Source organism: Sandaracinobacteroides sayramensis (assembly GCF_022014495.1).
GTDB classification, from domain to species: Bacteria; Pseudomonadota; Alphaproteobacteria; order Sphingomonadales; family Sphingomonadaceae; genus Sandaracinobacteroides; species Sandaracinobacteroides sayramense.
This window is the reverse complement of sequence record NZ_JAKLSQ010000014.1, coordinates 1-111,006: the sequence shown is the minus strand read 5'-3', so window position 1 is coordinate 111,006 and position 111,006 is coordinate 1. Positions and strand designations below refer to the sequence as shown.

Genomic DNA, 111,006 nt, shown 5'->3' with positions numbered 1-111,006 from the left:
AAGATAGCGGTTCAGGCTGGCATCCGGCCCGAGGGCGGGAATGTTGGCGGGCAGGTTGCTCGACATGGCTTCTCCTTTGCCTCTCGGCGCTCACGCTGGGCTGAGCGCGATTAGCAGTTCCTGAATATCATCCGGCGTCGGGCTTTCGAACGCGAGAATCTCGGAGGTGATGGGATGCTCGAACTCCAGCGAGGCCGCGTGCAGCGCCTGCCGCTGGAACCCCAGCCGCTTGCACAGATCCGCCAGCCGCCCCTGCCCATAGAAGGGGTCGCCGATCAGCGGATGGCCGATATGCGCCATATGCACCCGCACCTGGTGCGTGCGGCCGGTCTCCAGCCGGCACTCCACCAGCGCCGCCTTCTGCAGGCTTTCCAGCAGCCGGTAATGGGTGACGGCGTGGCGGCCGCGCGGCGGCTCCACCACGGCGATCTTCTGCCGGTTCGCCTCCGATCGGGCGAGGTTCGTCTCGATCCGCCCGGCCGGCGGCGTCGGCAGCCCGGAGACCACCGCCCGATAGCGGCGCCCGATCGTGTGCTTCTGGAACTGCGCCGCCAGCCCGGCGTGCGCCCGGTCGGTCTTCGCCACCACCAGCAGGCCGGAGGTGTCCTTGTCGATCCGGTGGACGATTCCCGGCCGCGCCACGCCGCCGATTCCGGAAAGCCGGCCGGCGCAATGGTGCAGCAGCGCGTTCACCAGCGTGCCGTCGAGATTGCCGGCGGCCGGATGCACCACCAGCCCGGCCGGCTTGTCCACCACCAGCAGATGCGCGTCCTCGAAGACGATGCGGATGGGAATATCCTGCCCTTGCGCCTCGGCCGGGCGCGGCTCGGGAACCGAAACGCCGACCGCCTCGCCGCCCTTCATCTTGCGCGAAGGGTCGCGCTCCGGCCGCCCGTCCACGTCCACCGCGCCGGCGGATACCAGCGCCTTCAGCCGCTCGCGCGAGAGGGTGGGGATGGCCGCCGCCAGCGCCCGGTCGAGCCGCCAGCCCGCCGCTTCCGCCGCCAGCCTCGCTTCCCGCCGGTCCGAACCTTGCCCCGCTTTGTCGTTGCCCCCATGCATTGCCGATGGATGTTGGAACGATCGCCGCAGGTTCAACCCCCGTCCGGCTGGAAAGCGCCGCGGCCTGCGCGATGCTGGCCGCCGCCGCCGCGGCCGCGCCCGACGAAGCCTGCGGCCTGCTGTTCGGCGAAGCGGCGCATATCCGCGAAGCCAGCATCGCCGCCAACCGCTCCCCCACCCCCGCCAGCCGCTTTGAGATCGACCCCGCGCACCTCTTCGACGCCCAGCGCCGCCACCGCGCCGGGCCGGAGCGGCTGGTCGGCTGCTGGCATTCCCACCCCAACGGCAACGGCTGCCCCAGCCGCCAAGACCGGGAAGGCGTGGCCGACATGGGCTGGCTCTGGCTGATCGTCGCCGACGGGCGGATTCACGCCTGGCGGCCCACCCCCGCCGGCTTCGAAGCGGTTGCCATCGCCGGTGGCAGTTTGTAACCAATGTGACATCATGGCTCAGGGCGAAATCCTATGGTTCGACGGCGGCAGGGGCTTCGGCTTCATCCGTCCGGACATGGGGCCGAAGGATGTGTTCGTGCACGTCTCCGCGCTGGCCGAAGCCGGCCTCAGCGGCCTGATGCCCGGCACCAAGGTGGAGTTCGAACTGGTGCAGACGGGGAACGGCCGGCTGACGGCGCAGCGCGTCTATCTGGTGCAGGAACGCCGCCCGCGAAAGGCCCGGCGCTAGGTCGGGAACCTGATACAAGCCCTTGATTCATTTCCCGTCACCCCGGGCTTGACCCGGGGTCCCGCTTTCCTCCTCGAGCGCGGCCCCGGCTGAAAAAGCCGGACCCCGGGTCAAGCCCGGGGTGACGAACCGAAAGGGAACAGGAGTCCCCGGCCCAGGCCGCGGAAACCCCGCTTTCCGGGCATGGCCTTTTGCCCGCAACCCCGGTAAGGCCCGCCCATGGCAATCTGGGCGCTGCTGATGGGGGGAGCCGCCGGGCTGATGCTCGGCGGGCCGCTGGGCGCGCTCGCCGGCGCGGCGGTCGGCGCCGCCGTCGATCGCGCGCTCGCCGCCCGCGCCGCCAACCCGCAACGCCGGCAGGTGGCCTTCACCATCGCCGCCATCGCGCTGGCCGCGAAAATGGCGCAGGCGGACGGTCACGCCTCCGAGCGCGAGGCCGAGGCCTTTGAAAAGCTGTTCCATGTGCCGGCGGCGGAGCAGGAGAATATGCGCCGCTTCTACCGCCTCGCCCGGCAGTCGGTGGACGGCTATGAATCCTATGCGAAGCAGGCCGCCGGCCTGCTGGGCGAAGGCTCGCCCGTGCTGGAGGATCTGCTGGAAGCGCTGCTGATGATCGCCACGGTCGACGGCGTGCACCCCAAGGAACTGGCCTATCTGGCCGATGTCGCCACGCTGATGGGCTTCGACCCGCGCAAATGGGCCGAAATCCGCGCCCGCCACATCCCATTGGAAGCGAACGACCCGCACGCCGTGCTGGGCGTGAAGCCCGGCGCCGCGGACGCGGAAATCCGCGCCGCCTACCGCCGCCTCGCCCGCGACCATCATCCGGACCGGCACATCGCGCAGGGCACGCCGCCCGAATTCATCCGCGTCGCCGAGGCGCGCATGGCCACCATCAACGCGGCCTATGCGGCGCTGATGAAGGGGAAGGGCGGATGAAGCCCGTCCACATCGCCTTCGTCCTGCTGATCGACCTGCTCTGGGCCTTCAACATCGTCGCCATCAAGGAGGCGGTGCTGCTGATGGCGCCGCTCCTCACCGTGGCGCTGCGCTATGGCGTGGTGCTGCTGGTCTGCGCCTCGTCGCTGAAGATCGTCCCCGGCCGCATGGGGCTGGTGCTGGCGACGGGCGTCATCACCGGCGCCATCCAGTTCGGGCTGGGCGCCTACAGCTACCAGGTCGCCACCAACCTTTCGGCGCTGGCCATCGCCGGCCAGCTTGGCGTGCCCCTGTCGCTGATCCTCGCCATCCTGATCGACGGGGAGCGGATCGCCTGGCGCCGCACCGTCGGCATCCTGCTCGCCATCGCCGGCGTCGCGCTGCTGGTGTTCGATCCGCGCATCGTCGACGAGCGGCTGGGCATCTTCCTCACCTTCGGCGCCTCGTTCTGCTGGGCGATCGGCAACCTGATGTTCCGCCGGCTGACGGGGGTTCCAGTCCTCACCCTCTATGGCTGGCAGGCGGTCGTCTCCATCCCGCTGCTGCTGGCGGCAAGCTGGTTCCTGGAGCCGGGCGGCATCGCCGCCCTGCCGCATGTGCCGCTGATGGCCTTCGGCTGGGTCGTCTATTCGGCGATCGCCGCCTCGCTCGTCGGCCACGCCGGCATGAGCTGGCTGCTGCAACGCTACCCTGTCACCCTCATCACCCCCTTCACCCTGCCGACGCCGATGCTGGCAGTCGGCATCGCCACCCTCTATTATGGCACCCCTGTCACCCCGCTGATGTGGGTCGGCGGCGCGCTGACACTGACCGGAGTCGCCATCATCACCTTGCGCAGCGCGCGGAAATCGGTTGAGGCAGACGCATGAGCCTCGCCGAGGAGATCGTCTGGCGCCCTTCGCCCAACTACAACGAGCGGATCGTGCCCCCCGGCCGCCGCCCGATCCGCCATCTGATCCTGCACTACACCGGCATGCAGACGGGGCAGGCCGCCGAGGACTGGCTGGTGAACCCGGACTCCGGCGTCTCCTCCCACTATCTGGTGCACGACGACGGCCGAATCGTGCAGATGGTGGAAGAGCTGGACCGCGCCTGGCACGCCGGCGCCAGCCGCTGGCGCGGCGAGGGCGACCTCAACAGCTCTTCCATCGGCATAGAGATCGTGAACCCCGGCCACGAATGGGGCTACACATCCTTCCCGGACGTGCAGATGCGCCAGCTGCTGCGCCTGTGCGCCACGCTGTGCGTCCGCCACCGCATCGACCGCGCCGACGTCATCGGCCACAGCGACATCGCCCCCACCCGCAAGCAGGACCCGGGCGAGCTCTTCGACTGGCCCCGCCTCGCCATGCACCGGATCGCGCTGTCCCGTCCGCAAAAGCTGCTGGCGGACCCGGGCTGGCCGGACGGCGCCTTCGGCCTCGCGCTCGAGCGCTTCGGCTACGACGTGACCGACCTGAAGGCCGCCACCACCGCCTTCCAGCGCCGCTTCCGCCAGTCGAACGTGGACGGCGTGATAGACGGCGAAACCCGCGCCGTGCTCTTCACCCTGCAGGTGCTGGAGGAACAGCGCCTGCAAGCCGGCGGCGATTTCGGCGGCTAGCTCAGGTTTGCCTCCGGCGGCCAGGGCTTCGCCCTGGACCCAGCAGGGGCGTGACGCCCCTGCACCCCCGGATGCTTGGTCAGCTTGTGGATAGGGTGTGGACTGGCGGCTTTTGGCAGCGGTGCAGATGCGCCGCCCAACTCAAACTGCCCTTCAGCCAATCCCCGGAATATCGTTCCTACAAGGTGCGAGCCTGAAGGCGGCGTATGGCTTGCCACGGCCTGCCGTCGATGGCGGCCAGTCCGACGCCGATCAGCGCCATGCCGGCAATATGCTTCGGAAGCAGGCTTTCGTTGAGGAACAGCACGCCGAGGATGATTGCGCTGACCGGGATCAGGAAGGTTACCAACAGAAGGTTGGTCGCCCCGGCCGTGGATAGAATCCGAAAATAGAGAATATAGGCCAGTGCCGTGGAAAGCGCCGCAACGCCGATCAAGGCGCCGATCGCGGCCATGCTTGGCGTATCGAGCGCCCAAGGCCGGTCGATTATGAGCATGAGGGGCAAGAGCAGGATGCTTGAAGCGATAACCTGCCCGGTGGCGGTCGTCATAGGCGTTACGCCCATAGTCCGGAAGCGACGGCCGAAGATGCCCGCGAAGGCGTAGGAAACCGCAGCGGCGAGGCACATCAATTGCGCCACGACGTTCGTGCCGAGCGACTGTAAGGCGTCGAAACCGATCATGACGGCAACGCCGACAAAACCGATGACGACACCCACCAGCTTGCCGCCTGTCATCTTCTCCTCGCTGGTCAGGAAATGGGCGAACACGACCGTAAAGAGCGGTGTGGAAGCGTTGAGGATCGAGGCAACAGCCGAGGCGATATGCTGCTGGCCCCACACGATCAACGAAAAGGGAATGACGTTGTTCAGCAATCCCATTCCGAAAAAGGCCAGCCAAATTCGCCGATCTCTCGGCATCGGCTTTTCCTGCAATTTCAGGATCAGCAGCAGGATGAGCGCGGCCAGTGCCACACGCGAAACCACCACCGTGAAAACAGGCAACTCCCGAACGGCCACGCCGTTGAAGAAGAAGGAGCCGCCCCATACCGCCGCGAGGGCGATGAGCATGGCCCATTCCAACGCCGTCATGGGTCGGGATGATAGTGAAGATTGCGACATTACATTCCTCCGGACAGAGCAGGCGGCTTCGCCCTTGTCCAAGGAGTGCAGCCTTATCTGCCGGGCCGGCAATCCGATTATTGCTTTCAAACTATCTTTCGAGAAAATGGAGATTCCGGGGACAATATGCCAATTACAGTGCGCAATTGTGGCTTTGCGTGAGAAAGGCGTGCTTCGGTAGGCTGAGCAAGATGTCAACCACAGCGTTGACGCGCGAAACAGACGCCATCAAACAAAATGCCCAAGGCATCTCGCAAGTGCGACGAGGCCCGCAACCCACAGCCAAAACACGAAAAACGGGGTGCAGGGGATATAATCCCCTGCCGGGGTGAAGGGGCAGCGCCCCTTCGAACGTCCCGCCTCAGCGCCCCAGCCGCTGCGCCATGCCCAGGATATCGTCCAGCGGATTGCCGTCGCCGTTCAGGTCCAGCATCCCCACCAGTCCGCCCAGCCCGCCGGCGGCGGCCGGCTGCCCGCCGGTCAGCCCGCCCAGCACCTGGCCGACGAGGCCGCCCAATCCGCCTTCCTGCGCCGGGGCGGCGCTCGCCGATTTCGCCATCATCCCGGCGGCGGCCATGGCGACCACCGGCAGCAGCTTCTTCAGCAGGTCGGCGGAAAGGCCCGAGGCGCCGGCGGCCTGCCCGGCCACTTCGCGGCTGACGTCCTTCGACCCGAAGATCTGCCCCAGCACGGCGTTGCCCTGATCGACGGGGGTCGCCTTCGGCGCCAGCACGGCGTCCAGCAGCCCGCCGCCGCCCATGCCGCCCAGCATGCCCACCAGCCCTTCCAGCCCGTTCGGCTGCGCCTGCGCCTGCTTCTTGAATCCGCCCAGCACGGCGGGCAGCAGGGCGGCGGCGCCGGTCATCGCCGTCTGCTGGTCGATCCCCAGTTCGCTGGCGATCTGCGCCAGTCCGCCGGCGCCGCCCAAGGCTTCAAGGATAGTGTTGCTCATATATGGTCCCCTGCTGTGTCGGCGGGCGTTATCCGCGCGTCATGTTGCAATGGCAAGCGCGGCATGGCGGGATTTACCATGGTCCGTCGACGGCCTAGAAAAGTGGAAGCAGCAGGAGCGCGCGATGAGCAACGACCAATCCGGCGACGGCCCCCTCCGGCCGGAGAGGCGCCGCCCGAAGCCCGACGTTCTCGATATCGGCAGCCACCGGCTGAAGCCCGCCACCTTGATGATGGGCCATGGCTATGATCCGGCGCTTTCGGAAAATGCGCTGAAGCCGCCGATCTTCCTCACCTCCACCTTCGTCTTCGAATCGGCGGCGGCCGGCAAGCGGCATTTCGAGGGAGTCACCGGCAAGCGGCCGGGCGGGGCGGAGGGCCTCGTCTATTCCCGCTTCAACGGCCCCAATCAGGAGATATTGGAAGACCGCCTCGCCATCTGGGAGGAGGCGGAGGACGCGCTCAGCTTCTCGTCGGGCATGTCGGCGATCGCCACCCTGTTGATGACCTTCTGCGCGCCCGGAGACGTCATTGTCCATTCCGGCCCGCTCTACGCCGCCACCGAAACGCTGATCGGCCGCATCCTCGGCAAGTTCGGGGTAGGCTGGCTGGACTTTCCGGCCGGCGCCACGGGCGAGGAGATCGCCGCCGTGCTGGAAGCGGCGAAGGCGAAGGGCCGCCTCTCGCTCATCTATCTCGAAAGCCCGGCCAACCCCACCAACCAGCTCGTCGATCTGGAAGCGGTGCGCGCCGCGCGCGACTCCGCCTTCCCGGAAAACGCCCCGCCCATCGCCATCGACAACACCTTCCTCGGCCCGCTCTGGCAGCAGCCCCTGCGCCATGGCGCCGACCTCAGCGTCTACAGCCTCACCAAATACGCCGGCGGCCATTCCGATCTGGTGGCGGGCGCGGTGGTGGGGGCGGCGCGCCATATCACCCCCATCCGCATGATGCGCAACACGGTCGGCACCATCACCGACCCCCACACCGCCTGGATGCTGCTGCGCAGCCTGGAGACGCTGGAGCTGCGCATGTCCCGCGCGGGCGAGAATGCCGAAAAGGTCTGCGCCTTCCTGCGCGACCATCCGAAGGTGGAAAAGCTCGGCTATCTCGGCTTCCTCTCGGACGAGGACAGTCGGCAGGGCGACATCTACCGCCGCCACTGCACCGGCGCCGGCTCCACCTTCTCCCTCTATCTGAAGGGCGGGGAACGCGAAGCCTTCGCCTTCCTCGACGCGCTCCGGATCGCCAAGCTGGCCGTCAGCCTCGGCGGCACGGAAACGCTGGCCTCGGCGCCCGCCGCGATGACCCACCTCTCCGTTCCGGACGCGCGCAAGCAGCAACTGGGCATCACCGACAATCTGGTCCGCATCTCGATCGGCGTCGAGGACGCGGACGATCTCATCGCCGATTTCACCCAGGCTCTGGAGGCCATCTGATGCGTTTCGCCGCGATTGCCGCCGTCGCTCTTGCCGTTTCCCAGCCCGCCTTCGCCTGGGGGCTTACCGGCCACCGCATCACTGGAGCCGTGGCCGACGAATATCTGTCGCCAAAGGCCAGGGCGGGGGTGAAGGACATCCTCGGCACGGAAAGCCTCGCCGAAGCCTCCAACTGGCCGGACTTCATGCGGTCCGACCCCGATCCCTTCTGGCAGAAGGAATCGGTGCCCTGGCATTATGTGACCATCCCGGCGGACAAGGCCTATGCCGATGTCGGCCACCCGCCCGAGGGGGATTCGATCACCGCGCTGACGAAATATGCGGCGATCGCCAGAGACGCGAAAGCCCCGCTCGCCGAGCGGCAGAAGGCGCTGCGCTTCGTGATCCACATCGTCGGAGACCTGTCGCAGCCGCTCCACGTCGGCCGCCCCGGCGATCGCGGCGGCAACGATGTGAAGGTGAGCTTCTTCGGCGAGCAGACCAACCTCCACACCCTGTGGGACAGCACGCTGATCGCCCACAACCAATTGTCCTACACGGAATGGGCCGGCTGGCTCACCAGCCGCTTCACGACGGACGAGCTGCGCGACTGGTCCAGCCCGGACCCGCAGCAATGGCTGGCCGACAGCGTCCTCGAGCGCGAAGCGATGTATCCGGCCAACCCGGACCTGCGCTATTCCTATGTCTTCGAGCAGCAGGCGCGCCTGAACCGCCAGCTCGGCAAGGGCGGGCTGCGCCTTGCCTCTTACCTGAACGCGCTCTTCGACACGCCGGTGGCAGCCGCGCCGCAGAAGAAGGGGCGCAAGTGAAGCTGGGCATCCTCGGCGGCAGCGCGGTTTCGGCGCTTCCGGGTCTGGAAGGCGGGCACCGGCACGCGCAGGAAACGCCCTGGGGCTGGCCCTCGGACGCCTTGCTGGAAGGCGAGATCGCCGGGCTTCCGGTCGTCTTCCTCGCCCGCCACGGCGCCGGCCACCATATCGCCCCGGCCGAAATCAACTATCGCGCCAATATCGCCGCGCTGAAGGCGCGCGGCTGCACGGCGGTGGTCTCGGTCGCGGCCTGCGGCAGCTTCGTGGAAAGCCTGCCACCCGGCAGCCTCGCCATTCCCGATCAGATCGTCGACCGCACATGGGGCCGTCCCTCCAGCTTCTTCGGCGGGGGGCTGGTCGCCCATATCAGCGTCGCCGACCCCGTCGTCACCGAACTGGCCGGGCATGTCGCGGCGGCGGCGCAAGTTTGGGGGATCCCACACGAACAGGGCGGAACCTATCTCGCCATCCAGGGCCCGCGCTTCCAGACTCGCGCCGAAAGCCGGCTGGCGAAGGCGGAAGGGCACAGCGTCGTCGGCATGACGGCGATGCCTGAAGCGGCGCTCTGCCGGGAGGCGGAAATGGCCTACGCCATCGCCGCCTTCGTGACCGACTATGACAGTTGGCGCGAAGAAGTAGTGACCACCGCCGCCGTCATGGAAGTGGCGCGCGCCAACCGGGAACAGGCGGGGTTTCTGGTGCAGGCGCTGTGCGCGCGCCTCGCAGCCATGCCGCTGTCCGCCGCCGGCGGCTGGGCGCACGCGCTGGACGAAGCGATCCTCACCCCGCGCGCCCATTGGCCAACCGAAGCCGCCGCCCGCCTGCGCGCGATCGCCCCCCGCTTCTTCGCCTGAGACAAGCCTGGATGACCCTGGAAAAGCTCGCCGCCCATGTCCGCACCGTCGCCGACTTCCCGAAAGCCGGAATCCAGTTCCGCGACCTGACTCCGCTTCTGGCCGACGGTGCCGCCTTCCAGGCGACGACCGCCGCGCTCGCCGAACGCGCGGGCGCATTCGACCTGATCGCCGGCGTCGAGGCGCGCGGCTTCCTCTTCGGCGCGGCGCTGGCGCAACGGACGGGCCATGGCCTCGTCCTCGTCCGCAAGCCGGGCAAGCTGCCGGGGCAGACCATCGGCCACGATTACGCGCTGGAATATGGCACCGACCGGCTGGAGCTGCACGACGGCCAGGTGCCGAAATCCGCCCGGGTGCTGCTGGTGGACGATGTGCTGGCGACCGGCGGCACGGCGGCCGCCGCCGTCGAGCTGCTGCGCAAGTCCGGCGCCACCGTCACCCGCGCCCTCTTCGTGCTGGAACTGGACGGGCTTTCCGGCGCGCAAAAGTTGCGCGCGGCCGGAGTCGAACCCGTCTCCCTCCTGCATTTCCCGGCCTGAGCGCATGCGCCCGAAGCTGATGGGGATATTGAACGTCACGCCCGACAGCTTCTCGGACGGCGGCCGCCACGCTTCCTTGCAGCAGGCGATCGCCGCCGGCCTGCGGCTGGCCGAGGCAGGCGCGGACATCATAGACGTAGGCGGCGAATCCACCCGCCCCGGCGCGGCGGAAGTGCCGCTGGAGGAGGAAATCCGCCGCACCGCCCCGGTGGTGGAGGCGCTGGCCCGCCAAGGCTTGCGGGTTTCCATCGACACGATGAAGGCCGGCGTCATGCGGGCCGCGCTCGACGCCGGCGCCACCATGCTGAACGACGTGTCGGCGTTGCAGGCCGATCCGCAAAGCCTGCCGCTCGCCGCCGCCAGCGGGGCGCAGGTGGTGCTGATGCACATGCCCGGCAACCCGCGCACCATGCAGGGCCTCGCCGAATATCGGGATGTGGTGGCCGAAGTGCAGGCGGCGCTCGCCGCCCGCATCGCCGCGGCCGAGGCCGCCGGAATCCCCCGCGCCCGCCTCATCGCCGATCCCGGCATCGGCTTCGGCAAGGACATGGCGCAGAATCTGGCGCTGATGCGGGCGCTGGAGGCTTTCCACGCGCTGGGCGTCCCGCTGCTGCTGGGCGCCAGCCGCAAGTCGCTGATCCCGGCGGTCGCCGGCCCCGCTGCCCCTTCTGAACGCCTGCCCGGAAGCCTTGCGCTGGCGCTGCGCGGGGCCGAGGCGAAGGTCGCCTGGCTCCGGGTGCATGATGTCGCCGAAACGCGGCAGGCGCTGGCCTTGTGGGAGGCAATCCGCCCCTGACCCTTGCGCCCGCCCGCTTCCCGTCGCACATGAAGCCTGTTGTCCGAAGGGAGCAAGAAGAATGGCGATTTCGAAGAAGACGGAAAAGTCCCTGCTGGATCATGAGGAATGGACCCTCGTCGAATCCACCCACAAGCCGGCGCTCGGCCTGCTCGACGAGGCGGGGCTGCAAGCCGCCCGCAAGCGCCTGCGCGACCTGCGGGCCAAGGAACGCGACCTCGGCCATGAAAAGCGCCGCATCGCCCGCGGCAAGGCCGAGCCGCGCGGCGGCAGCTTCCCGGGCACCTATGCCCGCCCGAAGCAGCGCAAGCAGGTCTTCGCCCATGCGCTGCGCCGCGTGAACGACGAGCTCGGCCGCCGCGACGCCGTCGCCTCGCGCGCCCGCATCGTCGACGGCCAGAAGCGGGCGCTGGCCGCGAAGCGCGCCACCACGAAAAGCCGCCCCGCCAACCGCCCGACGGCGCGTGGCGGCGTGAACCCGGTGGAGAACCCGAAGCGCGCGACGAAGGTGCCCGGCGCCAAGATCGGCTCTGTCACCAAGCGAACGGCGCGTTCGCAGGCGAAGAAAGACGCCTGATCCGGAAAGGCCCATAGCCCTTTAAGAGGCCCTGACCCCATCCCATGGCGAAGCCGCAGCTGAAGTTCGTCTGCCAGTCCTGCGGCAGCGCCCACTCGAAGTGGATGGGGCAGTGCCCCGATTGCGGGGCGTGGAACAGCCTGCAGCAGGAGGCGTCCGCCACGGCGACGCCTTTCGCCCAGAAGCACAGCCTGAAGGCCGGCGGCCGCGTTCTGGACATGCTGCCGCTCGACGCCGTGGTGGAACTGCCCACCCGCCTCGCCACCGGCTTCGCCGAACTCGACCGCGCGCTCGGCGGCGGCCTCGTCCCCGGCTCGGCGGTGCTGATCGGCGGAGACCCCGGAATCGGCAAATCCACGCTGCTGCTGCAGGCCGCCGGCCGCATGGCCCGCGCCGGCCTGCCGGTCGCCTATTTCTCCGGCGAGGAAGCGGCCGATCAGGTCCGCCTGCGCGCCCGGCGCCTCGGCCTAGCCGACGCGCCCGTCCGGCTGGCGGCCGCCACTTCGGTGCGCGACATCCTCACGACGCTTTCGGCTGGCGCGCCGCCGGCGATGGTCATCATCGATTCCATCCAGACGATGCACTCCGACCAGCTGGAAGGCGCGCCCGGCACCGTCAGCCAGGTGCGCGCCGCCAGCCTCGAACTCATAAGCTGGGCGAAGGCCAGCGGCTCCGCCGTCATCCTCGTCGGCCATGTCACGAAGGACGGGCAGATCGCCGGCCCGCGCGTGCTCGAGCATATGGTGGACGCCGTCCTCTATTTCGAAGGCGAGGGGCGCCACCAGTATCGCGTGCTGCGCGCGGTGAAGAACCGCTTCGGCGGCACCGACGAGATCGGCGTATTCGCCATGGAGTCGGACGGGCTGGCCGAAGTGCGGAACCCCTCCAGCCTGTTCCTCACCCACCGCGAGCAGGCGGTGCCCGGCGCCGTCGTCTTCCCGGCGCTCGAAGGCACGCGGCCGGTGCTCGTCGAACTGCAGGCGCTGACGGTGCGCCTGCCCACCGGCGCGACCCCGCGCCGCGCGGTGGTCGGCTGGGACGGTTCGCGCCTCGCCATGCTGCTCGCCGTGCTGGAAGCCCGCGCCGGCCTCGGCTTCGGCGGCAGCGAAGTCTATCTGAACGTGGCGGGGGGCCTGCGCGTCGTCGATCCGGCGGTCGATCTGGCGGTCGCCGCCGCCCTCGTCTCGGCCGTCCTCGACGTGCCGGTGCCCAGCGACTGCCTCGCCTTCGGCGAGATCGCGCTTTCGGGCGAAGTCCGCCCGACGGCACATGCCGCGCTCCGCCTGAAAGAGGCGGAAAAGCTCGGCTTCACCTCCGCGCTCGCCCCGCCCGGCACCAAGGGGGTGGGCAAGCTTTCGGTTTCGCCCGTCGCCAGCGTCCGCGCCCTCGTTGACCGCTTGAAGGCCAGGGCCTAGCTACCGCACATGGACATTCTCTCCACCTTCACCGCCTTCGACTGGGTGGTGGTCTCCCTCATCGGCTTCCTCGCCATCGGCGGGCTGATGCGCGGCTTCACGCACGAGGCGCTGAGCCTCGCCGGCTGGATTCTCGCCATCGTCGCCGTGCGCCTGTTCCACCAGCAGGCGACCATGTGGCTGCTGCCGAAGACCGGGGGGGAAAGCACGGCCGCCATCGTCGCCTTCATCGGCCTCTTCTTCGGCACCGCGCTCCTGGCCCGTATCGCCGCCGGCGCCGCCGGCGGCTTCGCCAGGCGCAGCCTGCTCGGCCCGATGGACCGGGTGCTCGGGCTGGGCTTCGGCGCCCTGAAGGGGCTGATCCTCGCCTCGGCCCTCTTCCTCCTCACCCAGTTCGCGACCGGCCTGTTCGACGCGGAGCAGGAGCCGCCCGAATGGCTGCGCGAAAGCCGCTCGGCGCCGATCCTGTCCTTGAGCGCCAACGCCATGGTCGGCTGGGTGAAGGAGTGGGACGCGAAGACGGGCGACAAGGGCGGCGAAGCGACGAGGGGCCTCGGCCTGCCGCCCGGCGTGCAGCTTCCGCCCGGCGCCCTTCCGCCCGGCCACCCGGAAATCCCGCCGCCCTATGCCGGGCCGGTGCCCCCCGGCCGGAATGAGGGCGGCTACACGCCTGAAGACCGCCGCGCGCTGGACGAGCTTCTGAACGAAGGCGCGAAATCCGGAGAGCAGGTCAACATCTGATGTCGTTGCAGCTCTACGACACGCTCTCCCGCGCGAAACAGCCAGTCCGCACGCCCGGGCCGGGCAAGCCTCTCACCCTCTATGTCTGCGGCCCCACCGTCTATGGCCGCGCCCATATCGGCAACGCCCGCCCGGCGGTAGTGTTCGACACGCTCTACCGTCTGCTGCGCCACCTGCACGGGGCGGAGAATGTCCGGTACGCCCGCAACATCACCGACATAGACGACAAGATCATGGCGAAGGCGGTAAAGGAAAACCGCACGCCGCAAGCCGTCGCCGCCGAATTCGAAGCGCATTATTTCGCCGACATGGCGGCGCTCAACTGCCTGAAGCCCGATTTCAACCCGCGCGCCACCGAGCATATCGCCGGCGAGCATGGGATGATCGCGATGATCGCGGCGCTGGTGGACAAAGGCTACGCCTATGAAGCGCAAGGCCATGTGCTCTTCGAAGTGGCGAAGTTCGACCGCTACGGCGAGCTTTCCAAGCGGCCGATGGACGAGATGATCGCCGGCGCTCGGGTCGAAGTCGCCCCCTACAAGCGCGCGCCCGGCGACTTCGTGCTGTGGAAACCAAGCAGCCCCGAGCAGCCCGGCTGGGAAAGCCCTTTCGGTCCGAACGGGGGCCGCGGCCGCCCCGGCTGGCACATCGAATGCTCGGCGATGATCCGCTCGGTGCTGGAAACCGACACCATCGACATCCACGGCGGCGGGCTCGACCTGCAATTCCCCCACCACGAAAACGAACGCGCGCAAAGCTGCTGCGCCCATGGCGGCGCCGAACTCGCCCGCATCTGGATGCACAACGGCTTCCTCACCATGGGCGAGACGAAGATGTCGAAATCGCTCGGCAATATCGTCACGCCCGGCGAACTGATCGAGGCCGGCTGGCCGGGCGAAGTGCTGCGCCTCGCCCTCCTCAGCGCCCATTACCGCCAGCCGCTGCAATGGACGGACGCGCTGCTGGAGCAATCGAAGGCCAAGCTCGACCGTCATTACCGCCGCAAGGCGGATGGGGAAGCGGCCGGCGAAGAGCTGCCGCCAGCGCTGCTCGACGATTTGAACACCCCCGAAGCGCTGGCCGCCTTCCCGGACGGCGCAGCCGTCCTCGGCCTCGGCCAGTCGGACCCGGCGCAATGGTTCCGGGGCGGCGCCGACGAAGCGGCGCTGCAACCGAAGCTCGACGCCTATGCCGCCGCCCGCGCCGCGAAGGACTGGGCCGCCGCCGACTCCATCCGCGACGAACTGGCAGGGCAGGGAATCGCAATCGCCGTCGGCAAGGACGGCGCCATCAGCTGGCGAAAGGCCTGAAATGTCCGACGACGAATATGTGTATGACGAAGCCAGCGGCGAATGGATTTCCGCCGCCGACGCAGCCGCCAAAGCGGCGCAGGCAATGGAAGTCCGCGACTCGGTCGGCAACCTGCTCTCCGACGGGGACAGCGTGACGCTGGTGAAAGACCTGAAGGTGAAGGGCGCCGGGCAGACGCTGAAGGTCGGCACGGTCATCCGCTCGATCCGCCTCACCGGCGACCCGCAGGAGATCGACTGCAAGTTCGACGGAATCAAGGGCCTCGTGCTGCGCGCCGAGTTCGTGAAGAAGCGTTGAGAGGAAATCCGATGAACCGCCGTTCCGCCTTCCTCGTCCCTCTGGCGCTGCTGCTGGCGGCTCCGGCGCTTGCCCAGAATCCCGGCGGCGCCAGGGCCGGCGCCCCGCCGGCGACGGAACCGGAATTGCCCGCCTCCGATCTTCTCGTCCGCTACGAAAGCCCGGCGCTCGGCTTCCGCTGGTCGCTGGCGCCGGAAGCGGCGCTGGAACCCAGACTGGTGCAGGACATGCGCGGCGAAGCGCTGGCCGAGCGCGGCCGCCAGATCCGCTCGGCCGACGAAGCCGCCGCCGCCGCCCAGCCCGGAGACCGGAAGTATCAGACCGAATGGTCCGAACGCTGGGAGCCCGAGGCCGAGACCGACCTCCTCCTCGCCTTCTCCACCCGCCAGTACAGCTACACCGGCGGCGCCCATGGCAATGTCATGTTCCGCACCGTCATCTGGGACCGCGACGCCGGCCGCCGCATCCAGTTCGCCGAGCTCTTCCAGGATGCGAACGGCGCGCTAGCCGCGCTGAAGCCCGCCTTCTGCAAGGCGCTGGACGCGGAACGCAAGGACCGGCGCGGCGGCGTGCAACTGGGCGGCGACTACGACAAATGCCCGGACTTCACCGCCTATCCGATCGTGCCGCAGGGCGAGGGCGAAATCGGCGCCATCCGCGTGCTGGTGCCGCCCTACGAAGCCGGGCCATGGGCCGAGGGCGTCTACGAAATCGCGCTGGACGCCGCCCTCGTCCGGCCATTTCTTGCCCCGCGCTACGCCGGAGCCTTTGCCAAGCCCTGAGGCAGTTCCTATAAAAGGCGGGCATGGACGCCCCCCTCTACAACGCCGACATCCTCCGCCTCGCGGCCAGCATCCCCCACGGCGAAAGACTGCGACAGGCCGAAGGCACGGCGGACCGCACCTCTCCCGTCTGCGGCAGCCGCGTGACGGTCGACGTGGTGCTGGACCGGCAGGGGCGAATCGCCGATCTCGGGCAGGAAGTCCGCGCCTGCGCGCTGGGCCAGGCTTCCGCTTCCATCCTCGGCCGCCACGCGCTGGGCGAAACCGCCGAAAGCCTCGGCGACGCCCATGCGCAACTGAAGCAATGGCTGAAGGGGGAAGGGGCCTTGCCCACGCCGCTCGCCGCCCGCTTCCCCGAGCTTGCCCTCTTCGAAGCGGCGCGGGCGCATCCGGGCCGCCACCCCTCCATCCTCCTCGCCTTCGAGGCGACCGCCGCCGCCGCCCTCATGGCCGGCCAGCTGGCGCGTCAGGCCTAGGCGGGTGGCGGGCGAGGTCGACACCACCGTCCTGCGCGAGGCGGTCATCTATCTGGCGGCAGCCGTCGTCTGCGTGCCGCTCTTCAACCGGCTGAAGCTGGGGGCCGTGCTCGGCTATCTGGTCGGCGGCCTCATCATTGGCCCGTCGCTGCTGGGCCTCATCCCCGATCCCGAACGCGCCATGCAGTTCGCCGAATATGGCGTGGTGATGCTGCTGTTCGTCGTCGGGCTGGAACTGAACCCGGCCCGCCTCTGGGCGCTCCGGCGGGACATATTCGGGCTGGGCACCCTGCAAGTGGTGATGTGCGGGCTGGCGCTGGCGGCCGCCCTGTTCCTCGGCACCGCCTTCACCTGGCACGCGGCGCTGGTGGTGGGCCTCGCGCTCGCCCTCTCCTCCACCGCACTGGACGTGCAGATCCTGCAGGACCAGCAGAAGATCAACACGCCGCTCGGCGAACGCATCATCTCCATCCACCTGCTGCAGGATCTCGCCATCGTCCCGCTGCTGCTGGTGACCAGCGCGCTCGCCCGCGCCCCGTCGCCCGAAGTCCGCAGCGGCTGGGAGCTGCTGCTGGTGGCGCTGGCGGCGATCGGCGGGCTGGTGCTGGCCGGGCGCTACCTGCTGAACCCGCTGTTCCGGCTGATCGCCATGGCCGGCGCCCGCGAGGTGTTCGTGGTCGGCGCGCTGCTGACGGTGCTCGGCGCCTCCTTCCTGATGGCCTCGCTCGGCCTTTCGATGGCGATGGGCGCCTTCATCGCCGGGGTGATGCTGGCCGACAGCCCCTGGCGGCACGAAGTCGAAGCCGATGTGGAGCCCTTCCGCGGCCTGCTGCTCGGCCTCTTCTTCATGGCGGTCGGCATGACGCTGGACCTGAACGTGGTGCTGGCCAACCCGCTGAAGATCGTCGTCCTCGCGCTCCTGCTGATGGCGATCAAGCTCTCGGTGGTAGCCGCGCTCGCCCGGCTGTTCGGCTCCTCGTGGAAGGACGCCTCGCTGATCGGCGTCCACCTGTCGCAGGGCGGGGAATTCGCCTTCATCGTGCTGGGGGCGGCCACCGCCGGCGTGCTGATCCTGCCGGAAGCCGCCTCGCTCTTCACCGCCGTCGTCACCCTCTCCATGGCGCTGACGGTGCCGGCCCTCATGCTCTGGCACCGTCTGTTCGAACATGAAGCCCCGCCCGCCTCCACCGAGGGGCTGGAAGGCCCGGACTCCGCCCCGCCCGGCTCGGTCATCGTCGTCGGCTACGGCCGCTTCGGCCAGATCGTCACCCAGCTCTTCCACGCGCGCGGCGTGGAAGTGGTGCTGATCGACAGCCGGCCAGACCTGATCGAGCAGTCCAAGGCCTTCGGCTGGAAGGTCTATTACGGAGACGGCTTCCGCCCCGACGTGCTGCGCGCCGCCGGCGCCGAAGACGCGCAACTGCTGATCGTCACCACCGGCGGCGCCTGGGAGCCGCACCGGCTGGACGCCGTCCGCCACGCCTTCCCGCACATGAAGATCATCGTCCGCGCCCACGACCGGCTGCACTATATGCGCCTGAAGGCCGGCGACGTGGACATCGCCGTGCGCGAGCTTTTCTACAGCGCGCTGGAACTCGGCCGAATCGCGCTCGCCGAACTCGGAACCCCGCCCGAGACGATCGACGAAATCACCGAGGAATATGTCCGCCGCGATTCCGAGCGGCTGGCGCTGCAGGCGGCCTCGGGCGACATCATGGCCGGCCGCGAAACCATCTTCCGCCCCGGCCAGAACTGGCGGCCGGAAAGCGCCGACACCTCGCTGGGCGAAATCCCGCCGGCGGAGGCCGCGAGCAGCTAGGGTTAATCCCGGGCGTCGGACTTGAGGGGGCTCTGCCCCCTCAAACTCCCCCGGCAGGGAGCCGTGCTCCCTGCACCCACATTTTCGGGTTTGAGCGGCAAGGTCGCTTTGACAGGCAAACTATTGCCTGCGGCGCTAGCTTGGCGGACTCTTCAACTGCCAGCCTCCCCCGTCACCCCGGGCTTGACCCGGGGTCCAGCTTCCTCGCGCGCCGAGGTTCGCCGATCATGCCCGAATGGCGGGCCAAACAGCTGGACCCCGGGTCAAGCCCGGGGTGACGGGAGAGACCGATCCAAAGCGCCGCAGGCAATCGAACCGAATCCGCAAGCCCGACCTCACCGATTCAGCCCCAACCCAAAGAAAAGAGGGTGCAGGGAAATCATTTCCCTGCTGGGTCCAGGGCGAAGCCCTGGCCGCCGGAGGCAAAACCCCGCCCGAACCCTAAAGCACCATCTGCGTCTGCGTCACCAGCGCCACGGCCTTGCCGTCGGCCCGGCGGATATGCGTCTGCCAGACGGAGAGCCGCCGTCCGACCGACACTGGCACGGCTTCGCCGGTCACGGTCTGGCCCTGGGGCGCGGCGCCCAGGAAGTTGGTCTTGCTTTCGATGGTGGTGGTGCCGGCGGCGCCTTCGGGTAGGTTCAGGAAGCCGCCGATCGCGCCTAGCGCGTCGGCGAAGGCCATGATGGCGCCGCCGTGCAGGATGCCGCCGGCGGTGCAGAGATCGGCGCGCACCTCCAGTTCGGCCAGCACCCGCTCGCGCCCGGCTTCGGTCACGCGCACGCCCATCAGCTTCGAGAAGGGCATGGAATCGGCAGGATCGGCGGCCATCTTCGTCTCCCAGCGGGCAAAACTGCCCCAAAATTCATCACTCTGCCGCCAAATTGGGCAAAACCGCCCCCGCTGCCAAGCTCTCCCCTTGGTGGGGCCTGGTTGGCACGCCTTTTGCATAGTAAGGGCTGTTTGGAGAATCGAGCGGGCACCGCCCGTCTGCGAGGGAGCTATCCGAAGAGATGAAAAAGGTCGAAGCGATCATCAAGCCGTTCAAGCTGGATGAGGTGAAGGAAGCGCTGCACGAGATCGGCGTTTCCGGCATCACCGTCACCGAGGCGAAGGGTTTCGGGCGCCAGAAGGGCCATACCGAGCTTTACCGGGGCGCCGAATATATCGTCGACTTCCTGCCCAAGGTGCGGCTGGAGGTGGTGGTGGACGACGCGCAGGTCGACCGGGTGGTGGAGGCGATCGCCAACGCCGCCCGCACCGGCCGCATCGGCGACGGCAAGATCTTCGTCTCCACGATCGACAAGGCGATCCGCATCCGCACCGGAGAGACGGATCTCGACGCCATCTGACTTGAATCCGTGTCCGGCCGATCCGGGCGCACGCACATCTTTCACGCAAGCGAGGACCAAATGGGCAGCAAGCCGTCTGACATCCTGAAGCAGATCAAGGAAAAGGAAATCGAGTGGATCGATCTCCGCTTCACCGACCCGAAGGGCAAGTGGCAGCATCTCACCATGGCGAAGCGCGTCATCGATGAGGACAATCTGGCGGAAGGCTTCATGTTCGACGGTTCGTCGATCGCCGGCTGGAAGGTGATCAACGAAAGCGACATGATCCTGAAGCCGGACCTCGATTCCTTCTACATCGATCCCTTCAGCGCCACGCCGATGGCCATCCTCTTCTGCGACGTGGTCGAGCCGTCGACCGGCGAGCTTTACGGCCGCGACCCGCGCTCCACCGCCAAGCGCGCGGAAGCCTATCTGAAGGGCACCGGCATCGGCGACACCGTCTACGTCGGCCCGGAAGCCGAATTCTTCCTGTTCGACGATGTGAAGTTCGGCCAGGCCTACAACACCAGCTTCTACAGCCTGGACGATATCGAGCTGCCCACCAACACCGGCCGCAGCTACGAGGAAGGCAATCTCGGCCACCGCCCGCGCGCCAAGGGCGGCTATTTCCCCGTGGCGCCCGTGGATTCGGCGACCGACATCCGCGCCGAAATGGTGCAGACCATGCTGGACATGGGCCTGCCGTGCGACAAGCACCACCATGAGGTCGCCGCCGCCCAGCATGAGCTGGGGCTGGAGTTCGGCACGCTGGTCGAAACCGCCGACCGCATGCAGATCTACAAATATGTCGTGCACATGGTGGCCCAGGCCTATGGCAAGACCGCCACCTTCATGCCCAAGCCGATCAAGGAAGATAATGGCTCGGGCATGCACACCCATCTTTCCATCTGGGCCAAGGGCAAGCCGCTGTTCGCCGGCGAGGGCTATGCCGGCCTGTCGGAAACCGCGCTCTATTTCATCGGCGGCATCATCAAGCACGCCAAGGCCTGCAACGCCTTCACCAACCCCAGCACCAACAGCTACAAGCGGCTGGTGCCGGGCTATGAGGCGCCGGTGCTGCTGGCCTATTCCAGCCGCAACCGCTCGGCCTCCTGCCGCATCCCCTATGGCACGGGCGCCAAGGCGAAGCGGGTGGAAGTGCGCTTCCCGGACGCGATGGCGAACCCCTATCTCGCCTATTCGGCGCTGCTGATGGCCGGGCTCGACGGGGTGGAGAACAAGCTGCACCCGGGTGCGGCGATGGACAAGAACCTCTACGACCTGCCGCCCAGGGAGCTGAAGAAGGTGCCGACGGTGTGCGGCTCGCTCCGCGAAGCGCTGGCCGCGCTCGACAAGGACCGCGGCTTCCTCACCAGGGGCGGCGTCTTCACCGACGACCAGATCGACAGCTATATCGAGCTGAAGATGGAAGAAGTGGCCCGCTGGGAAATGACCCCGAGCCCGGTCGAATTCGATATGTATTACAGCTCATAAGCTGGCAGGGGCCGTCGCCGGCCCCGATCCATCGGGAAAAGGCGGGCCTTGGCCCGCCTTTTTCATGTGCGGCCGGCATCCGGCGCTTCAGGCGGTCTGCCGGGCTTCCACCGTCACATGCGCCAGTTCATGGATCGGCGACAGCCGCGAACGCACGGTTTCGCCGCTCACCTCTCCGGTGACGCTCACGATGGCGGCATGCGCGCCGGGGCCCAGCCGCCAGATATGCAGGTCGGTGATGCGCGCGTCCCCCGGCCCCTCCACCTCGTGGCGGACCTCGGCTTCCAGATGCGGATCGGAGGTGTCCAGCAGCACGGCCGCCGTATCCCGCAGCAAGGAACAGGCCCAGACGGCGATCACGGCGGCGCCGACAATCCCCATCACCGGGTCAAGCCACACCCAGCCGAGATAGCGGCCGCCCAGCAGCGCCGCGATGGCCAGCACCGAAGTCAGCGCATCGGCCAGAACATGGAGATAGGCCGAGCGCAGATTATTGTCGTGCCGGTGCGCATGCTGCCCGCCGCCGTGCGGGTGATGATGGCCAGGATGCGGCTGCCCGCCGCCCAGCAGCAGGGCGCTCAGGATGTTCACGATCAGGCCCAGAACGGCCACGATGGTCGCCTCTCCGAAGGCGACGGATCGGGGCTCGAACAGCCGCGTGAAGGATTCGAAGCCGATTGCAAGCGCGATCAGCGCCAGCACCAGCGCGGAGGCGAAGCCGGCCAGATCGCCGACCTTGCCGGTGCCGAAGGTGAAGCGGCGGTTGCGGGCATGGCGCCGGGCGAATCGATAGGCGATCGCCGCCACGCCCAGCGCTCCGGCATGGGTCGCCATGTGGAAACCATCCGCCAGCAGCGCCATCGAGTTGAAGATGCTGCCGGCAACGATCTCGCCCACCATCATCGCCGCTGTCAGCGCCACCACCCACAGCGTGCGGCGGGCGTTGTCGTCGTGCCGGTCGCCCAGGAAGACATGCTCGTGCGTCAGCGCGTCGATCTCCGGCTTCAATTCCATGCCGGAAGCCTCATTTCGCATAGCGGCGCACCGCCTCGATCAGTTCCTCCGCCCCGGCCGCGCGCTCGGCGTCGCTCAGCCCGGGGCTGGCGACATGGGCGCGGACATGGTCCTCGATCAGCTCGTCCATCAGCCCGTTGATGGCGCCGCGCGCGCCCGCGACCTGGTGGAGCACGACCGAACAGCCCGCGTCGCCGGCAATGGCCTTTTCGATCGCCGCCATCTGCCCGGCAATGCGCCGCACGCGGGCCAGCAGCCGATCCCGGTTTTTCGACAGATGTGCCATGGCATACCCCCCTATCCTATATACAACAGGAGTGGAAGAGGACGCCGCCTCCGGCCAGCCATTAGGACAAATCCGCCATATCGGCGACTTCTTGCCATTGCCCGCCTTGAACCGGCCCGTCCGCACGGGTAGATTGCATTAGACAGCAAGAATCGCGCCAATTGGTAAATTCTTGCGACAAACTGTTCGGAATCGAAAGGGTCGGGCTCTGGCTACCATGGTCGCCGAAGGAAGCGCTGCCGTCGGTCGCGCGGAAGGTCTAGCGGAAGCGGGCCTCGCCGTCGTCTCGATCGGCAAATCCTACGACAAGCGCGTGGTCCTGCGCGACGTCTCGCTCTCGGTGAATCGGGGGGAGGTCGTCGGCCTGCTCGGCCCGAACGGCGCCGGCAAGACCACCTGCTTCTATTCCATCATGGGCCTCGCCGCGCCCGACCAGGGGCGGATCCTGCTCGACGGCGTCGACATCACCCGCCTGCCGATGTACCGCCGCGCCGCGCTCGGCCTCGGCTATCTGCCGCAGGAGACCTCCATCTTCCGCGGCCTGACGGTCGAGGAGAATATCTCCGCCGTCCTCGAAGTCTCCGAGCCGGACAAGGTCGCCCGCGCCGCGCGGCTGGAACAGCTGCTGGGCGAATTCAACATCGCCCGCCTGCGCTCCAGCCCGGCCATGGCGCTTTCCGGTGGCGAGCGCCGCCGCTGCGAGATCGCCCGGGCGCTGGCCGCCACCCCCTCCATCATGCTGCTGGACGAGCCGTTCGCCGGGATCGACCCGATTTCGATCGCCGACATCCGCACCCTCGTCGGCCATCTGAAGGACCGGGACATCGGCGTCCTCATCACCGACCATAATGTGCGCGAGACGCTGGAGATCGTCGACCGCGCCTGCATCATCTACGATGGCCGGGTGCTGTTCGAAGGCACGCCCGACGCGCTGGTGCGCGACGAAACCGTGCGCCAGGTCTATCTGGGCGAGGATTTCGCGCTGTGAGGGGGTTTTCGTGAACGGGGGGCGCGGCTGACGTGGCGATCGGGCCGCGCCTGGACCTGCGCACCAGCCAGACGCTGGTCATCTCGCCGCAATTGCAGGCGGCGATCAAGCTGCTGACGCTCAGCAACCTCGAGTTGATGAACGAGATTTCCGCCGAGATGGAGCGCAACCCGCTGCTGGAAATGGCGGACGATGGCGACGGCGGCATCCCCGACCAGCCGCCGGAAGGCGAAGCCCCCCCGGAAGCGGCCGAACCCGCCGACATGGCGCAGGAATTCGCCTCGGACGACGGGCTGGAGCGCGGCGCCGACCAGGATGTCGACTATGTCGAGGAGCGCTTCCACCACGACAGCGCCGCCGACAGCGGCCGCGCGTCCGAGAGCGGCGAGGAGCCGGGCTTCGACAGCTTCGCCGCAGACGAGCTTTCGCTGGCGCAAGTGCTGGAGCAGCAGGCCCAGCGCCTCTCCGGCACCGATCTCGCGGTCGCGCTGCACCTCATCTCGCTGATCGACGAGGCCGGCTATCTGACCGAGCCGGTCGCGGAAATCGCCGGGCGCCTGAACCTGACGGAAGCCGAAGTCGAGCGGGTGCTGGCCATCGTCCAGAGCTTCGAGCCGACCGGCGTCGGCGCACGCAACCTCGCCGAATGCATCGCGCTGCAAGCGAAAGAGGCGGACCGCTACGACCCCTGCATGGCGGCGCTCATCGCCAATCTCGATCTCGTCGCCCGCGGCGACCTCGCCCAGCTCCGCCGCCTCTGCAACGTCGACGCGGAGGATCTGGCCGACATGCTGCGCGAACTGCGCGGCTACAACCCCAAGCCCGGCCTGGTGCATGGCGGCGGCCGCACGGTGCCGGTCGTGCCCGACATCTTCGTGCGCCGCACCGCGCGCGGCTGGACGGTGGAGCTGAACAGCAGCACGCTGCCCCGCCTCATCGTCAACCGCCAGTATCAGGCGCGGATCGCCGCCCACGCCGGCCGCGGCCCGGCCAGCCGCTCCAAGCAGGAACGGCAGTTCCTCGATTCCTGCCTCACCCAGGCGCATTGGCTGATGAAGGCGCTGGACCAGCGCGCCACCACCATCATGAAGGTGGCGATGGCGCTGCTGGAGGAGCAGCGCGGCTTCTTCGAGCATGGAGTCTCGCATTTGAAGCCGCTGACGCTGAAGCAGATCGCGGAAACGATCGAGATGCACGAATCCACCGTCAGCCGCGTCACCAGCAACAAATATCTCGCCTGCGACCGGGGCGTGTTCGAGCTGAAATATTTCTTCACCACCGCCATCCAGTCGGCGAGCGGCGGCGACGCTTCGGCCGAAGCGGTGCGGCAGAAGCTGAAGAGCCTGATCGACGCGGAACCGCCGCTGAAGCCGCTGTCGGACGACAAGCTGGTCGATCTCCTGAAAAAGGAGGGCTACGATCTGGCCCGCCGCACGGTCACCAAATACCGCGAGGCGATGGGCATCCCCTCCAGCTTCGACCGCCGCCGCCGCGCCCTGGTAAAAGCCGCCTGAAAAAGCCCCTCCCCTTGCACGGAGGGGTTGGGGTGGGGGCGTGCCGATAGCCCCGACATCGCCGCCACTTCCCAAAAAGAAAAGGCGATCATGCCGTTTACCAACCGACGGCAATCGTGCGGTCGCCAACCTGACACCGGACATTCCCAACATCCGTCACCCCGGGCTTGACCCGGGGTCCAGCTTTTCTGCCGGCGCAGCGCTTGAGGAAGACAGCGGAACCCCGGGTCAAGCCCGGGGTGACGGGGGAGTTTCACAGCCGCTGCCTCCCCGTTCCCCGCCTGGCTTCGCAAACCGCACAATCGCCAAAAGAAAAGGGCGCCAGCCCAAAAGCCAGCCCCCCGATCTTTTCTGTAAGCCGAAGCCTCAGGCTTCGGCTTCGCCTTCCGCTTCGGCCACATCCGCCGCCGCTTCGTCGGCGGTGGCGCCGGGCTCGGCGTTCGGGTCATAGTCTTCGGTGAAGCCGGCTTCCTCGCGCTCGAAGAGGTCGGCCGTCACATCGACGCCCTTGGCCTGCAGTTCGGCTTCTTCCGGCGAACGGGCGACGTTCACCTTGGCGGTAACCGTCACTTCCGGGTGCAGCACCAGCTTCACTTCGGAAACGCCCAGCGTCTTGATCGGCTTGTCGAGAACGACGGCCGACTTCAGCACCTTGTGGCCGCCTTCGGCCAGCGCTTCGGCGATGTCCCGCGCGGAGACGGAACCGTAAAGCGCGCCGGCGTTCGAGGCCTGGCGGATCAGCACCACCGACACGTCGGTCATGGTGCCTGCGGTCGCTTCAGCGGCCTCGCGGCGCTTGGCGTTGTCGGCTTCGATATGCGCGCGCTGCGCTTCGAACTTCGCCTTGTTGGCGTCGGTGGCGCGAAGGGCCTTGCCGCGCGGCAGCAGGAAGTTGCGCGCGAAGCCGGGCTTCACGGAAACCACGTCGCCGATGCGGCCGAGCTTTTCGACGCGTTCGAGAAGGATCACATCCATGGGGCTATGCTCCTTACTTCACGAGGTAGGGCAGCAGGCCGAGATGGCGTGCGCGCTTGATGGCTTGCGAAAGCTCGCGCTGCTTCTTCGCCGAGACGGCGGTGATGCGCGAGGGGACGATCTTGCCCCGTTCGGACACGAAGCCCTGCAGCAGGCGGATGTCCTTATAGTCGATCTTCGGCGCATTGTTGCCCGAGAAGGGGCAGCTCTTGCGGCGGCGGAAAAACGGGCGTGCCATGGCTTACCAGGCTCCTTCTTCGGCGCGCGGGGCGCGTTCGGGGCGGGGGCCGCGATCACCCCGGTCTGCGCGATCGCCCCGGTCTGCGCGATCGCCCCGGTCTCCGCGATCACCCCGGTCTCCGCGATCGCCACGCTCACCGCGCGGGCCACGCTCGGAACGCTCGCCCCGGTCGGACTTGCGCATCATCGCGGACGGGCCGGTTTCCAGCGCGTCGACACGGATGGTCTGGTAGCGGATCACGTCTTCGTTCAGCGCGACCTGCCGCTCCAGTTCCTGGATGGCGGGCGCCGGCGCGTCGACGTTCAGCAGCACATAATGCGCCTTGCGGTTCTTGGCGATGCGATAGGCGATGTTGCGCAGGCCCCAATATTCGGTGCCGGCAACCGTGCCGTCATGGTCGGTGATGATCTTCGTGAACGCCTCGGTGAGGCCCTCCACCTGCGCGGGCGTCAGATCCTGACGCGCGAGGTAGACATGCTCGTAGAACGGCATGCGTTTCTCTCTTCACTTCGGCCGATCGCAGGTCTTCGCGGCGCATTCCGCTACACGACCCCTCCGGCTGTCTTCGGGAAGCGCGGCCCATAGCGAAACCCCGCCGATTCCGCAAGAGCGCCGCCGGCAATAGAAACAAACCCACAAAAAACACCCAACCCGTCACCCCGGGCTCCAGCTTTCCGGAAGCCCGACGACTGAAGCGGAAAGCACCTCCCCGATCAAACCAGAGCGACCAGCCTGGGCAACAACCGCCCGCGCCAACCTCAGCCGTTCAGCAAAGCCATTTCCGCCCGCGACCACAGCCCGGCGAAGGCGCGCGCCGCCGGGCTTCCCGGCTGGTTCACCGCCACCGGCGACTGGTGGACGGCCATCGCCTCCACGGCCGAAGCGTAGGGAATGACCGGCCAGTCGGGATGGCGGTCGATCGTCTCGCGGTGCAGCTTGCGCCGCCGGTCGGCCATGCTCCACAGCGGCAGCAGCGGCGGCCGCCCGCCGTGCGACTTCTGCAATTCCGCGCGCAACTGCTCGGCCGCCCGGTCGCTGAGCGGCGAGGGGATGATGGGCAGCACGATCAGGTCGACGGCGCGGAACAGCCGGTCCGACAGTTCGGAAAGCCCCGGCGGGCAATCGACGATCACCCGGTCATAATCGCTGGAAAGCGATTTCAGATGCTTTTTCAACTGTTTCAGCTTGTCGGTCTGCGCCAGGTCGCCTTCCAGGCGGCGCAGGCTCTTGTCGGCCGGCAGCACGTCCAGGTTCGGGAATTCGCTTTCCAGCACCAGGTCGGAAAGCTCGGTTTCCCCGGCCACCGCCGCCCGCGCCTTCGCGCCCGAACGCGGGGCGAGCTTCAGCAGATAGGTGGCGGCCCCCTGGGAATCCAAATCCCACAGCAAGGTGCGCCGCCCGCCGGAGGTGGCGGCGGCGTGCGCCAGATTGACGGCGGTCGTCGATTTGCCGACCCCGCCCTTGATCGAGAATATGGCTACGGACTTCACGCCCGCATTTGTAGCGCAAGCCGCCAAAGCCGCAAGGGCAACAAGACCATGGTCTGCACGGGAAGCCGGAAAAGCCGCGCCTTGATGAAGGAAGCTGTCGAATATATAGAATATATATGTTTCATATATTCAGGGCATTTTGATGGGCATCGTCAACATAGAGGATGATCTGCACGAGCAGTTGCGCAGGGCCAGCAAAGCCTCCTGCCGCTCCATCAACGCGCAGGCGGCTTTCTGGATCCGGATCGGCATGCTCGGCGAGTTGAACCCGCAGCTCAGCTTTCAGCAGCTCATGGCCCGCGAACTGCGCGAAGCCGGGGTCGATGCGGCCTTCGCCGCAGGGTGATGGTTAAGACTCCCGCCGAAATCGAGCTCATGGCCGAATCCGGCCGCCTTCTGGCGGCGGTCTTCACCCATCTGGACGGCCTGCAACTGGCGGGCTGCACGACGATGGAGATCAACGACCTCGTCGAAGCCCTGATCGTCGGCCGGCTGGGCGCGCGGCCGGCCAGCAAGGGGCAATATGGCTATGGCTTCGTGCTCAACTGCTCGCGCAACGAAGTCGTGTGCCATGGCGTTCCCTCGAACACGGAAGTGCTGCGCGACGGCGACATCGTCAATTTCGACATCACATTGGAAAAGAACGGCTATATCGCCGATTCCAGCAAGACCTATCTCGTCGGCGAGGTCGCGCCGGCCGCAAGGCGGCTGGTCGCGACCACTTCGGAGGCCATGTGGAAGGGGATCATGGCCGTCCGTCCGGGTGCGCGGCTGGGCGATATCGGCCACGCGATCGCGCGCCACGCCAAACGCGCCGGCTATTCGGTGGTGCGCGACTATTGCGGCCATGGCATCGGCCGGGAAATGCACGAGGAGCCGCAGGTGCTGCACTTCGGCAAGCCGGGCACCGGCCTGCATTTGCGCGAAGGCATGGTCTTCACCATCGAGCCGATGCTCAACCAGGGGCGGCGAACGGTCCGGACCGAGGCGGACGGCTGGACGGTGGTGACGACCGACGGAAAACTTTCCGCCCAGTTCGAACACACGGTCGCCGTCACCGGAAACGGAGTCCGAGTCCTGACACTGCGCGAGCAGGAGAAGCGCCCGTTCGGCTTGGCAATTCAAGAAGGTGCGGCAGCGGGAAAACCTCAGGCCGGCTAAACGGCCTCAGGCCGCCAATGCTGCGGCAAGCCCCTCGCGCAGGCGCAGCAATTCCTGCAGCATCGCTTGCGAATCTGCCGCAGCAGCCGGCGCGGCGACAGGCGCAGGCGAAAGTGGAATGGCGGTAACATTGGCCTGCAACGCCGGAGCCGTTTCGGCCGCTGCTGGCGCGGGCGCCGGCTGGGCCGCCGGCCGGCCGCGCTGGACGACAGGCTCGCCATTGGCGATCGCCACCAGATTGTTGGCGCCATTGTCGGTGATCAGCTTGCGGACGCCCTTCACCGTATAGCCGTCCTGATGCAGCAGCTTGTGCAGCGCGGCCGCGAAGGCGACGTCGCCCGGGCGGTAGTAACGGCGGTTGCCGCCGCGTTGCAGCGGCTTCAGTTCCGGAAAGCGCGTTTCCCAGAAGCGCAGCACATGCTGCGGCACGCCCAACTGCTCGGACACTTCGCGAATGGTCCGGAAGGCCGCCGGATCCTTGTCCGGCGTGCCACCGCGATCGGCGGGCGGCATCAGTCGTTGATTTTCTGTCGGAGCAGCTGGCTGGGCCTGAAGGTCAGAACGGTGCGCGGTTGAATCGGCACCTCCACCCCGGTCTTGGGGTTGCGTCCGACTCGCAGCCCCTTCTTGCGGAGCATGAAGCTCCCGAAAGACGACAATTTCACATTGCCACCAGCGATCAGGGCCTCGGTGATGGTGTCGAGCACCTGCTCCACCAGTTCCGCCGACTCCGCCCGGGAAAGGCCGATCGACCGATGCAGCTCATCGGCGAGGTCCGCCCTTGTCAGGGTCGGCACTGTCTTGCCAGCAGAGGTTTGCGAATCGACCATAGCCTGTCCTTCCGAAGGAACAGTAAGCAAAAGCGTGGCTTGGAGGAAGCCCTTGCAGTCGCATCAAATGATTAACCTACAAGGATTAACCAAGGTGGAACAGCAAAACTTGCCGGATTTGCGATGAATCGCCGCAGCCCGGGAAAGCGGGCCGACCCGAACAGGGAGGGGCACTCACCCCAACCTAACCCCTCAACCGTCACCCCGGGCTCCAGCTTTCACGCCGCCGCCACGCTGGAAGAAGAAAGCCCAACCCCCGTTCAAGCCCAAGGATAACCACCCCACCCCCAGTCCCGCAAGGTTCAGAACCGCAGCAGCACGGCCCCCCAGGTGAAACCGCCGCCCATCGCTTCCAGCAGGCACAATTGCCCCGGCCTGATGCGTCCGTCGCGCACCGCCTGGTCCAGCGCCAGCGGCACGGAAGCCGCCGAGGTGTTGGCATGCTGCCCCACGGTCATCACCACCCGCTCCATCGGCAGGCCCAGCTTGCGCGCGGTCGCTTCCAGGATTCGGGCATTGGCCTGATGCGGCACGATCCAGTCGATGGCGGACGCTTCCAGCCCGGCATCCGCCAGCACTTCCTCCACCACCGAGGCGAGATTGGTGACGGCGTGGCGGAACACTTCCCGCCCTTTCATCCGCAGCTTGCCGACGGTGCCGGTGCTGCCGGGGCCGCCGTCCACGAACAGCAGGTCGCCATGGCGGCCGTCGGCGTGCAGCCGGGCGGCCAATATCCCGCGCCCGTCCTCGTCGCGGGCTTCCAGGATCACCGCCCCCGCGCCGTCGCCGAACAGCACGGCGGTGGTGCGGTCCTCCCAGTCGAGGATTCGGCTGAACAGCTCCGCGCCGATCACCAGCGCCCGCTTGTGGGCGCCGGTCTTCAACAAAGCGTCGGCCACCGTCAGCGCATAGACGAAGCCGGAACAGACGGCGGCCACGTCGAAGGCGGCGCCCTGCCGGATGCCCAGCCGCGCCTGCACGCGGGTGGCGGTGGCGGGAAAGGTGTCGTCCGGCGTCGCCGTCGCCACCACCACCAGATCGATGTCCCCGGCGCCGACCCCGGCCGAAGCCATGGCCGCTTCGGCCGCCTCAACCGCCAGATCGGAGGTCTTCACCTCGGGCGCCGCGATCCGCCGCTCGCGAATGCCGGTCCGCTCGACGATCCAGGTGTCGGAGGTGTCCAGCTTCTCTTCCAGATCGGCGTTGCGGACGATCGCGGGCGGCAAGGCGCTGCCGGTGCCGGTGATGATGGAACGAACGGCCATGGCTCAGGCCGCCTTGCCGGAGTCTGAGGGGCCGGAGGCGGACGGCGTGCGGTGGGCGGCGAAATTCTCCATGTCGGAGTGGATCCGGGCGTGAATGTCCTGCGTCACCAGATCATGGGCGACGCCGATGGCGTTGGCGAAACCCTTGATATTGGCGCCGCCATGGCTCTTCACCACCACGCCGTTCAGGCCCAGGAACACCGCGCCATTGTGGTTGTTGGGGTCCAGCTGGTCGCGCAGCGCGCGCAGCGCCGGGCGCGAGAACAGATAGCCGAGCTTGGTGAACCAGGAATTGCGGTAGGCGTTCGCCAGCAGCCCGGTCACCAGCTTGGCGGTGCCTTCCGCCGTCTTCAGCGCGATGTTGCCGGAAAAGCCGTCGGTCACGATCACGTCGGTGTTGCCCTGGGCGATCCCGTTGCCCTCCACATTGCCCAGGAACTCCAGCGGCAGGTCCACCGCCGCCGTGCGCAGCAGATTGGCGGCCTCGCGGATTTCCTCCGTGCCCTTCATATCCTCCTCACCGATGTTGAGAAAGGCGACCTTCGGCCGCTCCAGCCCCAGCACCGTGCGGGCGAACGCCGCCCCCATCACCGCGAACTGCACCAGATTTTCCGCGTCGCAATCGGTGTTGGCGCCCAGGTCCAGCACCACCGAGTCGCTCTTCATCGTCGGCATCAGCGCGACGAGGGCGGGGCGGTCGATCCCTTCCATGGTGCGCAGCGCCAGCTTCGCCATCGCCATCAGCGCGCCGGTGTTGCCGGCGGAAACGGCGGCATGCGCCTCGCCCGCCTTCACCGCCTCGATCGCCAGCCCCATCGAGGTGGAGCGCGCCCGGCGGATCGCCTGCGCCGGCTTGTCGGTGCCCAGCACCACGCCGTCGACATGGACGATCTCGGCCTCGGCCGCGACTCGGGGGCTGCGCGCCAGCACCGGGCGCACGGCGTCTTCCTGCCCATAGATTCGGAAGCGGAGGTTGGGGTAGCGCTCGCGGGCCAGTTCGGCGCCCGCCACCACCACCTCGGGGCCAACGTCCCCGCCCATCGCGTCGAGCGCGATGACGGGGCGTGAAAGATCGGTTTTCGTGGTCACGCCAAACGCCTAATCCGCGGCAAGCGCTCCCACAAGTGCGGGATCAGTCCGCGTTCGCAATAACTTCGCGGCCGTCGTAGAAACCGCAGGCCGGGCAGATGTGGTGCGAAAGCTTCAGTTCGCCGCAGTTGGAGCATTCCTGCGGGTTCGCCGCGGTCAGCGCGTGGTGGCTGCGCCGCATGTTGCGCCGCGAGGGCGAGGTCTTGCGCTTGGGGACGGCCATGAGGCACCTTCTTCTTGAACGGGGCAGCGCCGCGCGGGGGTATCCCGCGCCCGATGCCAGAAACAGTGGGAATCGAGCGCGCGATCATAGCCAAAAATCGCGAAAAGGCAAGAGCCGGCTACAGGAGCCAGGTAGGGGAGTGACGAATGCAGCTTACCATGATCACCGCGGGATTGCTGGCGCTTCTCGTCGTCGCGCTGGGTTTCCGCATCTCGCTGCGCCGCCGCCAGGCGCGCATTCCCATCGGCGACGGCGGCGACGCCATCCTGCAGCAGCGGATCCGCGCCCATGGCAATTGCGTCGAGACCGTGCCGCTGGCCCTCATCCTCCTGTTCCTCGCCGAGCAGGCCTATGGCCAGCCCTGGTATCTGATCGCGCTTGCCGCCCTGCTGGTCGCCTCCCGCCTGCTGCACCCGATCGGCATGGGCCTGCCCGCCCCCAATCTGCCGAGGGTCGCCGGCATATTGGGCACCTGGGGCGTCACCGCCCTATTGGCGATCCTCCTCCTCTGGCGCGGGCTTTCGCTCTGCGGCTCTTGCCTGGTCGGGGCTTGATCGCCAAACAGCGCCGATGATCCCCGCCTTCTTCGGCCTCGCCGGCACCGAACTGTCCCCCGACGAGCGCGCGCTGTTCGCAGCCGCCGCGCCCGCCGGCTACATCCTCTTCAAGCGCAACATCGACACGCCCGAACAGGTCCGCGCCCTGACGGACAGCCTGCGCGACCTGTCCGGCGACCCGCGCCTCCCCATCCTCATCGATCAGGAAGGCGGCCGCGTCGCCCGGCTGCGCCCGCCCCACTGGCCGGAATACCCCTCGCCCATCGTCTTCGGTGAGGCGTGGGAGAAGGCCCCGCTCACCGCCATGGCCGCCGCCCGCGCCAATGCCCGCGCGCTAGGGCTGATGCTGTCTGGCCTCGGCGTCAGCGTCGACTGCCTGCCGCTGCTCGATGTGAAGGCGGAGGGCATGCACGAGGTGATCGGCGACCGCAGCTACGGCACCGACCCGCACATGGTCGCCTCCCTTGGCCGCGCCACCCTCGACGGGCTGAAGGCCGGCGGCTGCGTCGGAGTCGTCAAGCACATCCCCGGCCACGGGCGCGGCACGCTCGATTCGCACCTCGCGCTCCCCACCGTCACCGCCTCGGCCGGCGAGTTGGAGACAGACCTCATCCCCTTCCGCCGCCTCGCCGACGCGCCGATGGCGATGACCGCGCACATCCTCTACACCGCCTGGGACGGCGAGCTGTGCGCCTCCCTCTCCCCCACGATCATCGCCGACATCATCCGCGGCAGCATCGGCTTCGACAATCTGCTGATGTCGGACGATCTCGGCATGCAGGCGCTCGGCACCCAGCCCGGCGGCGAGACGATGGCCGGCCGCGCCAAGGGCGTCATCGCCGCCGGCTGCGACATCGCCCTCCATTGCTCCGGCGATTTCGCCGAAATGCGCGAAGTGGCGGACGCGCTTTCCCCCATCGGCGACAAGGCGCTGGAACGCCTGCGCCGCGCCATGGACTGGGCCTCGCCCCCCGAAGGCGACAGCGCCCTCTTCGCCCAACAGCGCGACGCCCTCCTCGGCGCGGCATGAGCGGGGCCTTCGCCGAAGACCCGCCCCGCCCCGCCGCCGAGCCGGAGGCGTTGATCCTCTCCTTCGAAAGCTGGGAGGGGCCGCTCGACCTGCTGCTGAACCTGGCCCGCACGCAGAAGATCGACCTTGCGAAGATCCCTATCCTGCCGCTGGTCGAGCAATATCTCGCCTATATCCAGAAGGCGCGCGCGCTCAGGCTGGAGATCGCCGCCGACTATCTGGTGATGGCCGCCTGGCTCGCCTATCTGAAGTCCGCCCTCCTCCTCCCGCGCGAGGAAGCGCCCGAGCCCGACCCCAACGACCTCGCCGAGCGGCTGCGCTGGCGCCTGCAACGGCTGGAGGCCATGCGTGCGGCAGCGGAAAAGCTGCTCCGCCGCGATCTCCTCGGCCGCGACGTCTTCGCGCGCGGCGCCCCCGAAGGGCTGCGCACCGTCCGCCACGCCAGCATCGACGTGACGCTCTACGAACTGCTCGCCGCCTATGGCGCCATCCACGGCCGCGGCCGCGCCACCCCCTGGACTCCGCACGACCGGGGCCAGATCCTGACGCTGGAAGACGCCCTGCAACGCCTTTCCGGCCTCGTCGGCCAGGCGCTCGACTGGACGGAACTGAAACGCTTCCTCCCCGGCACCGAGGACGAGGCGCTGGCCCGCTCGACGCTCGCCTCCTCCTTCGTGGCGGCGCTGGAACTGGTCCGCACCGGGGCAGCCGAACTGTCGCAGGCGGAAGCCTTCGGGCCGTTGATGGTGCGCACAAGGGCACGCGGCTGACGTCCGCCAGCAAGTCGAAGGGGCTCCGCCCCTTCACCCCGGCAGGGGCGTGACGCCCCTGCACCCCCGATTCTCAACCAAAAAAACCCCGTCACCCCGGGCTTGACCCGGGGTCCAGCTTTTCCACCTCGAGGGAGGTGAGGAAACGGATTGCCTGCGGCGCTGGGAAAAGCCAGTTTCAAACCCCATTCCCTACACAAATTCCACCCAACCCATTGAAACCAAAGTGTAGGAAAATGTTCCACGTGGAACAACCAAACCGGTAAAAGCCTCAGCCAGGCCGCCGCCCCGCCCAGGGCGCCGCCTGCTCCACCTGCGCCGCAAGCTGCAACAGCAGCAGGTCCGCCCCGAACCGCCCTTGCGCCATGATGCCGATGGGCAGCCCGTCGGCCGACTGGCCCAGCGGCAGGGTGATGGCCGGCGTGCCGGTCATGTTCGCCAGCCCCACGAACGGGCAGAAGCGGCTGTAGGTCTCCACGAACTGCTGGTGATCCGGGTTGGACAGGCTCAGCAGCCCCAGTTCCACCGGCGGCTCGGCCAGCGTCGGCGACAGGATGATGTCGTAGCTTTGCAGGAAGCGGTCCAGCGCCATGCAGCCCTCTTCCAGGCTGCGCAGCGCCTGCTCATGCTCCAACGCCGTGCGCGTCAGCCCCATGCGCCGCCAGTTCTGAACCGCCGGCTCCAGCCCCTCGCCGGGGTCGCGGCCCCAGGCGCGGGCGAATTCGGCGATGTCGGAAGCCGTGCTGACGGCGATGTTGGTGATGTTGGCGCCCATCAGCGCCGCCCAGTCGAGCGCCGGCACCGCCGGCTCGACAGGATGGCCAAGCCCTTGCAGCAGCCGCGCGGCCGCTTCCAGCGCCGCCGCCACATCCGGGTGGATCGCCCCGCCGATGGGCGAGCGATCCACCAGCGCCACCTTCAACCCGACAGGCGCCCGCTCCAGCGCCGCCAGATAGCCGCCTTCGGGAAGCGGCGGCGTGGCGCGGGTGCCGGCCGACGGCCCGGCCATCGCGTCCAGAAAGGCGGCGCAGTCGCGCACGCTGCGGGCGATCGGCCCGGTGACGGACATGCCGTTCCACAGCGTTTCCTTCAGCGGCCCATGCGGGATCAGCCCGCGCGAGGTCTTGAGGCCGACGAGGCCGCAGCAACTCGCCGGCACGCGGATCGATCCGCCCCCGTCCGACGCCTGCGCCAGCGGCACCGCGCCTACTGCGACGGCCACCGCCGCGCCGCCCGACGAGCCGCCGGCGATCCTCGTCGGGTCCCAGGGGTTGCGCGTCAGTCCGGTCGCCTCGCTTTCGGTGGTGATGGTCAGGCCCAGTTCGGGCGTCGTCGTCTTGCCGAAGGTCACCAGCCCGGCGGCGTCGGCGCGGTCGACGATCACCGAATTCCAGCTCGGCGTGTAATGGAAGGAGCGGCTGCCCATGCCGGTCACCTCGCCGGCGACATCCACCGCCAGATCCTTCACCAGAAAGGGCACGCCGGCCAGCGGCCCCTCGCCGGGGGGCAGCGCCTTCGCGCGCTCCGGGAACAGGCGGACGATATAGTTGAACTTCGGCTGGGTTTCCGAAACGCGCGCCAGCGCCGCCTCCAGCAGTTCCTCCGCCTTCACCTCCCTTCGCTTCACCAGCCGGGCGAGGCCCACGGCATCCGTGTCGCGGTAAAGGGAGGTGATGGCGCTCATCCGATGCTCTCCATGCGTTTCAGCGCCTCGGAAAGATCGGCGATCAGATCGTCCGGGTCCTCGAGGCCGATGGACAATCTTAGGCTGAGCCCGGACGGCACGAAACCGCCCAGCTTTCGCAGTTTTTCCGGGCTGGTGGGGATGGCGAGGCTTTCATAGCCGCCCCAGGAAAAGCCGATTCCGAAATGCGAAAGCTGGTCGAAGAAGATGGGCGCGTCGGCGCGCGATCCGGTCTTCAGCACCACGCCGAACAGGCCGGAACTGCCGCTGAAGTCGCGCTTCCAGTTCTCATGGCCGGGGCAGTCGGGCAGCGCCGGGTGCAGAACCCGCTCCACCAGCGGCTGCGCCTTCAGCCAATGGGCGATCTTCAGGGCCGATTCCTGCTGCCGCGCCATGCGCACGGGCAGGGTGCGGAAGCCGCGCAGCGCCAGCGCCGCCTCGTCGCCGGAAACGCAATGGCCGAGCTGCCAGGCGGTGGAGCGCAGCCGGCCGAACCACTCGGGCGTGGCGCTGACCGAGCCCATCATCACGTCGGAATGGCCGGCGACATATTTGGTGAGCGCCTGCATCACCATGTCGCAACCGGCGGCGATGCCCTTGAAGTGCAGGCTGGCGGCCCAGGTGTTGTCCAGCAGGGTGGCGATTCCGGCCTGCCGCGCCGCCGCCGTCATCGCCGGGATGTCCTGCACCTCGAAGGTGAGGGAGCCGGGCGATTCCAGCACCAGCAGCCGGGTGTTCGGGCGGAACTTCCCGGCGATCGCGCCGCCGATCAGCGGATCATAGGCTTCCGCCTGCACCCCCAGTTGCCGCAGCAGGCCATGGGAAAGATGCGTGGTCGGATCATAGGCGCTGTCGGGGATCAGCAGATGCTCGCCGGGCTTCAGCGCCGCCAGCATAGCGCCGGTGATCGCCGCCACGCCGGACGGGTAGAGCATCGTGCCTTCCGCGCCCGGCTCCAGCCCGGTCAGCGCCTCGCGCAGCGCCCAGGTGGTGGGTGTGCCCTTGCGGCCGTAGAACAGGGTCTCGTCCTGCCGCTGGTTGGCGGAGTCCATGTCGGCGATCGTCGGGTAGAGGATGGTGGACGCGCGCCAGACCGGCGGGTTCACGATCCCGCCGGTGCCTTCGCGATTCTGCGTCCATTCCGGCCGGCGGCCCGCGGCCGCCGCCCAGGTCTCCGGCTTGTCGTGGCTGTGGCTCACGCCCCCGTGACGACCGGGGTGTCGGCCTGCGCCCCCCATTCCGCCCAGCTTCCGTCATAGAGCGCGGGCGACTTCGCGCCGAGCAGCGTGGCGGCCAGCACCACCGAGGCGGCGGTGATTCCCGAGCCGCAGCTGGCGATCAGCGGCTTCAGCGGATCGACTCCGGCGTCGGCGAAGGCGGCCTTCAGGCCTTCGGCGTCCTTGATGTGCCCGTCGGCTGTGTAGAGCGTGCTGGCGGGCAGGTTCTTCGCGCCGGGCATATGGCCGGCGCGGACTCCGGGTCGGGTTTCGGCTTCGGCGCCGGTGAAGCGGCCGGCCGGGCGGGCGTCCACCACCTGCGCTTCGCCGGACTTCAGATTCTCGCGCATGGCGGCGAGGTCGCGCACCGACGACATGTCGGCCCAGACGGTGAAGTGGCGGTGGCGGACGATCGGCTTGCCGCTTTCCAGCGCGCCGCCGGCGGCCTTCCAGGCGTCCAGCCCGCCGTCCAGCACGGCGACCTGGTGCGCGCCGAACAGGTGGAACATCCACCAGGCGCGCGCCGCCGAGCGCAGCGGGCTGTTGTCGTAGACGATGATGCGCGAGCCGTCGCCCAGGCCCATCGCCTGCGCCCGGCTGGCGAATTTCTCCGGCGTCGGCAGCATGTGCGGCAGGCCGGAGGAGGGGTCGGTCACTTCTTCCAGATCCAGGAAGACGGCGCCGGGGATATGCTCGGCCTCGAACTCGGCCCGGGCATCGCGTTCATGCACGGGCAGGAAGAGCGTGGCATCGACGATTCGCACGTCGCTCTTTTCGATTTCGCCCTTCAACCATTCTGCGCTGACGATCGCTTCCATCATATCCCCAATATGCTGCGGCGCCCGAGGGCGGGACCGGCGCATCCTTACCGGGGCCGTTCCGCGCCGACAAGCGCCGCCGCCACTGAATCCCGTCGAAGCGCGGCCGTAAAGCCTGTCTGAACTGGTATGGGCCCGGGAGGAAGCCGCTGTGGAACAGCTTTCGCAGGATGCGGTCCGGCAACTGCTGGCAAGGGCGCGCGCCGGCGGCCCGGCGCCGAGGTCCTGGGCCGATCCCGCCGTGAAGCCGGCGGCGGGCGCCGGCGTGCGCCCGGCGCCGGTGGGCGAGGCGCCGAGCGGGGTCGAAAGGCGGCTGGTGCGCCGGGCCGAGCTGCTGTGGGCGAAGCTCGCCGGAGAGCTGCCCATGCCGGCCGCCGACCGGGTGGGCGAGCTGCTGCGCCCGCCGTTCGCGGCGCAGGCGCTGCTGCTGGAAATGCCGGCGGGGGGGCTGGCGACTCTGGGGTTCGTCGGGGATTCGCTGGCGCTCATCGCCGGCCTGTCGCCGGGAATCCTGCCGGAGCCTTCCGGCCTCAGCCGCGTCGGCGCGCGGCTCGTCGCCCTGGGGCGCAAGGCGGCGGCGCTTGGCCAGCCCTGCCTTTACGACAGCGACGATGCCGAGGCCGCCGATGGCGAGCGGGCCGACGGGCAATTGCTGATGCGCGCCATCGCCCTGCCGCTTTCGGGGGTGCTCCAGCCGGGCGGCGGGCTGTTCGGGCGCGCGGACCGCGGCCTTGCGCCGGGCGCCAGCGTGGCGGTCGTCGCCTCCTGGCGCAAGCTGCTGTCCGCCGAGGAGACGAACGCGCTGCACCGGGAACTGGCCGCCGCCATCGAATGGATGCACCGGCAGGGCGGCTGAAGCGCATCCGCCGCCGAAACGGCGGAACCGGGCGCGGCTTTCCGTGGAATCGGCGGATGCCGCCCGAATCTTCCGCAATCGGCCAAGCTTGAAGCGGTCCGGCAAGTGGCGCATAGCTGCGGCAGACTGGCCGGGCGGCGATAGCCGGGCCCTGCCGCTGGACCATGCGGATGGCCTGCCATATCGGCGGGCCGTCCGTTCAACTGGCGGCCTTGCCGCCTGGATATGAGGTGGTGAGATGCCGAACGAGGCCCCCGGCGCGGATTCCCCGGCAGATTTCGATCCTGAGAGCTTCCCGGCCGATCTGCGCAAGGCTTTCCGCCAGCAGCTTTACGCCAGCGCCACCCCGTCCGAAACCGAGGGGCTGAGCGATGTCGACCTCGACCGGCTGGCCGATCTGGCGCTCGCCACCTTCGCCGTCCGGCCGCACGGCACGCACAATGTGCATGTGGGCGCCGGCGAGGGCGATGTCGGCCGGCGGCACATGGCGGTGATCCTGAACACCGACGACATGCCCTTCCTGGTGGACAGCGCCACCGCCGCAATAGGGGCCGAGGGGCTGGAAATCCGCCGGCTGATCCACCCGATCCTCAGCGTCCGCCGCGACGACAAGGGCCGGGTGGTGGCGCTGGGCGAGGCGGATGCGCCGCGCGAGAGCCTGATCCTGATGGACGTGGAGCGCGCGCCGGCGAAGAAGCGCGCGCATCTGGCGCAGCAGCTGGACCTCGTCTACGCCGATGTGCGCCGCGCCGTGAACGACTGGCAGCCGATGCTGCGCGAGCTGCGCACCGCCGCGCGCACGCTGAACGACAATCCGCCGCCGGTGGCGCCGCATGTGCTGGCGGAAATCATCGCCTTCCTGGAATGGCTGGCGGCCGACAATTTCACCCTGCTGGGCTTCGCCGACGGGCAGAAGCGGCTGGGCCTGCTGGCCGAGCGCGCCCGCTGGCCGGCGCCTTCGGCCGACGGCTCGACCGATCCCGTCATCATCCACAAGGCGCCTCAGCGATCGACGGTGCACCGGCCGGTGCCGTTCGACGTGATCACCGTGCAGCGCTTCGACGGGCAGGGCAAGGTGATCGGCGCGGCGCATTTCCTGGGCCTGTTCGCCAGCGCCGCGCTGCGCGAAAGCCCGCGCCGGGTGCCGCTGATCCGCCGCAAGGTCGCCGAAGTGGCGGAGCGGCTGGGCTATGCCCCGCGCAGCCACGCCGGCCGGGCGCTGACGCATGTGATCGAGACCTTCCCGCGCGAGGAGATGTTCCAGATCGACGCGGAAGAGCTGCTGGTGATGGCGAAGGGCCTGCTTTCGCTGCTGGATCGGCCGCGCCCGCAGCTTTTCCTGCGCCGCGACAGCCGTTCGGGCAACACCTCGGTGCTGGTCTATATCCCGAGGGAAACCTACTCCGCCGACCTGCGCCAGCGGGTGGGCGCCATGCTGCAGCAGGAAACCGGCGGCCGGCTGGGCAAGTTCGACGCCGAGCTGCACGCCGAGGGGCTGGCCCGCGTGCACTATATCCTGGAGGGCGTGGAGCAGGCGCCCGACGCCGAGCAGCTGAACCAGCGGCTGCTGCAACTGACGCGCGGCTGGGACGACGAGCTGGAGCTGGCGCTGGTGGAACGCGCCGGCGCCATCCGCGCAGCGCGGCTGGCGCTGACGCATGGCCGCGCCTTCTCGCTGGGCTATCGCTCGGAATTCAACGCGCAGGAAGCCGCCGACGACATCCTGCGCCTGACCGAGCTTTCCTCGCCGGCCGACCGGCATGTGGCGCTCTACCGGCGCGAGGGCGATCCGCAGCAGGTGGTGCGGCTGAAGATCTACCGGCTGGGCGAGATCATCCCGCTTTCGGACTCGGTGCCGATGCTGGAGAATTTCGGCTTCCGCGTGGTGGAGGAAGTGCCCTACGATCTGGCCGACGGCGAACTGGGCTGGATCCACGACTTCAAGCTGGAAACCGCGGTGGCGCCGGCCGACCTGCCGCCCTTCTGCGAGGTGGTGAACCCGGCGCTGGACGCGGTGCTGACCGGAATCCAGGAAAATGACGCCTTCAACGCCCTCATCCCCTCGTGCGGGCTGACGGCGGAGGAAGCGAACTGGCTGCGGGCCTGGTTCCGCTACCTGCGGCAGACCGGCACCTCCTATTCGATGCAGACGGTGGTGGACGCGCTGCGGCGCAACCAGCCGGCGACGCTGGCGCTGATCGCCCTGTTCCGCGCGAGGTTGGGGCCGGATGCCGGCGACAAGGCGGCGGAAGCGGCGCACGCCACTTTCCGCGAGGCGCTGGACGCGGTGCAGGCGATCGACGAGGATCGGATATTGCGCCTGTTCGAGGGGCTGATCCTGGCCATGCTGCGCACAAACGCCTTCCTGCCCGGCGGGCCGGCGGCGCTGGCCTTCAAGCTGGAATCGGCGAAGGTGCCGGGCCTGCCGAAGCCGCACCCCTGGCGGGAAATCTGGGTCTATTCGCCGCGCGTGGAGGGAATCCACCTGCGCGGCGGGCCGATCGCGCGCGGCGGTCTGCGCTGGTCCGACCGGCGGGACGATTTCCGCACCGAGGTGCTTGGGCTGGTGAAGGCGCAGGTCGTCAAGAATTCGGTGATCGTGCCGACGGGGGCGAAGGGCGGCTTCTATCCGAAGCAGCTGCCGGACCCGGCGGTGGACCGCGACGGCTGGGCGGCCGAAGGCAAGGAAGCCTATAAGCTGTTCATCCGCACGCTGCTGTCCATCACCGACAATCTGAGCGCCGACGGCAAGGTGGTGCCGCCGGCGCATGTCTTCCGCCGCGACGCCGACGACCCCTATCTGGTGGTCGCCGCCGACAAGGGGACGGCGAGCTTCTCCGACACCGCGAACGCCATTTCCGAGGACAGCGGCTTCTGGCTGGACGACGCCTTCGCCAGCGGCGGCTCGGTCGGCTACGACCATAAGGCGATGGGGATCACCGCGCGCGGGGCCTGGGTTTCCGTGACTCGGCATTTCGCCGAAATGGGCATCGACGTGCAGGCCGATCCCGTGACGGTGGCCGGCGTCGGCGACATGTCGGGCGACGTGTTCGGCAACGGCATGCTGCTGTCGAAGGCGCTGAAGCTGGTCTGCGCCTTCGACCATCGCCATATCTTCCTCGACCCGTCGCCCGATCCGGCGGCGAGCTGGGCGGAGCGCAAGCGGCTGTTCGAGCTGCCGCGATCCTCCTGGGCGGATTATGATCCGAAGCTGATCTCGAAGGGCGGCGGGGTGTTCCCGCGCTCGCAGAAGTCGATTCCGTTGACAGCGGAAGTGCGGGCGCTGCTGGGGGTGACGGCGGACTCGCTTTCGCCGACCGAGCTGATGACGGCGGTGCTGAAGGCGCCCGTGGACCTGCTGTGGTTCGGCGGCATCGGCACCTATCTGAAGGCCACGTCCGAATCGAACGCGGATGTGGGCGACCGGGCGAACGACGCCATCCGGGTGAACGGGCAGGAAGTGCGCGCGCGGGTGATCGGCGAAGGCGCGAACCTGGGCGTGACGCAGGCCGGGCGAATCGAATACGCCGGGCAGGGCGGGCGGCTGAACACCGACTTCATCGACAATTCGGCCGGTGTCGACACCTCCGACCATGAAGTGAACATCAAGATCGCCCTGGGGGCGGCGATCCGCGCCGGGCGGCTGGACATGGCCGAGCGGGACCGGCTGCTGGCCTCGATGACGGACGAGGTGGCGGAACTGGTGCTGGCCAACAACAGCGCCCAGACGCTGGTGCTGTCGGTGGCGGAATCGCATGCGGCGGCGCGGCTCCAGGGCCATGTGCGGCTGATGGGGATATTGGAATCCTCCGGCCGGCTCGACCGGCAGATCGAGGGGCTTCCGGGCGCCCGCGAGCTGGAGGAGCGCAAGCGGCTGGGCCGGGGGCTGACGCGGCCGGAACTGGCGGTGCTGCTGTCCTACACCAAGATGGAGCTGAAGGACGCGCTGGCGAACTCGGCGGTGGTGGAAGACCCGCTGACCGAGCCGGAGCTGTTCCGCGAATTCCCGCCGGCGATGCACGAGCGCTTCCGGGCGGAGATCGAGGGGCACCAGCTTCGCCGGCAGATCGTCTCCACCATGCTGGCGAACAAGCTGGTGAACCGGGGCGGGCTGACGCTGGGGCATGATCTGGCCGCCGAGCTCGGCTTCCCGCTGGAGACGATCGCGGCGGCCTTCGTGTCGGCGCGGACGCTGTTCGATCTGGACAGCCTGTGGAAGGCGATCGACGAGGCGAATGTGCCGGCGGCGCAGGCGCTGGCGCTGCACGCGGAGGCCGCCGACATCACCCGCATCCTGGTCGGCGATCTGGCGCGGCGCACCGGGGCGGAAAGCCCGGCGCGCCTCTCCGCGCGGCTGGCGCCGGGGCTGAAGCGGCTGATCGGCAGCCTGGACCAGTTGCTGCGCCCCGAACCGCGGGCGCAGGTGGAGGCGATCCGCCAGCGGCTGGCGCTGGCAGGGGCGCCCGCCAATGTGATCGACTGGATCGCGACGCTGAACGCGCTTTCGAGCGCGGCCGGCGTGGTGGCGCTGGCCTCCGACCTTGGCCTGGAGGAGGCGGAGACGGCGGAAGCCTATACCCGCCTCGGCGAGACGCTGGGGATCGACTGGGCGCAGGGCGCGACCCGGGCGCTTGCGCCGAGCGACAGCTGGGAGCGGCTGCTGGCGGCGACCACCACCCGCAGCTTCGAGGTGATGCGCCTCGACCTCATCCGGCGGCTGACGCCGGAGGGCGGCAAGCCGCTGGAGGCGATCGGCGACTGGGTGAAGGCGCATGAGGCCGAGGTGCAGGCGCTGGCGCGGACGATCGATGTCGCCCGGCAGTCCGGCGCGCCGACGCTGCCGATGCTGGCGCATCTGGCGACGATCGCGCGCGGCGTGCTGGCGGTTTGAGGGACGGGGGTCGGGTCAGGGGGGAGTTGCACCTGGGGTTCCGTCGCCCCGGGCTTGACCCGGGGTCCAGCTTTCTTGCCGGAAGCGTTTGGGGCGTGGAAAAGCTGGACCCCGGGTCAAGCCCGGGGCGACGGGGATTGGGGACGGGGTTCTTGTCGGGGGTTGGTGATGGGGGTCGGTAGGGCTGCTGGTTGGTAATTCTGACCTGCCCGTTACCCTCGGCGCCTCAGGCTGCCAGCGGCAGGATCACCCTTGCCCTGAGGCCGCCCTGCCGGCGGTTCATCAGTTCCACGTCGCCGCCATGGGCGCGGGCGATGGAGCGGACCACCGAGAGGCCAAGCCCGGTGCCGCCGGTCTCGCGGCTGCGGGAGCGTTCGAGGCGGTAGAAAGGCTCGAACACCCGCTCCAGTTCGGCTTCCGGGATTCCGGGGCCTTCATCCTCGATGTCGACGACCGCGTGGCCGCCGTCCTTCCAGACGCGGGCCCGGGCGCGGTGGCCATAGGCCTCGCCATTTTCCAGCAGGTTGGAGATGAGGCGGCGGAGTTCGCCGACGTCGCCTTCCACCACCAGCATGTCCTTCACTTCGGCGCTGACCCGGTGGCCGGTTTCCGCAAGATCGTCGGCGACCTTCTCCACCAGCGAGCCGAGCTCCAGCCGCTGGCGCTCGGGCGGCTGGCTGTCGGCGCGGGCGAAGCCCAGCGTCGCCTTAACCATCGCCTCCATCTCGGCGACATCGGCGCGCATCCGCTCCCGCTCGGGGCCGTCCAGCGTTTCCAGCCGGAAGGCGAGGCGGGTGAGCGGGGTGCGCAGGTCGTGGGCGATGGCGCCCAGCATCTGCGTGCGGTCGGTCACATAGGCCTGCAGGCGCTGCTGCATCTGGCGGACGGCTTCCGCCGCGCGCTCCACCTCCTCCGGCCCTTCCACCTTGGGCGGGAGGGCGCGGGGGTCGCGGCCGATTCGCTCGGCGGCGTCGGCGAACTGCTCGAACGGGCGGGCGAGGCGGCGGGCGAACAGCCAGGCGGCGGGCAGCATGATGAAGGCGCTGGAGATGAACAGCAGCAGGAAGCGCTTTTCCCGCATGTTGAAGGGGTTCTGGTCGCGCGGCTCGACCAGCAGCCAGCCGTCCTTCTGGCGGACGCCGACCAGGAAATGGCCGATCAGCGCCGGCTCCGGCTCGCCCTTGCCTCCGTGCGGATAGACTTCGACGAAGCGGCGGCCCTGCACGTCGGTGACGCGCACGGTGACGTCGGCGGGGTCGCGGCCGAGAAGATTGGCGAGGTCGGTCTCCAGCCGGCGCAGCGCCGGGGAATTGTCGCTGTCGCGCGGCGGGGCGACCGGCACGCGGGTGAAGGTGAGCGCCGCCTCGTCCCGGGCGAGGATGGCGTCCGAAAGGGCGCCGATCGGCACGGTGCGCGGCGGGTCCGGCGGCAACACCGCCAGCAGCGCCAGGTTGATGAGCTGCGCCACGGCGACGGTGACGAGCACCAGCGCGAAGATCTGCGTGAAGAGCGAACTCGGGATCTCGTGCGCGGCGGGGCGGCGGGGCGGCGCCTCGTCGGTTTCCGGGAATGGCATGTTCCCGCCCCGGCTCAGCGGCGCACGACCTTGGGCGTGAACATATAGCCTTCGTTGCGCACGGTGCGGATCAACTCGTCGTGCGAATTGGTGGCGCTGTCCAGCTTGCGGCGCAGGCGGCTGATCTGCACATCGATCGAGCGGTCGTAGCTTTCCGAGCCCTTGCCGCGCGCCAGATCGAGGAGATCCTCCCGCGCCAGCGGCTGCTGCGGCCGTTCCACGAAGACGCGCAGCAGGGAGAATTCGCCGTCCGACAGCGAGATGAGGACATTTTCGGGCGAGCTGAGCTCGCGGCGGACCAGATCGAGCTTCCAGCCGTCGAACTCGGCGAGGAGGCCGCCTTGCGGCTCGGCGGCGGCCGGCTCGGTGCGGCGGCGGAGCACGGCGCGGATTCGCGCCAGCAGCTCGCGCGGGTTGCAGGGCTTGGGCAGATAATCGTCTGCACCGACTTCCAGCCCGACGATGCGGTCGCTGTCCTCGCCCATGGCCGAGAGCATGATGATCGCCGGGCCGCCGGGGCCGGCGAGCCGGCGGGCGATTTCCAGGCCATGCTCGCCCGGCATCATCAGGTCGAGGACGATGAGGTCGAACGGCTGGGGCGCGGCGGCGATCGCCCGGTCCATGGCGGCGCCGTCTTCGGCGGTGGTGACGTCATAGCCGTGGCGGCCGAGAAAGTCCGAAACGAGGTCGCGAATGCCGGGGTCGTCGTCGACAAGCAGGATGTTCGGCACGATTTGCCTTTCCTTATTTTCGCTTTTCTAGACCTGTGGAGGGCCGGACGCCAGAGATTAGGGGGGGATGGGCTTGCTGGAGGCCCCCACCCCAACCCCTCCTCAAGGGGAGGGGCTTTTCAGGGTTTGGCCTTGGGGATGGCGGAAGGCTCCGTCTTCACCTTGCAGGTGCGGGCGGTGACTCCGGCGGCCGGGTCGTCCACCTGATCGGCGGGGGCCTGCTGCAGCAGCACCTCTCCATCCTTTTCCCACCAGATGATGCCCTTGCCGGCCGCCGCGCCGTGCGGCGAGGCGTAACGGGTGCCGGAGGCGGCCCCGGTCGGAGTCAGGCGGAAATCGTCGCCCTGGATGATGAGCGCCACGTCCGGCCGGCCCTCGGCGTCTAGGCCGTAGATTGCGGTCACCGCCATGTCGCCTTCGCATGTGTAGGCGACGGTGCGGACGGCCTTCGCCTGCGATTGCCGGGCGGGGGCTTCGGCGGGCTTTTCCGCCGGCTTCTCGCCGCAGGCGGACAGCATCAGCAGCAGCGCGAGGCCGGTGGCGCGGATCACGCCTTCAGCGCCTTTTCGATGGCGGCGGTGAGGGCGGCGCTGTCCGGCGTGACCTTGCTGTTGTAGCCGGCGATCAGCTTGCCATCTTTGCCGATCAGGAATTTGTGGAAGTTCCACTTCGGCTCATTCTCGGTCGGCAGTTGCGTCTTGGCCCAGCGGTAGAGGGGGATGGCGTTCGCGCCCTTCACATGCGCCTTTTCGGCCATGGGGAAGGTGATCCCGAACTTCGTCTCGCAGAATTCCTTGATCTTGCCGTTGTCGTCATATTCCTGGCTCATGAAATCGCCGGACGGCACGCCGATCACGGTGAAGCCCTTCGCCGCATAGCTCTGCTGCAGCTTCTGCAGGCCTTCATATTGCGAGGTGAAGCCGCAGAAGCTGGCGGTGTTCACCAGCAGCACCACCTTGCCCTTGTAGGCGTCGAGCGGGAGCGGCTTGCCGTCTATCCGCGTCAGGGTGAAGTCGTGGGCGCTGCCCGCGGTTGCGGGCGGCTGGGCGGCGGGCGCCTTCGCCGTCTGGGCCTTCGTCGCGGACACGACCATTCCGCCGGCGGCCAGAAGCACGCCCGCGCCAAGGATGGAAAACCAGATGCGCATGAGACCCCCAGTGGTTGGTCGGGTAGGTTGGTTGACACGGGCTTTAACGGAAAGCGAATCGGGCAGCAACCGGGAAGCTTCGCCCGGCGGGCCGGCTTTCTTCTCCTACCGCTTTGCCCGAAGAAAAGCTGGGCCCCGGGTCAAGCCCGGGGAGACGGGGGTGGCGTGCGGAACGCCCCCTCGTCCATGTTCGCCCGAGGGTTTGCGGCGGCCGATCTTGCGCCTATGGAAGCGCGATGAAACGCAAGGCAGGACAGGATCGCACCCTCACCCGCAACTGGCGGCCGGCGACGCAGGCCGTTCGCGGCGGCACCGCGCGCAGCGAATATGGGGAAACGTCGGAAGCGCTCTTCCTGACGTCGGGCTATTGCTACGACAGCGCCGAGGAAGCCGCCGCCCGCTTCCGCGGCGACGAGAAGGGCATGACCTACTCGCGGCTGCAGAACCCCACCGTGGAGATGCTGGAGCAGCGCCTGGCGCTGATGGAAGGGGCGGAAGCCTGCCGCGCCTCGGCCTCCGGCATGGCGGCGATGACGGCGGCGCTGATGAGCACGCTTTCCGCCGGCGACCATCTGCTGGCCGGGCGTTCGCTGTTCGGAAGCTGCCGCGTGCTGGTGGACACGATCCTGCCGCGCTTCGGAATCGAAACGACGACGGTGGACGGACGCGACAGCGACGCCTTCCGAAAGGCGATGCGGCCGAACACCAAGGCGATCTTCGTGGAGACGCCGGCCAATCCGACGCTGGATATCGTCGACATCGGCGCCGTCGCCGACATCGCGCACGACGGCGGCGCCTTGCTGTTCGTGGACAACGCCTTCGCCTCCCCCATCGTGCAGCGGCCGCTGGATCTGGGCGCGGACATCGTCGGCTATTCGGCGACCAAGCTGATGGACGGGCAGGGCCGCGTGCTGGGCGGGGCGGTGATGGGGCCGGAGAAGTGGATGGAGGAGACCTATCTGGCCTTCACCCGCCACACCGGGCCGGTGCTTTCCGCCTTCAACGCCTGGGTGCTGCTGAAGAGCCTGGAGACGCTGGACCTGCGCGTTCGCCGCGCCTGTGACAATGCGCTGAAGGTGGCCGACGCGTTGGAAGCGCGCGTGCCGCGCCTGCTCTATCCGGGGCTGGAAAGCCATCCGCAGCAGGCGCTGGCGATGCGGCAGATGACGGCCGGCGGCACCATCCTCGCCCTGCATCTGGATGGCGGGCGGGCGCAGGCGCACGGCCTGCTGGACGCGCTGCGGCTGGTCGACATTTCCAACAATGTGGGGGACAGTCGCTCGCTGATGACGCATCCCGCCTCCACCACCCATGCCGCCGTCGCCGAGCCGGTTCGCGCGGAAATGGGCGTGGGCGAGGGGATGCTGCGGCTTTCCGTCGGCCTGGAGGATGCGGACGATGTGATCGACGACCTGGACCAGGCGCTGAAGGCGGTCGGCCTTTGAGCCTGCCCGGGCTGTTCAGCGCGGTGGCGACGACCGAGGGGATCATAGTTCGGGTGCAGCCGCGCTATGCCGGCGACCAGTCCGACCCGGAAAATGGCCATTGGGTGTGGCATTACCATATCCGCATCGAGAATGGCTCGGGCGTGACGGTGCGGCTGATCGACCGGGCGTGGGTGATCGTGGACGGCAATGGCGCGCGCCGCGACGTGATGGGCGAAGGCGTGGTGGGCGAGCAGCCCGAAATCCATCCCGGCGAAAGCTACGACTATGTGTCGGGCTGCCCGCTTTCCACCCCGATGGGGCATATGCGCGGGCGCTACGGGATGGAAGACAAGGGCGGCCGGCGCTTCGAGGTGGAGATTCCCGGCTTCGACCTGATTTCCCCGGACACGAAGGGAGCGGCCAACTGAGATGAAACGTTCCCTCATTCCCCTGAACGCGCTGCGCGTGTTCGATGCGGCGGCGCGGTCCTTGAGCTTCACCAAGGCGGCGGACGAGCTGGCGGTGACGCCCGCCGCCGTCGGCCAGCAGATCCGGGCGCTGGAGGAGACGCTGGGGGTGATCCTGTTCCGCCGCACCGCGCGCGGGCTGGAACTGACGCCGGAAGCGGCGCGGGCGCTGCCGCACCTCCGGTCCGGCTTCACCGCCTTCGAGGAAACGGTGTCGGCGCTGCGCGAGGGGCAGGGGGCGACAAGGCTGTCGCTGGGCTGCGCGCGCGGGGCCATCCGGCACTGGCTGATGCCGCGCCTGTCGCGCTGGCTGGAGGCGAACGCCGATGCCTCGGTGCAGGTGCTGGCGCTGGACGGGCCGGTGGACTTCTCGCAGGCGAACCTGGACCTGGCGCTGAGCTACGGCCCGACGCCGGACGCCGAAGGGGTGTTCGGCCGCAAGCTGGCCGACGAATTGCTGGTGACGGTGGCGGTGCCGGGCATCGAAGGGCGGCCCCTAGGCTGGCGGAGCCTCGAAGGCCCGGCGGTGGCGCTGCCCGACGCCGGCGCGGCGCTGGACTGGGCGCTGGCCGGGCTGGGCGAAGCGCAGGTGCCGCTGACGCTGGCCGCCGACGCGCTGGAAGCGGGGCTGCTGGAAGAACGCGGCGAGCGGGTGCCGACCGACGACGCCTACTGGCTGTGCGCGCCGGCGCCGCAGTGGAAAAGCGCCAAGGTGAAGGCGCTGGTGGAGCAGTTGCTGGAGGCTTTGTGAGCGGCAGGCCTGCCTCCGGCGGCTCGGGCTCCGCCCGAGACCCGGCAGGGGCGTGACGCCCCTGCACCCCCGGGTGTTTTGGGTGGGGTGGGAATTGTCTATGTTGTTGTTGCAGAATAGCAGCTTTTAGGCCGGGTGCGGACTGACGGCTTTTGACGCGCCGCCCAGTTCAAATTGCGCTTCAGACAATTGGTATGCTGTGCCCGAAATTCCGAATCAATGCGGAGCAAAATAATGAGCAGATTTGCAATGGTATATTTATATTTAGCAATATTCTGTTCAACATCTGCATTGATAATATTTCTATCAGAATCATATATTAATATTATTGCAATGACATTTGCAATAATTGTATTGATTATATTTACAAAAAAATCATCACATGTTTTTCTTAGTTTCTTACTTCCAATTTTATATATTATCATTGCATTTTTGATTTTCTTTTATTTCATAGTAGAGACAGGTTTTCGTGGAAATATTGTATCTTATATCTATGGAGTTTTTTTGATATTATCTTTAGTAGCAGGGTTAATTTGCAGAAAACTTCCAGAAAAGCATTAATCTTTTAATCAGGGTGGCACTTCACTCGTCATCTGAATGTGACGCGGCGAACGGTTCGGGATAGGAGTTCTGGGGGCGAGGCAGAATTCCGGGGGCAGTATATTTAATTCGGAGAATATTTCGATTGACCGGCCGATTGCGTCAGTCATCATTTGATATATGAGTGTAAATTAAGTATACTGTCACCGGTATTTTAAGCTGGTGGAGATAAGGAAGTGCTGGTTCAGGTCTACAACTGAGGTGGCTAGTGATGTCTGAAATCAATATTATAGCCGCACTCGCCATTTTGATAATTTACCTTCGATATGAATTTTTATCTCCATTCGTAAACCCACGGACAGGGCAGCCTGGAACGAAGTTTCAAATCGCTTTACCCTTCCTCGGATTCTTAACCGCCGCGATTTTGGTGCAGTTAGCTGTAACACTGGACAGTCGCCCCATATCGTTCATCCTCCTGGGACTTGGGGCGCTCGCTCTACTGTCCGGTGCTGCCTACGGGGTTTTTCGTCGGTTGCGGTGATAGTGCGGTGGAACATCAGGATGGATAGCAGGATTAAAGGATTAGCTCCCCCCTGTTGGGGTAAGCGGCAGGTGCAGTGGCATGCAGATAGTCATGAATGTAGAGCTGGTCGCGCTTGTGTCGTTGGCGGCATCCTTCCTCCTGCTGACAAAGCTACATCGGCAATTGAGCCACATGATAGAAGGACGCATTTATCTGGAGCGTTCCCAGAACTGGCCGGTCGGCGTTCATGCAAAATACCGGGCCAGCCCCAAGGAACTGATGTTGCACATTGCATCGTTCGGTCTGCTAGGAATCGCCATAGGGCTGCTGGTCTATCTAGAGCAGCAGCTACTGCCTCCCCTTATTGTTGGTGCGTTGGCGCTCGTCGTTTTCTATCTTCTTACAAAAGAAATCAGGAGAAACTTTCCTATAGAGGAGGCGCGGAATAGAATCTTCTTTGAGAAGCAAAAGCGATGATAGCGCATATATAGTGCTGAGCTGGTGCCGACTGACGGAGACGGCGAAGGGCGGGGTGGGGAGGCGCTTTCTCTGCGACGGCTGTAGAAATTCCGGGGACAGGATACTTAATTCGCATGAGTTTGATAGCGGTCCGGAATCCTGCCTCCTGAACTTGCCTTAGCGTTCCTTCCTTCGGAATTCGGGAAACTCGCTGTAGAGCGCATATGGTCAAAGTTTTTTGCCAGAACCGCCCGGCATTCCAATGGCTGTATAAGAAAAATTCGAGGGTGCAGGGAAATCATTTCCCTGCCGGGGTGAAGGGGCAGAGCCCCTTCTTCTTACTTTGCAGCGCTGACGCCCGCGCCTTCCACCAGCTTGCCGTGGTCCAGCCGCACCACGCGGTCCATTCGGGCGGCGAGCGCCCGGTTGTGGGTGGCGACCAGCGCCGCCGAGCCCTGGGAGCGGACTAGGCGGAGGAATTCTTCGAGGACTTTGGCGGCCGTGTCCTCGTCGAGGTTGCCGGTGGGTTCGTCGGCCAGCACGAGGACGGGCTTGTTGGCCAGCGCGCGGGCGACGGCGACACGCTGTTGCTCTCCGCCCGAGAGTTGCGAGGGGCGGTGGTGGAGGCGGGCGCCGAGGCCGAGCGCGGTCAGCAGGTCTGTGGCGCGGCTGTGGGCGGCTTCCTTCGGGGCGGCGTGGATCAGTTGCGGCAGCACCACATTCTCTTCCGCCGAGAAGTCGGGGAGGAGGTGGTGGAACTGGTAGACGAAGCCGAGGCAGTCGCGGCGCAGCGCGGTGCGGTTGCGGTCGGAGAGGTCGGCGGCTTCGCGGCCGTCTATCACGATTCGGCCGCCGAAACCGCCCTCCAGCAGGCCGGCGGCTTGCAGCAGGGTCGATTTGCCGGAGCCGGAGGGGCCGAGGAGAGCGACAATCTCGCCCTTGCGCAGTTGCAGGTCGACGCCGCGCAGCACGTCTATCCGGGCGCCGCCCTGCTGGAAGCTGCGGGTCAGCGCAATCAGTTCTAGGGCGAAGTCACTCATAGCGGAGCACCGTCACCGGGTCCGTGCTGGCGGCCTTCCAGGCGGGGTAGATGGTGGCGAGGAAGGCCAGCGCGAGCGTCAGCAGCACGGTGCCGACGACTTCGGCCGGATCGGTCTTCGCCGGCAGCTCCGTCAGGTAGCGCACGGAAGGATCCCAGAGGTTGGTGCCGGAAATCGCCGCGAAGCCGCCGACGATCTGCTGGCGGAAGTGGAGCACGAGGAAGCCGAGCGCCAGGCCGAGAAGCACGCCCAGCGCGCCGATAGAGGTGCCGACCATCATGAACACCCGCATCAGCGCGCCGCGGCTGGCGCCCATGGTGCGCAGGATGGCGATGTCCCGCGTTTTCGCCCGCACCAGCATGATGAGCGAGGAGAGGATGTTGAAGACGGCGACGAGGATGATGATGGACAGCACCCAGAACATCACCACCTGCTCGACGATCAGCGCCTCGAACAGGGCGGAGTTCAGTTGCCGCCAGTCGGTGATGAGGGCGGAAAGGCCGATCTTCTCGGCCAGCGGGCGCATATACTGGTCTATCCGGTCGGGGTTTATACTGGTCATCATCACCATGCCGACGTCTTCGCCCAGGTCGAACAGGATCTGCGCCTGGTCGAGCGGGAGGACGACGAAGGCCTTGTCGAAATCGTAGATGCCGATCTCGAAGGTGGCGACGATCTCGTAGGAGACGATGCGCGGCACGGTGCCGAAGGGGGTGACGGTGCCTTGCGGGGCGATCAGCGCAATTCTGTCGCCGACCTTCACGCCGAGATTTTCCGCCAGGCGGGCGCCGATGGCGGCCACGGGATCGCCGGGCTTCAGCCGGTTGATGTCGCCGGACTGGACCGTTTGGGCGATCACGTCGGTCTTGAGAATGTCCTCCACGCGCATGCCGCGCACCAGCACGCCTTCCACCCGGCCGTTGGCCGAGGCCATCAGCGGCTGCTCGATGAGGGGAGTAGCGGAGGTGACTCCGGGCGTTTCCAGGGCGAGGTCGACGACCCGCTGCCAGTCCGGCAGGCGGCCGCCATAGCCTTGCGCCACCGCGTGGCCGTTCAGGCCCTGGAAGCGGTCGAACAGTTCGGCGCGGAAGCCGTTCATCACGCTCATCACGGCGATGAGGGCGGCGACTCCGAGCGCCACGGCGACCAGCGAGATGCCGGCCACCAGCACGATGAAGCGCTCGCCCTGCCCCGGGAGCAGGTAGCGGCGCGCGATCATCCGTTCGTAGGAGGTGATCACCCGATGAGCCTGGAGAGCGCGCTTTCGAGAGAGAGGTCCTGCTTCTCGCCGGTGGCGCGGCGCTTCAGCTCCACCGTGCCGGCGGCGACGCCCTTGGGGCCGATGGTGAGCTGCCAGGGCAGGCCGATCAGGTCCATGGTGGCGAACTTCTCGCCGCCGCGGGCGTCGCGGTCGTCGTGGAGGACCGTCTTGCCGGCGGCTTCCAGCTTCTGGTGCAGGTCGGCTGCGGCGGCGGCGCAGGCGGCGTCGTCGACGCGCAGGTTGATGAGGCCGATATCGAAGGGGGCGACCGAATCCGGCCAGACGATTCCGGCTGCATCGTGGCTCGCCTCGATGATGGCGCCGATCAGGCGGGAGACGCCGACCCCGTAGCTGCCCATCAGCGGGTGGACGAGGCCGCCGTCCTTCGATTGCACCTGCAGCCCCATGGCGGCGGAATATTTGCTGCCGAAGAAGAAGATATGGCCCACCTCGATCCCGCGCCGCCTGGCGAGGCGCTCGGCCGGGACGGGGCAGTCCGTCACCTTCTCATGCTCTTCCGCTTCCATGGCGTAGAGCGAGCGGAGCTTCGCGGGCGCGTCCGGGTCGGCGAGGTCCACCTCGTCGAGCGCCGAATCGTAGAAGACCTCGCTTTCGCCGGTGTCGGCGAGGATGTGGAATTCGTGGCTGAGGTCTCCGCCGATGGGCCCGGTGGGGGCGCGGACGGGGACGGCGCGCAGGCCGAGCGCGGCGAAGGTGCGCAGATAGGCGGTGAACTGCGCGTCGTAGCTGGCGCGGCCGCCTTCCTCGTCCATGTCGAAGCTGTAGGCGTCCTTCATCAGGAACTCGCGGCCGCGCATCACCCCGAAGCGGGGGCGCACCTCGTCGCGGAACTTCCACTGGATATGGTAGAGGGTGCGCGGCAGGTCGCGGTAGCTCTTCACACAGTCGCGGAAGAGGGCGGTGATCATTTCCTCGTTGGTGGGGCCGTAGAGCATTTCCCGCCCGCCCCGATCCTGAAAGCGCAGCATTTCAGGGCCATAGGCGTCGTAGCGGCCGGACTGGCGCCAGAGGTCGGCGGACTGGATGGTGGGCATCAGCAGCTCGATGGCGCCGGCGCGGTTCTGCTCGGCGCGGACGATGTTCGCGATCCGGTCCAGCACGCGCAGGCCCAGCGGCAGCCAGGCGTAGATGCCGGCCGCCGTCTGCCGGACCAGCCCTGCGCGCAGCATCAGCTGGTGCGAGACGATCTGGGCGTCGGCGGGGGTCTCCTTCATGACGGGGAGGAGATAGTGGGAAAGCAGCATGGTGGATCGGAACTTTCGGCCGGCGAATGAGTGGGCGATGCCTAGCCGATGCTGTGGCCCCGCTGCAACAGGGCTGCGGCGAATCGCGGTGCCATGTTCCAGTTTGATGACAGCCCTGCCGTCAGCGGTATAGGTTCCATGCACCAAGGCGGCAGAGCCGGCCAGGGTTCGGGGTCAGCCCCTAGATGCGTCGGACCCGGGAACCGGGCAGCATCGGCAAGGGGCGCCAGAAGGGGTTCAAGAGAAAAGGGCCGTCCGGCTAGTCCGGGCGGCCTTTTTTCATGACAGTTTCATGTGGCCTTGCGAAAGCGCTTGCGCGAATCCGGATGTTTGCGGCTGGGATTTCTTGCCAGCTCTGCCGTTCCAGGGGGAATGGCGGGTTTGGCAGGGGGTCATGGGCAGGGGGTCATGGGTGATGCGTATCATGGGGGCCATTGTGTCCGCTGCGCTGGTGGCGACGCCGGCGTCGGCTGCGTGCTGGGAAGCGGAGGAATATGAGGCCGCGCGCATGCGCGACCTGCAGACGGTGCTGATGGTGAGCGCGCTGAAGTGCGGGCGAAGCATTCCGGAAATGCCGGCCGCCTACAACCGCTGGGTCGGCCGCGCCAAGGACAAGCTGCTGGAGGGCGAGAAGAAGCTGCTGGCGCATTTCGTGCGCGAGGGGGACAAGGCGCGCTACGACAAGTTCACGACGGCGCTTGCCAACCGCTATTCGGAATATGCCGAGCATGCGAGCTTCTGCGCCCGCGCGAAGGCGCTGCTGGAAGCGGACGAGCGGCACAATGGCGTGCTCGCCGAAGTGGCGCTGCTGATCAATTCCCGGCCGAACGGCGTGGAGGAGGTCTGCGCCGTGAAGAGGCCCGTCTCGCAGATCGTGGTGTCGCCCTTCGATCCGATACCGGAGCAGGGCCCGATTCCGGAGCAGGGCGCGGCGCCTGAAGCGCCGGCCGCCGATGCCGCTACACCAGCCGGGACTGGCGAACAGCCGCCTCGATGAAGCTGGCGAAGAGCGGGTGCGGGGCGAAGGGCTTGGACTTCAGCTCCGGGTGGAACTGCACCCCCACGAACCAGGGATGCTCCGGCCGTTCGACGATTTCCGGCAGAGCGCCGTCCGGCGACATGCCGGTGAAGGCGAGGCCGGTCTCCTCCAGCCGCTCCTTGTAGGCGGTGTTCACCTCGTAGCGGTGGCGGTGGCGTTCGGAGATTTCGCCGGCGCCGTAGATGCCGGCGACATGGCTGTTGCCGGCGAGCTTCGCTTGATAGGCGCCCAGCCGCATGGTGCCGCCGAGGTCGCCGCCCTGCTCGCGCTTCTCGAGGCCGTCGCTGCCCATCCATTCGGTGATGAGGCCGACGACGGGTTCGGGCGTGGGGCCGAATTCGGTGGAGGAGGCGCCGGCGATTCCGGCGAGGTTCCGCGCCGCTTCGACGCAGGCCATCTGCATGCCGAAGCAGATGCCGAAATAGGGCACCCGGCGCTCGCGGGCGAAGCGGATGCTGGCGATCTTGCCTTCGGCCCCGCGCTCGCCGAAGGCGCCGGGGACGAGGATGGCGTTGAGCGGCTCCAGGCTGGCGGCGATGTCGCTGTCGGCCTGTTCGAACAGTTCGGCGTCGATCCAGCGGATGTTCACCTTCACGCGGTTGGCGATGCCGCCATGCACCAGCGCTTCGTTGAGGCTCTTGTAGGCGTCCGGCAGGCCGACATATTTGCCGACCACGCCCACCGTCACTTCGCCTTCGGGGTTGACGATGCGGTCGACGATATCGTCCCAGCGTCCGAGGTCGGGGGCGGCGCCGACCGGCAGGCCGAAGGCCTTCAGCACTTCGGCGTCCAGCCCCTCGCCATGATATTGCAGCGGCACGGCGTAGATCGACTTCGCGTCCAGCGCGGAGATCACCGCTTCCTTGGGCACGTTGCAGAAGAGGGCGATCTTCGCTTTCTCCCCCTCGGGCAGGGGGCGTTCGCTGCGGCAGACCAGCACGTCCGGCTGCACGCCGAGCGAGGCCAGTTCGCGGACGCTGTGCTGGGTGGGCTTGGTCTTCAGTTCGCCGGCGGCGGCGATGAAGGGCACCAGCGTGACGTGGATGGAGATGCTGTTGCCCCGGCCCAGCTCGTTCTTCAACTGGCGGATCGCCTCGATGAAGGGGAGCGATTCGATGTCGCCGACGGTGCCGCCGATTTCGCAGAGCACGAAGTCCAGATCGTCGGTCTCGGCCAGCGCGAAGGATTTGATCGCGTCCGTCACATGCGGGATCACCTGCACGGTGGCGCCGAGATAGTCGCCGCGGCGCTCGCGGGTGATGATCTGCTGGTAGATGCGGCCCGAGGTGATGTTGTCGGACTGGCGCGAGGCGACTCCGGTGAAGCGCTCATAATGGCCGAGGTCGAGGTCGGTTTCGGCCCCGTCGTCGGTCACATAGACCTCGCCGTGCTGATAGGGGCTCATCGTGCCCGGATCGACGTTCAGATAGGGGTCGAACTTGCGGATTCGCACGCGATAGCCGCGCGCCTGCAGCAGCGCGCCGAGCGATGCCGCCATGAGACCCTTGCCGAGCGAGGAGACCACGCCGCCGGTGATGAAGATGAACCGCGCCATGGGAGGCAATACCTAGCTAAGGGCGCGGCCGCTGTCACGCGCGCCGGCCCGGTTTTCAACAGGGAAATCCGTTTAATTGGCGAGCGGGACTTCGTTCGCCGGGGCGGCGGGAGTTTCCGCCGGCGCGGCGCCGGGGGCGGGAAGCGCGGGGGCCAGCGGCGGGCCGGCCGGAGCGACCGGCGGCGCCTCGCGGGCGAGCGTGGTGTCGATCGTCTTCGGGCGGTTGCCGTGGCCGGCGAGCCAGGCGAGGCCCAGCGAGGAAATGATGAAGAAGGTGGCGAGGATCGCCGTGGTGCGCGACAGAAGGTCGGCGGCGCCGCGCGCCGAGACCAGCCCGCCGGCGGAGCCGCCGCCCGTCAGGCCGCCGCCTTCCGATTTCTGCAGCAGGATCACGCCCACCAGCGCCAGGGCGATGATGGCGTGAACGACGAGAAGGAAGGTCATCAGCACGGGGGTGAGGCTCGCATTCGGCTAAATGGGTAAAGCGGGCACATAGGGCGGCTGGTGGCGCAGTGCAAGGGACGCGGGGTGGTGGGGGCGCCCGGCTTCGTCACCCCGGGCTTGACCCGGGGTCCAGCTATTCTGTTGGCGAGGCGGTGCAGAAAAAGCTGGACCCCGGGTCAAGCCCGGGGTGACGGCGTGGGGCGGAGGCGTTGGGTGGGGTGGGCGATGGCCGGCCGGCGGCAAAGCCGCCGAGTCCGGCTGGCCTGGGTGGGAACAGGAAGAGAAGAAAAGAAAAAGCGAGGCATAGCCTCGCGCCGTCGGACTGGCCGGGGCCTGTTGGGGCCCCGGCTCAGCCGGCCGAACTTGCGGCGAGTCCGCGAGTCAGCGCTGCGCGCTGATCGCGGCCGCCTTCAGTTGTACCTCTTCAACTCTTCCTTCGCGATCGTCACCCGATGCACCTCGTCCGGGCCGTCGGCCAGACGCAGCGTGCGCTGGCCGGCGTAGCTGGAGGCGAGGCCATAATCCTGGCAGACGCCGCCGCCGCCATGCGCCTGGATCGCCATATCCAGAACCTTCGTCGAGACATTGGGCGCCACCACCTTGATCATGGCGATCAGCGCCTTCGCGTCCTTGTTGCCGACCGTGTCCATCGTGTGCGCCGCCTTCAGGCAGAGGAGGCGGGCCTGCTCGATCTCGATCCGGGCGTTGGCGATCCGCTCGTGCCAGACGCCCTGCTCGGACACCGGCTTGCCGAAGGCGACGCGGGACTTCAGCCGCTTCACCATCTTTTCCAGCGCCCGCTCGGCGGCGCCGATGGAGCGCATGCAGTGGTGGATTCGGCCCGGCCCGAGGCGGCCTTGCGCGATCTCGAAGCCCCGGCCCTCGCCCAGCAGGATGTTGCCGGCCGGCACGCGGACATTTTCCAGCAGCACTTCATAATGGCCGTGCGGCGCGTCGTCGTAGCCGAAGACGTGCAGCGGGCGGAGCCTGGTGATGCCGGGCGCGTCCATCGGCACCAGAATCTGCGACTGTTGCAGATGCTTGGCGGCCGATGTGTCGGTCTTGCCCATCACGATCGCCACCTTGCAGCGCGGGTCGCCGACGCCCGACGACCACCATTTGCGGCCGTTCACCACATATTCGTCGCCCTCGCGGCGGATGGAGGTTTCGATGTTGGTCGCGTCCGACGAAGCGACGGCCGGCTCGGTCATCAGGAAGGCGGAGCGGATCTCGCCCTTCGACAGCGGCACCAGCCACTGCTCCTGCTGCTCCTTCGTGCCGTAGCGGGCGAGCACTTCCATGTTGCCGGTGTCGGGCGCGGAGCAGTTGAAGACTTCGCTCGCCCAGCCGACGCGGCCCATCTCCTCGGCCAGCGGCGCATATTCGAGGTTGCTGAGCTGCGTGCCTTCGAATTCATAAGGGTGGACGGGCTTGCCGCCATGGCTCTTGGGAACGAACATGTTCCAGAGGCCGGCCGCGCGCGCCTTGGGCTTCAGCTCCTCGATGACCTCGATCACCTTCCAGCGCTCGCCCTTCGAAACCTCGTCCTCGTAGCGGGCTTCGTTGGGGTAGACATGCTCGTCCATGAAGGCGCGGACACGTTCCTGCATTTCCTTCATTCGGGGGGTGTAGTCGAAGTCCATAAGGGTCTCCCGGTTTCCATCATGATTGGTGCGCGGCGATCCTTGGGCCCGGATTCGCCTTGCCGCAACCAGCGGTTTGGGCAGCCTTGCGGCTTGTTTTTCGGGTTGGTGCTTGCGGGACGCCCCCACCCCAATCCCTCCGTGTAAGGGGAGGGGCTTTCTTACAGCCGGCCGAGTTCCGCCGGCTTCAGTTGCAGGCGCAGCCGCTCGGCGCTGGCGGGCGGGTCTATGGTGCTGGTCTCGAAGCGGGCCTCGCCGCCGGGCGCGAGGTTGCGGATCTCGGGCCGGACCGTCCAGCGGCCGACGACCCGGCCGGCGGAATCGAGCAGCAGCACCTCCACCGGCGGCACCGGCAGCCGGCTCTTCGTGGGGTTGCTGATCACCCCTTCGACTTCCCAGACGATCCGGTCGTCGGGCAGCTTGCGCTTCACCGCGTCGGCCTCGATGGCGAGCGGCGGCGGCGCGGTGCGCGGCAGGCTGAGGGCGGGAATCCCGATCGTCGGAAGCTGAAGGTTCGAAAGGTCGATCTGCGGCACGCGCACGGGGGGAAGCCCATGGTCTTCCGGGCGGAAGCGGCCCGTTGCCAGCGCCACATAGGCGAGGGTCGCGGCCAGCACGAGGATGGTCAGCGCATAGAGCCAGATCTTGCGCGGAGTGGATTCCTCTTCCTCCTCCTCCCACAATTGCTCGTCGGGCGGCGGGGGCGGCGGGCCGTCGTCGGCGATTTCCTCTTCTTCTTCCTGGCCGGCGAGCGCGGCGGGGCCGGGCAGGCGGGCGCGGACGGTGGCGCGCATTTCGGCGGACGCGGGAATCGGCACCGGCGGCGATTCGAAATGGATGGCCGGCCGGGAGGGCGGGGCGTAGAGCGGAGCCGAAGGGTCTCTCGGCGGAGTGAAGCCGGGCGGCGTGAACACCGGCGGCGGCTGGCTGAGCGGCGGCGTGAAATCGGGAGCCGGCGGCGGCGCCAGCGGCTTCGGATCGGGCCAGCCGCCGAGGCTCGCCCAGGCGGCGTCGCCGAGGCGCGGCTCCTCCTCCGGCGGGAGCGGGTCGTCCAGCTCCAGCAGTTCCTCTTCGGGGATCGCGTTCCAGACCGTGCGGCAGACCTTGCAGCGCGCGCGGCGCGCGCGGTAGACCGGCCCGCCCCCGGGGCCGGGTTCGGCGCCCGGCTCGGTGGGCCAGTTGCTGGCATCGATGCGGTAACGCGCCCCGCATGTGGGGCAGGAGAGCTGCATGGCAATGCCTTTCCCACAGGTGAGCGGCCGGACACAAGAGTGTCACGCTTCGGGCCGGATTTGCGGGCCGGGCTTTGCAAGGGGCCTTCCATTTTCGCCGGCCGCCGGTATGCCGCAGAGGCAATGGCACAGGCGAAAAGACGGTCGCGCAAGTCGGGCCCCGTGAAAGGGGTGGGTTTCCTTGGCTGGCTGGCCCGGGCGGTGGCGCTTGCCCTGATCCTGTGGGTGGGCGGTTTCGTGCTGTTCGTGCTGGCGCAGCCCGGCCCGGCGGCCGAGGGGACGATGACGGACGGGGTGGTGGTTCTGACCGGCGGGCCGAAGCGCGTGGCGCGGGGCGCCGCCGTGCTGGAGGCCGGGCTCGCCGAACGGCTGCTGGTGTCGGGCGTCGACCCGGCCGTGACGCCGCAGGAGTTTCGCGCCGCCTCCGGCCTGTCGCCCGGGCTGTTCGCCTGCTGCGTGGACCTGGGGTTCGAGGCCGACAGCACCCGCTCCAACGCCGAGGAGGTGGCCGGCTGGGTGGCGAAGCGGAAGATCGGCTCGCTGAGGCTGGTGACGGCGGGCTACCATATGCCGCGCGCCATGGCCGAGTTGGAGGCGCGGCTGCCGGCCGATGTGCGGGTGGTGGCGGACGGGGTGAGCGCCGGCCTGCCGCTGGGCGCGATGCTGATGGAATATGCGAAATTCCAGGCCGCCTGGCTGATGCTGCGGGTGAGGCCGGCCTGATGGGGGTGCTGCGCTCCTTGTTGTTCAACCTCTTCTTCATCGGCGGATCGGTGCCGCTGATCCTGATGATGGCGCTGATCTCCCCCTTTTCCGAGGAACTGGTGCGGCGCGGCGCGCAGATGTGGGCCGGCTGGTTCGTCTGGTGCGCCGACAAGCTGCTGGGAATCCGGCTGGAGGTGCGCGGGCGCATTCCGCAGGAGGGGGTGATCGTCGCCGCCAAGCACCAGTCCTACTATGAGGCGATCCTGACGCTGTATCTGTTCCACCACCCCGGCGTGATCATGAAGGCGGAGCTGCGGAAGATTCCCTTCTGGGGCTATCTGGCGGCGCGGCACGGCAGCATCTTCGTGGAGCGGGGGAAGGCCGGTTCCGCGCTGAAGTCCATGCTGCGGCAGGCGAAGGCGCGGGCAGCGGCGGGGCGGCCGGTGTTCATCTTCCCGGAAGGCACGCGCGTGCCGGTCGGAAGCGCGCCGCCGCTGAAGGCGGGGCTGTTCGGCCTCTACGCCGGGCTGAAGGTGCCGGTGGTGCCGGTGACGCTGAACGCCGGGCTGTGCTGGACGAGGGGTTTTTCGAAGACGCCCGGCGTGGTGACGGTGAGCTTCCTACCCGACATCCCCGCCGGCCTGCCGCGCGAGGAGCTGGAGGCACGGGTGCACGCGGCGATCAACCGCGACCCGCTGACGGCCGAGGTGCGGGCTTGAGCCGGCGGATTCCGCTTTGGGCGACGCTGCTGCCGCTGCTGATCGGGGTGATCGCCTGGGCCTGGTTCTGGCACGGCTTCGCCGAAGGCTTCCGCCGCGACCTGGAGAAGGCGCTGCCGGACGATGTGCGGATCGATGTGGGCGGCTTTCCCTATCGGCTGGAGGCGCGCTTTCCCGATTTCGAGGCGAAGCTCGCGGATGCGGCGCTTTCCGGATCGGTGAAGGCGGCGGAACTGAGGGTGAACCGCGTGCCCTGGCAGGCCGACCGGCAGGTGATCGGCCTGAAGGATTCGCAGGTGCGGGTGGCCCTTTCGACCTTGCTGGGCGCTGAGGCCGAGGTGACGGCGGCTGAGGCGCAGGCTTCGCTGACCTTGAAGGACGGGCATATCGGCCGGCTTTCGATGGTGTGGGAGGCGCCGCGAATCGTGACCGGGCTGTTGCCGGTGGGCGTGGAGGCCGGGCATCTGGAGGTGCATCTGCGCGAGACGCCGGCAAAGGCCGAAGGCGGGGCGCTGCCGACCGAGGCGCAACTGGTGATTTCGGGCGAGAAGGTGCGATTCGGCGAGGGGCAGCCGCTGGGCGTGGAATTGCAGGCGGAGCTTTCGGCCGCGGCGGCGATTCGCAGCTATGCCGGCTGGGCGGCTTCCGGCGGGGCGGTGGCCTTGCGGTCGGTGACGCTGGCGGACGAAACCGGCGAGGTGGCGCGGATGACGGCGACGCTGAAGCCCGATGGCGCCGGCGCGCTTTGGCTGGAGGGGCAGGTGGAGACTGTCTGCCCGGCGAATGTGCGCGCGGCGATCGCGGGGGCGCCGCCGGTTTCCGAGAAGCGCAGCCGCAAGCCGGAGGCGATCGCCGTTTCCGGGCGTTTCCCGGGCGGGCTGGTGGCGGCGCCGCGCGACGCGGCGAAGCCGGCGCCGCCGGTGCGCGGGCAGGAACCGGCCTGCCCGAGGTTGCGCTAGCGGCAAAGCATCGCCATATGCGCGCCCGGAACCCGGAGTGGGCGTGCCGCTCGCCAACCCGGTCAGGTCCGGAAGGAAGCAGCCGTAACGATTCCGGTGCGGGTCGCTTCGGGTTCCACTGAAGCCGGCTGGAGCCAGCGCGCAGCGCTGGCCTCCAGACTCGGCGAAAGTGCGGCCGGCTGAGCGCTGGACCCATCAGGCCAGCGCCAGTCCGACGGGGCGAGGCTTTGCCTCACTTTTTTTCTTTTCTGTCTTTTTGCCTTTCCCGCGGCCGGACTCGGCGGCTTTGCTGCCGGCCGGCTTTCCGCCTCGGGCGTTCGGGGGTGGAAAAGCTGGACCCCGGGTCAAGCCCGGGGTGACGGAGGAGGCCGGCCGCGGAGATCGGTGACGGGCCCCTTGATTGCAGCGCCGCAAAGCGCCACCAAGCCCGGCATGAGTCTCTTCCCCGAAGATGCGCCCTATCGCGTGCTGGCCCGGAAATACCGGCCGGCGGATTTCGATGCGCTGATCGGGCAGGATGCCGTCGTCACCACGCTGGGCAACGCCATCGCCCGCAACCGGCTGGCGCAGGCCTGGCTGCTGACGGGCGTGCGCGGCGTCGGCAAGACCTCCACCGCGCGAATCATCGCCAAGGCGCTGAACTGCATCGGCCCGGACGGCCATGGCGGCCCAACGGTGACGCCCTGCGGCCAATGCGCCAATTGCACGGCGATCGCCGCCGGCCAGCATATCGACGTGATCGAGATCGACGCCGCTTCCAACACCGGAGTCGACAACATCCGCGAGATCATCGAGGCGGTGCGCTACGCCCCCGTCTCGGCGCGCTACAAGGTCTATATCGTCGACGAAGTGCATATGCTGTCCAAAGGGGCGTTCAACGCGCTGCTGAAGACGCTGGAGGAACCGCCGCCGCATGTGAAGTTCATCTTCGCGACGACGGAAGTGCAGAAGGTGCCGGCCACCATCCTCAGCCGCTGCCAGCGCTTCGACTTGAAGCGGGTGCCGGTGGAACTGCTGGCGGCGCATTTCGCCAGGGTGAGCGAAGCGGAAGGCGTGGCGGCCGAGCCGGAGGCGCTGGCGCTGATCGCGCGGGCGGCCGAGGGCAGCGTGCGCGACGGGCTTTCGATCCTGGATCAGGCGATCGCCCAGGCCGGGCAGGGCGAGGTGCTGGCGGACGCCGTGCGCGACATGCTGGGGCTGGCCGACCGGGGGCGGCTGGCGGCGCTGCTGGGGGCGATCTTCCACGCCGACGCCGAAGCGGCGCTTTCGGTGATGGATGCGGCGCATGGCGCGGGCGTGGAGCCGCAGGCGCTGCTGGCCGGCCTGCTGGACATGGCGCATGCGACGACCCGGGCGAAGCTGGCGGGCGGCGTCGACCCGGCCCTGCCCGAAGGCGACCGGGCGGCGATCCTGGGCTGGGCACAGGCGCTGTCTTTCCCGGCCTTGCACCGCTTGTGGCAATTGCTGCTGAAGGGCCATGCGGAGGTGTCGCAGGCGCCGGTGCCGCAGCAGGCGGCGGAAATGGCGGTGCTGCGCTGCGTGCATGCCGCCGGCCTTCCCGACCCGGAGAGACTGGCGAAGCTGATCGAAGGCGGGGCTGTGGTGGCCGGGCCGGCTGCCGCGCCAAGGGCGGCGCGGGATTCGGCGCCGGCGGCATCCCGGGCGCAGGCCGCTTCCGTGGCGAAGGGGCCGGTGGATGCGGCCTCCCTCATCGCGCTGTTCGAGAATCGCGAGGCGCTGCTGGCCCTGAAGCTGCACGACGATGTGGCGATCTCGGTGGACGCGCCGGGGCGGCTCTATCTGGGGCAGGTGGGGGCGGTGCCGGCCACATTCGCCGCCGATGTGAAGCGCTGCCTGAAGGACTGGACGGGCGAGGACTGGGCCGTGGACATCGGCCCGCCGCGCCCGGACATGGAAAGCCTGCGCCAGCGCATGGAACGCGAGCAGGCCGAAGTATATGGCAGGGCGCTGGACGACCCCATGGTGCAGGCCCTGCTGAGAGAATTCCCCGGAGCGGAGATCGTGCGCCCGGAACGTCCGCGCGCTTCGCCGCTTCTGGCCGTGAGGAGTGCAGGTTCATGAAAAGCATCGACGACATCCTGAAAATGGCGAGCAACGTGCAGGCGCAACTGGCCGAAGCGCAGGAAGGGCTCGACCGGATCGAAGTGGAAGGCATGTCCGGCGGCGGGCTGGTGAAGGTGCGGGCGTCGGCCAAGGGGCGGATCATCGCCATCGACATCGACCCCTCGCTGCTGACCGCCGACAGCAAGGAAATGACCGAGGACCTGGTGGTCGCGGCGCTGAACGACACCCGCGCGCGGGCGGACCAGGCGGCGAACGCGGAAATGCAGAAGATGACGGCCGGGTTGCCGCTGCCGCCCGGGTTCAAGCTTTGAGGTTTTCGAGGCTTTGAGGTTTTTTTGAAGGGGCTCTGCCCCTTCACCCCGGCAGGGAAATGATTTCCCTGCACCCTCTTTCGTTTGGTTGTGGGGGATTGGGGCGGTTGGGTTGGTGGTGGGGTTTGATTGCCTGCGGCGCTGGTTTTGGTGGGTGGGTGGTTTTGCTTCTTGGACGCCTTGTGGGTGTGGGACGCTCGCACCCCACCCCAACCCCTCCCCTGACAGGGGAGGGGCTTATGGGTGCTCTCTTGCGGAAAACCTCGTCACCCCGGGCTTGACCCGGGGTCCAGCTGTTCTGCGGCCACGGCGCTGGAAGAAGAAAGCTGGACCCCGGGTCAAGCCCGGGGTGACGGGGGTGGGTGTTGAGGATCGGGGGTGCAGGGGCGTCACGCCCCTGCTGGGGTGAAGGGGCAAAGCCCCTTCGAACTTCTGCTTGCGCACCATCCGGCGCGGGGGCGAAGTCCTGGCGGCCAGAACCTCAGGCCCCCAGCAGCCGTTCCGCCTGCGCCCTCGCCTCGGCGGTGACTTCCGCGCCGGAGAGCATGCGGGCGATTTCGTCGGTGCGCTCGGCCTTTGCCAGCGGGACGACGCTGGTGCTGCCGCCGGCCTTCAGGATTCGGAAATGGTGGGCGCCGGTGGCCGCGACCTGCGGGCTGTGGGTGACGACCAGCACCTGCGCGCCTTCGGCGACGCGGGCGAGGCGGTTGCCGATGGCGTTGGCGGTGGCGCCGCCGACTCCGCGGTCGATTTCATCGAAAATCAACGTGCCGGCGGCGCCGGCGCTGGCGAGCGCTACCTTGAGGGCAAGGGTGAAGCGGCTGAGTTCACCGCCCGAGGCGATGCGGATGAGCGGGCCGAAATCGCTGCCGGCGTTGGTGGCGACTTCGAACTGCACTTGGTCGGCGCCGGTTTCGCCCGGCGGGGTGGGGGTGAGGCGGGTGCGGAAGCGGGCGGATTCGAGCTTCAGCGCCGGCAGTTCGGCGGCGACGGCGGAATCGAGGCGTTTCGCGGCGGCGGCGCGGGCGGCGGAGAGGCGCCTGGCGGCGTCCTCGAATGTGGCGAGCGCCCGCGATTCGGCGGCCTGCAATTGCTGCAGGCCGTGGCCGGCGTTTTCGAGCGCCGTCAGCCGGGCGGCGAGCTCTTCGGCCAGCGTGGGGAGGGCTTCGACCTCGACGCGGTGCTTGCGGGCCATGGCGCGCAGTTCGAACAGCCGCGCCTCGGCGGCTTCCAGCGCGTCGGGGGAGACGAGAAAGCGGCTGCGGACGGAGGCCAGGCTGGATTCGAGCTGGTCGCCTTCCACCAGCGCCCGGTCGACCGCTTCCAGCGCCGCTTGCAGTTCATGGTCGTCGGCGGCGATTCGCTCCAGCCGGCGGGCGGCCTGGCGCAACTGGCTGAGCGCGCCTTCGCCGCCGGAGACGAGGCCGTCGATCTGGTCCAGCGAATCGGCGAGCTTCGCGCCCTTCTGCATGGCGGCGCGGGTCTCGGAAAGTTCGGCTTCCTCGCCCGGCTGCGGTTTCAGCGCCTTCAGTTCGGCGCTGGCATGCTCCAGCCAGTCGCGGTCGCGGGCGTCGGCTTCCATCCGGGCTTCGGCGGCGGCGCGGGCGCTGCCGGCGGCCTTCCAGCCGGCGTGGGCGCCGGCCACTTCCGCCAGCAGGTCGGGGTGGGCGGCATAGGCGTCTAGCAGGGCCATATGGCCGCGCGGGTTCAGCAGGCCGCGCTCGTCGTGCTGGCCGTGGATTTCCACCAGCAGTCCGCCCAACTGCCTGAGCAGGCCGGCGGAAACGGCGGTGTCGTTGACATGCGCGCGGCTGCCGCCGTCCGCCTTCAGCGTTCGGCGGAGCGTGATCTGGCCGGGTTCGTCCAGCGGAATGTCATGCTCGGCGAGAAGCGCGAGGGCGGGATGGTCTTGTGGCACATGGAATTCCGCCGTGACACTGGCCTGCGGCGTGCCCTTGCGCACCAGCCCGGCGTCGGCACGTTCGCCGAGCGCGAGGTTGAGGCCGTCGAGCAGGATGGACTTGCCGGCGCCCGTCTCGCCGGTGAGCACGGAGAGGCCCGGGCCGAAGTCGAGCGCGACACGCTCGATGAGGACCAGATCCCGGATCGAAAGCTGGACCAGCAAGCGCCGCCTCCCCCCGAAAGCCCGCCGCCCGGGTCAGCCGCCGGCTGGTGCGGTTGTGGCGCCCACCTGCGTATTCGGGGCGTGCCGCTGCACCAGGCCGTAGGCGCGCTCATACCATTTGGAGCCGGGGAAGTTGGAGCCGAGCACGGCGGCGTTGCGCTTCGCTTCCTCGGGCAGGCCCAGCGCCAGATAGGCTTCCGTCAGCCGGAACAGCGCCTCGGGGACGTGGCTGGTCGTCTGATACTGGTCGATCACCATGCGGTAGCGGCTGGTGGCGGCGATCCACTGGCGGTTGCGGGCGTAGAAGCGGCCGATGTCCAGCTCCTTGCCGGCCAGATGGTCGTTCACCAGGTCGATCTTCAGCCGCGCGTCCGCCGCATAGGGCGTGCCCGGGTAGCGGCGCACCAGCTCCTGCAGCGCGGTGAGCGCCTGCTGGGTGATCTTCTGGTCGCGCGCGACGTCGGCGATCTGCTCGTAATAGCTGAGCGCGATGATGTAATAGGCGTAGGGCGCGTCCTTGTTGCCGGGGTGGAGGCTGAGGAAGCGCTGCGCCGTCATGATGGCTTCGGAATATTGCCGCGAGGCGTAATAGCTGAAGGCCGACATCAGTTGCGCCCGGCGGGCCCAGACGGAATAGGGGTGCTGGCGCTCCACCTCGTCGAACATGGCGGCGGCGAGGCGGTAGTTGCCCTGCTCCAGCGTGTCCTTGGCGATGGAGTAGAGCGTCTCCACGTCGCGGGCGATATAGGCCTGATCCGCCTTGGGCTTGTTGCGGTTGCGCGCGCAGGCCGCCGTCAGCAGCAGGGAGGTGGCGAGGAGGGCGGATGCGACGACGCGACCGCTCGGGAGCGGGATGCGGGCGGAGTGGAATGTCATGGAGGCGGGTCTTACCTGTGGAAGGCGAAAGCGACAAGCGGGGACCATCGGGCCGCGCCATGCCGCCACAGAAGGAGGGCGGGCGAGCGCCACGGGCCGGCTGGAAGGGCGTGGGGCGCCGCCGTGCGGCCGGTGGCGCGCGCGAGGCTGAGGTGCAGGCGTGGCGGCGCCTTGTCTCCGGGGGCGAGGAGGCCGTGCCAGAGGCTTGCGAGGGTTTCGCGCAGACGGTCGGCGTCGGGGCTTTGGGCGGGGGCCATCCACATCCCCTCCCGCCGGAGAGGTGAACCCAGTTTGAATGAAGGCGCCGGCGTGGCGCGGGCGAGCGCGCGGAGGTCGTTCGCGAGCGTGTCGAGCGAGGGGCCGGGCAGGTGGCGGAACAGGCTGATATGGGCGGGGGCGTGGCGGGCGGCCTCCGGCGCGTCGATGGCCCGCCGCTCGTCCGCCGCGCGCTGGAGGGCGGGCGGCAGGGCGAGGGTGAGGATGAGGGGCGCCGCCATCGGCTCGGCGCGCGCCGCTTCCCACCCCGCTGGCCAAAGCCCCGCCATGCCGCTAACAGGAACGCCGTTTGCCGTGGCTGCGGGGCCTTCCCCCCTTGGCCACGGCCCGGAATTCATGCCCGCAAAGGTCAGAAATGCTCCAGATTCTGCGCAAGTCGGTTTCCTCCTGGGTCGGTATCCTGATCCTTGCGCTGGCGCTCGGCGCGCTCGTCTTCACGCTGTTCCAGCCTTCTACACCAGGCAGCACTTCCGGCCAGAGCGGGGCCGTGCTGGCGACGGTCGGCAAGGGGGCGATCCAGGAATCCGATTATCTGGGCGCCGTCGACCGCGCCGTCGCGCGCGAACGGGAGCGGGCGCCGCAGCTGACCAACCCGGAATTCCTGGCCGCCGGCGGCGGCGAGATGGTGTTGCAGCAACTGATCGCCGGCAAGGCGATGAACAGCTTCGGCGCGGCCAACGGCATGGCGATTTCCCGGCGGATGGTGGACGGCGAGATCGCCAGCATCCCCGCCTTCCAGCTGAACGGCAAGTTCGACGAGCCGACCTTCCGCCGGCTGCTGGCCGAGCAGCGGATTTCGGAAGAGGAACTGCGGGAATCGATCGCCACCGACCTGATGCGGCGGCAATTGCTGCAACCCGTGCTGGCGGGCACCAGCGTTCCGCGCGCCATGGCCGAGCCTTATGCGGCGCTGCTGCTGGAGCAGCGCAGCGGCGTGATCCTGCCGATCCCGTCCGCCGCGATGCCCGATCCGGGCAAGGCGACCGACGCGCAGTTGCAGGCTTTCCACACCGAGAACAAGGCCGCCTACACCCTGCCCGAGCGGCGGGCGTTCCGCTTCGCGGAGTTCAACGGCGCATCTCTCAGGGACAAGGCGAAGCCGACGGCAGAGGCCGTGCGCAAATATTATGACGACAATCCGCTGGAGTTCGGCGGGCTGGAAATGCGCAACGTGCAGCAGGTGGTGCTGCCGGACGAAGCGGCGGCCAAGGCGTTCGTCGCCGAAGTGCGCGGCGGCAAGGATTTCGGCCTGGCCGCGGCTGCCCTCGGGTTTGAGGAAGGCGACGTGGCCCTTGGCGCGCTTTCGCAGGACCAGTTGGCGCAGCAGGTGAACGCGCAGTCGGCGAAGGCGGCCTTCGCCCTTGCCGCCGATGCGGTTTCCGAACCGGTGAAGTCCGGCTTCGGCTGGCATGTGCTGCATGTGCGGGAGATCCAGGCGCCGCAGCCGCAGCCCTTCACCATGGTCCAGAACGTCATCGAGAAGAAGCTGGAAGACGAGAAGCTGGCCGAGCTTCTGTCGGAAACCGTCGGCAAGGCCGAGGACCAGTTCGCCGAGGGCCAGTCGCTGGCGGATGTGGCGAAGGGGCTGGGGGCGGCGGTGCAGACATCTCCGGCGCTAACCGCCGACGGGCGGCTGTTCGACGAGAATTATGGCGCGACGCGGGTGATGCAGCCGCTGCTCTCCAAGGTGTTCGCAACCGAGCCCGGCGAAGGGCCGCAGGTGGTGGAAGCCGAGGGCGGCAATTATGCGCTGGTGGAAGTGACCGACGTGGTGGCGCCGGCGCTGGTGCCGCTGGACAAGATCCGGGGCGACGTGGAGATGGCCTGGTCGGTGAAGAGCCGTTCCGACGCCGCCAAGGCCGAGGCCGAGCGGATCGCCGCCGCCGCCAGCAAGGGCGAGACGCTGCAGAAGGCGATCGGCGGCAGGAACCTGCCCGCGCCGCAGCAACTGACGGTTCGCCGTCTGGAGCTGACGCAGATGGCGCAGCAGGGCCAGCAGGTGCCGCCGCCGGTGGTGATGCTGCTGAATACGCCCAAGGGCCAGGCGCGGGTGATCCAGGCGCCGGGCGGGCAGGGCTGGTTCGTGGTGAAGGTGGAGGATGTGAAGCCGGGCGCGCCGGAAGAGGCGGTGCAACTGGTGGACGCCGTCCGCCAGAGCCTGGTGCGCGACGCCGGCAATGAAATGGCCGAAAGCTTCGTGCGGGCGATCGAGCGCGACGTGGGCGTGGTGCGCAAGCCGGATGCCGTGAAGGCGGTGAACCGGCGGCTGACCGGCGCCACCGTCGAGTAGGCCGGTGACGCGGGCGGAAGATGCGGCCGGGGCGCTGGCTCGGCTGGCGGCCGGCCGCCATGCCTGCCGGCATCTGCTGCTGGACGCCGACACCGAGACCCCGGTTTCCGCCTGGCTGAAGCTGGCCGAGGAAGGCCGGGGCGATTTCCTGCTGGAGTCGGTGGAAGGCGGGCGGACGCGCGGGCGCTATTCGCTGATCGGGCTGGACCCCGATCTGGCCTTCCGCGCGACGGGCCATGCGGCGGAAGTGAACCGGCAGTGGCGCCGCGACCGGCAGGCTTTTGCGCCGGCCGGGGCGCCGAGCCTGACGGCGCTGCGCGAACTGGTGGCTTCCATCCGCATGGAGGTGCCGGACGGCCTGCCGCCGGCGCTGCCGTTCCTCGTCGGCTATTTCGGCTATGAGACGGCCGGGCTGGTGGAGAAGCTGCCGGTGCCGGCGCGCGACCCGCTGGGCGTGCCCGACATGATGTTCGTGCGGCCGGGGCTGCTGCTGGTGTTCGACCGGCTGGCCGACACGCTGACGCTGATCGCCCCCGTCTATGCCGACAGCGGGCTGGAGCCGCCTGCCGCGCTGGCCGCCGCCGACGAGCGGCTGGAGGCTGCCGCCGCCCGGCTTCAGCGGCCGCTTCCGGCGCGGCTGGTGGCTGCGGCGCCGGCGGAGACGGCCACGCCGGTTTCCGCCGTCGGGCCGGAGCGCTATGGTGAGATGGTCGAGGCCGCCAAGGCCTATATCGGCGCCGGGGACATCTTCCAGGTGGTGCTGGCGCAGCGCTTCGAGCTGCCCTTCGCGCTGCCGCCGTTCCAGCTTTACCGTTCCTTGCGGCGGGTGAATCCTTCGCCCTTCCTCTACCATCTGGACCTGCCGGGATTCGCGGTGATCGGCTCCAGCCCGGAGATACTGGTGCGGGCGCGCGACGGCGAGGTGACCATCCGCCCGATCGCCGGCACCCGGCCGCGCGGGAAGACGGATGCCGAGGATGCCGAACTGGAGGCCGGGCTGCTGGCCGACCCCAAGGAACTGGCCGAGCATCTGATGCTGCTGGACCTCGGGCGCAACGATGTCGGCCGTGTGGCGCAAGCCGGCACGGTGAAGGTGACGGACCGCTTCACCGTCGAGCGCTACAGCCATGTGATGCACATCGTCTCCAATGTGGTGGGGCGGCAGCTGGCGGATAGCGATTCGATCGACGCCATTCTGGCCGGCTTTCCCGCCGGCACGGTTTCCGGCGCGCCCAAAGTGCGGGCGATGGAGATCATCGCCGAGCTGGAAGCGGAAAAGCGCGGGCCTTACGCCGGCGGCATCGGCTATTTCGCCCCGGACGGCGGCATGGACAGCTGCATCGTGCTGCGCACCGCCGTGGTGAAGGATGGGGTGATGCATGTGACGGCGGGCGCCGGCATCGTCGCCGACAGCCAGCCCGCCTATGAGCAGCGCGAGTGCGAGGCGAAGGCCGGCGCGCTGATGGCCGCCGCCCGCGCGGCGCTGGCCGCCGCCGCCGAACCCGGCTTCGGCCAGTAGTGGCACCAGCACTCCCTCTCCCTTTGGGGAGAGGGTGCGGCAGCGTGCGGCTTGCCGTTGATCGGTGGCGGTGGTGCTTGTGGCGCCGTCCTCCCCTCTCCCCAACCCTCTCCCCGCGAGCGGGGAGAGGGAGTGCTTTCTCCCCAGCTTTATTTTCCTCCAGCCTTGAGGCGGCGGGGATTGCGGGACTAGGTTCCGCCCCATGTTCGTGCCGCTTCGCTGCCAGTCCTCCTTCTCGATGCTGGAATCCACCATCGAGCTGAAGGCGCTGGCGAAGGCCGCCGCCGCTGCCGGATTCCCGGCCGTGGGGCTGACGGATCGCGGCAATCTGTTCGGCGCCATGGCCTTCTCCAAGGCCTGCATGGATGTGAGCGTGCAGCCGGTGATCGGCACGCTGCTGCCGGTGCTGCGCGACATGCCGCCGGGCACGCTTCGGCCCGGAAGCCGGCCGCCGGTCGACTATCTGGCGCTCTACGCCCGGAACGAGGCGGGCTGGGCCAATCTGCTGCACCTCGTCTCCGCCGCGCATATGGAGGGCGAGGCGGGGCTGGAGCGGCTGGAGGGGCGGACGGACGGGCTTCTCTGCCTGACGGGCGGGGCGGACGGGGCGCTGGCGAAGCTTTACGCCGAGGGGCAGGGGGAGGAGGCCGAAGCGCTGGCGCGGCGGCTGACCGGCTTGTTCGGCGACCGGCTTTATATCGAGATTTCCCGCAGCGGCGACCCTGTCGAGCAATCGAGCGAATTGTCGCTGCTGCGTCTGGCGCATGGCGCGGGGCTGCCGATCGTCGGCACCTCGCCGGCGCGCTTCCTGGAGCCGAACGGCTACAGCGCGCACGACGTGATGCTGTGCATTTCCGAAGGCGCCTATCTGGAGACGGCGGACCGGCGGCGCTCCAACCCGCGCCATTATCTGGCGGACGAGCGGGAGATGGCCGAGCGGTTCCACGACCTGCCCGAGGCGCTGGCGATGACCGCGCATGTGGCGCGGCGTTCGGCCTTCGCGCTGAAGAAGCGCGATCCGGTGCTGCCGAAGCTGGTGCCGGACGCGGAAGCCGAGAAGGCGGAGTTGCACAGGCTGGCGGAAGCCGGGCTGCGCGCGCGGCTGGACGATATGCAGGTGGCGGACGAGGCGCCCTATTGGGATCGGCTGGCGTTCGAACTGGGAATCATCGGGCAGATGGGTTTCTCCGGTTACTTCCTGATCGTTGCCGACTTCATCCAATGGTCGAAGGAGCAGGATATCCCGGTGGGGCCGGGGCGGGGCTCGGGCGCGGGGTCGGCGGTGGCCTGGGCGCTGAGGATCACCGATCTCGACCCGCTGGCGCTGGGGCTGCTGTTCGAGCGGTTCCTGAACCCCGAGCGCAAGTCCATGCCCGACTTCGACATCGACTTCTGCGAAACCCGGCGGGAAGAAGTGATCCGCTATGTGCAGCGCAAATACGGCCGCGAGCAGGTGGCGCAGATCATCACCTTCGGAACGCTGAAGGCCCGCGCCGTGGTGAAGGATGTGGGGCGGGTGATGCAATTGCCCTATGGGCAGGTGAACCGGCTTTCCAACCTGATCCCCGCCAACCCCGCCGACCCCTGGGATCTGAACCGGGCGCTGAACGGCGTGCCGGAACTGACCGCCGAGATGAAGGCGGACCCGAAGGTGAAGCAGCTGATCGAGGTGGGGCTGCAGCTGGAAGGGCGGCCGCGCCACTCCTCCACCCATGCCGCCGGGGTGGTGATCGGCGACCGGCCCCTGTCCGAACTGGTGCCGCTCTATCGCGATCCGCGTTCCGATTTCCCGGTGACGCAGTTCGACCTGAAATGGGCCGAGGAAGCGGGGCTGGTGAAGTTCGACTTCCTGGGCCTGAAGACGCTTTCGGTGCTGGCGCGGGCGAAGAAGCTGCTGGCCGAGCGGGGGACGGCGATCGACCTCGACCATCTGCCGTGGGACGATCAGGACGTCTATGCGCTGATGACGCGCGGCGACACGGTGGGGGTGTTCCAGTTCGAATCCGAAGGCATGCGTCGGGCGCTGGCGCTGGTGAAGCCGACGCTGTTCGAGGATATCATCGCGCTGGGCGCGCTTTACCGGCCGGGGCCGATGGACAATATCCCGAGCTTCGCCGCCCGCAAATGGGGGCGGGAGGAGCCGGATTACCTGCACCCGATGCTGGAGCCGACGCTGAAGCCGACCTATGGCGTCATCATCTACCAGGAACAGGTGATGCAGATCGCGCAGGTGCTGGCCGGCTATTCGCTGGGCGAGGCCGACCTGCTGCGCCGCGCCATGGGGAAGAAGATCCAGGCGGAGATGGACGCGCAGCGCGCCCGCTTCGTGGATGGGGCCAAGGCCAATGGCGTGGACGCGAAGCAGGCCGAAAGCATCTTCAACCTCGTCGACAAGTTCGCCGGCTATGGCTTCAACAAGAGCCACGCCGCCGCCTACGCCCTGGTCGCCTGGCAGACGGCCTGGCTGAAGCACCACCATCCGGCCGCCTTCTACGCCGGCTCCATGGCTTACGACATCCATCTGACCGACAAGCTGGCGGTGTTCGTGGACGACATGCGCCGGCTGGACGTGCCGCTGCTGGGGCCGTGCATCAATGCGAGCGGGGCGGATTTCACTCTGGAGGATCATGAGGGCCGGATCGCCGTGCGCTATGCGCTGGGCGCGCTGAAGGGCGTGGGCGAGGGGGCGATGGACGATATCGTCAGGGAGCGCGACGCCCATGGGCCGTTCCGCTCGCTCGACGATTTCGTGAACCGCATCGACCCGCGGGCGTTGAACCGGCGGCAGATGGAAGCGCTGGCGGCGGCCGGGGCCTTCGACTGTTTCGGAGTCGACCGGGCGCGGGTGCATGCTGCCGCCGAACTGCTGATGGGCGCGGCGACGCGGGCGGCCGACGCGCGGGTGACCGGGCAGGGCGGGCTGTTCGGCGGCGACAGCGCGGCGGAATCGGTGCCGCTTCCGGACGCGAAGCCCTGGCCGCTGGGCGAGCGGTTGTCGCATGAGCGCGACGCCTTCGGCTTCTGGTTCTCCGGCCATCCGGTGGAGGCGCATTCGCCGGTGCTGAAGGCGATGTCGGTGGCGACGGCGACCGAAGTGATGGCGCGCCGGGCGCCGGCCGGCACCCGCACCACCGCGAAGATGGCGGGGCTGGTGGAGGATTTCCGCTGGCGGGTGCCGCAGGGCAAGGGGCCGGACCGGCGCTATATGCTGGCGGACCTGACCGACCAGTCCGGCAAATGGGGGGCGAGCTGCTTCAACGCCGAGGCGCAGGCGCAGGTGGAAGCTTCGGTGGCGGCGGGCGAGACGCTGCTGATGGACGTGGAGCTGCAATGGCGCGAGGGGGACGAGGCGCCGCGCCTCGCCATCCAGAGCGCGCGGCCGTTGCAGGAACTGGTGCGCTCGACCCGGGCGCTGTTGTCGGTGCGATTCCGGCCGGGGGCGACGACGATGGCGCTGGCGGAGCTTTCCGCCTGGCTGCCGCGCGGCGGCCGCTCGGTGGTGGAGGCGACGGTGCCGCTGGCGGCCGGCGGCGAGGCGGTGGTGCGGCTGGGGGCCGACTTCCTGCTGCCGGCCGGCGCCGAGGTGGAGATCGGGGCGCTGGACATGGTCGCGGGCGCCGAGATTTCGGCGATGACGCAGCCGCTGAGGCTGGTGGCTTGATGGGGTTGCCGCCCGGGGTGGGCGGCTTAAGGTGTGAAAAACCAACCGGGGAGAAGATATGCCGATTTCGCTGCACGACGCCTTTGTGCCGACCGTCCGCCAGACGCTGGGGGCGGTCAATGGCCTGATCGGCAAGGCCGAACGCTGGTGCGCCGAGACGGGGACGGCCGAGGCCGCGATCGTCGGCGCCACGCTGCACGACACGATGCTGCCCTTTTCCTTCCAGATCCGCTCGGTGGCGCACCACAGCCTGGGCGCGATCGAGGGCGTGCGGGCCGGCCTGTTCGACGCGACGGGTGGGGAAATGCCCGGGACGCTGGCGGCGATGAAGGACCTCCTGGGCCGCGCGGATGCCGGGCTTGCGGCGGTCGAGCCCGAGGAGATGGAAGGTTTCATGGGCAAGGATGTGGCCTTCGACTTGAGGGGCATGAAAATCCCCTTCGTGGCGGAGAATTTCCTGCTGTCCTTCTCGCAGCCGAACTTCTTCTTCCACGCGGCGACCGCCTATGATCTGCTGCGCAGCAAGGGGGTGCCGCTGGGCAAGCGCGACTTCCTCGGCCAGCTTCGCGTGAAGATTTGAAGTCGCCTCTGCTCCTCGCCGCCGCTCTGGTGGCGGGCATCAGCTATATGGCGAGCTGGGGGCTGGCGTTGCCCGACGCGGCCGCCATCGCCTGGAAGGGGGCGGGCGTCGGCCTGCTCGCCACCTGGGCCAGCCGGCAGGGGCGCAGCGTCGATCACGCGCTGCTGGCGACCGTGCTGACGCTGGGGGCGGCGGCCGACATGCTGCTGGAGGTGATCTTCGTCGCTGGCGCCGCCGTCTTCGCGCTGGGGCATGTGGTGGCGATCGCCCTTTACGCCCGCAACCGGCGGCCGGGGCTGGGGGCGAAGGATCTGGCGCTGGCGGCGGCGCTGGTCGGCGGCGGCGTGGCGGCCGCCTATCATCTGGCCAGCCCCGACTGGGCGCCTTCGGTGGCGGTCTACACGCTGTTCCTTGCGCTGATGGCGGCGGCCGCGCTGATGTCGCGCTTCGCGCTGGCGGGGGTGGGGGCGCTTTTGTTCCTGCTGTCCGACCTTCTCATCTTCGCGCGGATGGACAGCCTGTCGGGCGCGCGCTGGGCGGATTTCGCCATCTGGGGCAGCTATTTCGCCGGGCAGGCGCTGATCGCCTGGGGCGTTGCCAGCGGCTTGCGCTCAAAAGCCGCCCGATAGCGCCATGGCGACGACGGCGGCGGCCATGACCGCCGTCGCCAGCCAGCCCCAGAAGGCGAGGCGGCGGGAAATCGGCAGATCGCCCATGATCGCCGCGCGGCTGGCGACGAACATCATCGCCGCCATGATCGGCACCGCGACGACGCCGTTGACGACCGCGCTCCAGAACAGGGCCTTGATCGGATCGATGTCGGACCATTGGATGGCGACGCCCAGAAGTGTCGCCGCGACGATGACGCCATAAAAGCCGATCGCTTCCCATGGCTTGTTGTCCAGCCCGGATTTCCAGCCCTGCGATTCGCCGATGGCATAGGCGGCGGAGCCGGCCAGCACCGGCACCGCCAGCAGGCCGGTGCCGATGATCCCCAGCGCGAACAGCGCGAAGGCGTAGTTGCCGGCGATCGGCTTCAGGGCGTTGGCGGCGTCGGCCGCCGTCTGGATGTCGCCGCCGCCGTGGCTGTGGATGGTGGCGGCGGTGGCGATGATGATGGCGATGGCGACGAGGTTGGAAATGGCCATGCCGGCCATGGTGTCGAAGCCGATGCGGCGGAATTCGGCCTTTGCCGGTGCGCCGTCCTCGGTCAGCGGCTTTTCCTGGTGGCGGTGCATTTCCTCCACCTCCTGCGCGCTTTGCCAGAAGAAGAGATAGGGGCTGATGGTGGTGCCGAAGATGGCGACGATCATGATGAGCGCCTCCTTCCCCGGCACATGCGGCACGAAGAGGCCGGCGGCGACCTGGGACCAGTCCAGCTTCACCAGCAGCAGCACGCCGAAATAGGCGAAGAGGCTGAGCGTCAGCCATTTCAGGAAGCTGGCGTAGCGCGGATAGGGCACGAAAAGCTGCAGGCCGAGCGAGAAGAGGGCGAAGGCGATCGTCATCCAGTGGGCGGGGAGCCCGGTGACGAGGCGGGCGACGTCGCCCATCATCGCGAGGTCGGCGGCGATGTTGATGGTGTTGGCGACGAACAGCAGCAGCACCAGCGCAAGGACGAGCGGCTTCGGGATGACCGCCGCCATGTTGCTGGCCAGCCCCTTGCCCGAGACGCGGCCGATATGGGCGGAGACGAGCTGCACCGCGCACATCAGCGGGTAGGTGAGCAGCATCGTCCAGAGCAGCGAGAAGCCGAAGCGGGCGCCGGCCTGCGAATAGGTGGCGATGCCGGAAGGGTCGTCGTCGGCCGCGCCGGTGACGAGGCCGGGGCCGAGCTGCTTCAGCCGGGCGGACAGGCGCAGGCGGTGGGAGAGCTTCACCCGGCGTTTCTGCGGCAAGCGCTGGCCGGGCGCAAGCGGAGCGGCGGCGGGCGGTTTCCCCAATTCCCGTCACCCCGGGCTTGACCCCGAGTCAAGCCCGGGGTGACGGAGTGTGTGGCGCACGGGCGCGCTGTCCGGCAAGGCTCAGAACTTGACTCCGGCGGCTATCGCCACTAGGTGCGCCGCCCATCCCACACGCGAGGGGAAACCTTCCGGTGCCCGGCCGCAGTCGGGCTTACCTTCGCGGCGGAACCAACCGGTTAGGAGACTATTCATGACGGCATCCGACGTGTCGATGCAGGCGCTGCTGGAAGCGGGCGCGCATTTCGGCCACCAGACCCACCGCTGGAACCCGAAGATGAAGCCCTACATCTTCGGCGAGCGCAACGGAATCCACATCCTCGACCTGTCGCAAACGGTGCCGCTGTTCGCGCGCGCCCTCGACTTCGTGCGCGCCACCTCGGCCGCCGGCGGCAAGGTGCTGTTCGTGGGCACCAAGCGCCAGGCGCAGGAGCCGATCGCCGAAGGCGCGCGGCGCTGCAACCAATATTATGTCAACCACCGCTGGCTCGGCGGCATGCTGACCAACTGGAAGACCATCTCCGCCTCGATCAAGCGCTACAAGACGCTGGAAGAGCAGCTTTCGGGCGACACGCACGGCTTCACCAAGAAGGAAGTGCTGAAGATGACCCGCGAGCGCGACAAGTTCGAAGCCTCGCTGGGCGGCATCCGCGACATGAACGGCCTGCCCGACCTGATGTTCGTGGTGGACGTGAACAAGGAAGAGCTGGCCATCAAGGAAGCCAATGTGCTGGGCATCCCGGTGATCGCCATCCTCGACAGCAACACCGATCCGGCGAACATCGCCTTCCCGGTGCCCGGCAACGACGACGCCAGCCGCGCCATCCAGCTTTACTGCAACGCCGTGGCGGACGCGGTTCTGGCCGGCAAGCAGGGCCGCATGGCCGACATGGGCGTGGACATCGGCGCCCAGGCCGAGCCGGAAGCCGATCCGGCGCTGACCGCCTGAGACGACTGGCGCCCGGCATGAAAGGCGCCAGAGGCAAAAACGCCTTTTGCCCTGACAGGCCGCCCGGCTTGTCATCAACCTGACCCGAAGGGGCTGCACGAGCGGTGCAGTCCCTTCACCTGCACAAGAGGAGCCAAGCCATGGCCAACATCACCGCCGCCCTCGTCAAGGAACTCCGCGACCTGACCGGCGCGGGCATGATGGACGCGAAGAAAGCGCTCGTCGAAGTCGAAGGCGAAATCGAGAAGGCGATCGACTGGCTGCGCGCCAAGGGCCTCGCTTCTGCCGCCAAGAAGGCCGGCCGCACCGCCGCCGAGGGGCTGGTGGGCGTCGCCGTTTCCGGCAACCGCGGCGCGGTCGTGGAAGTGAACGCCGAGACCGATTTCGTCGCCAAGAACGCGCAGTTCCAGGATTTCGTGAAGGAAATCGCGAAAGTGGCGCTGGAAAAGGGCGAGAAGGTGGAAGATCTGCTGGCGGCCGACTATCCGGCCGGCGGCGGCACTGTGCAGGACGTGCTGACGCACAACATCGCCACCATCGGCGAGCAACAGGTGCTGCGCCGCGCCGAAGTGCTGGAAGCGACTGGAGTCGTCGCCTCCTACATCCACAACGCCGCCGCGCCGAACCTCGGCAAGATCGGCGTGCTGGTGGCGATCGACAGCGACATCGCCGACAAGGAGGCGCTGCTGGCCATCGGCAAGCAGATCGCCATGCATGTGGCGGCCGCCAACCCGCTGGCGCTTTCGATCGAGCATATCGACCCGGCGCTGCTGGAGCGCGAGCGCGCCGTCGCCGCCGAGAAGGCCGCTTCCTCGGGCAAGCCGGCCGACATCATCGAGCGGATGGTGGACGGCGCGGTGAAGAAGTTCGCCGGCGAGCAGGCGCTTCTCTCCCAGGTGTTCGTGATCGACGGCAAGTCGAAGGTGGCGGACTTCGTCGGTTCGGAAGCCAAGCGCCTGTCGGGCAATATCCTGGTGGCGAAGTTCATCCGCTTCCAGCTGGGCGAAGGCATCGAGAAGGCCGAAACCGACTTCGCGGCCGAAGTGGCGGCGGTGGCCGGCACGGCCTGATCCGGGCCGGCGCGCTCGGGTTCGCCCCGGCGCCGCCGGCCGAACACGCTCCGGGCTTGAGGCGCGGGGCCGGGGCGGCTAAGCCCCGACTTGAGGATCATTTCACTTCCAAAGGCTTCCCCCATGTCCCGCCCCGCCTTCAAGCGCATCCTGTTGAAGCTGTCGGGCGAGGCGGCGATGGGCGACCAGGCCTTCGGAATCGACCCCGGAACCGTCGCCCGCGTGGCGGGCGAGGTGAAGGCGGCGAAGGACGCGGGCCTGGAGCTCTGCCTGGTGATCGGCGGCGGCAACATCTTCCGCGGCATGGCCGGAGCCGCCAAGGGCATGGACCGGGCGACCGCCGACTATATGGGCATGCTGGCCACCGTGATGAACGCGCTCGCCATGCAGGACGCGCTGGAGCAGCTTGGCGTGGAGACGCGGGTGATGTCGGCCATTCCGATGGCGGCCGTCTGCGAGCCCTATATCCGCCGCCGGGCCGAGCGGCATCTGGAGAAGGGCCGGGTGGTGATCTTCGCCGCCGGAACCGGCAGCCCCTATTTCACCACCGACAGCGGCGCGGCGCTGCGGGCGGCGGAAATGAAGTGCGACGCGCTGTTCAAGGGCACGTCGGTGGACGGCGTCTACGACAGCGACCCGAAGACCAACCCTTCGGCGAAGCGCTACGACAGCATCGGCTTCAACCAGGTGCTGGCGGACAATCTGAAGGTGATGGACGCGGCGGCGATCGCGCTGTGCCGCGACAACCGCATTCCGATCGTGGTGTTCAACATCCGCGAGGAAGGCAATCTGGCGCAGGTGCTGGCCGGCGACGGCGTGTCGACGGTGGTCGGCGGAAAGGCTTGAATGGCCGGTGGAACCGGCCCACTGATGGTTTCGAGGGATAAAGACATGGCAGACTTCGACGCAAACGCCACCAAGGCCGATCTGGAGCGCCGCATGAAGGGCGCGGTGGAGACGCTGAAGAACGATCTCGGCGGCCTTCGCACCGGCCGCGCCTCGACGACGCTGCTCGACCCCGTGGTGGTCGAGGTCTATGGCTCGAACATGCCGCTCAACCAGCTGGCGACGGTGACGGCGCCGGAGCCGCGCATGCTGTCCGTGCAGGTGTGGGACCGTTCCAACGTGCAGCCGGTGGAAAAGGCGATTCGCTCGGCCGGCCTTGGCCTCAACCCGATTTCCGAAGGCCAGACGCTGCGCCTGCCCATCCCCGACCTGACGGAGGAGCGGCGCAAGGAACTGGCGAAGCTCGCCACCCAATATGCCGAGAAGGCGCGGGTGGCCGTGCGCAACGTGCGGCGCGACGGCAACGACGCGCTGAAGGCGGCCGAGAAGAAGGGCCAGATCAGCCAGGACGAGCAGAAGAAGCTGGAAGCCGATGTGCAGAAGCTGACCGACAAGGCGATCGCCGATCTGGACGCGGCCGCCAGCGCCAAGGAGAAGGAAATCCTTGGCAAGTGAAGTGGTTCGGTTCCGTGCGCCCGGCCGCGGAGGCTGAGGGGGCCTGCCCGGATGGCGAGCTGCCGGCGGTGTCCGGCGGGCCGCGCCATGTCGCCATCATCATGGACGGCAACGGCCGCTGGGCGAAGGCCCGGCACCTGCCGCGCCTGGCGGGGCATCGCGCCGGGGTGGAGGCGGTGCGCCGCATCGTCCGCGCCGCGCCACGCCTGGGGATCGAGACGCTGACGCTCTACGCCTTCTCCAGCGAGAACTGGCGGCGGCCGGCGGAGGAAGTCTCGGACCTGATGAGCCTGCTGCGCCACCATCTGCTGGCGGAACTGGACGAACTGCACGCCAATGGCGCGCGGCTGAGCCTGATCGGCGACTGGCGCTCGCTGAAGCCCGACGTGGTGGAGCGGCTGGAAGCCGCCGTGCGCTCGACGGCCGCGAACGAGCGTTTCCGGCTGGTGGTGGCGCTGAACTATGGCGGGCAGGACGAGCTGACGCGCGCGGTGCAGGCGATCGCCGGGCGCGCCGCGGCGGGCGAGATCGCGCCGGCCGATATCTCGCCGCAGATGATCGAAAACAGCCTCGATACGGCGGACCTGCAGCCGGTCGACCTCATCATCCGCACCTCGGGCGAGCAGCGGCTTTCCAACTTCCTGCTGTGGCAGGCCGCCTATGCCGAGATGTGGTTCACCCCCGTGCTCTGGCCGGATTTCAGCGAGGCGACGCTGCGCGAGGCGGCGGAGGCTTTCGCCGGCCGGGAGCGGCGCTATGGCGGCCGCTGAGCCGAAGGCCGCCGGCGCCGGATCGGGGCTTGGCCCCCGGGTGGTGGTGGGGCTGTTCCTGGCGGTCATCGCCATTGCCGACATCTGGGTGGGCGGCCCGGCCTTCTCGCTGATGATCGCCGCCGGCGTCATCCTGATCCTGTGGGAATGGTGCGCCATGCACCGCATCGCGCAGGGCTGGCGGATCGGCGGCGGGCTGGCGCTGGCGGCGGTCGCGCTGCTGGCCGATCGGAACCAGCCGCAGCTGGCGCTGGTGCTGCTGCTCTCGTCGGCGATCCTGTTCCTGGCGCTTTCGCTGCTGGCGAAGGCGGCGGCGCGGCGCTGGATTTCCACCGGGCTCCTCTATGCCGGGCTGCCGGCGATCGCCCTTATCTGGCTGCGCGGCCAGCCGGACGGTTTCGCGCTGGTGATGTGGACCATGGGGCTGGTGTGGGCGACGGACATATTCGCCTATTTCGCCGGCCGCGCCATCGGCGGGCCGAAGATCTGGCCGGCGGTCAGCCCCAACAAGACCTGGGCCGGGCTGATCGGCGGCATGACGGGCGCGGCGCTGTTCTCGCTGGGCTTCGCCGTCTGGCGGAACTGGCCGCAGGGGGCGCTGGCGATGCTGCTGCTGGGGGCGGCGCTGGCCGTCGTCGCGCAGGCGGGCGATTTCTTCGAAAGCTGGCTGAAGCGGCGGGCGGGGGTGAAGGATTCCGGCCGGCTGTTTCCCGGCCATGGCGGAATCATGGACCGGGTGGACGGGCTGGTGCCGGTCGCCTGCCTCGTCGCGCTTTGGGCGGCGACGCGCACGCCGGTGGAGTGGGTTTCCGCCGGATGGGAGGCATTGGCTTGAAACGCTTGACGATTCTGGGGGCGACGGGCTCCGTGGGCGCCTCCACCCTGGATCTGGTGGCGCGCAACCCCGAGCGCTTCGAAGTGGTGGCGCTGACCGCCGGGCGCGACTGGCGCCGGCTGGCGGAACTGGCGGTGGCGCACCGCGCCCGGGCGGCGGTGATCGCCGATGAAGCGGCCTATGCCGAGCTGAAGGCGGCGCTCACCGGCACCGGGATCGCCGTTTCCGCCGGGCCGGCGGCGCTGGTGGAGGCGGCGCGGATGGAGGCCGATCTGGTGGTGGCGGCGATCGTCGGCGCCGCCGGCCTGCCGCCGACGCTGGCGGCGCTGGAGGCCGGCATTTCGGTGGCGCTGGCCAACAAGGAGGCGCTGGTCTGCGCCGGGCATCTGATGACGGCCGCCGCCGCCCGTTCCGGCGCGACGCTGCTGCCGATCGACAGCGAGCATAACGCCATCTTCCAGGTGCTGGAATCGCGCGAGCGGGTGCGGCGAATCGTGCTGACGGCCTCCGGCGGGCCGTTCCGCTGCTGGTCGCGCGAGCGGATGCAGGGGGTGACTCCGGCGGAAGCGGTGAAGCATCCGACCTGGTCGATGGGGGCGAAGATCTCGGTCGATTCCGCCACCCTCATGAACAAGGGGCTGGAGCTGATCGAGGCCTGGCACCTGTTCGGCCTGAGCCCGGAGCAATTGGGGGTGCTGGTGCATCCGCAAAGCCTGGTGCACGGGCTGGTGGAATATGTGGACGGCTCGGTGCTGGCGCAGCTCGGGCCGGCCGACATGCGCGTGCCCATCGCCCATGCGCTGGCCTGGCCGGAGCGGATCGCCACCCCGGTCGAGCGGCTGAACCTGGCGGCGATCGGCCGGCTGGAGTTCGAGGAGGCCGACCGCGAGCGCTTCCCGGCGCTGGCGCTGGCGGAAGCGGCGCTGGCCGACGGCCTCTGCCGCCCCTGCGTGCTGAACGCCGCGAACGAAGTGGCGGTGGCGGCCTTCCTGGAAGAGAAGATTCCCTTCCTGGCGATCGCCGATGTGGTGGGGGAGACGCTGGCCGCCATCCGCCCGCGCCGCCCGGAAACGCTGGCCGATGTCGACGCGGCGGACGCCGCCGCCCGTTCATCTGCGCAACAGTTTGTTTATCTTAACCATGTAAGCCGGTTTGCAGCGCAGCACGCATCGGGATAAGTATTTCATCATGGAAACACTCGCTTCGCCCGGCCTTTTCTACACATTGGCTGTCTTCGCCCTGGTCATCGGCATTCTCGTGTTCGTGCACGAATATGGCCATTATGGCGTGGCACGCCTGTTCGGAATCAAGGTGGAGGCCTTCGCCGTTGGTTTCGGGCCTGAAATATTCGGCTGGACCGACAGGAATGGCACCCGCTGGAAGCTGGGCTGCATCCCGATGGGCGGCTACGCCAAGTTCGCCGGCGACGCCAATGGCGCCAGCCAGCCGGATTCGACTCTGGCCGAGCGGACATCTGAAAGCGAGCGCGCCGATCTCTTCCATTTCCGGCCGCTGTGGCAGAAGTCGCTGGTGGTGGCGGCCGGGCCGGCGATCAACTTCGCCTTTGCGATCCTGATCTTCATGGGCTTCTTCATGACCTATGGCCATCAGATCACCCCGCCGGTGGTGGGCCAGGTGATGGAGGGAAGCCCGGCTGCGGGCGCGGGGCTGAAGCCCGGCGACCGCTTCGTTTCCATCGACGGGCAGACGGTCAACCGCTTCGAGGATGTGATGCGGGTGATCGCCATCAACCCCGGAACCCCGGTGAAGCTGGAGATGGAGCGCGGCGGCGAGCCCAAGGCGGTGACCGTGCTGCCCAAGGTGGTGATGAGCACCGACCGTTTCGGCAACGAGTTCACGCGCGGCATGCTGGGCATCGGCTCGGGCGAGCTGGTGGTGGTGCGCCACGGGCCGGTGCAGGCGTTCCGCTGGGCGCTGGTGGAGACCTGGGACACCGTGCGCATGATGTGGGACACCATCGGGCAGGTGATCACCGGCCGCCGCGACGTGCAGGACCTGGGCGGGCCGGTGAGGATCGCGCAATTCTCGGGCCAGAGCGCCTCGCTGGGACTGCCCGCTCTCATCAGCTTCATCGCGCTCGTCTCGATAAACCTCGGGTTCATCAACCTGCTGCCAATCCCGATGCTGGACGGGGGGCACCTGTTCCTCTACGCGCTTGAGGGTGTCCGGCGTCGGCCGCTCCATCCCAAGGTGCAGGAATGGGCGTTCATGTCGGGATTTGCGCTGCTGATGTCGCTGATGATCTTTCTGACCTGGAACGACCTGCAATCGGTCGGACTGTGGGACAGGCTGGCAAGCGTCATCAGTTGACCTAGTAGCAGGAAACCAGGTTTACAGTGACGATTTCTCAGGCGGCCGCGGGCCGTAGCCCCCAGAGGTCAATCAGGGTTCGGCGCGCGGCGGCTCTGCCGATGCTGCTGGGGTCGGCTGCGATGGCGCAGGCGCCTGCTTTCGCGCAGGCTGCGCCCACCCAATCCGCGCCCGTCCAATCCGCGCCGGCCCAGTCTGCGCCGGCTCAGCCTGCTTCCACCGCGCAGCCGGCGGCGGCGCCGGAAGTGGTGCGCACCATCCGCTCGCTGAACGTCACCGGCAACGAGCGGCTGGAGGCGGATACCGTCCGCTCCTATATCGATCTGCGCGCCGGCGAGACCTATGACCGCGTGCGGCTCGACCGGGCGCTGAAGGCCCTGTTCGAGACGGAATTGTTCGCGGACGTGCAGATCCGCGACGATGGCGACGGCAACATCACCATCGAGGTGCGCGAGAATCCGGTGATCAACCGGGTGCTGATCGAGGGCGGCAAGCGCATCAAGGAAGACAAGATCCGCGAGGAGATCAAGGTCGCGCCCAGGCAGATCTTCACCCGCAGCCGGGCGCGGGCGGATGTGGCGCGCATCCTGGAGCTGTATCGCCGGTCCGGCCGCTTCGCCGCCAAGGTCGAGCCGAAGATCGTCCAGCTGGAGCAGAACCGCGTCGACCTGATCTTCGAGATTTCGGAAGGCCCGAAATCCAAGGTCCGGCAGATCAACATCATCGGCAACGAGCAATTCTCCGACAAGGAACTGCGCGGCGAAATGGCGACCCGCCAGGCGCGGCCGCTGCGGATGTTCACCTCCAACGACACCTACGACCCGGACCGGCTGGCCTATGACCAGCAGAAGCTGCGGCAATTCTACCTGACGCAGGGCTATGCGGATTTCCGCGTGGTGTCGTCCGTCGCCGAGCTGACGCCGGACCGGCGCGACTTCATCGTCACCTATGTGGTCGAGGAAGGGGAGCGCTACAAGTTCGGCGAAGTCGATCTGGTGAGCGACATCCGCGACGTGAAGGCCGACCAGTTCAAGAGGCTGCTGCCGATGAAGCAGGGCGACTGGTACAACGCCAAGCTGGTCGAGGACACCATCGACGGGCTGACGGAATCGGTGGGCCTGCTGGGCTATGCCTTCGCCGACGTGCGCCCGAATTTCGACCGCGACAAAGACAAGCGCGAGATGAACATCACCTTCGCGGTGAACGAGACGCCGCGGGTCTATGTCGAATCCGTCACCATCAACGGCAACACCCGCACCCGCGACGAGGTGATCCGCCGCGAATTCCGTCTGGCGGAAGGCGACGCCTTCAACTCGGTGAAGGTGAAGCGCTCGCGCGACCGGATCCAGAGCCTGGGCTTCTTCCAGGACAAGCTGGAAGTGAAGCAGGCGCCGGGTGCCGCGCCCGACAAGGTGGCGCTGCAGGTGGACGTGGAAGAGCGGCCGACCGGATCGCTGCAACTGTCGGCCGGCTTCTCGTCGATCGAGCGCTTCATCTTCAGCTTCTCGATCGAGGAGCGGAACTTCCGCGGGCGGGCGCAGCAGCTCCGCCTGTCGGCGAACGTCAGCTCTTACTCGAAGTCGGTGGAAGTCGGCTTTACCGAGCCTTATCTGTTCGACCGCAACCTGGCGATGGGCTTCGACATCTTCCGCCGCGATTACAACAGCTTCAGCTGGAACACCAACGGCGAGCGCTACACCACCTACGAGCAGGTGACGACCGGCTTCCAGATCCGCGCGGGCACGGCCATCAACGAATATTGGCAGGCGCAGATTCGCTATGGCCTGTCGGTCGACAAGGTCGATCTGCACGGCGACCAATATTACACCATCGATCCGGAAACCGGCGTGCGCGAGTGCGATCCGATTTCGGCGGGCCATTATCTCTGCGACGCGCTTGGCCGCTATGTGACTTCGTCGATCGGCTTCAGCCTGGTCAACGACACGCTGGACAACCGCATGCGGCCGTCGCGCGGGCAGCGGCTGATCCTCAACACCGATCTCGCCGGGCTTGGCGGCTCGGTGAAATATTGGCGCACCCGCGTGAACTACGACCGCTATTTCCGGCTTCCGGCCGGCTTCGTCCTGAACATGGGCGGCGAAGCGGGCAATATCATGGGCTTCGGCGGCGACGATGTGCGCCTGACCGACCGCTTCTATCTGGGCGAGCCGCGCTTCCGGGGCTTCCAGATCCGCGGCGTGGGGCCGCGCATCATCCGCAAATACCGCACCCTCGACGATCCCGAGACGGAAGCGGTCGAGCAGGATCTGAACGAGGATCCGGATAGCTGGGGCAGCGATTCGATCGGCGGCCGCAACTATTATCTGGCCCGCGCCGAAGTGGAGATTCCGCTGGGCTCGAGCGGCCGGGAAATGGGCATCCGCCCCTCCGTCTATGTCGACGTCGGCGCGCTGTGGAGCGTGAAATATCCGCAACTGATCGACAAGCCGACCACCATCGTCACCACGCCGATCGTGGACGCCAACGGCAATCCGGTTCTGGACGACGATGGCAACCCCACTTTCAGCACTTATACCGATTACGGCTTCAAGGAATTCGCCGCCGGCAACAGCGCCAGCCCGCGGGTTTCGGTCGGAATCGGCGTTTCGTGGAATTCTCCGTTCGGGCCGTTCCGTTTCGACCTTGCGAAAGTGCTCAGGAAAGTCGAAGGCGACGAGACGCAAGTCTTCCAGTTCAACGTAGGAACCCAATTCTGATGACCAGCCTTCTGAAGATCGCGACTGCCGCCCTGATGCTGGGCGTTGCCACCGTGCCTGCCGCTGCGCAAAAGCTGTCGCCGCCGGTGATCGTGATCGTGGACATGGACCGCATCGTGAACGACAGCGCCGCGGGCAAGACCGCCGGCACCGAAATCCAGACCAAGATCACCAACCTGCAGACGCGCGCCACCACGCTGCAGACGCAGCTGAAGACCGACGCCGACGCCATCCAGACCGGCCAGGCCAACAAGTCGCTCGCCGGCCCGGCGCTGGAGCAGCGCACCCAGGCCTTCGCGCAGAAGCAGCAGCAGGCGCAGCAGGAGCTGGGCCGGCTGGAATCCGACATCCAGCGTTCGCGGCAATATGTGATCAAGCAGATCAGCGACGCGGCCAACCCGATCATCACCGAAGTGATGCGCGACCGTGGCGCCACCATCGCGCTGGCCGAAGGCGCGACGCTGCAGCATTCGGCTTCGCTCGATGTGACGAACGACGTGATCACCCGTCTCAACACCAAGCTGCCCCGCGTTTCCACCACGCCGCCGGCCGCCCCGGCGCAGCCGTAAGCCGGACGGACAGCGGGCAGGCATGCCGACCGTGTTCGATATCGGCGGCGTGCTTGCCCGCCTTCCGCACCGTTTCCCCATGCTCCTCGTCGACCGTGTCGAGGAGCTGGTGGAGGGGGAGCGGATCGCCGCCCTGAAGGCGGTGACCTTCAACGAGCCCTTCTTCCAGGGGCATTTCCCCGGCCGGCCGATCATGCCGGGCGTGCTGATCGTCGAGGCGCTGGCGCAGGCCGCCGGCGTGCTGGCGGTGGAAAGCATGGGCCTCGCCGGTTCGGGCAAGCTCGTCTATTTCATGGCGATCGAGGAAGCGAAGTTCCGCAAGCCGGTGGAACCCGGCTGCCTGCTGCGGCTGGAGGCCCGGTTCGTGCAGCGCCGCGCCAGCGTCTGCAAGTTCGAGGGCCGGGCGCTGGTGGACGGCGAAGTGGCCGCGCAGGTGAAGTTCACGGCGATGATCGCCGACCCGCCCGCCTGATTGCCCTGCGGCCGGATTGGCCGATGGCTGGCGGGCGATTTCCTGAGAGAAGGGTGCCCTGAGAGAAGGGTGCAAGGCCCACGAAGGGGCGGCTACAAGGTGGCTCTCCCTTCCAGAGCCACCTTTGCAATCGTCAGGCTTTTCAGTTGCTGCTGTAAGGCCCCCGACCACGGCGGGACTTGGCGATCAGGATGACGGTCAGCGCCGCCATCGCCAGAATGGCCTCGCCCGCGTCCAGCGATAGCAGAGCTTCAAGAATCGGCATCGATCTCTCCTTTCTCTGTTGCGCTGCGGCAATAGCCCCGGCGTATTGCAGTTTCATTGGAGAAATCCGACGAAATGCGTCTTATTCGCTGAATCCTGCAGGATTGGCGTTGAGCAGCGCGTGGATTCAGGCGGTTTCCGCGAACAATTCCCGCCCGATCAGGTAGCGGCGGATTTCCGAGGTGCCGGCGCCGATTTCATAGAGCTTGGCGTCGCGCAGCAGCCGGCCGGTGGAATAATCGTTGATATAGCCGTTGCCGCCCAGCGCCTGGATCGCCTCCAGCGCCATCCAGGTGGCCTTTTCCGCCGAATAGAGAATGGCGCCCGCCGCGTCCTTGCGCGCGGTCTCGCCCCGGTCGCAGGCCTGGGCGACGGCGTAGACATAGGCGCGGCTGGTGGAGAGGGCGACATACATGTCGGCGAGCTTGCCCTGCATCAACTGGAACTCGCCGATCGGCTGGCCGAACTGCTTGCGGTCGTGGACATAGGGCAGGACCACGTCCATCGCCGCCTGCATGAGGCCGAGCGGCCCGCCGCAAAGCACGACGCGCTCGTAATCGAGGCCCGACATCAGCACCTGCACGCCGCGCCCTTCCGCGCCCAGCACATTCTCGAAGGGGATTTCGCAATCCTCGAACAGCAGCTCCGCCGTGTCGGAGCCGCGCATGCCGAGCTTGTCCAGCTTCTGCGCGGTGGAGAAGCCTTTCATCCCCCGCTCCACCAGGAAGGCGGTGATGCCTTTCGGCCCGGCCTCGGGGTCGGTCTTGCCATAGACCACCAGCGTGTCGGCGTGCGGGGCGTTGGTGATCCAGAATTTGTTGCCGTTGAGCATATAGCGGCCGTTGCGCTTTTCCGCCCGCAGCCGCATCGAGACCACGTCCGAGCCGGCGCCCGGCTCCGACATGGCGAGGCTGCCGACATGCTCGCCCGAGATCAGCTTCGGCAGATATTTCGCCTTCTGCGCCGCCGTGCCCCAGCGGGCGATCTGGTTGATGCAGAGGTTGGAGTGGGCGCCATAGGAAAGGCCGACGGACGCCGAGGCGCGGCTGATTTCCTCCACCGCGATCACATGCGCCAGATAGCCGAGGCCGGCGCCGCCATCCTCTTCCTTCACGGTGATTCCGTGCAGGCCGAGTTCGCCGAGCTTCGGCCAGAGGTCGCGTGGGAATTCGTTGGCGCGGTCGATATGGTCGGCGCGCGGGGCGATTTCCGCTTCGGCAAACGCGCGCACGCTTTCGCGCAGCATCTGCAATTCCGCGCCATGGTCGAAGCGCAACTGGTTCAGCATATCCCTCTCCCTATTCCCCGCCCTCGCGCGCAAGCGTGATCAGCAGCGCGCCTTCGGCCACCTGCCCGCCGGCCGCGACCGACACCTGCTCCACGCGCGCGTCGAAGGGCGCTGTCAGGCGGTGTTCCATCTTCATCGCTTCCAGCACCAGCAGCCGGTCGCCGGCCGCCACCCTGTCGCCGGGGTTCACGTGCAGGCTGATGACCTTGCCCGGCATCGGTGCGAGAATGCTGCCGTCGGAGGGGCCCGCGGCGCTGTGCCCCTGCCAGCCGGGGTTCTCCAGCGCGAAGCGCCAGGACCGGCCCTTCAGCCGCGCCTCATAGCCGTCGTCGACCGGCACCAGCGTCGCCTGCCCGTCGCGCGGGACGGTCTCGCCGCCAAGCTGCACGCCGTCCGGGCCGCGCGTGAAGCGATACTCCTCTCCGTCCGGGGTCCAGAGGGCGCCATGGGTGACGGCGGGGAGGTTCAGGCGGAAGGGCTGGGCGAAGCCGGTGCCGGCGGCGGGAGGCGCCACCAGCTTCTCGACGACGGCGGCCACCACGCCGGGCGGGGCGGCCGTCGCCTCGAACAATTCCGGCTCGTGGCGGGCTATGAAGCCGGTGTCGACTTCGCCGGCGATGAAGGCCGGGTGGGCCGCGAGCCGGGCAAGGAAGCCGCGGTTGGTGGTGACGCCCTCTACCTCGATCGCGTCCAGCGCCTGCACTAGCTTCGCCAGCGCCTCCTCGCGCGTGGGGGCGTGGGTGATCACCTTGGCGATCATCGGGTCATAGTGGACCGTCACGTCCGCACCCTCGACGACTCCGGTGTCGATCCGCGCCGCTGGCGGGAAGGCGAGGCGGGTAAGGGTGCCGGTGGAGGGCAGGAAGCCCTTGTCCGGGTTTTCAGCGTAGAGCCGCGCCTCGACCGCATGGCCCCGGCATTCGATGGCGTCCTGCATCAGCGGCAGCATTTCGCCGCGCGCCACGCGGATCTGCCATTCCACCAGATCCTGGCCGGTGATGGCTTCCGTCACCGGATGCTCCACCTGCAGCCGGGTGTTCATTTCCATGAAGTAGAATTTCGGGTCGCCGTGCTCGTCCACATCGTCCATGTCGAGGATGAACTCGACGGTGCCGGCATTCTCATAGCCGATGGCATGGCCGGCGGTGGCGGCGGCGACGCCGAGGATATGGCGAAGCTCGGCGGAGAGGCCGGGGGCGGGCGCTTCCTCGATCACCTTCTGGTGGCGGCGTTGCAGCGAACAGTCCCGCTCGAACAGGTGGACGACATTGCCATGGGCGTCGCCGAAGATCTGCACCTCCACATGGCGGGGCCTTGTGATCAGCTTTTCCAGCATCACCCCGTCGTTGCCGAAGGCGGCCGCCGCCTCGCGCTTGGCGGCGAGCAGGGCTTCGGTGAATTCGCTTTTGGCGTTGACCGGGCGCATGCCCTTGCCGCCGCCGCCCGCCACCGCCTTGATGAGCAGCGGATAGCCGATCATCTCGGCCATGCGTTCGAGGCGGGGGAGCGACTGGTCCTCGCCCATATAGCCGGGCGTGATGGGAACGCCGGCCGCCTTCATCTTCGACTTGGCGCTGTCCTTCAGGCCCATCACCCGGATCGCCTGATCGGAGGGGCCGACGAAGACCAGCCCGGCCTTGCGCACGGCCTCGGCGAAATCGGCGTTTTCGGACAGGAAACCATAGCCGGGGTGGACGGCGTCGGCGCCGGTCTGGCGGGCGGCTTCCAGGATCTTTTCCGGCAGCAGATAGGATTCGCGCGCCGGCGCCGGGCCGATGTGCACGGCCTCGTCCGCCTCGCGCACATGCAGGGCCTGGGCGTCGGCATCGGAATGGACGGCGACGGTGGCGATGCCCATGCGCCGCGCGGTGCGGATGATGCGGCAGGCGATTTCGCCACGGTTGGCGATCAGAAGCTTCTTCATGAATTGGCCCAATCGGGTTTGCGCTTTTCGAGGAAGGCCGTCAGCCCCTCGCGGCCTTCGGCGGAGGCGCGGCGGGCAGCGATCCGGTCGGCCGTGTCGGAGCGGAGCGAGAAGGAAATGGCGCGACCGGCGACATCGCGCACCAGCCCCTTCGCCTCGGCGATGGCGCCGGGGGCGCCAAGGCGGAGATGGGCGAACCAGCTTTCCACCTGCGCTTCCGGGTCGTCGGTCTCGACATGGGCGAGACCGATGGCTATGGCGTCGGCCGGGCCGAAATCCTCGGCCGTCAGGAAATAGCGCCGGGCGCTGGAGGCGCCCATCTTCGCCACGAGGAAGGGCGAAATGGTGGACGGCGTGAGGCCGAGGCGCACTTCGGAAAGCCGGAACCGCGCGCCGGGCTTCACCGCCACCATGTCGGCGCAGGCGATAAGGCCGACGCCGCCGCCGAAGACATTGCCATGGGCGATCGCCATCACCGGCTTCGGGCAATTGTCGATGGTCGCCAGCATGTCGGACAGGCGCATGGCGTCGGCGCGGTTCTCCTCTTCGGAGAGGCTGGCGGATTCGCGCATCCATTGCGCGTCGCCGCCGGCGCAGAAGCTGGGGCCTTCGCCTGTCAGCAGGATGGCACGCACGGCTTCGTCCTCGCCCAGCGTCGCGAAGGTGCGGGTGAGTTCGAGGATGGTGGCGGCATCAAACGCGTTGTGCTTGTCCGGCCGGGCGAGCGTCACGCGGGCGAGGCCGCGGCTGTCGGTTTCGAGGCGCAGCATGGCTTACATCCGGAACAGGCCGAAGCGGGTTTCCGCCACCGGCTGGTTGAGCGCCACGGCCAGGCTGAGGGCGACGACGCTGCGCGTGTCTTCCGGGGCGATGATGCCGTCGTCCCACAGGCGGGCGCTGGCGTAATAGGGGTTGCCCTGCGCCTCATATTGCGCGCGGATCGGCACCTTGAAGGCTTCCTCTTCCTTGGCGTTCTGGAAGCCGCCGGACTTCACCGTTGCGAGCACGCTGGCCGCCTGCTCGCCGCCCATCACGCTGATGCGGGCGTTGGGCCACATCCAGAGGAAGCGCGGCGAATAGGCGCGGCCGCACATGCCGTAATTGCCGGCGCCGAAGCTGCCGCCGATCACCACCGTGATCTTCGGCACGGCGGCGGTGGCGACGGCGGTGACGAGCTTGGCGCCATTCTTGGCGATGCCCTCATTCTCATAGGCCTTGCCGACCATGAAGCCGGAGATGTTCTGCAGGAAAAGCAGAGGTATCTTCCGCTGGCAGCAAAGCTCGATGAAATGCGCGCCTTTCAGCGCGCTTTCCGAAAAGAGAATGCCGTTGTTGGCGATGATGCCGACCAGCAGCCCCTCGATCCGGGCGAAGCCGGTGACGAGGGTGGAGCCGTAGAGCGGCTTGAACTCGTCGAACTCGGAACCGTCCGTGAGGCGGGCGATGATCTCGTGCACGTCGGTCGGGTGGCGGGTGTCGACCGGGGCGAGCGCGTGCAGGTCCCCGGCCGGGAAGCGGGGCGGCCTTGAGGCCGCGCGCTCCGGGGTTGCGCCGGCCGGCACGGTGGCCATTGCCGCGCGCACCAGCGCCAGCGCATGCGCGTCGTCCTCGGCCAGATGGTCGACCACGCCGGAGATGCGGGCGTGCACGTCGCCGCCGCCCAGTTCCTCGGCGGTCACATCCTCGCCGGTCGCCGCCTTCACCAGCGGCGGGCCGCCTAGGAAGATGGTGCCCTGTTCCTTCACGATGATCGACTGGTCGGCCATGGCCGGCACATAGGCGCCGCCCGCCGTGCAGCTTCCCATGACGGCGGCGATCTGCGCGATGCCGGCGGCCGACATGTTCGCCTGATTGAAGAAGATGCGGCCGAAATGCTCGCGGTCTGGGAAGACCTCGTCCTGCCGGGGGAGGTTGGCGCCGCCCGAATCGACGAGATAGACGCAGGGCAGGCGGTTCTGCGCGGCGATCTCCTGCGCGCGCAGATGCTTCTTCACCGTCAGCGGGTAATAGCTGCCGCCCTTCACCGTCGCGTCGTTGGCGACGATCATCGCCAGCCGACCCGACACCTGCCCGATGCCGGCGATGACGCCGGCGGCCGGCACATCCTCGCCATAGACATCCTGCGCGGCGAACTGGCCGATCTCCAGGAAGGCGGTGCCGGGGTCCAGCAGCCGCTCCACCCGTTCGCGGGGCAAGAGCTTGCCGCGCGCGACATGGCGCTGGCGAGCGTTTTCCGGCCCGCCTTCCGCCACTTGCCGTGCGCGGGCGCGCAATTCCGAGACCAGCGCGGCCATCGCCTGGCGATTGGCGGCGCTTTCCCGATCCTCGGGGATTCCCGTTCCGATGATAGGCATGCGGGCTTCCCTAGGCGGGATTGCCGCGGCCGGGAAGGGCTGGAATCGACAGGACGCCTTGCCTTTTCGGGGGATGCCCGCTATGCGCGCCCACTTTCCAGGCTGGTCGGAACCAGCCAATTTCAGGAAGGATCATTTTATGGCCAAGGCCGGCATTCACCCCGACTATCACACCATCAAGGTGCAGATGACCGACGGCACCCTGTTCGAGACGCGCTCCACCTGGGGCAGCGAAGGCGACACGCTGGCGCTGGACATCGACCCGAAGAGCCACCCGGCCTGGACCGGCGGCGCCGCGAAGCTGCAGGACGGCGGCCGCGTCGCCAAGTTCAACAAGCGCTTCGGCGGCCTTTCCGGCCTGAAGAAGTAAGCGGCGCGCGGCCCGGACGGGCCGCCCGTTCGCAGCGGATCGCAGGCAGCCGGCGACCCATGGGCGCGGTCTGTTTCTTTGCGCCGCTTGCCCTGCGCCGGCCCTCAGTCGTAACAATCCGCCTTTCCTTTTCATGAAGGGGCGGAAGATGGGGTTGAAGGAGGAGATGGCGCTGCTCGCACGCCATGAAGGCGTGTGGGAAGGCGTTTATCGCCACTATGGCGCGGACGGGAAGCTGGCGGACGAGCATCGCTCGCGCGTGATCTGCCGCTTTCCCGAGGAGGGCGGCTTTCCTTACCACCAGACCAACATCTTCTCCTGGGCGGACGGCCGCAGCGAGGTGCAGGAGATTCCGGCCGTCTACAAGGATGGCAAGATCTGGTGGGATACCGGCGCGGTGAAGGGCTGGGCGACCGAACTGGTGCTGGACGAAAACCACCGATCGCTGGTGCTCTACTGGCAGGCGGCGGCCGATCCCGAGCTTTATCTGTATGAAATGGTGCAGATTTCCGATTGCGGCAAGAAGCGCGTGCGGACCTGGCACTGGATACGCGGCGGCGATCTGCAATCGCGCACGGCGATCGAGGAGAAGCTCGTCAGCCGCGACTGGCAGGCGGCCGACGCGAAGCTGAAGCGGGCGGCATGAGGGAGCCGGCCCGGCCGCTGCTGACGGCCGCTGAAATGCGGGCGGCGGAGGCAGGCTGGTTCGCCGCCGGGCACGACAGTTTCGCGCTGATGCGGGCGGCGGCGGAAGCCGTCGCGCGCGAGGCGGAGCGGATGCTGCCGCCGCGCGGGCGGGTGCTGGTGCTGGCCGGGCCGGGCAACAATGGCGGGGACGGTTGGGTGGCGGCGGCCTTGCTGAAGGCGCGCGGCTATGCGGTGACGGTGGAGGTGCTGGCGCCGCCGGCCACGCCCGACGCGCGAAAGGCGGCGGCGCTTTGGGACGGCGGGGACGCAGGCGACTGGCAGGCGGATCTGATCGTCGACGCGCTGTTCGGCACCGGGCTGGCGCGCGGATTGGAGGGCCGGGCGGCGGAATGGGTGGCGCGGGCCAATGCCGGCGGCCGGCCGGTGCTGGCGGTGGACATGCCGTCCGGGATCGACTCCGACAGCGGCGTGGCGTTGGGGCCGGCGATCCGCGCGGCGGCGACCGTGACCTTCCATACCCCGAAACCGGGGCATCTGCTGTTGCTGGGCCGGCTGCATGCCGGGCGGCTGCTGGTGGCGGACATCGGGCTGCCGCCGCCGGCCGAGGCGCGGCTTTGGCGCAACGGGCCGGGGCTTTGGGCCTTGCCGCACCCGGCGGCCGATACGCACAAATATGCGCGCGGCGGGCTGCTGGTCTGGTCCGGGCCGGAGTTTCAGACCGGGGCCTCGCGGCTGGCGGCCTCCGCCGGGCTGCGGGTGGGGGCGGGGGCGGTGACGCTGGCGGGGGAGGCGGCGGCGCTTCGCGTCCATGCCGCGCATCTGACGGCGGTGATGCTGGCGGAGGCGGACGCGCAGGGGTTCGGCCGTTTGCTGGCGGGGCCGAAGCTGAAGGCGGCCTGCGTCGGGCCGGGGGCGGGGCCGCAGGCGCGCTGTGTCGCGGGGGCGGCGTTGCAATCGGGCAAGGCGGTGCTGCTGGATGCCGATGCGATCACCGCCTTCGAGGGCGAGGCGGCGCATCTGGCGCGGCTGGTGCGCCGGCACGCCCGGCCGGTGGTGCTGACCCCGCATGAGGGGGAGTTCGCGCGGCTGTTCCCGACGCTTTCCGGCAGCCGGCTGGAGCGCGCGCGGGCGGCGGCGGACATCAGCGGCGCGGTGGTGGTGCTGAAGGGGGCGGACGGCTGCATCGCCGCGCCGGACGGACGGGCGGCGATCAACGCCAATGCCCCACCCTGGCTGGCGACGGCCGGGTCGGGCGATGTGCTTTCCGGGCTGATTTCCGGGCTGCTGGCGCAGGGGATGCGGGGGTTCGAGGCCGCTGCGGCGGGTTGCTGGCTGCACGGCGAACTGGGGGCGAAGCTGGGGCCGGGGCTGATCGCCGAGGATCTGGCCGGGGTGGCTCTTCGGGAACTTCTGGGCGGGTTGATGGGGTGAATGGTTTTTTTGGCTATTGTGCAGTTTTGAAACCGAGGCGGTGAACGTCGGTTGCGGTCGGCGATTCCGGTTGCAAGCGACGACTGTGCAACTCCCCCGTCACCCCGGGCTTGACCCGGGGTGACGGGTGTTTGGAATGTCGGGTGTCAGATTGGCGACCGCACAATTGCCGTTGGTTTCAAAACTGCATCATCGCCTTTTTTTGGGGGGGCTTGCGGGACGCCCCCACCCCAACCCCTCCGTGTAACGGGAGGGGCTTTAGCGTTCGGCCTTGGCTTCCAGCAGGCCGCGCGCGGCGCTGCGGACGGCGGAGGGAAGCTGCGATTCTCCGTCGGAAATGCCGGTGCGGGCGCCGATCCGGACATGCGCCGGGCCGCCGCCTTCCGACAGGTCGAAGGCCATGGTCAGCGCATTGTCGAACAGGGCCATTTGTTTGTCCGTGCAGTCGCGCGGGACGGCGGCGGCGAACTCGTCGCCGCCCCAGCGGGCGATGAGGCCGGGCGGCGGCACGGCCGCCGCGAGGCGCTGCGCCACCTGTTTCAGCAGCGTGTCGCCGACGATATGGCCATGGCTGTCGTTCACAGCCTTGAAGCCGACGAGGTCGATGAGGATCAGCGACATCTCCTCCTGCGCCCCGCTCCAGTGCACTTCCAGCCCGCGCCGGTTGGGAAGCCCCGTCAGCGGGTCGTGGCGGGCTTCCACCAGCAGCCTCCCGATCCGCCGCCTCTGCCGCACCACCACCACGCCGAGCAGGATGAGGAGGATCGCCAGCAGCGGCGACAGGCTCGCGAGCAGGATGACCGTCAGCGGAATCATCGGGCGCGATTATCAGCCGATGGTTTCGTTCGGATAGACGCCGAAGCCCTGCTCCCGCAGCAGATAGCCGGAGCGGCCCTGGCCCTCCACGCGGCACCAGCGGTCGGCGCACATCGTCACCCGCATCACCACGCCCGGCTCGGCGCGCAGCACGATCGGCGAGGAAAGGTCGGGGCGGGCGCGCAGGTCGCGCGTCTGCCGGGTGATCTGGATGCTGCGGTCGCCCGAGAGCATGGCGCGGTCCATCCAGCCCTCGGTGCCGTCGGCGTCGCGCACCTTGCGCCAGATGTTCCATTCCGCCACCACTTCGAGCGGCGTGCCGGCGCGGACGAAGGTCCAGGTCACCGGATATTCCTTGCCCGGGCCGGAGCGCATATGCGCCTTGTTGGCGCGAAGCGAGGCGAAGCGGGGCACCGGAAGCCCGGAGCGGTTCTTGAGGGCGTCCTTGTTGGTGGGCTGGCTGGCCTGGGCCGGAGTCGGCTGTTGGGCGAGAGCCGGCGCCGGCACCAGCAGCAGGGCGATCAGCAGCAGGAGAAAAGCGCGCATATCGGCCTCCTGCCAAGGGCGGGCCGCGCTTGCAAGAGCAAGGCCGACCGGCTTAAGCAGGGGCATGCCAGCCAGCCGCTTCCAGAAGTATGACCGCAAGGTTCGCGTCGCCGTCACCCGCCGCCTGCCGCAGGCGGTGGAAACCCGGATGGCCGAACTGTTCGACGTGACCCTGAACCTGGAGGATGTGCCGCCGACGCGCGAAAGCCTCGCCGCCGCGATCGCCGGTGTGGACGGGGCCGGCGTGGACGTGCTGGTGCCGACGGTGACGGACGAGGTCGACGCCGCCCTGATCGCAGGCGCCGGGCCGGACCTGAAGCTGATCGCCAATTTCGGCGCCGGCTTCGACCATATCGACCTATCGGCCGCGCGGGCGAAGGGAATCACCGTCACCAACACGCCGGGCGTGCTGACGGACGACACCGCCGATCTGGTGATGGCGCTGATCCTCTCCGTGCCGCGCCGCATGTCGGAAGGCGAGAAGCTGGTGCGCGCCGGCAAGTGGGGCGGCTGGACCCCGACCGGCATGCTGGGCCACCGTATCGCGGCCAAGCGGCTGGGGATCGTGGGCATGGGGCGGATCGGGCAGGCGGTGGCCGCCCGGGCGCGGGCCTTCGGGCTTTCCATCCATTACCACAACCGCCACCGCCTGCCGAAAGCGGTGGAGGAGGCGCTGGAGGCCACCTGGTGGCCGACGCTCGACGCCATGCTGGAGCGGGTGGACATCGTCAGCCTCAATTGCCCGGAGACGGCGGAAACAAGGCACATGATAAACGCCGAACGGCTGAAGCGGATGCAGCGCCACGCCTATCTGATCAACGTCGCGCGCGGAGCGCTGGTGGACGAGGAGGCGCTGGTGGAGGCGCTGGCGCGGGGCGGCATCGCCGGCGCCGGGCTGGACGTGTTCGAGCACGAGCCGGCGATTTCGCCGAAGCTTCTGAAGCTGCCCAATGTGGTGGTGTTGCCGCACATGGGCTCCGCCACCTTCGAGGGGCGGCAGGCGATGGGCGAGAAGGTGATCGCCAATATCCGCGTCTTCTCCGACGGGCACCGGCCGCCGGACCAGGTGCTGGCGGACATCTGACGGCGCGGGCGTCGGCTCGAATGGGGAGAGGGCGATGATCCGCGAGAAGGAGCTTCGCCTCGCCCTCATCTGCTATGGCGGGGTGAGCCTGGCCGTCTATATGCACGGCATCACCAAGGAATTGTGGAAGCTGCTGCGGGCGAGCGAGGCTGCGAAGTCCCGCGGGGCGGCTTCGGGCGACACCGAGCCGGTCTGGCAGGCGCTGCTGGCGGAGATCGGGCGGACGACCGAGCTGGCCGTCATCTGCGACATATTGGCCGGGGCTTCCGCCGGCGGGCTGAACGCGGTGCTGCTGTCGAACGCGCTGACGCTGGGACAGTCGCTGGAGCCCTTGACCGACATGTGGCTGGAGCGGGCCGATGTCGAGACGCTGATGGACCCGGCGGCTCGGCCGGAAAGCGGCGTGCCGGCCAGGCTGGCGCAATTCTACAAGGAGCCGGTGGCCTGGTTCGCGGCCCGGCAGTCGGCCAGCCTCGCCTCGGTCGATGTGCCGGAGGTGCGGGCCGAGGTGGCGCTGAAGCTGGCGCGCTTCGTGCGCAGCCGCTGGTTCAAGCCGCCCTTTTCCGGCGCCGGGCTGACCGCCATGCTGGACGAGGCGATGGACGCGATGGAAGTGGGGCCGGCCGGCGCGCCGCTGCTGCCGCCGACCCTGCCCCTGAGCCTGTTCGTGACCGCCACCGACTATTGGGGCGTGAACGCGGAACTGCACATCAACTCGCCGCCGGTGGTGGTCGAGCGGGAGCATCGGCGGCTGTTCGCCTTCGAAAGCCATGCGCTGACGCTGATCCACAGCCCGGTGCGCCGGCAGGAAGCGGGCGAGGCGCCGACGCTGCCGAAACGCCGGGCGGTGGCGGAGCGGCCGGCGCTGCTGCTGGCGGCGCGGGCGACCGCGAGCTTCCCCGGCGCCTTCCCGCCGGCCTCCATCGTCGAGGTGGACGAGCGGCTGGCGGAAACCGGCCGCGACTGGCCCGGCCGCGCCGCCTTCGTCGCCTCGCAGCTGGCGAGCGACCGCCCGCCCGAGGAGGTGGCGCTGATCGACGGCAGCGTGCTGCACAACGCCCCCTTCGGCCCGGCGATCGCCGCCGTGCGCCTGCGCCCGTCGCACCGCGAGGTGGACCGGCGCTTCGTCTATATCGACCCGACGCCCGGGACCGACGGGCCGATGGCCGCCTTCGACAAGCGCGAGCCGGGCTTCTTCACCGCCATGCTGCGGGCGATGGCCGATATCCCGCGCGCGCAGCCGATCCGCGACAGCCTGGAATCCATCGCCCGGCTTTCGGAACGCAGCCGGCGGATGCGGGCGGTGACCGACGCGATGACGACGGCGGTGGACGAGGCGATCCTGCGCGCGGTCGGCGCGCGCTTCTTCCTGCTGCCGGTCTCGCCCGAGCGGCTGGCGAAGGCGCGGTCGCGAATCCATTCGCAGGCGGCGCGGGAGGCGGGGTTCGCCTTCGGCGCCTATGCGCAGCTGAAATTGCAGGCCGTTCTGGACGAGGCGGCGGATATCGTGGCGCGAAGCGGCGATTTTTCCCGCGCCGAGGCGGATTCGCTGCGGCGCGGGCTGGAGCAGGCGGCGATCGCCCGGGGCGCCTTCGCGCATGACGCCGCCATCGGCGGCGAGGCGGAGGGCAGCGGCTATGTGCGGCTGCTGAAGCAGCTGGACATTCATTTCCGCGTGCGGCGGCTGCGCTTCTTCATCCGCCGGCTGTCGGCGGCGATCGCGGCTTCCACCGACTTGAAAGAGCGGGAAAGCGGCGAGGCGCTGAAGGCGGCGCTGCACGCGGCGGTGGCGCCGTTCGAGGCGCGGCGCGGCGGCATCGACGAGGAGGACAGGAAGGCGCTGGCGGACACGGCGCGGGCGCTGCTGCACGCCCCGGCGGCCGAGGCGCGCGCGGAGGCGGGCGGGGCGCTGATCGACCGGCTGGCGCTGACGCTGCGCCTCTCCGCGCTGGACGCCGAGGCCGACCGGGTGCTGGTGGCGGCGGCGCTGGACCCCGGTTTCGGCCGGCCGATGCGCCGGGCGCTGATTCGCGCCTGGCTGGGATTTCCCTTCTACGACATCGCCATCCTGCCGCTGATCCGCGACGAGGGCTTCGACGGCTTCGAGGAATTGAAGGTGGACCGGATCTCCCCCGACGACGCGTCGGCGCTGATGGAGGGCGGAACCCGCGCCTGCCTGAAGGGCTGGCAGCTGAACGCCTTCGCCGGCTTCTTCAGCCGCGCCTACCGCGAGAACGACTATCTGTGGGGGCGGCTGCACGCGGCGGAGCGGCTGGTGGATATTGTTGCGAGCGCTGTCCCGGAAGTGTCGCTGGACGTGCGCTATTGGAAGACGCAATTGTTCGAGGCGATCGTCGAAGCGGAGCGCCCGCGCTTGCAGCGGGTGGAGCCTCTGTTCGACGATCTTGAGGAAAGGGTGGCGAAATGGGGGCAGGGGGAGCGCAATCCGCCGAAGCCGGGCTGATGCTGGACCGGCGCCGGCTGCTGGCGGGAATCGTGGCGGCGGCCGGCACGGGCGCGGCCCCGGCTTTCGGACGCGGCAGCCCCTATCCGGCGGTGCAGGCGCTGATCGAGGCCTATGTGGCGGAAGGTCTGGTGCCGGGCGCCATCGTCGGCGTGCTGAAGCCTGGCGGTTTCCGCCCTACCTGGATGGCGACGGGCCGGACCCAGTTCGAAGGCGGGGCGCCGGTGACGCCCGCCACCATCTGGCGCATCTTCTCCATGACGAAGCAGGTGACCGGCGTCGCCGCCCTGCAGCAGGTGGCCGACGGCAAGCTGACGATCGACACGCCCATAGCCGAGATCATGCCCGAATTCGGCCGCATGCGGGTGCTGACCGACCCGGAGAAGGGGCTGGACAGCAGGCCGGCGGAAAAGCCGATCCTGCTGCGGCATCTGCTGACGCACACCGCCGGCTTCACCTACAGCTTCACCGGCAACGGGCCGCTGCAGAAGGAATATAAAAGGCTGGGGCTGCAGCCGATGTCGGCGGGCGCGCTGCTGGGGCCGGGGGATACGCCGGCGCCTGACCTCAAGACCTATATGGAGCGGCTGGCGACGCTGCCGCTGCTGGCCGAGCCGGGCACGCTCTACCATTATTCCATCTCGCTGGATGTCGCCGGCGCGCTGCTGGAGCGCCTGACGGGAAAGACGCTCGACCGCATCTTCGCCGGGCAGCTGCTCCAGCCGCTCGGCATGCGCGACACCGGCTTCTGGCTGACGGGGGCGCAGCAGAAGCGGCTTTCCGGGCTTTACGCCTGGCGCAACCCGGCGAACTGGGCGCTGCTGGAGAAGCCGGTGCTGATCGACAGCGCCGCGAAGACCGAGCTTTCCGCCCGTCCGGCGATGCTGGCCGGCGGGGCCGGGCTTGCCTCTTCGGCGGAGGATTTCGCCCGGTTCCTGCAGATGATGCTGAACGAGGGGCTGTTCGAGGGGAAGATGCTGCTGCCGCGCGGCATGGCCCGCCTTGCCATGTCGAACCTGATGGAGCCGGGCGTGTTCTACGCCGAGACGGAGGGCTATGGCGCCGGCGGCCGCTCCGTGCTGTTCGAGACGAGCGCCCGCAACCCGGAACATTATTCCGTCGACACATGGGGTTGGGGCGGAGCGGCGAGCACGCTCTGCCATGTCGACCCGATCCGGCAGCAGGCGGTGGTGCTGATGCTGCAATCGCTGGGGAATGAGAAGGGGCCGAACGAAAAGCGGCTGAACAGGGCGCTGGCGGCGGATCACGCGCGCGGCTGAAGCCGCTCCGGCCCCTGGCGCCTCAGAAGTCGAGCTTGTCGTAGTCCGGAGGCGGGCGGATCCCCTCCATCCGGTCGGAGAGAAGCGCCCGGAAGCTGGGGCGGGACTTCAGCGCCGAATACCAGACCTTGGCGGCCGGATGGCCGCCCCAGTCGATTCCGCCCAGATAGTCGGCCACCGAAATCTGCGCGGCGGCGTGGATGTCCGCCAGGCTGAAGGTGGGGCCGGCCAGCCAGCGGTTCTCGTCCAGCAGGTCGTCGATATATTGCAGGTGCAGTTCGGCGGCGCGGTTGGCGTTGCGGATGGCTATCCCGTCCGGCATCTCGCGGCTGATGATGCGCTTGTACATGCGTTCCGCCAGCAGCGGCGCCGTCACCTCGCCGTAGAAGCGCTGGCCGAACCAGTGGGCGAGGCGGCGCGCCTCCGCCCGCTCGGCGGCGCTGGCGCCGATGAGCGGCGTGCGCTCCACCGTTTCGTCGAGATATTCGATGATGGCGTTGCTGTCGCACAGCACGAGATTGCCATTTTCCACCACCGGAGTCTGGATCGCCGGGTTCAGGCGCGACAGCGTCTCGCCGCGTTCCCAGGGGTAGGCCAGCGCCAGTTCCGCGGCCACGCCCTTCTCGGCCATGGCGAAGCGAACCGCACGGCTGAAGGGGCAAAGGGGGAATTGATGGAGGCGCCACATGTTCAACCTCCTATTAGCGCCGGAATCCGCGCGCGCCAGAGGGCTGTGCATTTGCCGGGCCGTCTGGATGGGGCCAGCCGCCATCTCCCCGTCGCCCGGGCTTGACCCGGGGTCCAGCTATTCTGTTGGCGAGGCGGTGGAAGAAGAAAGCTGGACCCCGGGTCAAGCCCGGGGTGACGGGAGAGGATGGCCCCTCGTCGGATACGCCAATATGTCAGCTTGGAATGGGGGAGGGCGGATGCTAGCCGCCATGGCAGTTGCAAGGGAGATTACCCGATGGATCTGGCGTTCAGCCCGCAAGAAACCGCTTTCCGCGACGAAGTGCGCAAGTTCATTGCCGAAAACTACCCCGCCCACCTGCGCGGCAAGCAGGACGAGGGCGAGGAACTGGGCAGGGAGGACATGCTCGCCTGGCACCAGATCCTGGCGACGAAGGGCTGGGCGGCGCCCGGCTGGCCGAAGGAATATGGCGGGCCGGGCTGGACGGCGACCGAGCGCTACATCTTCTCCGAGGAGTCCGCCCGCGCCGAGACCATCCCGCCGTTGCCGTTCGGCGTGAACATGGTCGGGCCGGTGATCTACACCTTCGGCACGCCGGAGCAGAAGGCGCAGCATCTGCCCGGCATCCTGTCGGGCCATGTCTGGTGGTGCCAGGGCTATTCCGAGCCGGGCGCCGGTTCCGATCTCGCCTCGTTGCGCACGCGGGCCGAGCGGGTGACGGAAGACGGCAAGGACTATTATATCGTCAACGGCCAGAAGACCTGGACGACACTGGCGCAGCACGCCGACTGGGGCTTCTTCCTGGTGCGCACCGACCCGACGGTGAAGCCGCAGGAGGGGATCAGCTTCCTGCTGATCGACATGAAGACGCCGGGCATCACGGTGAAGCCGATCATCACGCTGGGCGGCGAGCATGAAGTGAACGAAGTCTGGCTCGACAATGTGAAGGTGCCGGTCGAGAACCGGGTTTACGAGGAGAACAAGGGCTGGACCTGCGCCAAGTTCCTGCTGGCGCATGAGCGCACCGGAATCGCCGGCGTGGCGCGCTCCAAGCGCGGGATCGAGAGGCTGAAGGAAATCGCCGCGGCGCAGCCGGACGGCAACGGCCAGCCGCTGCTGTCCAACCCCTTCTTCCGCCGCAAGGTGGCGGAGCTGGAAACCGACCTGACGGCGCTGGAGTTCACCGAACTGCGCACGCTGGCGGGCGAAGCCGCCGGCAAGGGGCCGGGGCCGGAATCCTCGCTGCTGAAGGTGAAGGGCACGGAAATCCAGCAGCGTCTGACGGAGCTGGTGCTGGAAGCGGCGGGCAATTATGCCGCGCCCTATTTCCGCGGCTTCCCGGAAGGCTCGAACGCATATCCGATCGGGCCGGAGTTCGCGCACCGCGCCGCGCCCACCTATTTCAACATGCGCAAGACCTCGATCTACGGCGGATCGAACGAGATCCAGCGCAACATCATCGCGAAGATGGTGCTGGGCCTCTGAGGCCCGGCACCCCCTGAGACAGGTTTCACGGGAGACGGATTTTGGACTTCAATTTCTCCGAAACGCAGGTGATGCTGCGCGACACGCTGAGCCGCTACCTTGCCGACACCTATGATTTCGACAAGCGCGCCGCCATGCTGCGGCGCGACGGCGGCCGCGATCCGGGCGTGTGGAAGGCGCTGGCGACCGAGCTTGGAATCCTGGGCGCGGCCCTGCCCGAGGCCTATGGCGGCTTCGGCGGCGGCCCGATCGACAGCATGGTGCTGATGGAGGAATTCGGCCGGGCGATCGCGGTGGAGCCCTATGTGGCGACCGTGGTGCAGGGCGCCGGCGCGCTGGTGGAAACCGGCGGCGCGGTAGCCGAGGCGCTGGTGCCGGGCATCATCGCCGGCGAGGTGATCCTGGGCGCCGGATTCTACGAGCCGCAGGGGCGCTACAATCCGGCCGACGTGGCGACGACGGCGAAGGCGGATGGGGCTGGCTGGGTGCTGAACGGGCATAAGGCGGTCGTGGTGGCGGCGCCCTATGCGACGCATCTTCTGGTGTCGGCGCGCACCGGCGGCGGCCAGCGCGAGGCGGACGGCGTGTCGCTGTTCCTGGTGGAGGCCGGGCAGAAGGGCGTGGTGCGGCGCGACTATCCTTGCGTCGACGGCTATATGGCGAGCGAAATCTATTTCGAGAATGCGGCAATCGGTGCCGAGGCGCTGCTGGGGGCGGAAGGCGGGGCGCTGCCGCTGATCGGGAAGCTGCTGGACCATGCCGCCATGGCGCAATGCGCCGAAGCGACCGGCGCCATGAAGAAGCTGCACGAGCTGACGCTGGATTATGCGAAGCAGCGCAAGCAGTTCGGCAAGGCGATCGGCGACTTCCAGGTGATCCAGCACCGGCTGGTGGACATGTTCATGGAAGCCGAGCAGGCGACCTCCATGACGCTGATGGGCACGCTGCGGCTGGACGACGCCGAGCGGCCGAAATGGGTCAGCCAGGCGAAAGCGAAGATCAACAAGGGCGCGCGGGCGCTGGGCCAGTGGGCGGTGCAGACGCATGGCGGCATCGGCATCACCCAGGAACTGCCGGCCGGGCATTATTTCAAGCGGCTGTCGATCATCGAAACCCAGTTCGGGGATTTCGACTGGCATATGGGCCGGCTGGAAGCGGGGCTTTAAAGCCCCGCCCCTTCCGGGGATGGCTGCGAAATTCTGGCATTGCCGCAACAGAGTCGGTGGGCAGTCCGGCTTGAACCGAGCCTCTCGTCACCCCGGGCTTGACCCGGGGTCCGGCTTTTCCACTGCCATAGCGTCGGAGAACAAAGCTGGACCCCCGGGTCAAGCCCGGGGTGACGGGGGTTGGGGAATCCGGGGGGATGGGGTTGGGGAATTGCGCGGCCATCCCCGCAAAGGGAGCGCCGTCGGCTTCAGCCCTTGGCGGCGGTTTCGTCGATCCAGCGCCGGACTTCGGATTCCAGCACCGTCAGCGGCACGGCGCCCAGCCCCAGGATCACGTCGTGGAATTGCCTCTGGTCGAACTTCGGCCCCAGCTTCGCTTCGGCTTCCCGCCTGAGGTTGCGAATGCTGATCTCCCCCAATTTATAGGCCAGCGCCTGCCCGGGCCAGCTGATGTAGCGATCGACCTCGTTGGTGATCTCCAGCTCGGAAAGCGCCACATTGTCCTTGAAATATTCCAGCGCCTTTTCGCGGCTCCAGCCATATTCGTGCATGCCGGTGTCGATCACCAGCCGCACCGCGCGCCACATCTCGTAGGTCTGGCGGCCGAATTCCTGATAGGGGGTTTCGTAGATGCCCATCTGCTGCCCCAGCCATTCGGTGTAGAGGCCCCAGCCCTCGCCATAGCCGGAGAAATAGAGCTGCTTGCGGAAGTCCGGCCGCTCGGGCGCTTCCAGCGCCAGCGCGGCCTGGAAGCTGTGGCCGGGCGTGCATTCGTGCAGGGCCAGCGCCGGCAGGGTGTAGAGCGGGCGGGAATCGAGCTTGTAGGTGTTGAACTGGCAGTTCTGCAGCCCGCCCCGGCCGCTGGTGTAGATGGGGGCGATGGCGTCCGGGACGGGGACGATGCCGTGGCGGTAGCGCGGCAGCGTGCCGACGGTCTCGTTCATCTTGCCGATCGACTTCATCACCACATAGGAGGCTTCGGCCAGCAGTTCGTGCGGGGTCTTCGCATAGAATTGCGGGTCGGTTCGCAGGAAGTGGAAGAATTCCGGCATCGTGCCCTTGAAGCCGGTTTCCTTCATCGTCGCTTCCATGTCGGCGCGGATGCGGGCCACTTCCTTCAGGCCGATCTCGTGGATCTGCTTCGGCGTCAGGTCGGTGGTGGTGAAGTCGCGCACCCGCGAGCGGTAGAAGGCGCGGCCATCGGGCAGCTCCGAAGCGGCGATGCCGGAGCGGGCCCTGGGGAAATATTCCGTCCGCAGGAAGGCCAGCAGATCGTCGTAGGCGGGCGCCGCCACATTGCGGATGGCGGCCAGCCCTTCCGCCTTCAGCCGCGCCTGCTCGTCGGCGGGGATCGAGGCGGGCATCGCCTTGAAGGGGCCATAGAGCGGGTTCGTCTCGTCGCGCGCCTGATAGGGTTCCGCCGTTTTGTCGCGGCCGGCCAGCACCACCTGCGGGTTGGAGAAGCCGCGCTTCAGGCCGCTCTCCATATTGGCGATATTCTCGGCGAAATAGCGCGGGATGTCGTTCAGGCGGCTGATGTAGCGGCGATACTGGGCGGCGTCGGCGAAGCCGCTGCCGGGCATGGGGGAAAGGCCGGTCCAGAAGAAGCTGTCGGTGTTGAAGGGGATTTCATGGGTTTTCCAGCGAACCTCGTTGGCCATCACCTCCACCGCCGTGCGGAAGACGGCGGCGTTGATCCGCTCTTCGTGCGAAAGCTGGTCGTGGGGGATCCGGTCCAGCTCGGCCAGCACGCCGTCCCAATAGGCGAGGCGCGAGGCCTGCGACTTCGGATCGACGCGGGGCAGCCTGTCCCCCAGCGAGGCGGGGCCGAAGCCTTCGAGCCGGCCCTGGTCGCGGCGGCGCCATTCATATTCGGCGTCGTAGAGCGCCTTCAGCCGGGCGTCGGCCGATTGCACGGGGGCCGTCTGGGCCGTCTGGGCGAGGGTCGCGCCCGGCACGCCTCCCAGCCAAAGCGAAACCGCCACTGTCGCTACCAAACGATGCCCGCTCATCCCGCACCCCTTTCCTCTTGTCTTGGCGGCTCCAGCCTAAATCGTATACTATGCTGAAGGCAACCCGTTTCGGCGAAGTTCCGGTCAGCCCCCGTTCAACCGCTTCGTCACATCGTGTCGGTTATGAAGCAGATGATATTGGCACCGATGGTGGTTCTGGGCGCCGGCCTGGCGCTGGCGGGCTGCGTCTCTCCCTATGGCTGGTCGGAAGCGCCGCTCGACAGCGGCCATTATGTCGATTCGGCGCCGCCGGTCGAATGGTGGGGCCGCGACGCGGCTTCCGTCGACATTTTCTATGGCGCGCTGTCGGCCTATGGGAGCTGGAGCCTGCACGACCGCTATGGCCGGGTGTTCCTGCCCGCCAATGTCGGCGCCGGCTGGCAGCCCTATTCGCGCGGCTACTGGCGGGACGATCCGCGCTATGGCCGGCGCTGGATGTCGTCGGAGCCGTTCGGCTGGGCCACCTATCATTATGGCCGCTGGGGCCGCGACAGCCGGCTGGGCTGGTTCTGGGTGCCCGATACCCGCTTCGGGGCGAGCTGGGTCGATTGGCGGGCCGGCAACGGCTATGCGAGCTGGGCGCCGCTGCCGCCCTATGGCTGGAATCGCTATGGCTATGGTTATGGCGACGGCTGGTGGGTGAACGCGCCGGGCTATTGGGCCTATCGGCCAGGCAATTCGCATTATGTGCGCCCGGGGCGGCCGGGCTGGCATAATCCGGGGCACAATCCGGGCACCCGCCCGCCGACGCGGCCAAGGCCGGATTCCGACGCGGTGATGGGCAATTATATCCGCAAGCAGGTGGAGCGGCAGAATCCGCGCGCCGTCGCGCCCGCGCCGGGCCGCACGCAGGCGGTGCGCCCGTCGCGCCCCGCCGATGGCGCGGTGGCGCGGCCGCCCCGGCCCGATC

General features: G+C 68.2%; 108 protein-coding genes and 1 other RNA gene (1 of these 109 only partly in view). 66 read left to right on the top strand and 43 right to left on the bottom strand.

What is annotated here, in order from left to right:
• Positions 1-66, bottom strand: partial view of an RNA polymerase sigma factor RpoH gene (rpoH, locus tag L6Q21_RS12155; protein ID WP_237831027.1) — the 5' portion only. 831 nt of this gene lie to the left of the window's left edge; only the first 66 of its 897 coding nucleotides appear in the window; its start codon is at positions 64-66; its stop codon lies beyond the left edge, outside the window.
• A 24-nt stretch (positions 67-90) separates the two neighbouring features.
• Positions 91-1,062 (bottom strand): RluA family pseudouridine synthase, encoded by a 972-nt coding sequence (locus L6Q21_RS12150; protein WP_237831026.1) that lies wholly within the window; start codon positions 1,060-1,062, stop codon positions 91-93.
• Positions 1,063-1,067: 5 nt separating this feature from the next.
• Between L6Q21_RS12150 and L6Q21_RS12145 the strand changes: the two genes are divergently transcribed.
• The 5 genes from L6Q21_RS12145 to L6Q21_RS12125 all read left to right on the top strand — a co-directional run bounded on the left by L6Q21_RS12145 (position 1,068) and on the right by L6Q21_RS12125 (position 4,285).
• Positions 1,068-1,493: a M67 family metallopeptidase gene (locus tag L6Q21_RS12145; RefSeq protein WP_237831025.1), complete on the top strand. Its 426-nt coding sequence runs from the start codon at positions 1,068-1,070 to the stop codon at positions 1,491-1,493.
• 13 nt (positions 1,494-1,506) lie between these two features.
• The gene (locus tag L6Q21_RS12140; RefSeq protein ID WP_237831024.1) at positions 1,507-1,743 is read left to right on the top strand and encodes a cold-shock protein; all 237 of its coding nucleotides are present in this window, start codon (positions 1,507-1,509) and stop codon (positions 1,741-1,743) included.
• A 219-nt stretch (positions 1,744-1,962) separates the two neighbouring features.
• Positions 1,963-2,682, top strand: a complete 720-nt coding sequence (locus L6Q21_RS12135; protein ID WP_237831023.1) for a J domain-containing protein — start codon at positions 1,963-1,965, stop codon at positions 2,680-2,682.
• A complete protein-coding gene (locus L6Q21_RS12130) occupies positions 2,679-3,551 on the top strand; it encodes a DMT family transporter (RefSeq protein WP_237831022.1) in 873 nt (290 codons plus the stop codon). Before L6Q21_RS12135 ends, L6Q21_RS12130 begins: the two co-directional genes overlap by 4 nt.
• Positions 3,548-4,285: an N-acetylmuramoyl-L-alanine amidase gene (locus L6Q21_RS12125; protein WP_237831021.1), complete on the top strand. Its 738-nt coding sequence runs from the start codon at positions 3,548-3,550 to the stop codon at positions 4,283-4,285. The genes L6Q21_RS12130 and L6Q21_RS12125 overlap by 4 nt, the downstream gene beginning before the upstream one ends.
• 178 nt (positions 4,286-4,463) lie before the next feature.
• Here L6Q21_RS12125 and L6Q21_RS12120 read toward each other — a convergent pair whose 3' ends face one another.
• Positions 4,464-5,354 (bottom strand): DMT family transporter, encoded by an 891-nt coding sequence (locus tag L6Q21_RS12120; RefSeq protein ID WP_237831020.1) that lies wholly within the window; start codon positions 5,352-5,354, stop codon positions 4,464-4,466.
• A 412-nt stretch (positions 5,355-5,766) separates the two neighbouring features.
• Positions 5,767-6,357: a DUF937 domain-containing protein gene (locus tag L6Q21_RS12115; protein WP_237831019.1), complete on the bottom strand. Its 591-nt coding sequence runs from the start codon at positions 6,355-6,357 to the stop codon at positions 5,767-5,769.
• Between the two features lie 124 nt (positions 6,358-6,481).
• Here L6Q21_RS12115 and L6Q21_RS12110 point away from each other — a divergent pair, with 124 nt between their 5' ends.
• The 13 genes from L6Q21_RS12110 to L6Q21_RS12050 all read left to right on the top strand — a co-directional run bounded on the left by L6Q21_RS12110 (position 6,482) and on the right by L6Q21_RS12050 (position 18,211).
• The gene (locus L6Q21_RS12110; RefSeq protein WP_237831018.1) at positions 6,482-7,795 is read left to right on the top strand and encodes a cystathionine gamma-synthase family protein; all 1,314 of its coding nucleotides are present in this window, start codon (positions 6,482-6,484) and stop codon (positions 7,793-7,795) included.
• Positions 7,795-8,604: a S1/P1 nuclease gene (locus L6Q21_RS12105; protein WP_237831017.1), complete on the top strand. Its 810-nt coding sequence runs from the start codon at positions 7,795-7,797 to the stop codon at positions 8,602-8,604. Before L6Q21_RS12110 ends, L6Q21_RS12105 begins: the two co-directional genes overlap by 1 nt.
• Positions 8,601-9,458, top strand: coding sequence for a phosphorylase family protein (locus tag L6Q21_RS12100; RefSeq protein WP_237831016.1), 858 nt, complete (start codon positions 8,601-8,603; stop codon positions 9,456-9,458). The genes L6Q21_RS12105 and L6Q21_RS12100 overlap by 4 nt, the downstream gene beginning before the upstream one ends.
• An 11-nt stretch (positions 9,459-9,469) precedes the next feature.
• A complete protein-coding gene (locus L6Q21_RS12095; protein WP_237831015.1) occupies positions 9,470-9,997 on the top strand; it encodes an adenine phosphoribosyltransferase in 528 nt (175 codons plus the stop codon).
• 4 nt (positions 9,998-10,001) lie between these two features.
• Positions 10,002-10,793: a dihydropteroate synthase gene (folP, locus tag L6Q21_RS12090; RefSeq protein ID WP_237831014.1), complete on the top strand. Its 792-nt coding sequence runs from the start codon at positions 10,002-10,004 to the stop codon at positions 10,791-10,793.
• Between the two features lie 61 nt (positions 10,794-10,854).
• Complete coding sequence (locus L6Q21_RS12085) at positions 10,855-11,370, top strand: hypothetical protein (RefSeq protein ID WP_237831013.1); 516 nt, start codon at positions 10,855-10,857, stop codon at positions 11,368-11,370.
• A 44-nt stretch (positions 11,371-11,414) separates the two neighbouring features.
• Complete coding sequence (radA, locus tag L6Q21_RS12080) at positions 11,415-12,785, top strand: DNA repair protein RadA (protein WP_237831012.1); 1,371 nt, start codon at positions 11,415-11,417, stop codon at positions 12,783-12,785.
• Between the two features lie 9 nt (positions 12,786-12,794).
• Positions 12,795-13,526, top strand: coding sequence for a CvpA family protein (locus tag L6Q21_RS12075; RefSeq protein ID WP_237831011.1), 732 nt, complete (start codon positions 12,795-12,797; stop codon positions 13,524-13,526).
• Positions 13,526-14,836 carry a cysteine--tRNA ligase gene (cysS, locus tag L6Q21_RS12070; protein ID WP_237831010.1) on the top strand — a complete coding sequence of 437 codons (1,311 nt, stop codon included), beginning with the start codon at positions 13,526-13,528 and terminating at the stop codon, positions 14,834-14,836. Before L6Q21_RS12075 ends, cysS begins: the two co-directional genes overlap by 1 nt.
• Before the next feature lies 1 nt (position 14,837).
• The gene (locus L6Q21_RS12065) at positions 14,838-15,134 is read left to right on the top strand and encodes an alkylphosphonate utilization protein (protein ID WP_237831009.1); all 297 of its coding nucleotides are present in this window, start codon (positions 14,838-14,840) and stop codon (positions 15,132-15,134) included.
• 11 nt (positions 15,135-15,145) lie between these two features.
• Positions 15,146-15,916: a polysaccharide deacetylase family protein gene (locus L6Q21_RS12060; protein ID WP_237831008.1), complete on the top strand. Its 771-nt coding sequence runs from the start codon at positions 15,146-15,148 to the stop codon at positions 15,914-15,916.
• A gap of 23 nt (positions 15,917-15,939) precedes the next feature.
• Positions 15,940-16,392 carry an iron-sulfur cluster assembly scaffold protein gene (locus tag L6Q21_RS12055; protein WP_237831007.1) on the top strand — a complete coding sequence of 151 codons (453 nt, stop codon included), beginning with the start codon at positions 15,940-15,942 and terminating at the stop codon, positions 16,390-16,392.
• A 4-nt stretch (positions 16,393-16,396) separates the two neighbouring features.
• Positions 16,397-18,211 carry a monovalent cation:proton antiporter-2 (CPA2) family protein gene (locus tag L6Q21_RS12050; protein ID WP_237831006.1) on the top strand — a complete coding sequence of 605 codons (1,815 nt, stop codon included), beginning with the start codon at positions 16,397-16,399 and terminating at the stop codon, positions 18,209-18,211.
• 441 nt (positions 18,212-18,652) lie between these two features.
• On the opposite strand, the gene L6Q21_RS12045 is transcribed toward L6Q21_RS12050, so the two are convergent.
• Positions 18,653-19,042 (bottom strand): PaaI family thioesterase, encoded by a 390-nt coding sequence (locus L6Q21_RS12045; RefSeq protein ID WP_237831005.1) that lies wholly within the window; start codon positions 19,040-19,042, stop codon positions 18,653-18,655.
• Positions 19,043-19,224: 182 nt separating this feature from the next.
• On the opposite strand from L6Q21_RS12045, the gene L6Q21_RS12040 reads away from it, so the two are divergent.
• Both L6Q21_RS12040 and glnA read left to right on the top strand, forming a co-directional pair.
• The gene (locus tag L6Q21_RS12040; protein ID WP_237831004.1) at positions 19,225-19,563 is read left to right on the top strand and encodes a P-II family nitrogen regulator; all 339 of its coding nucleotides are present in this window, start codon (positions 19,225-19,227) and stop codon (positions 19,561-19,563) included.
• Between the two features lie 60 nt (positions 19,564-19,623).
• Positions 19,624-21,036, top strand: coding sequence for a type I glutamate--ammonia ligase (gene glnA, locus L6Q21_RS12035; RefSeq protein ID WP_237831003.1), 1,413 nt, complete (start codon positions 19,624-19,626; stop codon positions 21,034-21,036).
• 87 nt (positions 21,037-21,123) lie between these two features.
• Here glnA and dmeF read toward each other — a convergent pair whose 3' ends face one another.
• Both dmeF and L6Q21_RS12025 read right to left on the bottom strand, forming a co-directional pair.
• Positions 21,124-22,050: a CDF family Co(II)/Ni(II) efflux transporter DmeF gene (gene dmeF / locus L6Q21_RS12030; protein WP_237831002.1), complete on the bottom strand. Its 927-nt coding sequence runs from the start codon at positions 22,048-22,050 to the stop codon at positions 21,124-21,126.
• 10 nt (positions 22,051-22,060) lie between these two features.
• Entirely contained in the window at positions 22,061-22,336 is a 276-nt protein-coding gene (locus L6Q21_RS12025) for a metal/formaldehyde-sensitive transcriptional repressor (protein ID WP_237831001.1), read from the bottom strand.
• Between the two features lie 217 nt (positions 22,337-22,553).
• On the opposite strand from L6Q21_RS12025, the gene lptB reads away from it, so the two are divergent.
• Positions 22,554-23,324 carry an LPS export ABC transporter ATP-binding protein gene (lptB, locus tag L6Q21_RS12020; RefSeq protein ID WP_237831000.1) on the top strand — a complete coding sequence of 257 codons (771 nt, stop codon included), beginning with the start codon at positions 22,554-22,556 and terminating at the stop codon, positions 23,322-23,324.
• Between the two features lie 32 nt (positions 23,325-23,356).
• Positions 23,357-24,838, top strand: coding sequence for an RNA polymerase factor sigma-54 (rpoN, locus tag L6Q21_RS12015; RefSeq protein WP_237830999.1), 1,482 nt, complete (start codon positions 23,357-23,359; stop codon positions 24,836-24,838).
• 366 nt (positions 24,839-25,204) lie between these two features.
• Here the strand turns inward: rpoN and rplI are convergent, their stop codons facing one another.
• The 4 genes from rplI to L6Q21_RS11995 form a co-directional block, all read right to left on the bottom strand.
• Positions 25,205-25,813, bottom strand: a complete 609-nt coding sequence (gene rplI, locus L6Q21_RS12010) for a 50S ribosomal protein L9 (protein ID WP_237830998.1) — start codon at positions 25,811-25,813, stop codon at positions 25,205-25,207.
• 13 nt (positions 25,814-25,826) lie between these two features.
• On the bottom strand, positions 25,827-26,051 hold the full coding sequence (gene rpsR / locus L6Q21_RS12005) for a 30S ribosomal protein S18 (RefSeq protein WP_140929080.1): 225 nt from the start codon (positions 26,049-26,051) through the stop codon (positions 25,827-25,829).
• A 3-nt stretch (positions 26,052-26,054) separates the two neighbouring features.
• Entirely contained in the window at positions 26,055-26,546 is a 492-nt protein-coding gene (gene rpsF, locus L6Q21_RS12000; RefSeq protein ID WP_237830997.1) for a 30S ribosomal protein S6, read from the bottom strand.
• Between the two features lie 266 nt (positions 26,547-26,812).
• Complete coding sequence (locus L6Q21_RS11995; RefSeq protein ID WP_237830996.1) at positions 26,813-27,544, bottom strand: ParA family protein; 732 nt, start codon at positions 27,542-27,544, stop codon at positions 26,813-26,815.
• A 142-nt stretch (positions 27,545-27,686) separates the two neighbouring features.
• Here L6Q21_RS11995 and L6Q21_RS11990 point away from each other — a divergent pair, with 142 nt between their 5' ends.
• Both L6Q21_RS11990 and map read left to right on the top strand, forming a co-directional pair.
• Complete coding sequence (locus tag L6Q21_RS11990) at positions 27,687-27,890, top strand: ParD-like family protein (RefSeq protein WP_237830995.1); 204 nt, start codon at positions 27,687-27,689, stop codon at positions 27,888-27,890.
• The gene (gene map / locus L6Q21_RS11985) at positions 27,890-28,705 is read left to right on the top strand and encodes a type I methionyl aminopeptidase (protein WP_237830994.1); all 816 of its coding nucleotides are present in this window, start codon (positions 27,890-27,892) and stop codon (positions 28,703-28,705) included. The genes L6Q21_RS11990 and map overlap by 1 nt, the downstream gene beginning before the upstream one ends.
• A gap of 6 nt (positions 28,706-28,711) precedes the next feature.
• Here map and L6Q21_RS18140 read toward each other — a convergent pair whose 3' ends face one another.
• From L6Q21_RS18140 to rpmF, 5 genes are all read right to left on the bottom strand, one after another.
• Positions 28,712-29,218, bottom strand: a complete 507-nt coding sequence (locus L6Q21_RS18140; protein WP_237830993.1) for a MerR family transcriptional regulator — start codon at positions 29,216-29,218, stop codon at positions 28,712-28,714.
• On the bottom strand, positions 29,218-29,535 hold the full coding sequence (locus L6Q21_RS11975) for an integration host factor subunit alpha (RefSeq protein WP_237830992.1): 318 nt from the start codon (positions 29,533-29,535) through the stop codon (positions 29,218-29,220). The genes L6Q21_RS18140 and L6Q21_RS11975 overlap by 1 nt, the downstream gene beginning before the upstream one ends.
• 302 nt (positions 29,536-29,837) lie before the next feature.
• Positions 29,838-30,800 (bottom strand): beta-ketoacyl-ACP synthase III, encoded by a 963-nt coding sequence (locus tag L6Q21_RS11970; protein WP_237830991.1) that lies wholly within the window; start codon positions 30,798-30,800, stop codon positions 29,838-29,840.
• A gap of 3 nt (positions 30,801-30,803) precedes the next feature.
• On the bottom strand, positions 30,804-31,889 hold the full coding sequence (gene plsX / locus L6Q21_RS11965) for a phosphate acyltransferase PlsX (protein ID WP_336246243.1): 1,086 nt from the start codon (positions 31,887-31,889) through the stop codon (positions 30,804-30,806).
• A 43-nt stretch (positions 31,890-31,932) separates the two neighbouring features.
• Positions 31,933-32,112, bottom strand: coding sequence for a 50S ribosomal protein L32 (gene rpmF, locus L6Q21_RS11960; protein ID WP_237830990.1), 180 nt, complete (start codon positions 32,110-32,112; stop codon positions 31,933-31,935).
• A 146-nt stretch (positions 32,113-32,258) separates the two neighbouring features.
• On the opposite strand from rpmF, the gene L6Q21_RS11955 reads away from it, so the two are divergent.
• The 3 genes from L6Q21_RS11955 to L6Q21_RS11945 are packed head-to-tail and all read left to right on the top strand — an operon-like array spanning position 32,259 to position 34,469.
• Complete coding sequence (locus tag L6Q21_RS11955; RefSeq protein WP_237830989.1) at positions 32,259-32,666, top strand: MAPEG family protein; 408 nt, start codon at positions 32,259-32,261, stop codon at positions 32,664-32,666.
• A gap of 16 nt (positions 32,667-32,682) precedes the next feature.
• Positions 32,683-33,699 carry a glycoside hydrolase family 3 N-terminal domain-containing protein gene (locus tag L6Q21_RS11950; RefSeq protein WP_237830988.1) on the top strand — a complete coding sequence of 339 codons (1,017 nt, stop codon included), beginning with the start codon at positions 32,683-32,685 and terminating at the stop codon, positions 33,697-33,699.
• Positions 33,696-34,469: a segregation and condensation protein A gene (locus tag L6Q21_RS11945; protein WP_237830987.1), complete on the top strand. Its 774-nt coding sequence runs from the start codon at positions 33,696-33,698 to the stop codon at positions 34,467-34,469. The genes L6Q21_RS11950 and L6Q21_RS11945 overlap by 4 nt, the downstream gene beginning before the upstream one ends.
• Before the next feature lie 271 nt (positions 34,470-34,740).
• On the opposite strand, the gene L6Q21_RS11940 is transcribed toward L6Q21_RS11945, so the two are convergent.
• The 3 genes from L6Q21_RS11940 to sseA are packed head-to-tail and all read right to left on the bottom strand — an operon-like array spanning position 34,741 to position 38,188.
• Positions 34,741-36,153 (bottom strand): amidase, encoded by a 1,413-nt coding sequence (locus L6Q21_RS11940; RefSeq protein ID WP_237830986.1) that lies wholly within the window; start codon positions 36,151-36,153, stop codon positions 34,741-34,743.
• Positions 36,150-37,391 (bottom strand): cystathionine beta-lyase, encoded by a 1,242-nt coding sequence (metC, locus tag L6Q21_RS11935; protein ID WP_418895827.1) that lies wholly within the window; start codon positions 37,389-37,391, stop codon positions 36,150-36,152. Before metC ends, L6Q21_RS11940 begins: the two co-directional genes overlap by 4 nt.
• Positions 37,349-38,188 (bottom strand): 3-mercaptopyruvate sulfurtransferase, encoded by an 840-nt coding sequence (gene sseA, locus L6Q21_RS11930; protein ID WP_237831038.1) that lies wholly within the window; start codon positions 38,186-38,188, stop codon positions 37,349-37,351. The genes metC and sseA overlap by 43 nt, the downstream gene beginning before the upstream one ends.
• Positions 38,189-38,339: 151 nt before the next feature.
• Between sseA and L6Q21_RS11925 the strand changes: the two genes are divergently transcribed.
• Both L6Q21_RS11925 and L6Q21_RS11920 read left to right on the top strand, forming a co-directional pair.
• The gene (locus L6Q21_RS11925; protein WP_237830984.1) at positions 38,340-39,044 is read left to right on the top strand and encodes a hypothetical protein; all 705 of its coding nucleotides are present in this window, start codon (positions 38,340-38,342) and stop codon (positions 39,042-39,044) included.
• A gap of 238 nt (positions 39,045-39,282) precedes the next feature.
• On the top strand, positions 39,283-43,935 hold the full coding sequence (locus L6Q21_RS11920; protein ID WP_237830983.1) for an NAD-glutamate dehydrogenase: 4,653 nt from the start codon (positions 39,283-39,285) through the stop codon (positions 43,933-43,935).
• A gap of 226 nt (positions 43,936-44,161) precedes the next feature.
• Here L6Q21_RS11920 and L6Q21_RS11915 read toward each other — a convergent pair whose 3' ends face one another.
• From L6Q21_RS11915 to L6Q21_RS11900, 4 genes are all read right to left on the bottom strand, one after another.
• Positions 44,162-45,511 (bottom strand): ATP-binding protein, encoded by a 1,350-nt coding sequence (locus L6Q21_RS11915; RefSeq protein ID WP_237830982.1) that lies wholly within the window; start codon positions 45,509-45,511, stop codon positions 44,162-44,164.
• Between the two features lie 14 nt (positions 45,512-45,525).
• The gene (locus L6Q21_RS11910; RefSeq protein ID WP_237830981.1) at positions 45,526-46,242 is read right to left on the bottom strand and encodes a response regulator; all 717 of its coding nucleotides are present in this window, start codon (positions 46,240-46,242) and stop codon (positions 45,526-45,528) included.
• Positions 46,243-46,361: 119 nt separating this feature from the next.
• Positions 46,362-46,793, bottom strand: coding sequence for an MliC family protein (locus tag L6Q21_RS11905; protein ID WP_237830980.1), 432 nt, complete (start codon positions 46,791-46,793; stop codon positions 46,362-46,364).
• Positions 46,790-47,389, bottom strand: coding sequence for a glutathione peroxidase (locus L6Q21_RS11900; protein WP_237830979.1), 600 nt, complete (start codon positions 47,387-47,389; stop codon positions 46,790-46,792). The genes L6Q21_RS11905 and L6Q21_RS11900 overlap by 4 nt, the downstream gene beginning before the upstream one ends.
• Positions 47,390-47,625: 236 nt before the next feature.
• Between L6Q21_RS11900 and metZ the strand changes: the two genes are divergently transcribed.
• The 5 genes from metZ to L6Q21_RS11875 all read left to right on the top strand — a co-directional run bounded on the left by metZ (position 47,626) and on the right by L6Q21_RS11875 (position 51,574).
• Entirely contained in the window at positions 47,626-48,834 is a 1,209-nt protein-coding gene (gene metZ, locus L6Q21_RS11895; RefSeq protein ID WP_237830978.1) for an O-succinylhomoserine sulfhydrylase, read from the top strand.
• 2 nt (positions 48,835-48,836) lie between these two features.
• Positions 48,837-49,244, top strand: a complete 408-nt coding sequence (gene apaG / locus L6Q21_RS11890; protein ID WP_237831037.1) for a Co2+/Mg2+ efflux protein ApaG — start codon at positions 48,837-48,839, stop codon at positions 49,242-49,244.
• Between the two features lies 1 nt (position 49,245).
• Complete coding sequence (locus L6Q21_RS11885; protein ID WP_237830977.1) at positions 49,246-50,034, top strand: LysR family transcriptional regulator; 789 nt, start codon at positions 49,246-49,248, stop codon at positions 50,032-50,034.
• An 811-nt stretch (positions 50,035-50,845) separates the two neighbouring features.
• Positions 50,846-51,115 carry a hypothetical protein gene (locus L6Q21_RS11880; protein WP_237830976.1) on the top strand — a complete coding sequence of 90 codons (270 nt, stop codon included), beginning with the start codon at positions 50,846-50,848 and terminating at the stop codon, positions 51,113-51,115.
• Between the two features lie 81 nt (positions 51,116-51,196).
• On the top strand, positions 51,197-51,574 hold the full coding sequence (locus tag L6Q21_RS11875; protein WP_237830975.1) for a hypothetical protein: 378 nt from the start codon (positions 51,197-51,199) through the stop codon (positions 51,572-51,574).
• A 320-nt stretch (positions 51,575-51,894) separates the two neighbouring features.
• Here L6Q21_RS11875 and L6Q21_RS11870 read toward each other — a convergent pair whose 3' ends face one another.
• The 3 genes from L6Q21_RS11870 to proS are packed head-to-tail and all read right to left on the bottom strand — an operon-like array spanning position 51,895 to position 55,122.
• Positions 51,895-52,596 carry an ABC transporter ATP-binding protein gene (locus L6Q21_RS11870; RefSeq protein ID WP_237830974.1) on the bottom strand — a complete coding sequence of 234 codons (702 nt, stop codon included), beginning with the start codon at positions 52,594-52,596 and terminating at the stop codon, positions 51,895-51,897.
• A complete protein-coding gene (locus tag L6Q21_RS11865; protein WP_237831036.1) occupies positions 52,589-53,815 on the bottom strand; it encodes a lipoprotein-releasing ABC transporter permease subunit in 1,227 nt (408 codons plus the stop codon). Before L6Q21_RS11865 ends, L6Q21_RS11870 begins: the two co-directional genes overlap by 8 nt.
• 17 nt (positions 53,816-53,832) lie before the next feature.
• Positions 53,833-55,122 (bottom strand): proline--tRNA ligase, encoded by a 1,290-nt coding sequence (gene proS, locus L6Q21_RS11860; RefSeq protein ID WP_237830973.1) that lies wholly within the window; start codon positions 55,120-55,122, stop codon positions 53,833-53,835.
• Between the two features lie 412 nt (positions 55,123-55,534).
• Between proS and L6Q21_RS11855 the strand changes: the two genes are divergently transcribed.
• The gene (locus L6Q21_RS11855) at positions 55,535-56,119 is read left to right on the top strand and encodes a hypothetical protein (protein ID WP_237830972.1); all 585 of its coding nucleotides are present in this window, start codon (positions 55,535-55,537) and stop codon (positions 56,117-56,119) included.
• On the opposite strand, the gene L6Q21_RS11850 is transcribed toward L6Q21_RS11855, so the two are convergent.
• From L6Q21_RS11850 to L6Q21_RS11835, 4 genes are all read right to left on the bottom strand, one after another.
• Positions 56,082-57,716: a CTP synthase gene (locus L6Q21_RS11850; protein WP_237830971.1), complete on the bottom strand. Its 1,635-nt coding sequence runs from the start codon at positions 57,714-57,716 to the stop codon at positions 56,082-56,084. The genes L6Q21_RS11855 and L6Q21_RS11850 overlap by 38 nt on opposite strands.
• 72 nt (positions 57,717-57,788) lie before the next feature.
• Positions 57,789-58,163, bottom strand: coding sequence for a preprotein translocase subunit SecG (gene secG / locus L6Q21_RS11845; protein ID WP_237831035.1), 375 nt, complete (start codon positions 58,161-58,163; stop codon positions 57,789-57,791).
• A 407-nt stretch (positions 58,164-58,570) separates the two neighbouring features.
• Positions 58,571-59,803, bottom strand: coding sequence for an acyl-CoA dehydrogenase family protein (locus L6Q21_RS11840; protein WP_237830970.1), 1,233 nt, complete (start codon positions 59,801-59,803; stop codon positions 58,571-58,573).
• A gap of 161 nt (positions 59,804-59,964) precedes the next feature.
• Entirely contained in the window at positions 59,965-61,035 is a 1,071-nt protein-coding gene (locus tag L6Q21_RS11835) for an FxLYD domain-containing protein (RefSeq protein WP_237830969.1), read from the bottom strand.
• A gap of 123 nt (positions 61,036-61,158) precedes the next feature.
• Here L6Q21_RS11835 and L6Q21_RS11830 point away from each other — a divergent pair, with 123 nt between their 5' ends.
• The 6 genes from L6Q21_RS11830 to L6Q21_RS11805 all read left to right on the top strand — a co-directional run bounded on the left by L6Q21_RS11830 (position 61,159) and on the right by L6Q21_RS11805 (position 65,814).
• Positions 61,159-61,758 carry a YdcF family protein gene (locus L6Q21_RS11830; protein WP_237830968.1) on the top strand — a complete coding sequence of 200 codons (600 nt, stop codon included), beginning with the start codon at positions 61,159-61,161 and terminating at the stop codon, positions 61,756-61,758.
• On the top strand, positions 61,758-62,459 hold the full coding sequence (locus L6Q21_RS11825; protein WP_237830967.1) for a lysophospholipid acyltransferase family protein: 702 nt from the start codon (positions 61,758-61,760) through the stop codon (positions 62,457-62,459). Before L6Q21_RS11830 ends, L6Q21_RS11825 begins: the two co-directional genes overlap by 1 nt.
• Positions 62,456-63,418: a DUF2125 domain-containing protein gene (locus L6Q21_RS11820; protein WP_237830966.1), complete on the top strand. Its 963-nt coding sequence runs from the start codon at positions 62,456-62,458 to the stop codon at positions 63,416-63,418. Before L6Q21_RS11825 ends, L6Q21_RS11820 begins: the two co-directional genes overlap by 4 nt.
• A 26-nt stretch (positions 63,419-63,444) precedes the next feature.
• Positions 63,445-63,539: signal recognition particle sRNA small type (ffs, locus tag L6Q21_RS11815), an RNA gene on the top strand.
• A 311-nt stretch (positions 63,540-63,850) separates the two neighbouring features.
• Positions 63,851-65,500, top strand: a complete 1,650-nt coding sequence (locus L6Q21_RS11810) for a DNA polymerase III subunit gamma/tau (protein WP_237830965.1) — start codon at positions 63,851-63,853, stop codon at positions 65,498-65,500.
• Positions 65,497-65,814, top strand: coding sequence for a YbaB/EbfC family nucleoid-associated protein (locus tag L6Q21_RS11805; protein ID WP_237830964.1), 318 nt, complete (start codon positions 65,497-65,499; stop codon positions 65,812-65,814). Before L6Q21_RS11810 ends, L6Q21_RS11805 begins: the two co-directional genes overlap by 4 nt.
• A 481-nt stretch (positions 65,815-66,295) precedes the next feature.
• Here the strand turns inward: L6Q21_RS11805 and recN are convergent, their stop codons facing one another.
• From recN to L6Q21_RS11790, 3 genes are read right to left on the bottom strand one after another with little or no spacing between them, the layout of a single operon-like run.
• Positions 66,296-67,939: a DNA repair protein RecN gene (gene recN / locus L6Q21_RS11800; protein WP_237830963.1), complete on the bottom strand. Its 1,644-nt coding sequence runs from the start codon at positions 67,937-67,939 to the stop codon at positions 66,296-66,298.
• 33 nt (positions 67,940-67,972) lie between these two features.
• A complete protein-coding gene (locus L6Q21_RS11795; RefSeq protein ID WP_237830962.1) occupies positions 67,973-68,815 on the bottom strand; it encodes an outer membrane protein assembly factor BamD in 843 nt (280 codons plus the stop codon).
• 11 nt (positions 68,816-68,826) lie between these two features.
• Positions 68,827-69,360 carry a 2'-5' RNA ligase family protein gene (locus L6Q21_RS11790; protein WP_237830961.1) on the bottom strand — a complete coding sequence of 178 codons (534 nt, stop codon included), beginning with the start codon at positions 69,358-69,360 and terminating at the stop codon, positions 68,827-68,829.
• Positions 69,361-69,446: 86 nt separating this feature from the next.
• On the opposite strand from L6Q21_RS11790, the gene L6Q21_RS11785 reads away from it, so the two are divergent.
• The 5 genes from L6Q21_RS11785 to L6Q21_RS11765 all read left to right on the top strand — a co-directional run bounded on the left by L6Q21_RS11785 (position 69,447) and on the right by L6Q21_RS11765 (position 77,770).
• Positions 69,447-71,381, top strand: coding sequence for a peptidylprolyl isomerase (locus tag L6Q21_RS11785; protein WP_237830960.1), 1,935 nt, complete (start codon positions 69,447-69,449; stop codon positions 71,379-71,381).
• Positions 71,382-71,385: 4 nt separating this feature from the next.
• Entirely contained in the window at positions 71,386-72,900 is a 1,515-nt protein-coding gene (trpE, locus tag L6Q21_RS11780) for an anthranilate synthase component I (protein ID WP_418895826.1), read from the top strand.
• Positions 72,901-73,102: 202 nt separating this feature from the next.
• On the top strand, positions 73,103-76,561 hold the full coding sequence (gene dnaE / locus L6Q21_RS11775) for a DNA polymerase III subunit alpha (RefSeq protein WP_237830959.1): 3,459 nt from the start codon (positions 73,103-73,105) through the stop codon (positions 76,559-76,561).
• A gap of 58 nt (positions 76,562-76,619) precedes the next feature.
• On the top strand, positions 76,620-77,141 hold the full coding sequence (locus tag L6Q21_RS11770; protein ID WP_237830958.1) for a DUF1993 domain-containing protein: 522 nt from the start codon (positions 76,620-76,622) through the stop codon (positions 77,139-77,141).
• Positions 77,138-77,770, top strand: coding sequence for a lysoplasmalogenase family protein (locus L6Q21_RS11765; RefSeq protein ID WP_237830957.1), 633 nt, complete (start codon positions 77,138-77,140; stop codon positions 77,768-77,770). Before L6Q21_RS11770 ends, L6Q21_RS11765 begins: the two co-directional genes overlap by 4 nt.
• Here L6Q21_RS11765 and L6Q21_RS11760 read toward each other — a convergent pair.
• Complete coding sequence (locus L6Q21_RS11760) at positions 77,753-79,039, bottom strand: NRAMP family divalent metal transporter (protein WP_237830956.1); 1,287 nt, start codon at positions 79,037-79,039, stop codon at positions 77,753-77,755. The two genes, L6Q21_RS11765 and L6Q21_RS11760, sit on opposite strands and share 18 nt — an antisense overlap.
• Before the next feature lie 256 nt (positions 79,040-79,295).
• On the opposite strand from L6Q21_RS11760, the gene rpsB reads away from it, so the two are divergent.
• From rpsB to fabZ, 11 genes are all read left to right on the top strand, one after another.
• Entirely contained in the window at positions 79,296-80,051 is a 756-nt protein-coding gene (gene rpsB, locus L6Q21_RS11755) for a 30S ribosomal protein S2 (protein WP_237830955.1), read from the top strand.
• 140 nt (positions 80,052-80,191) lie between these two features.
• Entirely contained in the window at positions 80,192-81,121 is a 930-nt protein-coding gene (gene tsf / locus L6Q21_RS11750) for a translation elongation factor Ts (protein WP_237830954.1), read from the top strand.
• 123 nt (positions 81,122-81,244) lie between these two features.
• A complete protein-coding gene (gene pyrH / locus L6Q21_RS11745; RefSeq protein ID WP_237830953.1) occupies positions 81,245-81,967 on the top strand; it encodes a UMP kinase in 723 nt (240 codons plus the stop codon).
• Between the two features lie 45 nt (positions 81,968-82,012).
• On the top strand, positions 82,013-82,582 hold the full coding sequence (gene frr / locus L6Q21_RS11740; RefSeq protein ID WP_237830952.1) for a ribosome recycling factor: 570 nt from the start codon (positions 82,013-82,015) through the stop codon (positions 82,580-82,582).
• A gap of 101 nt (positions 82,583-82,683) precedes the next feature.
• Positions 82,684-83,352, top strand: a complete 669-nt coding sequence (gene uppS, locus L6Q21_RS11735; protein ID WP_237831033.1) for a polyprenyl diphosphate synthase — start codon at positions 82,684-82,686, stop codon at positions 83,350-83,352.
• Entirely contained in the window at positions 83,339-84,187 is an 849-nt protein-coding gene (locus L6Q21_RS11730) for a phosphatidate cytidylyltransferase (RefSeq protein WP_237830951.1), read from the top strand. The genes uppS and L6Q21_RS11730 overlap by 14 nt, the downstream gene beginning before the upstream one ends.
• The gene (locus tag L6Q21_RS11725) at positions 84,184-85,365 is read left to right on the top strand and encodes a 1-deoxy-D-xylulose-5-phosphate reductoisomerase (RefSeq protein WP_237830950.1); all 1,182 of its coding nucleotides are present in this window, start codon (positions 84,184-84,186) and stop codon (positions 85,363-85,365) included. Before L6Q21_RS11730 ends, L6Q21_RS11725 begins: the two co-directional genes overlap by 4 nt.
• Before the next feature lie 10 nt (positions 85,366-85,375).
• Positions 85,376-86,518, top strand: a complete 1,143-nt coding sequence (rseP, locus tag L6Q21_RS11720; protein ID WP_237830949.1) for an RIP metalloprotease RseP — start codon at positions 85,376-85,378, stop codon at positions 86,516-86,518.
• Between the two features lie 101 nt (positions 86,519-86,619).
• The gene (bamA, locus tag L6Q21_RS11715; RefSeq protein ID WP_237830948.1) at positions 86,620-89,235 is read left to right on the top strand and encodes an outer membrane protein assembly factor BamA; all 2,616 of its coding nucleotides are present in this window, start codon (positions 86,620-86,622) and stop codon (positions 89,233-89,235) included.
• Positions 89,235-89,804, top strand: coding sequence for an OmpH/Skp family outer membrane protein (locus L6Q21_RS11710; protein ID WP_237830947.1), 570 nt, complete (start codon positions 89,235-89,237; stop codon positions 89,802-89,804). Before bamA ends, L6Q21_RS11710 begins: the two co-directional genes overlap by 1 nt.
• A 22-nt stretch (positions 89,805-89,826) precedes the next feature.
• Positions 89,827-90,276, top strand: a complete 450-nt coding sequence (gene fabZ / locus L6Q21_RS11705; RefSeq protein ID WP_237830946.1) for a 3-hydroxyacyl-ACP dehydratase FabZ — start codon at positions 89,827-89,829, stop codon at positions 90,274-90,276.
• 142 nt (positions 90,277-90,418) lie between these two features.
• Here the strand turns inward: fabZ and L6Q21_RS17995 are convergent, their stop codons facing one another.
• The 5 genes from L6Q21_RS17995 to L6Q21_RS11685 all read right to left on the bottom strand — a co-directional run bounded on the left by L6Q21_RS17995 (position 90,419) and on the right by L6Q21_RS11685 (position 96,046).
• Positions 90,419-90,541 carry a hypothetical protein gene (locus tag L6Q21_RS17995; protein WP_255696876.1) on the bottom strand — a complete coding sequence of 41 codons (123 nt, stop codon included), beginning with the start codon at positions 90,539-90,541 and terminating at the stop codon, positions 90,419-90,421.
• 126 nt (positions 90,542-90,667) lie between these two features.
• Entirely contained in the window at positions 90,668-91,786 is a 1,119-nt protein-coding gene (locus tag L6Q21_RS11700; RefSeq protein WP_472908851.1) for an isovaleryl-CoA dehydrogenase, read from the bottom strand.
• A 52-nt stretch (positions 91,787-91,838) separates the two neighbouring features.
• Positions 91,839-93,752 (bottom strand): acetyl/propionyl/methylcrotonyl-CoA carboxylase subunit alpha, encoded by a 1,914-nt coding sequence (locus L6Q21_RS11695; protein WP_237830944.1) that lies wholly within the window; start codon positions 93,750-93,752, stop codon positions 91,839-91,841.
• Positions 93,749-94,522: an enoyl-CoA hydratase-related protein gene (locus L6Q21_RS11690; protein ID WP_237830943.1), complete on the bottom strand. Its 774-nt coding sequence runs from the start codon at positions 94,520-94,522 to the stop codon at positions 93,749-93,751. The genes L6Q21_RS11695 and L6Q21_RS11690 overlap by 4 nt, the downstream gene beginning before the upstream one ends.
• A gap of 3 nt (positions 94,523-94,525) precedes the next feature.
• Positions 94,526-96,046, bottom strand: a complete 1,521-nt coding sequence (locus tag L6Q21_RS11685) for a carboxyl transferase domain-containing protein (protein ID WP_272492462.1) — start codon at positions 96,044-96,046, stop codon at positions 94,526-94,528.
• Between the two features lie 199 nt (positions 96,047-96,245).
• On the opposite strand from L6Q21_RS11685, the gene rpmE reads away from it, so the two are divergent.
• The 3 genes from rpmE (at position 96,246) to L6Q21_RS11670 (ending at position 98,555) form a co-directional block, all read left to right on the top strand.
• Positions 96,246-96,476 carry a 50S ribosomal protein L31 gene (gene rpmE, locus L6Q21_RS11680; protein WP_237830941.1) on the top strand — a complete coding sequence of 77 codons (231 nt, stop codon included), beginning with the start codon at positions 96,246-96,248 and terminating at the stop codon, positions 96,474-96,476.
• A gap of 133 nt (positions 96,477-96,609) precedes the next feature.
• Entirely contained in the window at positions 96,610-97,122 is a 513-nt protein-coding gene (locus L6Q21_RS11675) for a DUF3598 domain-containing protein (protein ID WP_237830940.1), read from the top strand.
• Positions 97,119-98,555, top strand: a complete 1,437-nt coding sequence (locus L6Q21_RS11670) for an NAD(P)H-hydrate dehydratase (protein WP_237830939.1) — start codon at positions 97,119-97,121, stop codon at positions 98,553-98,555. The genes L6Q21_RS11675 and L6Q21_RS11670 overlap by 4 nt, the downstream gene beginning before the upstream one ends.
• Positions 98,556-98,813: 258 nt before the next feature.
• On the opposite strand, the gene L6Q21_RS11665 is transcribed toward L6Q21_RS11670, so the two are convergent.
• Both L6Q21_RS11665 and L6Q21_RS11660 read right to left on the bottom strand, forming a co-directional pair.
• Positions 98,814-99,371 (bottom strand): GGDEF domain-containing protein, encoded by a 558-nt coding sequence (locus tag L6Q21_RS11665; protein ID WP_237830938.1) that lies wholly within the window; start codon positions 99,369-99,371, stop codon positions 98,814-98,816.
• Positions 99,372-99,383: 12 nt separating this feature from the next.
• The gene (locus L6Q21_RS11660) at positions 99,384-99,917 is read right to left on the bottom strand and encodes an SH3 domain-containing protein (protein ID WP_237830937.1); all 534 of its coding nucleotides are present in this window, start codon (positions 99,915-99,917) and stop codon (positions 99,384-99,386) included.
• A gap of 64 nt (positions 99,918-99,981) precedes the next feature.
• Here L6Q21_RS11660 and L6Q21_RS11655 point away from each other — a divergent pair, with 64 nt between their 5' ends.
• The 3 genes from L6Q21_RS11655 to L6Q21_RS11645 are packed head-to-tail and all read left to right on the top strand — an operon-like array spanning position 99,982 to position 104,745.
• On the top strand, positions 99,982-101,001 hold the full coding sequence (locus L6Q21_RS11655) for a 2-hydroxyacid dehydrogenase (RefSeq protein WP_237830936.1): 1,020 nt from the start codon (positions 99,982-99,984) through the stop codon (positions 100,999-101,001).
• Between the two features lie 34 nt (positions 101,002-101,035).
• Positions 101,036-103,465 carry a patatin-like protein gene (locus L6Q21_RS11650; protein ID WP_237830935.1) on the top strand — a complete coding sequence of 810 codons (2,430 nt, stop codon included), beginning with the start codon at positions 101,036-101,038 and terminating at the stop codon, positions 103,463-103,465.
• Positions 103,426-104,745 (top strand): serine hydrolase domain-containing protein, encoded by a 1,320-nt coding sequence (locus L6Q21_RS11645; protein ID WP_237830934.1) that lies wholly within the window; start codon positions 103,426-103,428, stop codon positions 104,743-104,745. Before L6Q21_RS11650 ends, L6Q21_RS11645 begins: the two co-directional genes overlap by 40 nt.
• A 22-nt stretch (positions 104,746-104,767) precedes the next feature.
• Here the strand turns inward: L6Q21_RS11645 and L6Q21_RS11640 are convergent, their stop codons facing one another.
• Complete coding sequence (locus L6Q21_RS11640; protein ID WP_237830933.1) at positions 104,768-105,433, bottom strand: glutathione S-transferase family protein; 666 nt, start codon at positions 105,431-105,433, stop codon at positions 104,768-104,770.
• 276 nt (positions 105,434-105,709) lie between these two features.
• On the opposite strand from L6Q21_RS11640, the gene L6Q21_RS11635 reads away from it, so the two are divergent.
• Together L6Q21_RS11635 and L6Q21_RS11630 are read left to right on the top strand one after the other, a co-directional pair.
• Complete coding sequence (locus L6Q21_RS11635) at positions 105,710-106,918, top strand: acyl-CoA dehydrogenase family protein (protein WP_237830932.1); 1,209 nt, start codon at positions 105,710-105,712, stop codon at positions 106,916-106,918.
• Between the two features lie 41 nt (positions 106,919-106,959).
• Positions 106,960-108,084, top strand: coding sequence for an acyl-CoA dehydrogenase family protein (locus tag L6Q21_RS11630; RefSeq protein ID WP_237830931.1), 1,125 nt, complete (start codon positions 106,960-106,962; stop codon positions 108,082-108,084).
• 248 nt (positions 108,085-108,332) lie between these two features.
• On the opposite strand, the gene L6Q21_RS11625 is transcribed toward L6Q21_RS11630, so the two are convergent.
• Positions 108,333-110,096, bottom strand: coding sequence for a DUF885 domain-containing protein (locus L6Q21_RS11625; RefSeq protein WP_237830930.1), 1,764 nt, complete (start codon positions 110,094-110,096; stop codon positions 108,333-108,335).
• Between the two features lie 123 nt (positions 110,097-110,219).
• Here L6Q21_RS11625 and L6Q21_RS11620 point away from each other — a divergent pair.
• Positions 110,220-111,006, top strand: a 787-nt coding sequence (locus L6Q21_RS11620; protein WP_336246244.1) for a DUF6600 domain-containing protein, incomplete at its 3' end; no start/stop codon positions are given.

Coding starts and splice junctions, on each gene's coding strand:
- L6Q21_RS12150 (WP_237831026.1), bottom strand. CDS start 1,062: ATGCATGGGGGCAACGACAAAGCGGGGCAAGGTTCGGACCGGCGGGAA.
- L6Q21_RS12145 (WP_237831025.1), top strand. CDS start 1,068: ATGGATGTTGGAACGATCGCCGCAGGTTCAACCCCCGTCCGGCTGGAA.
- L6Q21_RS12140 (WP_237831024.1), top strand. CDS start 1,507: ATGGCTCAGGGCGAAATCCTATGGTTCGACGGCGGCAGGGGCTTCGGC.
- L6Q21_RS12135 (WP_237831023.1), top strand. CDS start 1,963: ATGGCAATCTGGGCGCTGCTGATGGGGGGAGCCGCCGGGCTGATGCTC.
- L6Q21_RS12130 (WP_237831022.1), top strand. CDS start 2,679: ATGAAGCCCGTCCACATCGCCTTCGTCCTGCTGATCGACCTGCTCTGG.
- L6Q21_RS12125 (WP_237831021.1), top strand. CDS start 3,548: ATGAGCCTCGCCGAGGAGATCGTCTGGCGCCCTTCGCCCAACTACAAC.
- L6Q21_RS12120 (WP_237831020.1), bottom strand. CDS start 5,354: ATGCTCATCGCCCTCGCGGCGGTATGGGGCGGCTCCTTCTTCTTCAAC.
- L6Q21_RS12115 (WP_237831019.1), bottom strand. CDS start 6,357: ATGAGCAACACTATCCTTGAAGCCTTGGGCGGCGCCGGCGGACTGGCG.
- L6Q21_RS12110 (WP_237831018.1), top strand. CDS start 6,482: ATGAGCAACGACCAATCCGGCGACGGCCCCCTCCGGCCGGAGAGGCGC.
- L6Q21_RS12105 (WP_237831017.1), top strand. CDS start 7,795: ATGCGTTTCGCCGCGATTGCCGCCGTCGCTCTTGCCGTTTCCCAGCCC.
- L6Q21_RS12095 (WP_237831015.1), top strand. CDS start 9,470: ATGACCCTGGAAAAGCTCGCCGCCCATGTCCGCACCGTCGCCGACTTC.
- folP (WP_237831014.1), top strand. CDS start 10,002: ATGCGCCCGAAGCTGATGGGGATATTGAACGTCACGCCCGACAGCTTC.
- L6Q21_RS12085 (WP_237831013.1), top strand. CDS start 10,855: ATGGCGATTTCGAAGAAGACGGAAAAGTCCCTGCTGGATCATGAGGAA.
- radA (WP_237831012.1), top strand. CDS start 11,415: ATGGCGAAGCCGCAGCTGAAGTTCGTCTGCCAGTCCTGCGGCAGCGCC.
- L6Q21_RS12075 (WP_237831011.1), top strand. CDS start 12,795: ATGGACATTCTCTCCACCTTCACCGCCTTCGACTGGGTGGTGGTCTCC.
- cysS (WP_237831010.1), top strand. CDS start 13,526: ATGTCGTTGCAGCTCTACGACACGCTCTCCCGCGCGAAACAGCCAGTC.
- L6Q21_RS12065 (WP_237831009.1), top strand. CDS start 14,838: ATGTCCGACGACGAATATGTGTATGACGAAGCCAGCGGCGAATGGATT.
- L6Q21_RS12060 (WP_237831008.1), top strand. CDS start 15,146: ATGAACCGCCGTTCCGCCTTCCTCGTCCCTCTGGCGCTGCTGCTGGCG.
- L6Q21_RS12055 (WP_237831007.1), top strand. CDS start 15,940: ATGGACGCCCCCCTCTACAACGCCGACATCCTCCGCCTCGCGGCCAGC.
- L6Q21_RS12045 (WP_237831005.1), bottom strand. CDS start 19,042: ATGGCCGCCGATCCTGCCGATTCCATGCCCTTCTCGAAGCTGATGGGC.
- L6Q21_RS12040 (WP_237831004.1), top strand. CDS start 19,225: ATGAAAAAGGTCGAAGCGATCATCAAGCCGTTCAAGCTGGATGAGGTG.
- glnA (WP_237831003.1), top strand. CDS start 19,624: ATGGGCAGCAAGCCGTCTGACATCCTGAAGCAGATCAAGGAAAAGGAA.
- dmeF (WP_237831002.1), bottom strand. CDS start 22,050: ATGGAATTGAAGCCGGAGATCGACGCGCTGACGCACGAGCATGTCTTC.
- L6Q21_RS12025 (WP_237831001.1), bottom strand. CDS start 22,336: ATGGCACATCTGTCGAAAAACCGGGATCGGCTGCTGGCCCGCGTGCGG.
- lptB (WP_237831000.1), top strand. CDS start 22,554: ATGGTCGCCGAAGGAAGCGCTGCCGTCGGTCGCGCGGAAGGTCTAGCG.
- rplI (WP_237830998.1), bottom strand. CDS start 25,813: ATGGATGTGATCCTTCTCGAACGCGTCGAAAAGCTCGGCCGCATCGGC.
- rpsR (WP_140929080.1), bottom strand. CDS start 26,051: ATGGCACGCCCGTTTTTCCGCCGCCGCAAGAGCTGCCCCTTCTCGGGC.
- rpsF (WP_237830997.1), bottom strand. CDS start 26,546: ATGCCGTTCTACGAGCATGTCTACCTCGCGCGTCAGGATCTGACGCCC.
- L6Q21_RS11990 (WP_237830995.1), top strand. CDS start 27,687: ATGGGCATCGTCAACATAGAGGATGATCTGCACGAGCAGTTGCGCAGG.
- map (WP_237830994.1), top strand. CDS start 27,890: ATGGTTAAGACTCCCGCCGAAATCGAGCTCATGGCCGAATCCGGCCGC.
- L6Q21_RS18140 (WP_237830993.1), bottom strand. CDS start 29,218: ATGCCGCCCGCCGATCGCGGTGGCACGCCGGACAAGGATCCGGCGGCC.
- L6Q21_RS11975 (WP_237830992.1), bottom strand. CDS start 29,535: ATGGTCGATTCGCAAACCTCTGCTGGCAAGACAGTGCCGACCCTGACA.
- L6Q21_RS11970 (WP_237830991.1), bottom strand. CDS start 30,800: ATGGCCGTTCGTTCCATCATCACCGGCACCGGCAGCGCCTTGCCGCCC.
- rpmF (WP_237830990.1), bottom strand. CDS start 32,112: ATGGCCGTCCCCAAGCGCAAGACCTCGCCCTCGCGGCGCAACATGCGG.
- L6Q21_RS11955 (WP_237830989.1), top strand. CDS start 32,259: ATGCAGCTTACCATGATCACCGCGGGATTGCTGGCGCTTCTCGTCGTC.
- L6Q21_RS11950 (WP_237830988.1), top strand. CDS start 32,683: ATGATCCCCGCCTTCTTCGGCCTCGCCGGCACCGAACTGTCCCCCGAC.
- L6Q21_RS11945 (WP_237830987.1), top strand. CDS start 33,696: ATGAGCGGGGCCTTCGCCGAAGACCCGCCCCGCCCCGCCGCCGAGCCG.
- L6Q21_RS11940 (WP_237830986.1), bottom strand. CDS start 36,153: ATGAGCGCCATCACCTCCCTTTACCGCGACACGGATGCCGTGGGCCTC.
- metC (WP_418895827.1), bottom strand. CDS start 37,391: ATGGGGGGCGCAGGCCGACACCCCGGTCGTCACGGGGGCGTGAGCCAC.
- sseA (WP_237831038.1), bottom strand. CDS start 38,188: ATGGAAGCGATCGTCAGCGCAGAATGGTTGAAGGGCGAAATCGAAAAG.
- L6Q21_RS11920 (WP_237830983.1), top strand. CDS start 39,283: ATGCCGAACGAGGCCCCCGGCGCGGATTCCCCGGCAGATTTCGATCCT.
- L6Q21_RS11915 (WP_237830982.1), bottom strand. CDS start 45,511: ATGCCATTCCCGGAAACCGACGAGGCGCCGCCCCGCCGCCCCGCCGCG.
- L6Q21_RS11900 (WP_237830979.1), bottom strand. CDS start 47,389: ATGCGCATCTGGTTTTCCATCCTTGGCGCGGGCGTGCTTCTGGCCGCC.
- metZ (WP_237830978.1), top strand. CDS start 47,626: ATGAAACGCAAGGCAGGACAGGATCGCACCCTCACCCGCAACTGGCGG.
- L6Q21_RS11885 (WP_237830977.1), top strand. CDS start 49,246: ATGAAACGTTCCCTCATTCCCCTGAACGCGCTGCGCGTGTTCGATGCG.
- L6Q21_RS11880 (WP_237830976.1), top strand. CDS start 50,846: ATGTCTGAAATCAATATTATAGCCGCACTCGCCATTTTGATAATTTAC.
- L6Q21_RS11875 (WP_237830975.1), top strand. CDS start 51,197: ATGCAGATAGTCATGAATGTAGAGCTGGTCGCGCTTGTGTCGTTGGCG.
- L6Q21_RS11870 (WP_237830974.1), bottom strand. CDS start 52,596: ATGAGTGACTTCGCCCTAGAACTGATTGCGCTGACCCGCAGCTTCCAG.
- L6Q21_RS11865 (WP_237831036.1), bottom strand. CDS start 53,815: ATGATCGCGCGCCGCTACCTGCTCCCGGGGCAGGGCGAGCGCTTCATC.
- proS (WP_237830973.1), bottom strand. CDS start 55,122: ATGCTGCTTTCCCACTATCTCCTCCCCGTCATGAAGGAGACCCCCGCC.
- L6Q21_RS11850 (WP_237830971.1), bottom strand. CDS start 57,716: ATGGCGCGGTTCATCTTCATCACCGGCGGCGTGGTCTCCTCGCTCGGC.
- L6Q21_RS11840 (WP_237830970.1), bottom strand. CDS start 59,803: ATGGACTTCGACTACACCCCCCGAATGAAGGAAATGCAGGAACGTGTC.
- L6Q21_RS11835 (WP_237830969.1), bottom strand. CDS start 61,035: ATGCAGCTCTCCTGCCCCACATGCGGGGCGCGTTACCGCATCGATGCC.
- L6Q21_RS11830 (WP_237830968.1), top strand. CDS start 61,159: ATGGCACAGGCGAAAAGACGGTCGCGCAAGTCGGGCCCCGTGAAAGGG.
- L6Q21_RS11825 (WP_237830967.1), top strand. CDS start 61,758: ATGGGGGTGCTGCGCTCCTTGTTGTTCAACCTCTTCTTCATCGGCGGA.
- L6Q21_RS11810 (WP_237830965.1), top strand. CDS start 63,851: ATGAGTCTCTTCCCCGAAGATGCGCCCTATCGCGTGCTGGCCCGGAAA.
- L6Q21_RS11805 (WP_237830964.1), top strand. CDS start 65,497: ATGAAAAGCATCGACGACATCCTGAAAATGGCGAGCAACGTGCAGGCG.
- L6Q21_RS11795 (WP_237830962.1), bottom strand. CDS start 68,815: ATGACATTCCACTCCGCCCGCATCCCGCTCCCGAGCGGTCGCGTCGTC.
- L6Q21_RS11790 (WP_237830961.1), bottom strand. CDS start 69,360: ATGGCGGGGCTTTGGCCAGCGGGGTGGGAAGCGGCGCGCGCCGAGCCG.
- L6Q21_RS11785 (WP_237830960.1), top strand. CDS start 69,447: ATGCTCCAGATTCTGCGCAAGTCGGTTTCCTCCTGGGTCGGTATCCTG.
- dnaE (WP_237830959.1), top strand. CDS start 73,103: ATGTTCGTGCCGCTTCGCTGCCAGTCCTCCTTCTCGATGCTGGAATCC.
- L6Q21_RS11770 (WP_237830958.1), top strand. CDS start 76,620: ATGCCGATTTCGCTGCACGACGCCTTTGTGCCGACCGTCCGCCAGACG.
- rpsB (WP_237830955.1), top strand. CDS start 79,296: ATGACGGCATCCGACGTGTCGATGCAGGCGCTGCTGGAAGCGGGCGCG.
- tsf (WP_237830954.1), top strand. CDS start 80,192: ATGGCCAACATCACCGCCGCCCTCGTCAAGGAACTCCGCGACCTGACC.
- pyrH (WP_237830953.1), top strand. CDS start 81,245: ATGTCCCGCCCCGCCTTCAAGCGCATCCTGTTGAAGCTGTCGGGCGAG.
- frr (WP_237830952.1), top strand. CDS start 82,013: ATGGCAGACTTCGACGCAAACGCCACCAAGGCCGATCTGGAGCGCCGC.
- uppS (WP_237831033.1), top strand. CDS start 82,684: ATGGACGGCAACGGCCGCTGGGCGAAGGCCCGGCACCTGCCGCGCCTG.
- L6Q21_RS11730 (WP_237830951.1), top strand. CDS start 83,339: ATGGCGGCCGCTGAGCCGAAGGCCGCCGGCGCCGGATCGGGGCTTGGC.
- rseP (WP_237830949.1), top strand. CDS start 85,376: ATGGAAACACTCGCTTCGCCCGGCCTTTTCTACACATTGGCTGTCTTC.
- bamA (WP_237830948.1), top strand. CDS start 86,620: ATGCTGCTGGGGTCGGCTGCGATGGCGCAGGCGCCTGCTTTCGCGCAG.
- L6Q21_RS11710 (WP_237830947.1), top strand. CDS start 89,235: ATGACCAGCCTTCTGAAGATCGCGACTGCCGCCCTGATGCTGGGCGTT.
- fabZ (WP_237830946.1), top strand. CDS start 89,827: ATGCCGACCGTGTTCGATATCGGCGGCGTGCTTGCCCGCCTTCCGCAC.
- L6Q21_RS17995 (WP_255696876.1), bottom strand. CDS start 90,541: ATGCCGATTCTTGAAGCTCTGCTATCGCTGGACGCGGGCGAGGCCATT.
- L6Q21_RS11700 (WP_472908851.1), bottom strand. CDS start 91,786: ATGCTGCGCGAAAGCGTGCGCGCGTTTGCCGAAGCGGAAATCGCCCCG.
- L6Q21_RS11695 (WP_237830944.1), bottom strand. CDS start 93,752: ATGAAGAAGCTTCTGATCGCCAACCGTGGCGAAATCGCCTGCCGCATC.
- L6Q21_RS11690 (WP_237830943.1), bottom strand. CDS start 94,522: ATGCTGCGCCTCGAAACCGACAGCCGCGGCCTCGCCCGCGTGACGCTC.
- L6Q21_RS11685 (WP_272492462.1), bottom strand. CDS start 96,046: ATGGCCGCGCTGGTCTCGGAATTGCGCGCCCGCGCACGGCAAGTGGCG.
- rpmE (WP_237830941.1), top strand. CDS start 96,246: ATGGCCAAGGCCGGCATTCACCCCGACTATCACACCATCAAGGTGCAG.
- L6Q21_RS11675 (WP_237830940.1), top strand. CDS start 96,610: ATGAAGGGGCGGAAGATGGGGTTGAAGGAGGAGATGGCGCTGCTCGCA.
- L6Q21_RS11670 (WP_237830939.1), top strand. CDS start 97,119: ATGAGGGAGCCGGCCCGGCCGCTGCTGACGGCCGCTGAAATGCGGGCG.
- L6Q21_RS11665 (WP_237830938.1), bottom strand. CDS start 99,371: ATGATTCCGCTGACGGTCATCCTGCTCGCGAGCCTGTCGCCGCTGCTG.
- L6Q21_RS11660 (WP_237830937.1), bottom strand. CDS start 99,917: ATGCGCGCTTTTCTCCTGCTGCTGATCGCCCTGCTGCTGGTGCCGGCG.
- L6Q21_RS11655 (WP_237830936.1), top strand. CDS start 99,982: ATGCCAGCCAGCCGCTTCCAGAAGTATGACCGCAAGGTTCGCGTCGCC.
- L6Q21_RS11650 (WP_237830935.1), top strand. CDS start 101,036: ATGATCCGCGAGAAGGAGCTTCGCCTCGCCCTCATCTGCTATGGCGGG.
- L6Q21_RS11645 (WP_237830934.1), top strand. CDS start 103,426: ATGGGGGCAGGGGGAGCGCAATCCGCCGAAGCCGGGCTGATGCTGGAC.
- L6Q21_RS11640 (WP_237830933.1), bottom strand. CDS start 105,433: ATGTGGCGCCTCCATCAATTCCCCCTTTGCCCCTTCAGCCGTGCGGTT.
- L6Q21_RS11635 (WP_237830932.1), top strand. CDS start 105,710: ATGGATCTGGCGTTCAGCCCGCAAGAAACCGCTTTCCGCGACGAAGTG.
- L6Q21_RS11625 (WP_237830930.1), bottom strand. CDS start 110,096: ATGAGCGGGCATCGTTTGGTAGCGACAGTGGCGGTTTCGCTTTGGCTG.